This window comes from Pseudomonas machongensis (assembly GCF_034961125.1).
Classification (GTDB): domain Bacteria; phylum Pseudomonadota; class Gammaproteobacteria; order Pseudomonadales; family Pseudomonadaceae; genus Aquipseudomonas; species Aquipseudomonas machongensis.
The window spans coordinates 112942-206064 of the sequence record NZ_JAYFUI010000197.1 but is presented as its reverse complement, the minus strand read 5'-3'; the positions used below and the strand labels follow the sequence as shown (position 1 = coordinate 206064).

General features: G+C 63.1%; 83 protein-coding genes, 2 pseudogenes and 1 riboswitch (1 of these 86 only partly in view). Of the genes and pseudogenes, 37 read left to right on the top strand and 48 right to left on the bottom strand.

What is annotated here, in order from left to right; all coding sequences use genetic code 11:
• The coding region (locus VA602_RS26650; protein WP_323454791.1) for a transposase at positions 1-378 on the top strand (378 nt) is incomplete at its 5' end.
• Positions 379-489: 111 nt separating this feature from the next.
• Here the strand turns inward: VA602_RS26650 and VA602_RS26645 are convergent.
• From VA602_RS26645 to VA602_RS26635, 3 genes are all read right to left on the bottom strand, one after another.
• The gene (locus VA602_RS26645; RefSeq protein WP_063545038.1) at positions 490-1734 is read right to left on the bottom strand and encodes a saccharopine dehydrogenase family protein; all 1245 of its coding nucleotides are present in this window, start codon (positions 1732-1734) and stop codon (positions 490-492) included.
• Between the two features lie 31 nt (positions 1735-1765).
• Positions 1766-2863: a carboxynorspermidine decarboxylase gene (locus VA602_RS26640; RefSeq protein WP_323454790.1), complete on the bottom strand. Its 1098-nt coding sequence runs from the start codon at positions 2861-2863 to the stop codon at positions 1766-1768.
• Positions 2864-3073: 210 nt separating this feature from the next.
• Positions 3074-3469: a RidA family protein gene (locus VA602_RS26635; protein ID WP_323454789.1), complete on the bottom strand. Its 396-nt coding sequence runs from the start codon at positions 3467-3469 to the stop codon at positions 3074-3076.
• 112 nt (positions 3470-3581) lie between these two features.
• Between VA602_RS26635 and VA602_RS26630 the strand changes: the two genes are divergently transcribed.
• Together VA602_RS26630 and VA602_RS26625 are read left to right on the top strand one after the other, a co-directional pair.
• A complete protein-coding gene (locus tag VA602_RS26630; protein ID WP_323454788.1) occupies positions 3582-4478 on the top strand; it encodes a LysR family transcriptional regulator in 897 nt (298 codons plus the stop codon).
• Between the two features lie 128 nt (positions 4479-4606).
• Positions 4607-4771: pseudogene (locus tag VA602_RS26625) on the top strand (helix-turn-helix domain-containing protein); the annotation flags it as partial.
• Between the two features lie 9 nt (positions 4772-4780).
• On the opposite strand, the gene VA602_RS26620 reads toward VA602_RS26625, so the two are convergent.
• The 3 genes from VA602_RS26620 to VA602_RS26610 form a co-directional block, all read right to left on the bottom strand.
• Positions 4781-5068, bottom strand: coding sequence for a hypothetical protein (locus tag VA602_RS26620; RefSeq protein ID WP_323454796.1), 288 nt, complete (start codon positions 5066-5068; stop codon positions 4781-4783).
• A gap of 97 nt (positions 5069-5165) precedes the next feature.
• On the bottom strand, positions 5166-6518 hold the full coding sequence (locus VA602_RS26615; RefSeq protein WP_065863646.1) for a GntP family permease: 1353 nt from the start codon (positions 6516-6518) through the stop codon (positions 5166-5168).
• Between the two features lie 111 nt (positions 6519-6629).
• On the bottom strand, positions 6630-7169 hold the full coding sequence (locus VA602_RS26610) for a gluconokinase (protein ID WP_323454787.1): 540 nt from the start codon (positions 7167-7169) through the stop codon (positions 6630-6632).
• Positions 7170-7364: 195 nt separating this feature from the next.
• Between VA602_RS26610 and gntR the strand changes: the two genes are divergently transcribed.
• From gntR to VA602_RS26925, 3 genes and pseudogenes are all read left to right on the top strand, one after another.
• On the top strand, positions 7365-8384 hold the full coding sequence (gene gntR, locus VA602_RS26605; protein ID WP_323454786.1) for an HTH-type transcriptional regulator GntR: 1020 nt from the start codon (positions 7365-7367) through the stop codon (positions 8382-8384).
• A 127-nt stretch (positions 8385-8511) separates the two neighbouring features.
• Positions 8512-9294, top strand: a pseudogene (locus VA602_RS26930) (PAS domain-containing protein); the annotation flags it as partial.
• A gap of 42 nt (positions 9295-9336) precedes the next feature.
• Positions 9337-9831: a methyl-accepting chemotaxis protein gene (locus VA602_RS26925; RefSeq protein WP_370672098.1), complete on the top strand. Its 495-nt coding sequence runs from the start codon at positions 9337-9339 to the stop codon at positions 9829-9831.
• Here VA602_RS26925 and VA602_RS26595 read toward each other — a convergent pair.
• The 7 genes from VA602_RS26595 to VA602_RS26565 form a co-directional block, all read right to left on the bottom strand.
• Positions 9806-13081 carry a transporter substrate-binding domain-containing protein gene (locus VA602_RS26595; protein WP_323454784.1) on the bottom strand — a complete coding sequence of 1092 codons (3276 nt, stop codon included), beginning with the start codon at positions 13079-13081 and terminating at the stop codon, positions 9806-9808. The genes VA602_RS26925 and VA602_RS26595 overlap by 26 nt on opposite strands.
• An 11-nt stretch (positions 13082-13092) precedes the next feature.
• Positions 13093-13707 (bottom strand): response regulator transcription factor, encoded by a 615-nt coding sequence (locus tag VA602_RS26590; RefSeq protein WP_054890738.1) that lies wholly within the window; start codon positions 13705-13707, stop codon positions 13093-13095.
• Positions 13708-13928: 221 nt separating this feature from the next.
• Positions 13929-14180: a DUF1272 domain-containing protein gene (locus tag VA602_RS26585; protein WP_153773749.1), complete on the bottom strand. Its 252-nt coding sequence runs from the start codon at positions 14178-14180 to the stop codon at positions 13929-13931.
• 63 nt (positions 14181-14243) lie between these two features.
• A complete protein-coding gene (gene cobM, locus VA602_RS26580) occupies positions 14244-14996 on the bottom strand; it encodes a precorrin-4 C(11)-methyltransferase (RefSeq protein ID WP_197890777.1) in 753 nt (250 codons plus the stop codon).
• A 31-nt stretch (positions 14997-15027) separates the two neighbouring features.
• The gene (locus tag VA602_RS26575) at positions 15028-15423 is read right to left on the bottom strand and encodes a cobalamin biosynthesis protein (RefSeq protein WP_197890778.1); all 396 of its coding nucleotides are present in this window, start codon (positions 15421-15423) and stop codon (positions 15028-15030) included.
• Entirely contained in the window at positions 15423-16112 is a 690-nt protein-coding gene (locus VA602_RS26570; protein WP_323454795.1) for a CbtA family protein, read from the bottom strand. The genes VA602_RS26575 and VA602_RS26570 overlap by 1 nt, the downstream gene beginning before the upstream one ends.
• Positions 16113-16122: 10 nt before the next feature.
• A complete protein-coding gene (locus VA602_RS26565; RefSeq protein WP_063545029.1) occupies positions 16123-16308 on the bottom strand; it encodes a CbtB domain-containing protein in 186 nt (61 codons plus the stop codon).
• A 99-nt stretch (positions 16309-16407) separates the two neighbouring features.
• Positions 16408-16630, bottom strand: a riboswitch (cobalamin riboswitch).
• Positions 16631-16799: 169 nt separating this feature from the next.
• Between VA602_RS26565 and VA602_RS26560 the strand changes: the two genes are divergently transcribed.
• Positions 16800-17531: a hypothetical protein gene (locus VA602_RS26560; RefSeq protein WP_054890733.1), complete on the top strand. Its 732-nt coding sequence runs from the start codon at positions 16800-16802 to the stop codon at positions 17529-17531.
• Between the two features lie 15 nt (positions 17532-17546).
• Here the strand turns inward: VA602_RS26560 and VA602_RS26555 are convergent, their stop codons facing one another.
• Positions 17547-18431: an alpha/beta hydrolase gene (locus tag VA602_RS26555; RefSeq protein WP_323454794.1), complete on the bottom strand. Its 885-nt coding sequence runs from the start codon at positions 18429-18431 to the stop codon at positions 17547-17549.
• 191 nt (positions 18432-18622) lie between these two features.
• On the opposite strand from VA602_RS26555, the gene VA602_RS26550 reads away from it, so the two are divergent.
• The 4 genes from VA602_RS26550 to VA602_RS26535 all read left to right on the top strand — a co-directional run bounded on the left by VA602_RS26550 (position 18623) and on the right by VA602_RS26535 (position 22449).
• Entirely contained in the window at positions 18623-19708 is a 1086-nt protein-coding gene (locus VA602_RS26550; RefSeq protein ID WP_323454783.1) for a metal-dependent hydrolase, read from the top strand.
• A complete protein-coding gene (locus VA602_RS26545; protein ID WP_323454782.1) occupies positions 19657-20424 on the top strand; it encodes a TraX family protein in 768 nt (255 codons plus the stop codon). Before VA602_RS26550 ends, VA602_RS26545 begins: the two co-directional genes overlap by 52 nt.
• A gap of 28 nt (positions 20425-20452) precedes the next feature.
• Complete coding sequence (locus VA602_RS26540; protein WP_125929999.1) at positions 20453-21364, top strand: LysR family transcriptional regulator; 912 nt, start codon at positions 20453-20455, stop codon at positions 21362-21364.
• A gap of 104 nt (positions 21365-21468) precedes the next feature.
• On the top strand, positions 21469-22449 hold the full coding sequence (locus VA602_RS26535; protein ID WP_323454781.1) for an LLM class flavin-dependent oxidoreductase: 981 nt from the start codon (positions 21469-21471) through the stop codon (positions 22447-22449).
• A 51-nt stretch (positions 22450-22500) separates the two neighbouring features.
• Here the strand turns inward: VA602_RS26535 and VA602_RS26530 are convergent, their stop codons facing one another.
• The gene (locus tag VA602_RS26530) at positions 22501-23895 is read right to left on the bottom strand and encodes an efflux transporter outer membrane subunit (protein WP_323454780.1); all 1395 of its coding nucleotides are present in this window, start codon (positions 23893-23895) and stop codon (positions 22501-22503) included.
• Between the two features lie 16 nt (positions 23896-23911).
• Positions 23912-24676 carry a helix-turn-helix transcriptional regulator gene (locus VA602_RS26525; RefSeq protein WP_323454779.1) on the bottom strand — a complete coding sequence of 255 codons (765 nt, stop codon included), beginning with the start codon at positions 24674-24676 and terminating at the stop codon, positions 23912-23914.
• A 416-nt stretch (positions 24677-25092) separates the two neighbouring features.
• Between VA602_RS26525 and VA602_RS26520 the strand changes: the two genes are divergently transcribed.
• Both VA602_RS26520 and VA602_RS26515 read left to right on the top strand, forming a co-directional pair.
• Positions 25093-31440: a non-ribosomal peptide synthetase gene (locus tag VA602_RS26520; RefSeq protein WP_323454778.1), complete on the top strand. Its 6348-nt coding sequence runs from the start codon at positions 25093-25095 to the stop codon at positions 31438-31440.
• Between the two features lie 118 nt (positions 31441-31558).
• Positions 31559-32182 carry a LysE family translocator gene (locus VA602_RS26515; RefSeq protein ID WP_323454777.1) on the top strand — a complete coding sequence of 208 codons (624 nt, stop codon included), beginning with the start codon at positions 31559-31561 and terminating at the stop codon, positions 32180-32182.
• A 4-nt stretch (positions 32183-32186) separates the two neighbouring features.
• Here the strand turns inward: VA602_RS26515 and VA602_RS26510 are convergent, their stop codons facing one another.
• From VA602_RS26510 to VA602_RS26500, 3 genes are all read right to left on the bottom strand, one after another.
• The gene (locus VA602_RS26510; protein ID WP_323454776.1) at positions 32187-33389 is read right to left on the bottom strand and encodes an MFS transporter; all 1203 of its coding nucleotides are present in this window, start codon (positions 33387-33389) and stop codon (positions 32187-32189) included.
• Positions 33390-33533: 144 nt separating this feature from the next.
• Positions 33534-34208, bottom strand: a complete 675-nt coding sequence (locus VA602_RS26505) for a hypothetical protein (RefSeq protein ID WP_323454775.1) — start codon at positions 34206-34208, stop codon at positions 33534-33536.
• Positions 34208-34777 (bottom strand): ComF family protein, encoded by a 570-nt coding sequence (locus VA602_RS26500; RefSeq protein ID WP_323454774.1) that lies wholly within the window; start codon positions 34775-34777, stop codon positions 34208-34210. Before VA602_RS26500 ends, VA602_RS26505 begins: the two co-directional genes overlap by 1 nt.
• Positions 34778-34996: 219 nt before the next feature.
• Between VA602_RS26500 and VA602_RS26495 the strand changes: the two genes are divergently transcribed.
• Positions 34997-35476 (top strand): VOC family protein, encoded by a 480-nt coding sequence (locus VA602_RS26495; protein WP_153773738.1) that lies wholly within the window; start codon positions 34997-34999, stop codon positions 35474-35476.
• Between the two features lie 27 nt (positions 35477-35503).
• Here the strand turns inward: VA602_RS26495 and VA602_RS26490 are convergent, their stop codons facing one another.
• Positions 35504-37657 carry a TonB-dependent siderophore receptor gene (locus VA602_RS26490; protein ID WP_323454773.1) on the bottom strand — a complete coding sequence of 718 codons (2154 nt, stop codon included), beginning with the start codon at positions 37655-37657 and terminating at the stop codon, positions 35504-35506.
• 198 nt (positions 37658-37855) lie between these two features.
• Here VA602_RS26490 and VA602_RS26485 point away from each other — a divergent pair, with 198 nt between their 5' ends.
• The 6 genes from VA602_RS26485 (at position 37856) to VA602_RS26460 (ending at position 47820) form a co-directional block, all read left to right on the top strand.
• Complete coding sequence (locus VA602_RS26485; protein WP_323454772.1) at positions 37856-40216, top strand: DNA polymerase II; 2361 nt, start codon at positions 37856-37858, stop codon at positions 40214-40216.
• Positions 40217-40325: 109 nt separating this feature from the next.
• Positions 40326-44831 (top strand): NEL-type E3 ubiquitin ligase domain-containing protein, encoded by a 4506-nt coding sequence (locus tag VA602_RS26480; protein WP_323454771.1) that lies wholly within the window; start codon positions 40326-40328, stop codon positions 44829-44831.
• Positions 44832-44846: 15 nt separating this feature from the next.
• Entirely contained in the window at positions 44847-45212 is a 366-nt protein-coding gene (locus VA602_RS26475; RefSeq protein ID WP_323454770.1) for a hypothetical protein, read from the top strand.
• Positions 45213-45413: 201 nt separating this feature from the next.
• Positions 45414-45974 (top strand): DUF4174 domain-containing protein, encoded by a 561-nt coding sequence (locus tag VA602_RS26470; protein ID WP_323454769.1) that lies wholly within the window; start codon positions 45414-45416, stop codon positions 45972-45974.
• A gap of 315 nt (positions 45975-46289) precedes the next feature.
• The gene (locus VA602_RS26465; protein ID WP_323454768.1) at positions 46290-47123 is read left to right on the top strand and encodes an HvfB family MNIO-type RiPP peptide maturase; all 834 of its coding nucleotides are present in this window, start codon (positions 46290-46292) and stop codon (positions 47121-47123) included.
• Positions 47116-47820, top strand: coding sequence for an HvfC family RiPP maturation protein (locus VA602_RS26460; RefSeq protein WP_323454767.1), 705 nt, complete (start codon positions 47116-47118; stop codon positions 47818-47820). The genes VA602_RS26465 and VA602_RS26460 overlap by 8 nt, the downstream gene beginning before the upstream one ends.
• Before the next feature lie 124 nt (positions 47821-47944).
• Here the strand turns inward: VA602_RS26460 and VA602_RS26455 are convergent, their stop codons facing one another.
• From VA602_RS26455 to VA602_RS26440, 4 genes are all read right to left on the bottom strand, one after another.
• Complete coding sequence (locus tag VA602_RS26455; protein WP_153773731.1) at positions 47945-48439, bottom strand: HvfX family Cu-binding RiPP maturation protein; 495 nt, start codon at positions 48437-48439, stop codon at positions 47945-47947.
• A gap of 15 nt (positions 48440-48454) precedes the next feature.
• Positions 48455-49081 (bottom strand): ferric reductase-like transmembrane domain-containing protein, encoded by a 627-nt coding sequence (locus VA602_RS26450; RefSeq protein ID WP_323454766.1) that lies wholly within the window; start codon positions 49079-49081, stop codon positions 48455-48457.
• A gap of 192 nt (positions 49082-49273) precedes the next feature.
• Complete coding sequence (locus tag VA602_RS26445) at positions 49274-50575, bottom strand: sensor histidine kinase (RefSeq protein ID WP_063545009.1); 1302 nt, start codon at positions 50573-50575, stop codon at positions 49274-49276.
• Positions 50572-51312 carry a response regulator gene (locus VA602_RS26440; RefSeq protein ID WP_054890710.1) on the bottom strand — a complete coding sequence of 247 codons (741 nt, stop codon included), beginning with the start codon at positions 51310-51312 and terminating at the stop codon, positions 50572-50574. The genes VA602_RS26445 and VA602_RS26440 overlap by 4 nt, the downstream gene beginning before the upstream one ends.
• Before the next feature lie 217 nt (positions 51313-51529).
• On the opposite strand from VA602_RS26440, the gene VA602_RS26435 reads away from it, so the two are divergent.
• Complete coding sequence (locus VA602_RS26435; RefSeq protein WP_323454765.1) at positions 51530-51805, top strand: DUF2790 domain-containing protein; 276 nt, start codon at positions 51530-51532, stop codon at positions 51803-51805.
• Positions 51795-52364, top strand: a complete 570-nt coding sequence (locus tag VA602_RS26430) for a thioredoxin family protein (RefSeq protein ID WP_323454764.1) — start codon at positions 51795-51797, stop codon at positions 52362-52364. Before VA602_RS26435 ends, VA602_RS26430 begins: the two co-directional genes overlap by 11 nt.
• 30 nt (positions 52365-52394) lie before the next feature.
• On the opposite strand, the gene VA602_RS26425 is transcribed toward VA602_RS26430, so the two are convergent.
• Together VA602_RS26425 and aroQ are read right to left on the bottom strand one after the other, a co-directional pair.
• A complete protein-coding gene (locus VA602_RS26425; protein WP_112898349.1) occupies positions 52395-53243 on the bottom strand; it encodes a shikimate dehydrogenase in 849 nt (282 codons plus the stop codon).
• Positions 53240-53689, bottom strand: coding sequence for a type II 3-dehydroquinate dehydratase (gene aroQ / locus VA602_RS26420; RefSeq protein ID WP_323454763.1), 450 nt, complete (start codon positions 53687-53689; stop codon positions 53240-53242). Before aroQ ends, VA602_RS26425 begins: the two co-directional genes overlap by 4 nt.
• Positions 53690-53905: 216 nt before the next feature.
• On the opposite strand from aroQ, the gene VA602_RS26415 reads away from it, so the two are divergent.
• Genes VA602_RS26415 through VA602_RS26405 form a run of 3 tightly spaced genes read left to right on the top strand, consistent with a single transcriptional unit; the run spans position 53906 to position 59531 of the window.
• On the top strand, positions 53906-55132 hold the full coding sequence (locus VA602_RS26415) for a TolC family protein (RefSeq protein ID WP_407682536.1): 1227 nt from the start codon (positions 53906-53908) through the stop codon (positions 55130-55132).
• 47 nt (positions 55133-55179) lie between these two features.
• The gene (locus VA602_RS26410) at positions 55180-56385 is read left to right on the top strand and encodes an efflux RND transporter periplasmic adaptor subunit (protein WP_323454762.1); all 1206 of its coding nucleotides are present in this window, start codon (positions 55180-55182) and stop codon (positions 56383-56385) included.
• A gap of 14 nt (positions 56386-56399) precedes the next feature.
• Complete coding sequence (locus tag VA602_RS26405) at positions 56400-59531, top strand: efflux RND transporter permease subunit (RefSeq protein ID WP_323454761.1); 3132 nt, start codon at positions 56400-56402, stop codon at positions 59529-59531.
• Positions 59532-59558: 27 nt separating this feature from the next.
• On the opposite strand, the gene VA602_RS26400 is transcribed toward VA602_RS26405, so the two are convergent.
• Together VA602_RS26400 and VA602_RS26395 are read right to left on the bottom strand one after the other, a co-directional pair.
• On the bottom strand, positions 59559-60881 hold the full coding sequence (locus tag VA602_RS26400) for an MFS transporter (protein ID WP_054890702.1): 1323 nt from the start codon (positions 60879-60881) through the stop codon (positions 59559-59561).
• A 176-nt stretch (positions 60882-61057) separates the two neighbouring features.
• Positions 61058-61741: a FadR/GntR family transcriptional regulator gene (locus VA602_RS26395; protein ID WP_054890701.1), complete on the bottom strand. Its 684-nt coding sequence runs from the start codon at positions 61739-61741 to the stop codon at positions 61058-61060.
• Positions 61742-62019: 278 nt separating this feature from the next.
• Here VA602_RS26395 and VA602_RS26390 point away from each other — a divergent pair, with 278 nt between their 5' ends.
• Genes VA602_RS26390 through VA602_RS26375 form a run of 4 tightly spaced genes read left to right on the top strand, consistent with a single transcriptional unit; the run spans position 62020 to position 64859 of the window.
• Positions 62020-62802, top strand: a complete 783-nt coding sequence (locus tag VA602_RS26390) for a transporter substrate-binding domain-containing protein (protein WP_063544998.1) — start codon at positions 62020-62022, stop codon at positions 62800-62802.
• Positions 62803-62824: 22 nt separating this feature from the next.
• Complete coding sequence (locus VA602_RS26385; protein ID WP_054890699.1) at positions 62825-63490, top strand: amino acid ABC transporter permease; 666 nt, start codon at positions 62825-62827, stop codon at positions 63488-63490.
• The gene (locus tag VA602_RS26380; RefSeq protein WP_323454760.1) at positions 63491-64138 is read left to right on the top strand and encodes an amino acid ABC transporter permease; all 648 of its coding nucleotides are present in this window, start codon (positions 63491-63493) and stop codon (positions 64136-64138) included.
• Positions 64125-64859, top strand: coding sequence for an amino acid ABC transporter ATP-binding protein (locus tag VA602_RS26375; protein ID WP_323454759.1), 735 nt, complete (start codon positions 64125-64127; stop codon positions 64857-64859). Before VA602_RS26380 ends, VA602_RS26375 begins: the two co-directional genes overlap by 14 nt.
• Positions 64860-64886: 27 nt before the next feature.
• Here the strand turns inward: VA602_RS26375 and VA602_RS26370 are convergent, their stop codons facing one another.
• From VA602_RS26370 to VA602_RS26360, 3 genes are read right to left on the bottom strand one after another with little or no spacing between them, the layout of a single operon-like run.
• Positions 64887-66833 carry a hypothetical protein gene (locus VA602_RS26370; protein WP_323454758.1) on the bottom strand — a complete coding sequence of 649 codons (1947 nt, stop codon included), beginning with the start codon at positions 66831-66833 and terminating at the stop codon, positions 64887-64889.
• Positions 66778-67668: a dihydrodipicolinate synthase family protein gene (locus tag VA602_RS26365; protein ID WP_323454757.1), complete on the bottom strand. Its 891-nt coding sequence runs from the start codon at positions 67666-67668 to the stop codon at positions 66778-66780. Before VA602_RS26365 ends, VA602_RS26370 begins: the two co-directional genes overlap by 56 nt.
• A gap of 33 nt (positions 67669-67701) precedes the next feature.
• Positions 67702-68484 (bottom strand): aldolase, encoded by a 783-nt coding sequence (locus VA602_RS26360; protein WP_054890694.1) that lies wholly within the window; start codon positions 68482-68484, stop codon positions 67702-67704.
• 151 nt (positions 68485-68635) lie between these two features.
• Between VA602_RS26360 and VA602_RS26355 the strand changes: the two genes are divergently transcribed.
• Together VA602_RS26355 and VA602_RS26350 are read left to right on the top strand one after the other, a co-directional pair.
• Positions 68636-69178 carry a helix-turn-helix domain-containing protein gene (locus tag VA602_RS26355; RefSeq protein WP_054890693.1) on the top strand — a complete coding sequence of 181 codons (543 nt, stop codon included), beginning with the start codon at positions 68636-68638 and terminating at the stop codon, positions 69176-69178.
• Positions 69179-69188: 10 nt separating this feature from the next.
• Positions 69189-69968 (top strand): AraC family transcriptional regulator, encoded by a 780-nt coding sequence (locus tag VA602_RS26350; RefSeq protein WP_323454756.1) that lies wholly within the window; start codon positions 69189-69191, stop codon positions 69966-69968.
• Positions 69969-69973: 5 nt separating this feature from the next.
• Here the strand turns inward: VA602_RS26350 and VA602_RS26345 are convergent, their stop codons facing one another.
• A complete protein-coding gene (locus VA602_RS26345) occupies positions 69974-70558 on the bottom strand; it encodes a LysE family translocator (protein ID WP_153773716.1) in 585 nt (194 codons plus the stop codon).
• 262 nt (positions 70559-70820) lie between these two features.
• On the opposite strand from VA602_RS26345, the gene VA602_RS26340 reads away from it, so the two are divergent.
• A complete protein-coding gene (locus VA602_RS26340) occupies positions 70821-72392 on the top strand; it encodes a TerC family protein (RefSeq protein WP_323454755.1) in 1572 nt (523 codons plus the stop codon).
• On the opposite strand, the gene rarD is transcribed toward VA602_RS26340, so the two are convergent.
• Together rarD and VA602_RS26330 are read right to left on the bottom strand one after the other, a co-directional pair.
• Positions 72355-73242, bottom strand: a complete 888-nt coding sequence (gene rarD / locus VA602_RS26335; RefSeq protein WP_054890689.1) for an EamA family transporter RarD — start codon at positions 73240-73242, stop codon at positions 72355-72357. The genes VA602_RS26340 and rarD overlap by 38 nt on opposite strands.
• Positions 73243-73275: 33 nt before the next feature.
• On the bottom strand, positions 73276-74862 hold the full coding sequence (locus tag VA602_RS26330; RefSeq protein ID WP_112898339.1) for an EAL domain-containing protein: 1587 nt from the start codon (positions 74860-74862) through the stop codon (positions 73276-73278).
• A 308-nt stretch (positions 74863-75170) separates the two neighbouring features.
• Between VA602_RS26330 and hppD the strand changes: the two genes are divergently transcribed.
• Positions 75171-76247, top strand: a complete 1077-nt coding sequence (hppD, locus tag VA602_RS26325; RefSeq protein ID WP_063544992.1) for a 4-hydroxyphenylpyruvate dioxygenase — start codon at positions 75171-75173, stop codon at positions 76245-76247.
• 16 nt (positions 76248-76263) lie between these two features.
• Here hppD and VA602_RS26320 read toward each other — a convergent pair whose 3' ends face one another.
• Positions 76264-77070, bottom strand: coding sequence for a CSS-motif domain-containing protein (locus tag VA602_RS26320; protein WP_323454754.1), 807 nt, complete (start codon positions 77068-77070; stop codon positions 76264-76266).
• 342 nt (positions 77071-77412) lie between these two features.
• Here VA602_RS26320 and VA602_RS26315 point away from each other — a divergent pair, with 342 nt between their 5' ends.
• Entirely contained in the window at positions 77413-79482 is a 2070-nt protein-coding gene (locus VA602_RS26315; RefSeq protein ID WP_323454753.1) for a hybrid sensor histidine kinase/response regulator, read from the top strand.
• A 6-nt stretch (positions 79483-79488) separates the two neighbouring features.
• On the opposite strand, the gene VA602_RS26310 is transcribed toward VA602_RS26315, so the two are convergent.
• Positions 79489-81081: a response regulator gene (locus VA602_RS26310; RefSeq protein WP_323454752.1), complete on the bottom strand. Its 1593-nt coding sequence runs from the start codon at positions 81079-81081 to the stop codon at positions 79489-79491.
• Between the two features lie 100 nt (positions 81082-81181).
• Positions 81182-82237, bottom strand: a complete 1056-nt coding sequence (locus tag VA602_RS26305) for a tetratricopeptide repeat protein (RefSeq protein ID WP_323454751.1) — start codon at positions 82235-82237, stop codon at positions 81182-81184.
• 195 nt (positions 82238-82432) lie between these two features.
• On the opposite strand from VA602_RS26305, the gene VA602_RS26300 reads away from it, so the two are divergent.
• Positions 82433-83302, top strand: coding sequence for a pirin family protein (locus tag VA602_RS26300; RefSeq protein ID WP_323454750.1), 870 nt, complete (start codon positions 82433-82435; stop codon positions 83300-83302).
• Between the two features lie 42 nt (positions 83303-83344).
• Here the strand turns inward: VA602_RS26300 and VA602_RS26295 are convergent, their stop codons facing one another.
• Positions 83345-83572, bottom strand: coding sequence for a DUF6555 family protein (locus tag VA602_RS26295; protein ID WP_054890681.1), 228 nt, complete (start codon positions 83570-83572; stop codon positions 83345-83347).
• 323 nt (positions 83573-83895) lie between these two features.
• Here VA602_RS26295 and VA602_RS26290 point away from each other — a divergent pair, with 323 nt between their 5' ends.
• A complete protein-coding gene (locus tag VA602_RS26290) occupies positions 83896-84174 on the top strand; it encodes a DUF1652 domain-containing protein (protein WP_081311661.1) in 279 nt (92 codons plus the stop codon).
• Positions 84175-84198: 24 nt separating this feature from the next.
• Here VA602_RS26290 and VA602_RS26285 read toward each other — a convergent pair whose 3' ends face one another.
• From VA602_RS26285 to VA602_RS26240, 10 genes are all read right to left on the bottom strand, one after another.
• Positions 84199-84486, bottom strand: coding sequence for a hypothetical protein (locus tag VA602_RS26285; protein WP_063544989.1), 288 nt, complete (start codon positions 84484-84486; stop codon positions 84199-84201).
• Between the two features lie 125 nt (positions 84487-84611).
• Positions 84612-85448, bottom strand: coding sequence for an ABC transporter permease (locus VA602_RS26280; protein ID WP_323454749.1), 837 nt, complete (start codon positions 85446-85448; stop codon positions 84612-84614).
• A gap of 1 nt (position 85449) precedes the next feature.
• Entirely contained in the window at positions 85450-86235 is a 786-nt protein-coding gene (locus VA602_RS26275) for an ABC transporter ATP-binding protein (RefSeq protein ID WP_197890831.1), read from the bottom strand.
• On the bottom strand, positions 86232-87242 hold the full coding sequence (locus VA602_RS26270; protein ID WP_323454748.1) for an ABC transporter substrate-binding protein: 1011 nt from the start codon (positions 87240-87242) through the stop codon (positions 86232-86234). The genes VA602_RS26275 and VA602_RS26270 overlap by 4 nt, the downstream gene beginning before the upstream one ends.
• Before the next feature lie 111 nt (positions 87243-87353).
• Complete coding sequence (locus tag VA602_RS26265; RefSeq protein ID WP_323454747.1) at positions 87354-87971, bottom strand: START domain-containing protein; 618 nt, start codon at positions 87969-87971, stop codon at positions 87354-87356.
• 121 nt (positions 87972-88092) lie between these two features.
• The gene (locus VA602_RS26260; protein ID WP_054890674.1) at positions 88093-88929 is read right to left on the bottom strand and encodes a bifunctional allantoicase/(S)-ureidoglycine aminohydrolase; all 837 of its coding nucleotides are present in this window, start codon (positions 88927-88929) and stop codon (positions 88093-88095) included.
• A 159-nt stretch (positions 88930-89088) separates the two neighbouring features.
• Positions 89089-89784 carry a sel1 repeat family protein gene (locus VA602_RS26255; protein ID WP_323454746.1) on the bottom strand — a complete coding sequence of 232 codons (696 nt, stop codon included), beginning with the start codon at positions 89782-89784 and terminating at the stop codon, positions 89089-89091.
• A 158-nt stretch (positions 89785-89942) separates the two neighbouring features.
• Positions 89943-91034 carry a hypothetical protein gene (locus tag VA602_RS26250; RefSeq protein ID WP_323454745.1) on the bottom strand — a complete coding sequence of 364 codons (1092 nt, stop codon included), beginning with the start codon at positions 91032-91034 and terminating at the stop codon, positions 89943-89945.
• Positions 91035-91059: 25 nt separating this feature from the next.
• A complete protein-coding gene (locus VA602_RS26245; RefSeq protein WP_323454744.1) occupies positions 91060-91698 on the bottom strand; it encodes a LysE family translocator in 639 nt (212 codons plus the stop codon).
• A 2-nt stretch (positions 91699-91700) separates the two neighbouring features.
• Positions 91701-92477: a YqcI/YcgG family protein gene (locus VA602_RS26240; protein ID WP_063544981.1), complete on the bottom strand. Its 777-nt coding sequence runs from the start codon at positions 92475-92477 to the stop codon at positions 91701-91703.
• Positions 92478-92640: 163 nt separating this feature from the next.
• Between VA602_RS26240 and VA602_RS26235 the strand changes: the two genes are divergently transcribed.
• Positions 92641-93123 carry the 5' portion of a LysR substrate-binding domain-containing protein gene (locus tag VA602_RS26235; protein ID WP_063544980.1) on the top strand. Its footprint extends 438 nt past the window's final position, so only the first 483 of its 921 coding nucleotides appear in the window; its start codon is at positions 92641-92643; its stop codon lies off the right edge, out of view.

The following is a 93123-nucleotide window of genomic DNA, read 5'->3' as shown; positions in this document are numbered from 1 at the left end:
GGTCAGTGGCTAACGCTGAAGCAGCGCCACAAGGGCGACCGGATCTACCAGGCGGCGATCAGTGATTGTGCCGGGTGCGCGCTGAAAGCCCAATGCACGACGGCCAAGCGCCGCTATGTCTCACGTCACGCTCAAGAGGAAGCCTTTGAGCGTATGGCGCAGCGGATGCAACTGCATCCAGAGATGATGGAACGGCGCAGATCCATCGTGGAGCACCCGTTTGGCAATCTCAAACAATGGTTATTTGGGAACGGGCGCTTCCTGCTGCGACAACTCGAAGGGACAAGAGCTGAGATGTCGCTGGCCGTGACCGCTTACAACCTCAAGCGAGCGATCAGCGTCCTGGGTGCCAAGAAAATGATGCAACTGATGGGCTGAAGAGCCTTTTTCAGCACAAAAACAAACGCCCCGAACAAGTCGGGGCGTCTGGTCTAAGGCTTGTCAGTGTGTTTTCACACAGTCTGAACGGGCGCCCCTTCGTTTTGCTGCTTAGGCTTCAGCGTCCCATGGACGATCGCCTTTTTCATCCTTGACGCGGGTCGGCAGGCCCATCACGTCCAGCGCCTTGAGGAACGGCTCGGCGGGCAGTTCCTCGACGTTGACCATGCGCCCTGCATCCCACTCGCCGCGGGCGACCAGCAGGGCTGCGGCCACTGGCGGCACGCCAGCGGTGTAGGAGATGCCCTGGCTGTCGGTCTCGGCGTAGGCTTCTTCGTGGTCGGCGACGTTGTAGATGAACACTTCGCGTGCCTGGCCGTCCTTGGTGCCTTTGACCAGATCGCCGATGCAGGTCTTGCCGGTGTAGCCCGGAGCCAGGGAAGCCGGATCGGGCAGTACGGCCTTGACCACTTTCAGCGGCACGACTTCAAGGCCTTCGGCGGTCTTGACCGGTTGCTCGGAGAGCAGGCCGAGGTTCTTCAGCACGGTGAACACGTTGATGTAGTGTTCGCCGAAGCTCATCCAGAAACGCACATTGGGTACGTTCAGGTTCTTCGAGATCGAATGTACTTCATCGTGACCGGTCAGGTAGAGGTTCTGCGAACCCACCACCGGGAGGTCGTCGGTGCGCTTGACCTCGAACATGGTGTTGCTGGTCCACTGGCTGTTCTGCCAGCTCCATACCTGCCCGGTGAACTCGCGGAAGTTGATTTCCGGGTCGAAGTTGGTGGCGAAGTACTTGCCGTGGGAACCTGCATTGACATCGAGAATGTCGATCGAATCAATGCGGTCGAAATACTGCTGCTGCGCGAGTTTTGCGTAGCTGTTCACCACACCCGGGTCGAAGCCGACACCGAGAATGGCGGTAATGTTCTTCTGCTGGCACTCCTCGAGATGCTTCCACTCGTAGTTGCCATACCAGGGCGGGGTTTCGCAGATCTTGCCCGGTTCTTCGTGAATCGCGGTATCGAGATAGGCGACACCGGTATCGATGCAGGCACGCAGCACCGACATGTTGAGGAAGGCGGAACCGACGTTGATCACGATCTGCGATTCGGTCTCGCGGATCAGTGCCTTGGTCGCCTCGACATCGAGGGCGTTGAGCGAGAAGGCCTGGATGTCTGCGGGTACCTTGAGGCTACCCTTGGCCTTGACGCTGTCGATGATGGCCTGGCATTTGGAGATGTTCCGTGACGCAATCGCAATACGACCGAGTTCGTCGTTATGCTGTGCGCACTTGTGGGCCACCACCTTGGCGACACCTCCTGCACCAATGATAAGAACGTTCTTCTTCAATTTATCCCTTGCTCCTTACTGAAAGCCGGTCTTACGACAGGCTGGAAACGTAGTCTTCGAAACCGAACTCGCGCTTGACCTCGACGCTGCCGTCGAGCTGTTTGACGACGATGGCCGGCATCTTCAGACCGTTGAACCAGTTCTTCTTGACCATGGTGTAGCCCGCCGCGTCGATGAACGACAGGCGATCGCCGATGGCCAGAGGACGATCGAATTGGTATTCGCCGAAGATGTCGCCGGCCAGGCACGACTTGCCGCAGACCATGTAGGTGTGCTCGCCGTCGTTGGGGGCCATCTTGGCGTTGAGGCGGTAGATCAGCAGATCGAGCATGTGCGCTTCGATGGAGCTGTCGACCACGGCCAGGTGCTTGCCGTTGTAGAGCGTGTCGAGCACGGTGACTTCCAGCGAGGCGCTGTTGGTGATCGCCGCTTCACCGGGCTCCAGGTAGACCTGCACGCCGTACTTCTCGGAGAAGCCTTTCAGGCGGGCGCAGAAAGCGTCGAGTGCGTAGCCTTCGCCGGTGAAGTGGATGCCGCCGCCGAGGCTGACCCACTGGACCTGGTGCAGCAAATGGCCGAAGCGCTCTTCGATGTGCGAGAGCATCTTGTCGAACAGGCTGAAGTCACCGTTTTCGCAGTTGTTGTGGAACATGAAGCCGGAAATCGTGCCGATCACCTTTTCGATCTTTTCCGGATCCCATTCGCCCAGGCGGCTGAACGGACGCGCCGGGTCGGCCAGCAGGTAGTCGGAGCTGCTCACCTGCGGGTTGACGCGCAGGCCGCGGGTCTTGCCTTCGGACTGCTCGGCGAAGCGCTGGAGCTGGCCGATGGAGTTGAAGATGATCTTGTCGCAGTTCTCCAGCATTTCCTCGACCTCATCGTCGGCCCAGGCCACGCTGTAGGCGTGGGTCTCGCCGGCGAACTTCTGGCGGCCGAGCTTGAGCTCGTAGAGCGAGGAGGAGGTGGTGCCGTCCATGTACTGCTCCATCAGGTCGAATACCGACCAGGTGGCGAAGCACTTGAGGGCGAGCAAGGCCTTGGCGCCGGAGTGTTCGCGCACGTAGGCGATCTTCTCCAGGTTGCCCAGCAGCTTGGGTTTGTCGATGAGGTAGTACGGCGTCTTGATCATTTCAAAGGCCCCCGGCCAGGCCGGCCAAAAAAAGGACACGCATTGTGCCTTCACTTGCCGCATATCGAAAGGGCGCGATGCGCATTTCGTCCGAGCTCGCAGGCTGCGGGCCGCGTGAGGGGAGTAGAGCAGGGGAATGTGACTGTCTTAATCGTTGTGGAGGCAGATGGCCTCGACTTGCCCCGCGATAGGGCCATCTGCCTCCCTACATCACTGCGGCAACCGCGCCACCACCTTGATCTCGAAATCGAAGCCGTACAACCAGGTTACCCCGACAGCCGTTACCGTTGGGTAAGGTGCTGACCCCCAGAATTCAGCGCGCACCAAGTCCCAGATGGCCTGGAACTTGTTTTGTGGGTCGACGATGAACAGGGTCACGTCCTGCACGTCAGCGAAGCTGCAACCGGCGGCGGCGAGAATCGCCTCGAGATTGGCGAAGGCCCGGCGCACCTGGTTTTCCAGGCCCGGCTCGGGTGAGCCGTCCTCGCGGCTGCCAACTTGCCCGGAGACGAACAGCAAGCCGTTGCTGCGCGCGGCCGGGGAGTAGTGATTGATGTCGTACAGGGCCTGACGGCCAGCAGGGAATACGACGTCGCGCTGGTTCATGGTGTTTTCTCCATCAAGGGGGTGATGGGGCGACTGTACGAGCCCAGACCTGTTCGATAAACGTGCCAGTCTGGTTATCATTGTTTGTTGATTCCAAACAATCGAGGCGCTGATGGACCGGTTCGACGCAATGCGTGCCTTTGCGCGGGTGGTAGAGGCGGGCAGTTTCACCAAGGCTGCAGAGACGCTGCACATGAGCCGCACCAGTGTGACCCAGCTGGTGCAGCAGTTGGAAACCCGCCTGCGCGTGCGCCTGCTCAACCGCACCACGCGCAAAGTGAGCGTGACCCGCGATGGCGAGCAGTTCTACCAGCGGGTGTTGCGCCTGTTGGCGGAGCTCGAGGATGCGGAGAGTAGCCTCAGCGGCGCTGCCGGCCTGCCGCGAGGCAAGTTGCGGGTCGATGTACCGAGCCCGTTGGCAAGCCTTGTGCTGGTGCCGGCCCTGCCGGACTTCCATGCCCGCTACCCGGACATCCAGATCGACATGGGCGTCAGCGATCGTATCGTCGACATCATTGGCGAGCATGTCGATTGCGTGGTGCGCGGAGGCGAACTGCTGGACCAGTCGCTGATGGCGCGCAAGGTTGCCGACCTGCAGTTGGGGGTGTATGCGGCGCCGGCTTACCTCGAACGCCTTGGCACTCCTGCCCACCCTTCGGACCTGGAGGGTTCTGACCACCGTACGGTAGGTTTTCTCTGGGCACGTACCGGCAAACCGCTGCCCTATGCCCTCGTTCGCGGCACCGAGCGGCTGCAGGTCCGCGGTACCCAGGTGCTGGCGGTGGACGATGGCAACGCCTACCTAGCGGCCGGGGTAGCTGGGCTTGGGGTGCTGTGGCTGCCGGACTACATGGCCCGCGCGCCACTGGCCAGTGGTGCGCTGGTGCGGGTGTTCGAAGATTGGCAGTTGGAGCCGATGCCGTTGTACGTCGCTTATCCGCCGAATCGGCATGTGGGCGCGCGGTTGCGAGTGTTCATCGACTGGGTGGTGGAGGTGATGGGGCGCTGATCAGAGCCTCACCCGACCGGATAAGGCGCGCGTTGGGCGTTGGGCAATACCGCCGGTCATGGAGAGGCTCAAGCACACCTCGCAGCCGTTTCATGGCTCATCACGCTGTATACGAACCCCAGCGCCTCGAGGTCGGAGCCAGCCTGCCGGACATGGACCGCGACAGGGCCTGCCAAACCCTTGAGCGCACCGACCGGAATGTCACCAAGTCGGCACGCTTGCTGGGGCCGTCACGCGGCATGCTCCGCTACAAGATCGAAAAGCTGGGGTTGAGCAGGCCGGACAAGCGGTAGTGGTGACCGTCAGGGCTTGCCACCGCCGCCCTGGCTACCATTACCCTCCGAGCCGCTGCCGTCCATCCCGGGCAGGTCGCGGTTGTCATTCTGCCGAGCCGGCGGGCTTTCCGGGTCATTGCCCTGAATCCGCGGGTCGGTATCGCGCGGCATGGGTTTCTCAACCGGGTTGAGGGTGCTGTCTACACCAGGTTGTGGCGCGGGGTTATGTGGATCGTCCGGGTAGGTGGTGCCGGTGCCAACCGCCATGGCCAGTGGTGAGCAGAGCAGGGCGGCGAGCAGGCAGGTACGGGGCAGGGATCGCTTCATGGGGCAAACTCCTTTGCGCAGGACAGGGGCATCTTTCTCTTGGGCCCCGTCCTGCTCAGCAAGGTGCCATCATCCCGACCGACGGTCACACCACCATCGACAACAGCATGATGAAGATGATGCCGACCACGGACAGGATGGTTTCCATCATGCTCCAGGTCTTGAAGGTCTCGGCCACGGTCATGTTGAAGTACTGCTTGACCAGCCAGAACCCGGCGTCGTTGACGTGGGACAGAATCAGCGAGCCGGCGCCGGTGGCCAGTACCAGCAGCTCACGGTTCACCCCCGGCACCAGTTCGATCACCGGCGCGACGATACCGGCGCCGGTGATGGTCGCCACGGTTGCCGAACCTGTAGCGATGCGGATCACCGCCGCCACCAGCCAGGCCAGCATGATGGGTGAAATTTCAGCCTGCACGGCCATCTGTCCGATCACGTTGCCAACGCCGGTGTCCACCAGCATCTGCTTGAAGCCGCCGCCTGCACCGACGATCAGCACGATCGCCGCGGTGGGCGCCAGGCTCTGGTCGAGCATCTTCATGATCTGCTGACGGCTGAAACCGCGGGCCGAACCGAAGGTGTAGAACGCCAGGAGCAAGGCGGCGAGCAGCGCGGTGATGGGGTGGCCGATCAGGTCCATCCACTGACGCACGATATGGTCAGTCGGGAGTACCACGTCGGCAAAGGTCTTGAGCAACATGAGCGCCACTGGCAGCAGCACGGTGACCAGCGTGATGGTGAAGCTGGGCAGGTTTTTCTGGTCGGAGTCGCGGGCGATCTGGTCCATCAGCTCCTGGGACGGGTTGCCCGGAATGTAGCGGGAGATGAAGTTACCGAACAGCGGCCCGGCGATGACTGCAGTAGGCAGCGCCACCAGCAGGCCGTAGAAGATGGTCTTGCCGATATCGGCGTGGAAAATGCCGATCGCCAGCAATGGCCCAGGGTGCGGCGGCACCAGGCCATGCACCACCGAGAGCCCTGCCAGCAGCGGGATGCCGATCTTCACCAGCGACACCCCGGAGCGGCGGGCGACGATGAATACCAGCGGGATCAGCAGCACGAAGCCGATCTCGAAGAACAGTGGGATGCCCACCAGGAATGCGGCGAACATCATCGCCCAATGCACTTTCTGCTTGCCGAAGGCTCGGATCAGCGTCTGTGCGATCTGGTCGGCGCCGCCGGAGTCGGCCATCAGCTTGCCGAGCATGGTCCCCAGCGCCAGGACGATGCCGACAAAGCCGAGCACGCCGCCGAAGCCGTCCTGGAACGATTTCATGACCTTGGCCACCGGCATGCCGGAGGTCAGGCCGAGAAAGCCTGCGGCCAGGGTCAGGGCGACGAAGGGGTGGACCTTGAAATGGGTGATCAGCAGGATGAGCCCGACGATGGTAACGAGCGCGTCGAGCAGCAGGTAGGTATCAGTAGCCAGTCCGAACATGGTGTCTATGCCTCGGTCTTGTCGTTGTTGTAATGGCGAAACTTGAGTGAACTTTTGACGCCCGCAGGCGTCGGGACAGCGCTGTCTTTGGTGAGCCGGAAAACCGCCGGATCAGGCAGTTCGCGCCAGGTGCCGGTCACCGCAGGGCTTTAGCCAGTCGTGCACGGATTCGGCAAGTGCTTCGATTGGACGCGTGGCGTCCAGCGCCAGCGTGAGCGGTTCGCCACGCGGCGACTCGAGGGTCGCGAACTGGCTACTGATGAGGCTTGCCGGCATGAAGTGGCCGGGGCGTGCGAGCACGCGTTTCTCGGCCTCTTCAGGGCTCAATTCGAGAAAGACGAAGCCCAGGCCTGGCACGGCCTGGCGCAGGGTGTCGCGGTAGCGGCGCTTGAGCGCCGAGCAGGTGAGGATCGGGCGTTCGCCGGCCTGGAGAATGGCCTGCAGCTCTTCGCCCAGGCGTACCAGCCAACCGGCACGGTCGTTGTCGTCCAGGGGAATGCCGGCGCTCATCTTCTGGATGTTTTCGGCAGGGTGGAAGGCGTCGCCCTCGATCAGGCGTCCGCCACTACGCGCAGCAACGGCCTGGCCGACGCAGCTTTTGCCGCAGCCTGCCACGCCCATGACCACGATGGCGCAAGGGGAAAGGTTCATCGGTACCTCCTGCGGGGTAAGACAGCGCTGTCTTGCTCTCGACGAGCAGTGGTGCAAGCGCCACCCTCCCGGGTGTTATTGATCTTGTGATACGCAGTATGGATGCTGCGGCAATTATTACGTTGCCTGCGTCCTGAGACAGCGCTACCTTAGTGACCGTTCCCACTTCTTGCAAGTAGTAAAATTACAACATTCATGACCCGCACCGGCTCCCGCACCACAGGTCGTCCCACTCTGGCCGAAGTCGCCAGGCTTTCAGGGGTTTCTCCCATTACCGCTTCGCGCGCGCTGCGCGGCGTCAGCACGGTTGCACCGGAGTTGGTGGAAAAGGTCATTGCCGCCGCAGCGAGCCTGGGGTACGTGGCCAACCCGGCCGCCCGTGCCCTGGCATCGGCACGCAGCCAGTCGGTGGTGGTATTGATTCCATCGCTGTCCAACCAACTGTTCATCGACACGCTGGAGGCGATTCACGAGGTGATGCGTCCACGCGGGTTGGAAGTGCTGATCGGCAACTATCACTACGACAGCGCCGAGGAAGAGAACCTGATCCGCAACTACCTGGCCTACCAGCCCTGCGGCATCCTGCTGACCGGGTTCGAGCGCAGCGATGCTTCGCGGCAGATGCTCGCAGCCAGCGGCGTGCCCTGTGTCCACATGATGGAGCTTGGCGGGGAGCCGGGCGCCCTGTCGGTGGGGTTTTCGCAGCAGCAGGCGGGTCGCGCCGCCGCTCGCCACCTCATTGAGCGTGGCCGCAGGCGCCTGGGCTTCATCGCGGCGCAGCTCGATCCGCGGGTGATGCAGCGCGCCGAGGGGTTTCGCCAGGCCTTGTTGGAGGCCGGCTTGCAGGCGCCGGAGCTGGAGATGCTGGACCCACAACCCTCATCGATCGGCCTTGGTGGCGAGCTGTTTAGCCGTTTGCTGGCCAAGGCACCGGATGTCGACGGCCTGTTCTTCTGCAACGATGACCTGGCCCAGGGCGCGGTGCTCCAGGCGTTGCGCCAAGGTGTCGAGGTTCCGCGGCAGGTGGCGATGGTCGGCTTCAACGACCTGCCGGCTTCGGCGCACATGGTGCCGCGCCTGACCTCGATCCGTACGCCAAGGGCCGCTGTGGGGCGCACTGCCGCGCAGGCGCTGTTGAGTCTGCTCGACGGCAAGCGGGACGTGGAGCGGCAGCAGGACATGGGCTTCGAGTTGGTGGTGCGGGAAAGCACCTGACCGGGTGCGGGTGTGGTCGAATCACCCTTCGAAACCGCCTAATCACAAGGTGATATCAGATCGCTTGCATGGCGGCGGGGCCCATCTATGCTCAGGAAACCCCTGCGCACACAAGGAGGCCCGGCGCATGTTCGAGTACCATCGCAAGTCCGACCTGATCGAGATTCAGCGTAGCCGCCAGGCACTGGCAGGCATGGAAGCCAAGTTGGCCGCGATCAGTCGCTCCATGGCGATGATCGAGTTCGCCCCGGATGGCACCATCCTCGACGCCAACGACCACTTCTGCGCAACGATGGGCTACAGCGCCGATGAGATCCGCGGCAAGCACCACCGTCTGTTCTGCGACCCAACCTATGCCAAGAGCGCCGAGTACCAGCAGCTATGGCACGAGCTGGGGCAGGGCAAGGCGATCAGCGGTACGTTCGAACGTATCGACAAGTCCGGGCGCGAGGTGTGGCTGGAGGCGAGCTACATGCCAGTGCTCGATGATCAACAGCAGGTTACCAGCGTGATCAAGGTCGCGGCCGACATCACCCGCAGGGTCAACGAAGAGCATGAGAGCGAAAGCCTGCTCAAGGCCATCGGTCGCTCGATGGCGGTGATCGAGTTCACCCCCGAGGGGCGGGTGATCAAGGCCAACCAGAACTTCCTCGATACCATGGGCTATCGCCTGGAGGAGGTCACGGGGCGTCATCATGGGTTGTTCTGCCTGCCTCATGAGCGTGAATCGCCCCAGTACCGGGAGTTCTGGGCATCGCTCAACCGGGGCGAGTATCACTCCCACCGCTTCGAACGGGTCAACAAGCAGGGCCAGACGGTGTACCTGGAGGCTTCCTATAATCCGATCTTCGATGGCAAGGGCCGCCTGTACAAGGTGGTCAAGTTCGCCAGCGACATCACTAATCAGGTCAGCACCCAGCAGAGCGCGGCCGATGCGGCTCACGCAAGCTCCGTGCAGACCGACGCCTGCGCGCGCAAGGGAACCCAGGTGGTGCAGCAGACGGTGCAGGTGATCGAGCAGATTTCCGAGGAGCTCAACGACGCGGCGCGCAGCATCGATGCGGTGAGCAAGCAGTCGGAGCTGATCGGAAAGATCGTCCTGACCATTCGCGGGATTGCCGACCAGACCAACCTGTTGGCACTCAATGCCGCCATCGAGGCCGCCCGGGCCGGTGAGCACGGGCGCGGTTTCGCGGTTGTGGCTGACGAGGTGCGCAGCCTGGCGGCGCGGACCAGCAAAGCCACGCTGGAGATCGTCGAGGTGGTGCGACAGAATCACGATCTGTCACTGACGGCGGTGGCCAGCATGCAGTCGAGCCTGTCGCGCACGGGGTTGGGCGTGGAGCTGGCCAACGAGGCCGGTACCGTGATCATGGAGATCCAGCAAGGGTCACGTCACGTGGTCGATGCAATCAGCCAGATCAGTTCGACCTTGCAATTGCATTGAGCCCCTCGCGCAACTGACGCTCCAGGCCCTGGAGGTTTGCCTCCAGGCGCGCGAGCAATGCATCGCTGGGCGCTCCATCGGCCAGTGCCTGTTCCAGCGTTTCGCAATCGCGGACCACACCCCTGACCTTGAGCATGCGCGCACCGCCTTTGATCCGGTGCACCAGCGTTTTCACCTGCGTCGATGTGTGGCCCGGCGCCAGTTCGCGCAGGGCCTGCAGGTCTTGCGCGGTGCTCTGGGCGAGTTGTTCGAGCAGGCGCCGAGTCAGCTCTACGTCATCCTGGGTGAGATGGCGCAACTGAGCAATGTCGAAACCACTGTCAGGCGGTGCATCTTCCGGGGGCGTTGCCTCGGTAGCCGGCGCCTGGGGCAAGTGGGCCTTGAGGGTACGCAGGTCGATCGGTTTGAACAGGCACTCGTCCATGCCATCGGCCAGGCACTGTGCCTTGGCTTCGGCCTGGGCGTTGGCCGTGACGCCGAGGATTCGGCAGGGCTGGGCACCGCGTTCGCGTTCCAATGCACGGATGCGGCGTGCCAGCTCGTGGCCATCCATCACGGGCATGCTGCAGTCGGTGATCACCAGGTCGAACGCCTCTGTCTGCCAGAGTGCCAGGGCCGTCTGGCCATTTTCAGCCAGGCGCACCTTGTGCCCGAGAGTGCATAGTTGCTTTTCGAGGAGCATGAGGTTGGCCGGGTAGTCATCCACGACCAGGATATGCAAAGGACCGGCCTGGGCAGTGTCGCCGAGTAGTTCGGGCAGGGGCTGCGCGACCAGGGGCTCGGCGCTCGGCAGCGACAGGCTTATATCGATTCGGGTGCCGACGCCCTGCAGGCTCTGCAGTTGCAGGACGCCGCCCATGAGCTGGCACAGTGTACGGCTGATGATCAGACCCAGCCCGGCACCATGGCGTGCGCGCTGGCCGTCGAGTTGGGCGAAGGCCTGGAACAGCCTGGCCTGATCGGCTTCGCTGATGCCGATGCCGCTGTCTTGCACCTGCAGTTCCACCTGCAGGACATCTTTGGTCTGTGCCTGCACGATCAGACCGACTTCGACCTGGCCTTGCTCGGTGAACGTGATCGCATTGCTGAGCAGGTTGGACACCACCTGGCGTAGCCTTACCGGATCGACAGAGGCCCAGATCGGCGACTCTGGGAGCCTGGTTTGAAGCGTCAGTCCCTTGACCTTGGCATTGGCTTCGAAGGCGCGCACGGTCGAGCGGACGAGCTCGACCAGGTCGGTGGCTACGGGCTGCAAGACCATGTGCCCGGACTCGATGCGCGAGATGTCGAGAATGTCGCCGATCAGGTCGAGCAGGCCGAGTGCGGCATCGTGTGCAGTCTGCAAGCCCTGCGGGTCGCTGTGGCCTTGACGGTTGTCTTCGAGTGCCAGTTCCAGCAGCCCGATCACCGCGTTCATGGGGGTGCGGATCTCATGGCTCATGATTGCCAGGAAGCTGCTTTTGGCCTGGCTGGCACGCTCGGCATCCTCCTTGGCCTGGCGCAACTGTTCGAGCAGGCTGCGGCTGAGCGTGAGCTGGGCCTGAAGCGCCCGTTGTGCCTCGCTGCGCTGGTGGATCAACTTGCGCAGATAGCCGTTCCAGAACACCACGCCGGCCAGCAAAAATGCCGAAAGCACCAGCACCTGCAACGCTAGCGAGCGGTAGTTGCCCCACAGGCTATCGCTGACGATGGTGCTGGTACGCCAACGGTTGATCAACTGGTCCAGTTCTTCCGGCGGGATACTCAGCAACGCCTTGTCCATGATCGACTGCAGTTGCGGCAGATCGGGCGCCACGGCAAAAGCTATTGCTGTCTGGCTGTCGTCCTGCAAGCCGGCGATGCGCAACCTGTCCTTGAACACATGAGTCAGGTAGTAGGACGCGCTGATGTTGCTGATCAGCGCAACGTCGGTATTGCCCTTGGCCACCGACTCCATCATCGCCAACGTGTTGCTGGCCTCGACCACATGAGCCTGCGGATAACGCTGGCGCAGCGCGACCTCCTGGGAACCGTCACGCACCAGCGCGATGCGTTGTGCGTTCTGTGGCCCGGCCTGCGTGCTGGTGCGGCGCACGACCTGCACGTTGGGACTGACCAGGTAGGGGCGGGTGAAACGCACGCGCGATGCGCGCGACGGGCTGTAGTCCAGGGCTCCGACCAGCTGTGCATCACCCCGTGCCACCTCATCGACCATGGCCGCCACGGAGTTGCGTTCAACGATGTCGAAACGCAGGCCTGTGCGCAAAGTGATCTGTTTGAGAACCTCCAGTGTAATGCCGTTGGGTTGCTGCTGGGTGTCGTTGAATGTGATTGGTGCAAAGCTTGGATTGATCAGTACCCGTATCCTGGGGGCTCTGGCCAGCCAGCGTTGTTCTTCATCGGTGAGCGTGGAAAGGCGACGCTGCAGGAGCAGGCTGGTGTTGCCACTGGACCAGCGGCGCAGGATGTTCAGGCGCTCGCTGTCGGTAATCCTCTGTAACGCCTGGTCGACCAGGCCGAGTAGCCTGGTGTTGTGCTGGTCCAGTGCGAAGGCGAAAGCGCCTGCGGGTGCCTGGACGAAATGGTCGATGCGCACCAGGCCTTGATAGGCTCGTCCAATAGCGAAGTCCGAGCTGATGGCATCGCCGATGTAGGCATCGGCATCACCCTGCGCCACTGCGCTGAGGCCTGCGTAGGTCGAGCTGTAGAGGATCAGCTGCGCCTGGGGATACAGGGCTTGGACAGCCGCCTTGGGCAGGTAGTGATCGACCATGGCCAGGCGCAGGCCGGCCAGATCCTCACTGTGCAACTGGGGGCGGTCCTGACGTGTGACGATCACCGGAAGGTCGTCGGCATAGGTTTGGCTCAGGGACAACTTGGCATCGGCTGCTTCGAAGCCATTGGAGCTGCCAAGCAGGTCGATCTGCCCCTGGTGCAGGGCTTCGATGGCCGCCGTGCGACTGGCAAAACGGCGTACTTCGATCGGCATGCCCAGTTGCTCGCCGATCAGGCCAGCATAGTCCGCACTCAACCCCTCGTAGTCGTTTGGGCTGACATTGATTTCAAAGGGGGGGTAGTCAGGACGCGAACTGCCCAGGACCAGCACCTTGCGCTCGCGCAGCCACTGGCGGTCGCTGTCGCTCAGCGGCAGCGCGACACTGGCACTGATCGAGCGAGCCAGCAAGTGTCGCGGTTCGCTTTCACCAATGGCGGCGCCCGATATCAGCAGGGCCGCCGCTACCAGTAGCAGGCCGCCAAGGGTGTGCCTCATCGTCGCGAGGCTCAGTTCACTTGGTTGCGTTTGGCCAGGTCGACCATTTCGACCAGCGACTCGGTCTTGAGTTTTTCTCCGATTCGACCGCGGTAGGTGCTGATGGTCTTGGCGCTGAGGTTCATGGCCGTCCCTATGTACTTGTTGTTCTCTCCCCGCGCGAGCCTGCGCAGGACTTCCATTTCCCGATTCGACAGGCTGTTGAGCCTCACCGTTTCCGATTCCAGGGTGCTGCTGTTCACCGACATCTGCGGAAAGGTCGAATAGCCTTTGACCAGGGCCTTGAGCGCGAACAACAGGGCATCGAGGTCTTCGTCCTTGTTGACGAAGGCCGAGATTCCGGCATCCAGGCAGCGACGGACGTAGAGATCAGAGGACTGCCCGGTGAGTACCATGATTTTTGGTGCAGGATCGAGCAATTGCAAACGCTTGATCACTTCCATGCCATCCAGGCCCGGTAACCCAATATCGAGAATCACCACCTTCGGTGCAAGCTGGCGTGCCATCTGCACGGCCTCGATGCCATTGCCCGATTCACCGACAACCTCAAAGCGTTCCCGCTCGAGCAGGATACGCACGGCGAGGCGGACGGTAGGGTGATCATCGACCATCAGTACGGTGGTCATTGGAAAACTCCTGTACGAAATAATGTTCGTTCCTGACGTTATCCAGGAATACGTCTGTAGGGCCAATCTGGCTGCGGGCACGATACGTCCATCAGAACGCTTTGATAATGGCGAGTATAGGCGTGTGGAAAAAGCCGCCATTTGCTGGTGAAAAGTCTTACAAAAGAAACTAGGGGCGAGGGGCGATGAGACCCTCGCGGGCGGGTGTGGGGTAAGGGCGCTCAGGTCGGGCGCGCACAGGCGGGATGCGGTTTATTCACGCGATGCGTCGACGCGGGATTTTTGAGCAGCGCAGCACCGACCCGTGTCGGTCGTTGCTGCAATTGCCCCGCGCAATTCGGACATTGTCCCTGTAGATGCTGTTCAGCGCAGCGGCGGCAGAAGGTGCACTCGAACGAGCAGATCAGCGCGTCCAGGGTGTCGGGGGGCAAATCGGTATCGCAACATTCGCAATTGGGGCGTAGCTCGAGCATGGCGCAACTCCGGTGCGGACAGAGATGCGCCAGTGTCGGTCGCTGGACGCTGGCTGGCAATCCTCAGTCGCCGGGGCGATACAGATGGGCGTGGCCGGCGCGGTACAAGGCCGAGTCGGCAAACGGTGCGTCGCCTAGAACATGGCCGACGAGAATCAGTGCCGTGCGCCGGAAGCCTTTGTTGGCAACACCCTCGACGATATCGGCGAGACGGCCCCTGACCCAGTCCTGGTCCGGCCAAGTGGCGCGGTGGATCACTGCCACCGGGCAATCCGCCCCATAGTGCGGCAGCAGCTCCTCGACGATGCGCGGCAGATGGCGTACCCCCAAGTGAATGGCCAAGGTACTGCGGTGGCGCGCCAGGTCCGCCAGTTGCTCACCTGCCGGCATCGGCGAGCGATCGCCGTAGCGGGTCAGGATGACGGTCTGCGAGATGTCCGGCAGCGTCAGTTCGCAGCCGAGCAGGGCGGCGCTGGCGGCTGTGGCGGTAACGCCAGGAATGATCTGGTAGTCGATGCCCAGTTCGCGCAGGTGGCGGATCTGTTCGCCGATGGCGCCATACAGGCTCGGGTCCCCGCTGTGTACACGGGCCACATCCAGGCCCTGGTCATGGGCGTCGCGGATTGCGCCGATGATCTGCTCCAGGTGCAGTTCGGCGCTGTTGATCAGGGTACTGGCGGTGTGGCCTTCGAGTACCGCGGCCGGTACCAGTGAGCCGGCGTAGATGATCACCGGGCATTGACGGATCAGGCGTTGGCCCTTGACCGTGATCAGCTCCGGATCGCCGGGGCCGGCACCGATGAAATAGACCGTCATGGCAAGTCCTTGAAGGTGAAATGAAGTGCGATTATCCGTTGCTGGCCAGCGCCAGGGTAGCGTCACCGAGCACCTGCCTGGTGATTGTCAGGATCGGCGAGCGCTGACCCTCGCTCGCCGCCAGTGCCAGCGCCGCGCTTTCTGCCACTCCCCAACAGCCGGTGGTGTTGAAGGCCATTTCGGAGCGGTGGCTGAGCAACGGCAGGAAGGGCTGCAGTTGCTGGGCGCTGTACAGCGTCAGGGGCAGGCCGAGCTGCTCGGCCAGTTGCCGCAGGCCGGGCTCCTGAGCCTTGAGATCGATGCTGGCGATACCTCGCAACGCGGCCAGCGTCAGGCCGTTGTTGGCCAGTGCAAGGTGCAGCAGGGTTTCCAGAACCGCCGCCGGGCAACCCCGGCGGCAGCCGAAACCGACATAGAGCGCGGCCATCAGGCCTGCGCGGAGCGGCGGTACAGCCAGGCGCTCAGCAGACCCAGTGCGACCCAGAAGGCTGCGTTGGTCAGCCAGGAGGCAACCTTGAACTGTGCTTCCAGCGCTTCGGGCGCCAGGCTTTCATGCACCGGTGGCTGAGGGGCGCCGATCAGGTGCGGTACCACCAGCAGCGCTGCGCCAAGTACTTTGAGCAGCCAGTGCCGCGCGAAGACCAGCAACGCCAGGCCCACAGCAGTGGCGGCAGCGGTGCCGATCCACCAGGTCTGGCGTTGACCCAGATCGGCCGCGGCGGTGCCTGGCAGTTCGGGTGGCAGGCCCAGGGTCGGTGCCAGGCAGAACACGGCGAAGCCGCCAAGGCCCCACAAGGCGCCAGTACTGACTCGACCGGGTTCGCGCAGGCTGTAGAGTGCGGCGAGGATCAGCGCGAAACCGACTGCCACCACCAGGTTACCGCCGGTGGTCGACAGCACGCGCTGCCAGCCGTCTTCCGGTGACCAGGCTTCTGCACCGTGCTCATGGCCAGCGGCACTTTCACCGGCGTGCTCGTGCTGCTCGGTGGGGGCCGAGTTTTCATAGGTTTCGGCTTGAAGGATCAACGGAGCGACCCAGAAACTCTGCAGCAGCGTCAGCAAAAGTGCGGCGAGCAGGCCACTGAAGCCTGCAGTGCGAGCGATACGCTTGATCATCATCGGGCACTCAGTGGCAAGGGAAGGCGGCGCTGTGACGGGTATCGTGGGCAGCGTTGTGCACCGCCTCCAGGTGCGAGAACCCGGCGAAGTACACCAGGCACAAGCCCAGCAGGCTGGCGCCGACCGCAACGACGAGACGCTGGCTGAGGCTGACGGGGGTGGCGATGCTGTGTTTGGCACTGGTGACGGACATGACGCATTCCTCTGCTTTTTTTCATGGGCGACAGGAAGCGCGGCAACCCCAGGCGAGAACCGCCCAGGGACATGCAACAGCGCCCGCCCACCGCGGGGTGTGATCACAAGACGTCGGGCCGGTCTCCGGGCTGACGAGCAGGAGCCTGGCTCCTGGGGAGAGCGTCACCTTCCCATGCCGCACTGCAGGCACAGTGGATCAGACGCTCGCTCGCTTACCGTTGCGGGGGCAGCACCGGACTTGCCAGACCCATGAAGAGCCTGTGACGCACCGGTTTCCCGTTTCACCCCTGCAAAGGGGCACCCTACGTAATGTATTAGGAGATCACGGCCACGCTTTGGTCGTCAATTCTTGTTACGAAATGAGCAAATGGGCGGGCTGAAAATCCTCAGTCAGCCTTGAACGTCGCACTTTTTTACATTCAGGGGCTCTATGCATGGCCAGGCTGCGCCGATTCCCGGCCCGGCCGCTGACCCTGGACCCCGGTGCAAATGCCTGTTCCTGCCTTTCGCCGCCATGCCCGCCTGTCATTGGTGGGTGTCTTGATCGCCCTGTGCGGGTGCACCGGGCAGCAGGGGCATGACGTATTCACCCAGTTGGGTAACGGGCATCCTGGCGAGCTGTTCCAGACCAGTGTCGACCGCATGGCGACCTTGTCCATGCGCGACAACCTGCAGAGCCTGTATCTGCTGATGAACAAGCTCTACCTGCGCAACCCCAGTCAGTGGAAGCAGTCCGGATACCTGGATGCCGCCACCGCTGAGCGCCAGATCCGCCAGGCCATCGAGCAGCGCCAGTCGTTGCCGCAACTGGGCGAGCGCCGTGACCTGGCGGCGCTGAGCTATGCCTTGAGCCCGGAGTTTCGCGGTGATCGGGTCGGTGCGTTCATCTATGCGATCGGCAGCATGTTGATTACCGCCCACGGTGGGCGCACCGAGTTCTACATGACCGACGCCATCGACCCACTGTTCGTCAATAACGCCGCGCGCAACATCGAAAAGGCCACCTGGATGCTCGGTCAGCGCCAGGATGCCAATGGTGTGTTGCTGCTGTTTTCCAACGAGATCTCGGAAGAGGGCAGCAACCTGAGTTTTGCCGTCGAGTTCGGCAAGATCGTCGCACGCCTCGACCTGCTGGCGCAGATGCTCGATGAGCGCTACCGACGGATCGGCCTCAACTATGCGCAGAGCCTGCTGCTGATGAATTTCCTGCCCGTACAGTGATCATCGCCCCGGGCCTCAGAGCAAGGCTTCGATGGCGCGGCGATAGCGCTGGCCTGCCAGGCTCATGCTGTTGTTGTGGCTTGCCCCCGGCACCAGCAGCAAGGTCTTGGGCTGCTGCGCGGCCTCGAACAGCGCCTGGCTGAAGCGTGGCGGCACATAACGGTCGTCCAGGCCGTGCACCAGCAGCAGAGGTAAATCGATATCGGCGATCTTGCCCAGCGAGTCGAACTTCTGCGACAGCAGCCAGCGTACCGGCAGTGCGGTATCGGCCACCGATGCCGCCACGTCGCCAAGGGAGGTGAAGGTGGATTCGAGAATCAGGCCGCGCGCAGGGACGGGCTGGCCTTGCTGGCGTGCCTGGCGTGCGAGCTCCGACGCAAGCTCGACAGCGACCGCACCGCCCAGCGAATGGCCGAAGATCAGGCGCTTGCTTGGCACCGGCTGCAACTGGGCGAAGCGCTCCCAGGCAATTCGAGCGTCCTCGTATACCGTGGCCTCGGACGGCAGGTCGCCTTGGCTCTGGCCAAACCCGCGGTAGTCGACGGCCAGCACCGAATAGCCCATGGCGTGCAGCTGCTCGATGCGGAACAACTGGCCGGTGAGGTTCCAGCGTACGCCGTGCAGGTAAAGTATCGCCGGCGCATCGGCGCGTTTGGCCGGCCACCACCAGGCGTGCAGGCTCTGGCCGTCGGTGAAGTTGCGCGGGCGCAGGTCCAGCTCCTGTACGCCGGCCGGCAGGCCCCTGAACCAACTGGCCTGGCCCGGCTCGATACGAAACACCAGTTCGCGCTCCTTGTGCTGCAAGACCGCGCAACCCGCGGGCAGGCCCACCACCAGCAAGGCCATGGCCAGCCAGGTGAGCCAGCGGCGTTTGAAGTGAGTGAGCAGGGTGTCGGTCATCGGTTTCATCAGGCGTGCTGGAAATCGTCGTTTTTAACAGAAGCCATGGCCTCGCTGCAGGCAATTTTTCCCGAGCGGTGCTGACACATGTTTGCAAGCTGTTTCCCCGGCGCCCTCGAGGGGATCTGCACGCTTGCCGCAGCGGGCGCCGAGGGGTAGGTTTCCCTGACCCTGTCGATGGAAGACTTACCTTGGACTCGATTACCCAAGCCGTACTTGGCGCCGCCCTGCAAGGTACCGTGCTCGGCCGCATCCAGGGCCGCCGTTCGCTGTTGTACGGTGCCGCGCTGGCCACCTTGCCTGATCTCGATGTGGTGATCCGGTATGCGGACCCTGTTTCGCAGATGACCTTTCACCGCGGTTTTTCCCACTCGATCTTCGTCCTTACCGGCCTGGCGCTGCTGCTGGCGTGGCTGGTGGCCTGGGTAGGGCAGAGGCGCCGGCCCGACAGAGGCTACCGTTGGCCCCGACTGTTCGTGGCGTTCTGGCTGGTGCTGGTCACCCATCCCCTGTTGGACGCCTTCACGGTCTATGGCACGCAATTGTTCTGGCCGCTGCCGTTCACTCCCGAAAGCTGGGCGGCAGTGTTCATCATCGACCCGATCTACACTGTGCCGCTGCTGGTCGCTGTGATCTACGCCGCATGGCGGGGGATGCGTGGCAGGGCGATACCCCTGATGGCGGCGGCTTTGCTGTTCAGCACGGCGTATCTGGGCTTCGGGCTGGCCGGACGCATGGCGGTCGAGCAGCGTTTCCATGAGGCCCTGGGCCGCCAGGGCGTTGCCGTCGATCATGTGCGGGCAGTGCCCATGGCCTTCAACAGCCTGGTCTGGCGGGTGCTGGCCAAGACGGCGGATGGTCATTACTACGAGGGCGTGAGCAGCGTTTTCGACCGCGAACCACCCGAGATGCAGCGCCTGTCGCTGAACCTGGACGCCGCCAAGGTGCTCGAGGGCGTCGCGCTGCACGAGCGGCTGCGCTGGTTCACCGATGGTTGGCTGCGTTATGACGTGGTCGGCGATGTGCTGGTGGTGACCGACCTGCGCATGGGCATTCCCGGTAACTACACCTTCCGTTTCCGCATGGCGCATCGCGACAGCCAAGGCCAGTGGGTGGTCGATACCCCAGCCAACTGGAGTGACGGTGCCGCGATGTTCAACGGCCATGACCTGGGGCTGATCTGGCGTCGGATCCTCCAACAGCAACCTCCGCTGCCCCTGGCGGCTTGGACCACACGCTACCTGAACCCCTCGCCGCAATCCGGGGTGGCGCCCTGAACGGCCGCTCGGCCGGGCTCGACCTGGTCAAGTGGACGGCGATCCTGAGCATGGTCGCCGATCATTTGCGCTACCTGTGGCCCAGTGCCGACGGGTTGTTCGTGGTCGGGCGCCTGGCGTTTCCACTGTTCTGCCTGGTGATCGCCTGTCATGTCTCACGCGCCCAGCCAGGCGCGCTGTACACGGCAGCCAACGCGCGCTACCTGAGCTGGATGCTGGTCTTCTCGGTACTTGCCGAGGGCCCGTACCGTTGGTTGGACAATGGCTCGCACACGCTCAACGTCATGCCCACCCTGACCCTTGGCCTGCTGGTCGCCTGTGGGGTGAGGCATCCGCAGCCTGCTGCGCGCATCGTCGGGATCGGTAGTGCCGGGCTGGCGCTGGTTTTCAGTGATCGACTGATGTATGGCCTGCCGGGGGTATTGCTGCCGACGGCCTGCCTGATGCTGTGGTCGCGAGGTCGGCCCGGCTGGCTGGTGCCCTGTCTGCTGGCAATGGGCGCCAACCTGACCAACAGTTGGTTATGGGCACATCCCTGGCAGCCCTTTTCCCTGCTGGTGCTGGCCACCGCGGCAATGGCGCTGCCATTGGGTTTGCGCATGCTGGCGTACCAGGGCGCCTCAATCGTGCCTGTGGGACGCTGGGCCTACGGGTTCTATCCTTTGCACCTGATGGCGATCAAGGCCTTGCAATACCTCGATCTGCCCCCATCCTAGGCAGCCTCGGATATCCAGGAACAGCTTCATGGAACCCAACCGCTTCGGCGACATCGCCGCCTTCGTCAGTGCCGTGAAGGTCGGCAGCTTCACCGCAGCCGCCGCGAGCCTGGGCCTGACCCGCTCGGCGGTGGGCAAGAGCATCGCGCGCCTCGAATCGCGCATGGCCGTGCGCCTGCTCAACCGTACCACGCGCAAACTGAGCCTGACCGATGAAGGCCAGGTCGCGTTCGAGCGTTGGCGGCAGATCCTCGAAGACCTGGACGAAGTCGAGACCACGATGGCCCAGCGCCGTGGACGACCGACCGGCACTCTGCGCCTGACTGCGCCGCTGTCGTTCGGCCAGCGTCATGTGCTGCCGATCCTGGATGTCTACCTCAAGCAATGGCCGGAACTGCGCGCCGATATCCGCTTCACCGACCGTTTCGTCGATTTGGTGGAGGAGGGGGTGGACGTTGCCGTGCGCATCGGTGCGCCCAAGGAGGACTCGCAACTGCTGACACGCACCGTGGCGTGGCAGCAGTTCGTCACCTGCGCTGCACCCGAGTACTTGCAGCGTCATGGGGTGCCCCAGGTACCGGCAGACCTGTATGGGCACGACAAGATCGCTTTTCTGGCGGGCGAGAAGGCCAGCCCCTGGCGCTTCCACACCGATGAAGGGCTGCACCTGTGCGAAGAGCCCGGGCGCTTGAACATCGACAGCTCCGAGGCCATGCTCGATGGCGCCCGCGCCGGGTTCGGGCTGATTCACCTGCCCACCTACATCACCGGCGACGACTTGCGCGCTGGAACGCTGGTCGAGGTGCTCGCGGATTACCGGCCGCCAGCGGACCCGATTCGTATCGTCTACCCCAGCAAGCGCCATTTGTCGCCACGGGTGCGAGGTTTCATCGACCTGCTGGTCGCGCGCTGGGAGCATGGAGTGCCCTGGGAACGCTGATTGGGGAATGCAGGGACCGTGTGTAGGGCCCGTTTTGCGGTTTATCGCCCAGGCGTGGCCCTGGACACTGTGCAGTCATATCCGTCACGACTTATGGAGACGCCATGACTGCGTTGTCTGTCCTGGACCTGGTCATGATTGGCGAGGGCAAGACCCTGGCCGATGCGATCGAGGAATCCCGTCAACTGGCGCGCCATGTCGAGCAGCACGGCTACGCTCGATACTGGATCGCCGAACACCATGACATGCCCGGCATCGGCTCTGCCGCCACAGCGCTGGTAATCAACGAAATCGCCAATGCCACGCGGCTTATTCGCGTGGGTGCCGGTGGCATCATGCTGCCCAATCATGCTCCGCTGGTGGTCGCCGAGCAGTTCGGCACGCTCGATGCCCTGCACCCGGGGCGCATCGACCTGGGGTTGGGGCGTGCCCCCGGCAGCTCTGGCCCGACCGTTCGTGCTCTGCGCGGCGTCGCGCCCGAACGTGACTTTGCCCAGGACATCGCCGAGTTGCGCGACTACCTGGCCGACAACGGGCAGCGATCGGTGCGTGGGGTACCGGGCAAGCACGAGGTGCCGGTGTGGATATTGGGCTCCAGCCTGTTCGGCGCCGACCTTGCGGCCCGACTCGGCTTGCCTTATGCCTTTGCCTCCCATTTCGCCCCGCGCTACCTGCTGCAGGCCATCGCCCATTACCGCGCGAACTTCCAACCCTCGGCGCAACTGGCCAAGCCCTACGTCATGGTGGGCATGAATCTGTTCGCAGCAGCCAGCGATGCCGAAGCCGATTATCTGGCCAGCTCGCACCGCAAATGGATGCTCGATCTGCATGTCGGACGTCACGGCCTGCTGCCCCTGCCGCAGGAAGGTTATGTCGAGGGCTTGCCGGGCCATGAACGTGCGGTGCTGGAACAGGTGATGGCCTGTACCGTGGCCGGTGGGCCGCATCGGGTGAGGGATGGGTTGCGCACACTGATCGAACAGACTGGCGCCGATGAGTTGATGATCGATTGCCGGATCCATGACCCCTTGGCGCGCTTGCGCTCCCACGCATATGCGGCCCAGGCCCTTGCCGATCTGGCCTGACTCGACCTGAGCGGCAGGCGCCAAGGCGCGGCCGCGGGCCACGGCCTGCCTTCAGTGCGCGTTTGTCCAGCCTCCCCCTAACGCGGCATAGAGGTTCACCTCTGCCAGCAATTGCGCCAGCCGGTCGTTGATCAAGCCCTGCTGGGCACTGAACAGCGAGCGCTGGGCGTCGAGAAAGGTCAGGCTGCTGTCCACGCCAATGCGGTAGCGGTTGCGGGCCAGGTCGTAGTAGCGCTGGGTGGAGGCCACTAGGTCGCGCTGGGCCACCAGTTGCCGCTGATAAGTGGCGCGCGCCGCCAGGCCGTCAGACACCTCCTGGAACGCACCCTGAATCGATTTCTCGTAGCGGGCCACCTCGATTTCCTTTTGCAGGCGCGCATAGTCCAGGCTGGCCCTCAGGCTGCCGGCAGTGAACAGCGGCAGGTTGATCTGCGGCTGGAACAACCAGCTACCGCTGCCGCCGTCGAACAGCCCGGACAATTCGCGACTGCTGCTGCCTGCGTTGGCAGTCAGGCTGATGCTGGGAAAGAACGCTGCCCGTGCGGCACCGATGTCGGCATTGGCCGCACGCAGCTGGTATTCGGCTTCCAGGATGTCCGGGCGACGTTGCAGCAGTGCCGAGGGCAGGCCGGGCGGCAAGCCGACGATCTGCTGCGAGGCCAGCGGCAGGCTGGGCGCACGCTCATCGAGGGGCGCGCCGACCAGCAGGGTCAGCTGGTTGATATCCTGGGCAACCTGGCGCTGGTAGCGGGCTACTGCGGCACGGGCGGTGTCGACGCTGGTCTGCGCCTGGATCTGCTGCAATGCCGACGCAGTGCCGGCGCGACGCTGACCCTGGGTCAGGCGCAGGCTTTCCTGGTCGGCGATCAGGGTCTGGCGTGACAGTTCGAGCAGCTCCAGGTCAGCTCGCCAGGTCATGTAGCTGCTCGCCACGCTGGCCACCAACCCCAACTGCACACTGCGCCGGGCCTGTTCGCTGGCGAGATAGGTCAGCAAGGCCTTGTCACTCAGGCTGCGCAGGCGGCCGAACAGGTCAAGCTCATAGGCGCTCACCCCGAGCTTGGCGGCGTAGGTCTGGGTGATGGCTCCGTCGCCGGTCCCGGTCATGCGCCGCGGCAGGTACTGGCGCTGGCCCTTGGCGTCGGCGGAGACCTTGGGCAGCAACTCCGAGCGCTGGATACGAAACTGCGCACGATAGGCTTCGACGTTGAGCGCTGCTACGCGCAGATCGCGGTTGTTGAGCAGTGCGTTGTCGATCAGTTGGCGCAGCAACGGATCCTGGAACACCTGGTGCCAGTCGTCGTGCTGGCGGCTGGGAGCCATGGCATCCTGGCTGGCTTCTCCCGGGAATCGAGGTGCGACAGGCAGGGCGGGGCGTTGATAGTCGGGGGCCAGGGTGCAGCCGGTCAGCAACACCGCCAACACGGCAGCAGGGTATCTGGGCATCGCGGATTCTCTGGAGTCAGGCACCGGCCATCCATCTGGCCAGGCCGTGGCGGCCACTGACGCCAAGCTTGGCGGTGGCGCGTGTGAGGTAGGTTTCCACCGAACTGTTCTTCACGTTCAGGCGTTGGGCCATTTCCGGTACGGTGCCACCGGTGAGCAGCCCCAGGCAGACTTCCTGCTCACGGCTCGACAGTTGCACGGCTTCCTGGGCCAGGCGCTCGTCGAAGCCGTGGCGCAAGGTGTCGGGCGTCGCCGAACCTTCACCCTGCACGTGCACCTGATGCTGCGCATGGTGTTCAAGCAGAGGCAGCAGGGTGTCGGAGAGGCGTTTGAGCAGCGACAGTTCGCCGAGGGAAAAGGCCATCTGGCTGGGCAGGCGATGGAAGCAGATGACCCAACGGCGGTCGCCATTGCACGACACCAGGTTGCACTGGTGAGCACTGGATTGCGGGTTGCCGGTGGCATGAGGCGCCTTTACCTGAATGAGCAGGGGATCCTTCATCTGCAGGATGTTCTGCAACAGTGGGTGATTGGGCTGATCAGGCGGAGGAAACTCCTGGGCCAGCCCCGCGCCGCCCAGCACCTTGACCCGAGTGACGCCGGTCTGTCGGGCATCCAGGGTCCACTCGCTCAGGTCGAGCCGGTGCACTGGCACCAGGCTGTCGACCAACTGGAGCATGCGCTCGGCAAAATGATCCTCGCCGGTGCTGGCGATCAGCTCTCCCAGTTGCAGGTAGAGGCGCGCGTCGTGGTGATGTTCGAGGCTGCGGGTCAGCTTCATGTCCTGTTCATCCTTGAATCGGGTACTGCGCAGGCGGGGTGGCGAATGGCCTCACGCCTTGGCCGGTCGAGGGTGGCGCTATTCAAGCCTGGGCCTGGCGCCTGCGTCTGTAGTGGAAACCGGGGACAGAAAATGGCATCGAATCGGACAAAGTGGGGGGATGATTCGGACAGACTAAATGCAAATGTTTCGGCAGTAGTCGACAAATTGACGTCATAAAGCCGCTGTTGCCATCACGTTTGCCACGGTTGGCCCTGCGGGTAGGCTATCGAAGGGGTTGATATGTAGCTGATTTCCTACAGAAAAATCAGCGACCGAGGATGCGCGGGCGACTGTCCGGGTTTCCGGGGCCATACAGGGTAGGGAAGCGATGCTTGAATCCGCGGACGATCAACGGAGAAGGACCCTCCCAGCCCATGCCTGCCGCCGATACCTACCCCCTGACCAGCGCTCAACGGGACATCTGGCTCGACCAGTTGAGCAACGGCGATTCTCCGCTCTATACCATCGGCGGCTATGTCGAACTCACGGGCGACCTGCGGCCGGACACCCTGCGCCAAGCATTGCAGCAACTGGTGGCGGCCAACCCGGTGTTGCGCACCGAGCTGTTGCCAGGTGCCGGGGCCGACGGCCTCCCTGTGCAGCGCTTCGCCGAGCATGCCACCCTGGCGTTGCCCCTGCTGGACCTGTCGGCTGAAGCTGACCCGGCAGCGGCGGCCACGGCATTGATTCAGGCGCAAATGGGCCAGGGTTATCGCTTCGACGGCACGGCACTGCTGCGTTTTGCCCTGATTCGCCTGGGGCCGGAGCACCATTGGCTGGCAACCCAGGCCCATCACCTGATTCTCGACGGCTGGGGCTTCGGCCAGATGCTCAAGGCACTGGGCGAGCATTACACCGCGCTGCTCGAAGGCGGCGAGGCGCCACGGGCTCAGGCCGGTTATGCCGACTTCATCGACGAAGACCGCCAGTACCAGGGCTCGATTCGCCAGGCCCGTGATCGCGCATACTGGCTCAAGCGCTTCGCCAGCGTGCCGGAGCCGCTGCTGGCAGCGCGTCACCCTTACCGTCGAGCCACCGATGAAGCACCTTCGCGCACCTGGGTTCAGACGTTCCCCGATGCGCTGCACGAGCGCATGAAGCGCCTGGCCGAGGCTCACCAGGCCTCGGCGTTCCATGTACTGCTGGCTGCACTGCATGTGCTGTTCTCTCGCACCGCACAACGCGAGGATTGGGTGGTGGGCCTGCCGCTGCTCAATCGTGGCGGCGCACGTTTCAAGGCTACGCTGGGGACCTTCGTGCAGGTCAGCGCGGTGCCCTTGGCGTTCTCTCCGGCACTGGGTTTCGCCGAACTGGTGGTCGCGATACGCGACACCCTGCGCCGCGATTTTCGCCATCAGCGGCTGGCCGTGAGCGAGCTGAACCGAGCACTGGGCCTGTTGCGCGAAGAGCGCGGGCAACTGTTCGAGGTGTCGGTCTCCTACGAGCAGGACGATCACGACTACCGTTACGGCGCCGCCAGCGCCCACACGGTGAAGGTCTCCAACAGCCACGAATCCACGCCCTTGGCCATCCATCTGCGCAGCAACCGCCATAACGACAAGGCCTGGTTGCACCTGGTGCATCACCGCGCCTGGCTGGCGAGCGACGAGGCCGAGGCGTTGGCACAGCGGCTGCTGCACGTGCTGGATCAAGGCTTGGCGACACCCGCGTTGGCGGTTGCCGATTTCGATCTGCCGACACCTGCCGAGCATCGGCAGATGCAGGCATGGAACGCGACGGGGCGTGCAGTTGGCGAGCCGCTCGTGCATCGCCGAATCGAGGCACACGCGGCGCTGATGCCCGAGGCCATTGCCGCCGTGCACGAAGAGCGCAGCCTGAGTTACGGCGAGCTGAATCAGCGCGCGAATGCACTGGCCCTGCGTCTGATCGAGCGAGGTGTGAGGCCCGAGCAGCGCGTTGCGGTGGTTGCCCGCCGTGGCCTGGATACCCTCGTGGGCCTGCTGGCGGTGCTCAAGGCGGGTGCGGCCTACGTACCGATCGACCCGGCGTATCCGCGTGAGCGCATCGCCTACCTGCTCGAAGACAGCGCGCCAGTGGCACTGCTGACGCAGCAGGATCTGCTGGCGCGTCTGCCACGCCATGTGCTGCCCTTGATCGAGCTCGACGCCTGCCCGGTAGCCACGACCACCGTGGACAATCCTTACGTGGCGGGGCTTGTGGCCGAGAGCCTGGTCTATGTGATCTACACCTCAGGCTCTACCGGCCAACCCAAGGGGGTGATGGTCGAACACCGCATGCTGGCCAACCTGGTCGACTGGCATTGCGAGGCTTTTGACCTGGGCATCGGCGGACACACGTCGAGCCTCGCTGGTTTTGGTTTCGATGCCATGGCTTGGGAGGTCTGGCCAGCCTTGTGCGCGGGTGCGACGCTGCACCTGGCGCCTACCAGCGAAGGTGGCGAGGATATCGACAAGCTGCTGCGCTGGTGGCGGGCCCAGCCACTGCGGGTCAGTTTCCTGCCAACCCCGGTGGCCGAACATGCTTTCACCCAGCATGATCATCCGACCCTGCGCACCCTGCTGGTGGGGGGCGACCGGCTGCGCAGCCTGTCGCGTGAGCGGGCCTATGCGGTCATCAACAACTACGGCCCTACCGAAGCCACAGTGGTCGCCAGCTCCGGGCGGGTGATGGCGGGTGGCGCGCTGCATATCGGCACGCCTGTGGCCAATACACGGTTGTATGTGCTCGATGCGCAGCTCAAGCCATTGCCGGTCGGCGTACCGGGTGAGCTCTACGTAGCAGGCCTGGGGGTCGCTCGCGGCTACCTGAATCGCCCGCAGATGACTGCCGAGCGTTTCCTGGACGACCCGTTCAGTGACGAAGCCGGCGCACGGATGTACCGCACCGGCGACCGGGTGCGCTGGCTTGCCGACGGCACCCTTGAATACCTGGGGCGCAACGACGATCAGGTGAAGATCCGCGGTGTGCGTGTAGAACTCGGCGAACTCGAGGCTGCGCTGGCCAGCCACGGACAGGTGCGTGAAGCAGTGGTACTGCTGCGCGATGGCCAACTGCAGGCCTGGTTCATCGGAGATGCGGTCACCCCCGGCGACCTGCATGAGCACCTGCGCGGCCTTCTGCCTGCGGCCCTGCTGCCGGTCGGCTACCAGCGCGTCGACCACTGGCCGCTGACCGCCAATGGCAAGCTCGACCGCCGCGCCTTGCCGACGCTGGATGAAACCGCGTCGGTACGCCGCGCCCATGAAGCACCTCGCGGCGACGTGGAGGTTCGCCTGGCGGCACTCTGGAGCGAGCTGCTGGGAGTACAGCGCATTGGTCGTCACGATCACTTCTTCGAGTTGGGCGGCCATTCGTTGCTGGCAGTGCAACTGGTCGAGCGCATGCGCCAGCAAGGCCTGCAGGCTGACGTGCAGGTCCTGTTCGGCCAGCCGACCCTGGCAAGCCTTGCCGCGGCCAGCCAGCGTTCCCTCGCTCAGGTGGAAGACAACCGTGTGCCTGCTGATTGCAGCCACATCACGCCGGAGCTGCTCAGCCTGGCGTCGCTGACCCAGGGCGAGATCGACGCGATCGTCGCGGGGATACCGGGTGGCGCGGGCAATGTGCAGGAAATCTACCCTTTGGCGCCTTTGCAGCAGGGGCTCCTTTATCACCACCTGCGCGACAGCCATGATCCTTATCAGCAACAGGCGCTGTTCGCCTTTACCGACCAGACGGCATTCGAGGCATTCGCCCACGCGTTGCAACAGGTCGTCGAGCGTCACGACATCCTGCGCACCAGCCTGGCCTGGGAAGAGCTCGAACAACCGCAGCAGGTGGTCTGGCGTCAGGCGCCATTGCCCGTGGAGGTATTGCGGGCCGGGCCGGACGATACGGCGCAGGCGTTGGCTGCGCATTACTCTGCGGCGCAACGCCCGCTGGACCTGCGTCGTGCGCCGATGATGGCGCTGGCGGGTGCCGAAGACCGTGAGCACGGTCGTTGGTTGGGGCTGTTGCGTTTCCACCATCTGGTCAACGATGCCGTGTCGGTGCAGGTGTTGCTCGGTGAGCTGCGGGCCCTGATGAGCGATGAGGGTCATACGCTGCCGGCGCCTGTGCCTTATCGCAACTATGTCGCGCTCAGCGGCGCCGAGGCGCGGCAGCAAGGGCACGAGGCGTTCCTGCGGGCATTGCTGGCAGGTGTCGAGGCACCGCCGACGTTGCCGGGCATGGTCGAGGATCAGGTGCAGGTGGGCGCGCTGGAGAGCCTTGCGCATGAGGTTCCGCTCGTGCTCACCGAGGCCTTGCGCCGCCTGGCCCGGCAGCAGGATGTCGGCCTGGCCAGCCTGTTCCACCTGGCTTGGGCGCAGGTGCTGGGGGCATTGGGCGGTCGTGACGAGGTGGTGTTCGGCAGCGTGTTGCTGGGGCGGATGATGGCGGGCGAGGGGGCCGATCGGGCGTTGGGCATGTTCATCAACAGCTTGCCCCTGCGGGTGAGCCTGGCGGGCCGCAGCGTGGCGCAGGCACTGGCCGACACCCATGCCGGGCTTGCCGCGCTGTTGGGCCACGAAGATGCACCCTTGCTGCTGGCTCAGCGTTGCAGCGGGCTGCCAGCGGGTGTGCCGCTGTTCAACAGCCTGATCAATTTCCGCCATGGGCTGGTGGCAGGGCAATCGACATTGCCAGGTGCCCGCTTGCTGGAAGCCAGCGAAGTACACAGCCATGCGCTGGTGCTGTCGGTGGATGATCAGGACGAGGCCTTGCACCTGAACGTTCGCGCGCCGCGAGCGTTGGGTGCAGCGCGTGTGCTGGCCTACCTCGAGCGTACCCTCGAGGGGCTGGTCGAGGCGCTGGAACAGGGCGGTTCGGCACCGATCGAGCAGTTGTGCAGTGTGCCTGAGAACGAGCTGCAACGGCTGCTGCACGAACTCAATGCCACCCAGGAGCCCCACGAGTTGATGCGCCAGACCCTGCCGGCGCTGTTCCAGGCCCAGGTGCTGCGCACGCCGGATGCGGTGGCGCTGCAGACCGACGAGGCGGCGCTGAGCTACCGTGAACTCGACGAGCAGGCCAACCGTTTGGCCCATCACCTGGTGGCCTTGGGCGTACAGCCTGACACACGTGTCGGCGTCTGCATCGAGCGCGGCCTGTCGCTGCTGGTCGGGCTGCTGGGCGTGCTCAAGGCCGGCGGTGCCTACGTGCCGTTGGATCCTGGTTACCCGGATGAACGCCTGCGCTACATGGTCGAGGACAGTACACCGCTGGCAGTGTTGGTCCATGGGGCGACACGTGGCCTGTTCGATCCGTTGGCGGTGCCGCTGGTGGATCTCGACCAGGGCGGCTGGCAAGCGCAGTCTGCCGAGGCCCCTGAGGTGCCGGCGTTGACGCCTTCGAGCCTTGCCTACGTGATGTATACCTCCGGCTCGACCGGCATGCCCAAAGGCGTGATGATCGAGCACCGCGGGCTGGGCAACCTCATGCACTGGGGCTCGCGCATCTGCCCGCCGCGTCCGGGTGACACGCTGTTGCAGCGTGCGCCATTCAGCTTCGACGGTTCGGTCTGGGAGTTGTTCTGGCCGTTGTGCGCGGGTCTGCGCCTGGTGCTGGCTCGCCCCGACGGTCATCGCGATCCGGCTTACCTGGTGCAGCTGGTCCAGGCTCGCCAGGTGACCACGATCAAGTTCGTCCCAGCGTTGTTGCACCAGTTTCTCGAGCAGCCGGGCGTCGAACGCTGTACGAGCCTGACCGACATCTTCTGTGGCGGGGGTGAGTTGACCCTGGCGCTGGCTGCCAGCGTGCGCCGGCGCCTGCCGCAGGTGCGCTTGCACACTGTCTATGGGCCGACCGAGGCTACGGTCGACAGCACGGCCTGGACGCTCGAACCCGATCAGCCGCTGCCGCACACGCCACCGCCGATCGGCCGGGCGATCGCCAACACCCGGCTCTACGTGCTCGATGCCCATGACCGGCCGGTGCCGCTGGGCGTGGCGGGAGAGTTGCACATCGGCGGCGTCGGTGTGGCACGCGGCTACCTGGGGTTGCCGGTGCTGCAGGCCGAGCGCTTCATTGACAGCCCGTTCGTCGAGGGCGATCGGCTGTACCGCACCGGAGACCTGGTGCGCTGCCGCGAGGATGGCGAGCTGGAGTTCCTCGGGCGCAACGACTTCCAGGTCAAGCTGCGCGGTCTGCGCGTCGAGCTCGGTGAAATCGAGGCACTGCTGGGTGGGCATCCTGCGCTGGGCCAGAGCGTGGTCCTGGTGCGCGACGAGCGCCTGGTCGCCTATTTCACCTGCCGAGAGGGGCAACCCGCTCCGGCGCTGGATACGTTGCGTAGCCATCTGTTGGCGCGACTGCCGGAGTACATGGTGCCCTCGGCCTTCGTCGCCCTGGCCGAGATGCCGCTGAGCCCCAACGGCAAGATCGACCGCAAGGCACTGCCCGAGCCCGGTGCGGAGTCGGTGATCAGCCGCGCCTACGCGGCGCCACGCAACGCGCTGGAGCAGACCCTGGCGCAGATCTGGAGCGAAGTGCTGAAAGTCGAGCAGGTTGGGCGCGACGACAACTTCTTCGAACTGGGCGGGCATTCACTGCTGGCGGTGAATCTGGTGGCGCGCATGCGCCAGGCGGGGTTGCAAGCCGACGCACGCACCTTGTTCCGCCAGCCGACGCTGGCAGGCCTGGCGGCCAGTACCGGGTGGGAAAAGCCGCAGGTCGAGATCGCAGCCACTACCATCCCGGGGCTGAAGGCACGACGCAGGATCTGAGGCGGGCAGGGGCTGCGTCGCAGCCCCGGATTCACTGTGCCGGCGAATGACCACGCCACTGTGCTTGACCGCATGGCGCCAGGGCGCAAGGCTACCGGGGTCCGCATGGAGAAAAACGATGGACTTGTCGAGCCTGTTGCTGTTCATCCCCGCCTGCTTCGCCCTGAACATGGCCCCGGGGCCCAATAACCTGTTGTCTTTGCACAACGCCAGCCGCCACGGCTTGCGCACTGCCTGCCTGGCAGGAAGCGGGCGTATCCTCGCCTTCAGCGGCATGATCGCCTTGGCGGCGATGGGGCTGGCGGTGGTGCTGCATACCAGCGAATACCTGTTCTTGAGCATCAAGCTCGTGGGCGCGGCTTACCTGTTCTATATCGCCTGGCAGCTGTGGCGGGCGCCCGTGGCAGAGGCGCCCCATGCTGGCAGGCAGTCGCGCGGTATCTGGCGCCTGGCACGGCAGGAGTTCTGGGTGGCGGCGGGCAACCCGAAGGCGATTCTCATCTTCACAGCCTTCCTGCCGCAGTTCGTGTCGATCGGCAGTCCCACTCCCGTGGGCGAGCAGTTCCTTTGGCTGGGGTTGTGGTTCCTGTTGCTGGAATGGGTGGCGATCGCGATCTATGCGGCGCTGGGTGCCTACCTGCAGCGCTGGTTCAACCAGCCGCGGCCACGGCGGCTGTTCAATCGGATCAGCGCCTCGTTGCTGGGGTGTGCAGGGCTTGGCTTGCTGGCTGCACGGCGATAACCCCTCAGCTGGCCTTCTCGCAGGTATCGGCAGGCAACGGGGCTTGCTCGCGTAGCGCCGACGCCACGACGAACGCCAGGGCCACCAATGTCAGCACCGGCAGCATCGCCAGGCGCAAGCCATGATGCTCGCCGATGAAACCCAGCAAGGGCGGGCCGACCAGAAACGCCAGGTACCCCGCCGTCGCCGCCAGCCTTACCCGCTGATCGCTGTGTGCACCGCTTTCCCCGGCTGCCGAGATCGCCAGGGGGAAACCCAGCGATGCGCCAATGCCCCAGAGCATCACGGCGGCTGCGGCGATCCATGGCACCTCGCAGAACACCACCAGCGCCAGGCTGCCTGCACCCAGCAGTGCGCTGGCACGCAAGGTGAGCGCCCGGCCAAAGCGGCGCACCACCGGCGCTCCAGCGAATCGACCCAGGGTCATGCCCATGGTGAACACCAGGTAGATCAGCGTGCCGGTGGTTTCTGCGAATCCGTGGCCGTCGATCATCAGCAGCGGCAGCCAGTCATTGGCCGCACCCTCGGCAAGCGCCATGGCCAGCACCACGAAGCCGATCAGCAACAGGCGCCGGTCGCTGAGCAGGGCGCCCCAGGCAAACTCTGCTGCCTGCGTTGTCGGTTGGTTCGTTGCTCGTTCACTGGCCCGAGGGGCGTGGGGGGCGAGGGCCAGGGTCACGCCGGCCGAAAGCAGTGCCGCGACGACCAGGTGCAGGTCCAGGGGGACCTGCAGCGCAGTCATGCCCATGCCGGCCAGCGCGCCCACCAGGGTACCGAGGCTGAAGAATCCGTGCAGGGTGGTCATGATCGGCGCATCGATTTCCCGCTCCACGGCGGCACCTTCGATGTTCACTGCGATGTCCGCCCAGCCCATGCCGATGCCGTAGATGAACAGCCCGGCAAAGGCGCACCAGGCACTGGCCAACTCGCTGCTGCCGGCGAGCACCAGCATGCCGGCGGACAGGCCGAGCAGGCCGATGCGCATCATTCGGTGCGCACCGAAGCGGGTGATGAGGCGTCCGGCGCTGAGAATCCCGCACATCGCTCCGGCTGAAAATCCAAACAGGATCATCCCCATCTGTTCGGTGGAGGCCGACAGGCCGTCGCGCAGGGCTGGGGTGCGGGTGACCCAACTGGCGAGGGTCAGGCCAGGAAGCAGAAACAGCAGATACAAGGCGTAGCGGGCCAGGCGGTGGGTGGCAGGCATGGTACAGACTCGCTGGAATAATTTCGTACGGATGTACGAATAAATCGTACGGATGTCCGAAAAGGGCGTCAATCCCGTATTGAGTCGTGTGCGGGCTGAATGTTCAAACCTTTCCACAGGCAACCGGCGCCCGGCCGGTTGCCTTCAGGAGAACAGGTCGGCGCCGGTGGATGTAGAGATCGCGTCCAGCTTGGCTTGCAACTCGGCCACCCGGCGTTGGTGACGGGCGATGGCCGTGAGGTGTTCATCGATCTGCTGACGAATGGTTACCGGATCTTCGACTTTCCTCGACAGCCGTTCGATCCGCCTGGACAAGCCGACCTTCTTGTCGGCCTCCAGGCGAGCCGGCTCGTCCATCTGGGCGATGAGCGCCTGCAGATCGTCCAGACAATGGACGTTGCAGAACAATCCCGCGGCCTGACGGTAAACCACCGACTTCCGGGCTCTGTCCAGCAGTTCGAAGACATTGCTCAAGGTGCCGGGGCTTTTGCCGTCCCAGATCATCAGGCCGAAATCGGCTGCTTCGGCCATTTCGAGGTCCTTGGCGGTGTAGAACGCGCGGCCCTTGGCATTGGCGGGTGGGCAGACAGCCACGAGTGGCCACGCACCAAGGTTGTGGCGAGGCGTGTCACCGGTGCAGTACACCGTAACGGCGGCGTACTGGCGATTGGCGAAATACTGCTGCACGCATTGGTCCACGCCTGCGGCGTCACCGACCAGCACTTCATGGCCGCTGGCAACGATATTGTCGAGCCGCGCCTCGACCTGGGGGGCGAGACGCTTGAGCGTGATCGAGCCGGAGATGAAAACCTTCGGCATCAATGCCTCCGTGTAAGGGTGACGACTGCAATTGAGCGGATGCTAGCGTATCCGCGCAGGGCGGTACAGGCGGCTTCCAGCGAGGCGCCAGTGTCGAACAGGTCGTCGAGCAGCAGGATATTGCACGGGTGAAGTTTGTCGTGGGTGACAAAGCAACCTTGCAGCGCAGCGCAACGCTCCTCATAGGTCGCCAGGTCTTTCATTGCGACGGTGCTGCTGTGCTTGATCAGTGTCTGGTCGCAGTACTCGAGCTCCAGCAACTGGGCTACCCGTTCTGCCACCGCGTGCACGGGCTGGCGAGTACGCTGGCGGCTGGCGGGCATGGGCAGCACGACATCCACCGGGACATTCTGTATCGCCTGGGCGACAGATTCTGCGAGGAAGTCCACCAGGTCGTAGTCGTCGCGGTACTTGAGCTGGAATACAGCCTCGCCGATGGCGGTGCGGGTGGTGTCGAACTGCATGTAGCCTTGGGCGTTTTCGCCGACCGGCACGCTGTAGAGGACATGTTTGTCGAGGCTGATACCGTAATCCCAGGCGTCGTTGCCCGGCAGTTCGCGTATGTCCATGTGGGGCTTCCTTGTCGTTGATATGCCAGAGATGTTCGAACGGCTATCAATCAATCAGCCGCGGTGGCAATGTTGCGACGGGGAAGTCCCAATTTCGACTTCTCGCTTTCCGTTTCTTGCGTAGGAAAATTCCGAGCTGTCCGTGTGTCGCCCTCGTCAGTTACCTGTGACGGGCCCGGCTAGACTGCTCAGGATCATCCACCGATCCGGGAGCCTGCCATGCCCAGCAAGAACACTATCTGCCTGTGGTTCGACAGCGATGCCGAGGCGGCGGCGCAGTTCTACGCCGACACTTTCCCCGACAGCCGTGTGGTGGCCGTGCACAAGGCGCCGGGCGACTACCCCTCGGGCAAGGAGGGTGATGTGCTTACGGTGGAGTTTATCGTGATGGGCATCCCGTGCCTGGGCCTCAATGGTGGGGGCGCGTTCAAGCATTCCGAGGCGTTTTCGTTCCAGGTGGCCACTGACGACCAGGCCGAGACCGATCGCTACTGGCACGCGATCATCGATAACGGTGGCCAGGCCAGCGTGTGCGGCTGGTGCAAGGATAAATGGGGGTTGTCGTGGCAGATCAGCCCGCGGGTGCTGACCGACGCGGTCGGCGGTAGCGACCGCGCGGCAGCCAAGCGGGCGTTCGAGGCGATGATGAAGATGGACAAGATCGACATCGCCACGATCGAGCGCGCGATCAAGGGCTGACAGGCCTGGCCCGCCAGCCCGCGAGGGTCAGAAGCTGTACTTGGCCGTCAGCATCAGGTTGCGTGGATCGCCGAAGGTGTCGCCGCCGTAGTCCACCGACTTCGAAATGGACGAGTAGTACTTCCTGTCGAAGATGTTGTTGGCGTTGAGCTGCAGGTCCAGATGCTGGTTGACCTGGTAGCCGGCCAACAGGTCGGTGACTGCGTAGCTACCTTGTACCAACCGATAGTTGCCGCCATTGACCGGGATGTCGTTGTACATGCGGCTCTGCCAGGTGATGCCGCCGCCCACTCGCAGTTTTTCCAGCGGGCCCTGGAAGCGGTAGGTGGTGAACAGCTTGAACTGGTGTTCGGGCGTGTCGGACTTGAGCGGCTTGTTGACGCTCGCCGGGTTCTTCTCGTCCTTGATGGTGTGCACGCGGGCGTAGGTGTAGCCGGTGCCGATCTGCCAATGGTCGGTCAGTGCACCCTGCAGTTCGAAATCGATACCTTGGCTGCGTACTTCGCCCGAGGCTTCATAGCAGGTCATCTGCGGGCAGTTGGCCGCGCCGATCTGGACCTGGCGGTTTTCCTGGTCGATACGGAACACCGCAAGGCTGGCGTTCAGGGCACCGTCGAAGTATTCGCCTTTGATGCCGACTTCATAGTTCTTGCCGACGATCGGGATGATCGGCTTGCCGGAGACATCCTTGCCGCTCTGCGGAGTGAAGATGTCGGTGTAGCTCATATACACCGAGTGATGCTCGTCCAGGTCGTAGATCAGGCCGCCATAGCGGGTGACATTGCGGGTCACCTTGTAGTCGCCGTCGTTGTTGTCGCGCTGGTCGTAGTCGTACCAGTCCAGGCGCCCGCCGAGAATCAGCTTGAGCGGGTCTGCCAGGCTCAGGCGGGTGGTGGCGTAGACGCCTTCCTGGTTGATCAGGTAGCGACTGTTGCCAGTGTGCAGGAAGTTCGGCTTGCCGCTATCGAGCGGATAGTCGGTGTCATAGGGGCTGTATTCGCGCTCGTTCATGTCGTAGATGCGCTTGCTGGCACCCAGCACCAATTCATGGCTGCGGCCCAGCAGCTCGAAGGGGCCGCTGGCAAAGGCGTCGAGACCCAGTTGGTTCTCGTCGTGCGCGGACTGGTAGACCGTCCTGCTCAGGGTCTTGGCGGTGTTCCAGCGCGACAGGTAAGAGCCGCGGAACAGCGCGTTCTGCTCGCTGTAGTTGGCGTTGACCTGCAGCTTCCAGTCATTGGCCAGGTGGTGGCGCACTTCGGCGAAGAGAGTGTTGATCTCCTGGTCCTTGTCTTCCCAGTCGGTGCCGGGGTTGTACGAACGCGACACATCCAGATGATGGCCGCTGAGGTCGGTCGGGATGGCCCCCCAGAAGAAATTGGTCTTGTCCTTCTGGTGCGAAAAGCCCAGGGTCAAGGTGGTGTCGTCGCTCAGGTCGGCTTCGCTGATGGCATAGAACAGCCCATGGTTTTCTTCCTGACCATCACGGAATCCGTTGGCGTCGCGGTAGGAGGTCACTATCCGGCCGCGCAGGGTGCCGCTGTCGTTGAGCGGGCTGGAGGCGTCGAGCTCGCCGCGGTAGTTGTCCCAGCTACCGGCCGCGCCGGTGACGGTGACTTTCTGTTCGGCCAGTGGGCGCTTGCGCACCAGGTTGATGGCCGCTGATGGTGTACCGGCGCCTGTGACCAGGCCGGTGGAGCCGCGAACCACTTCGACGCGGTCGAACATCGCCAGGTTGGGTTGGGCGCCAACCACCCAACCGGTATACGCGCTTGGGATGCCGTCGTACATCAGGTTGTCGACGTCGAAGCCTCGGGCGGTGTAGCTCTGGCGGCCGGGGCCGCTGGACTGGTTGAGGAACAGCCCCGGGGTGTAGCGGGCCACGTCGTTGATGCTGGTCATGTTCTGGTCGTCCATGCGCTGACGGGTGATCACGGTGACCGCCTGCGGGGTCTCGCGCATGGTCAACGGCAGCTTGGTCGCGGTGTTCATGGCGCCGGTGGTGTAGGACGTGCTGCCTTCGGTGGTGCTGCCCAGCCGGTTGTCGCTGATCTCGGTGGCGCCCAGTTCCAGCGCTGCGGGTGGTTGCTGGTCGTCAGCCATGGCATGGGGCAGGGTGCTGAAACCGATGGCCAGGGTCAGCAGGTTGAGCGCGAAACGACGAGGCGGAGCAGCAGGGGGCATGCCTGGATATCCTTGTTGCTAGTGCTTATGAGAATGATTGGCAATAAGTTTGTCAGGATTTGTCGCGCCTCGAAAGCGTGGTATGCCAAAAAATCGACAAATTTTTCACATCTGCCCGCGTGTTGCAGAATCGCCAAACGTCCCGGGGCTTGCGCAAAGCGGGTAGAATTCGCGCTTGATCAAGTGTGTGAGGTCCATGTGGAGCTGCAGCAGGGTTTTGTCCTGACCCGCCATTGGCATGACACCCCCGACGGCACGTGTGTGGAGTTCTGGCTGGCCACCGACCAGGGCCCCCGGCGTGTACGCCTGGGCGCGCAGGTTTCGGTGGCGTTCGTGCCCGCGCAGCAGGCCGCACATGCACAACTGTTGCTCGGCGATGAGCCGGGCGCAGAGCTGCGCCCCCTTGAACTGCGCGACTTTCAGCAGCGGCCGGTGATGGGCCTTTACTGCCGCCAACACCGCCAACTGATGGCCTTGGACAAACGCTTGCGCACGGCCGGCGTCGAGGTGCTGGAAGCCGACATCCGACCGCCGGAGCGCTATCTGATGGAGCGCTTCATTACCGCGCCGGTCTTGTTCGGTGGTCGTGTCGATGCCCAGGGAACGGTCGTGGATGCCCAGCTCAAGCCTCATCCGGATTACCGCCCGAGCCTGCGCCTGGTGTCTCTGGATATCGAGACCAGCGAACGGGGCGAGCTGTACAGCATCGCGCTGGAGGGATGCGGTCAGCGCCAGGTCTACATGCTCGGACCTCCCAACGGCCCAATGCAGGTGGAGGATTTCGACCTGCACTACTGCGCCGACCGTGGCCAGTTGCTCGAATGCCTCAACCGCTGGTTGGAGCGTCACGACCCGGACGCGATCATCGGCTGGAACCTGGTGCAGTTCGACCTGCGTATCCTCCACGATCACGCTCGGCAGTTGCAGGTGCCTCTGTGCCTGGGCCGCGATGGTGCGCCGATGACCCTGCGCGAGCATGGCAGCCGCACGCATTTCTTCGCCGATGCGCCGGGGCGGCTATTGATCGACGGCATCGAAGCCCTGCGCTCGGCGACCTGGAGCTTCCCCTCGTTCAGCCTGGAAAACGTCGCCCAGACCCTGCTGGGCGAAGGCAAGGCCATCGACACTCCCTACCAGCGCATGGATGAGATCAACCGGATGTTCGCCGAGGACAAGCCGGCCCTGGCGCGCTACAACCTCAAGGATTGCGAGCTGGTCACCCGCATCTTCGAGCACACCCGGCTGCTCGACTTCCTTCTTGAACGTGCCACGGTGACTGGCCTGCCGGTGGACCGCAGCGGCGGCTCGGTGGCGGCGTTCTGTCACCTTTACATCCCGGCCATGCACCGGCTGGGCTTCGTCGCGCCGAGCCTGGGCAGCCGCGAGGGCGAGGCCAGCCCAGGCGGGTTCGTCATGGACTCGCGGCCAGGCTTGTACGAATCGGTGCTGGTGCTGGACTACAAGAGCCTGTACCCGTCGATCATCCGTACCTTCCTGATCGACCCGGTGGGGCTGGTGGAAGGCTTGCGCGAGCCCGATCAGACAAGCTCGGTCGAGGGCTTTCGTGGCGCCCGCTTCTCGCGTACCCGCCACGCCTTGCCAGCCATCGTCGAGCGGGTCTGGCAGAATCGCGAAGCGGCGAAGAAAGCGGGTAACGCCCCGTTGTCCCAGGCCCTGAAGATCATCATGAATGCCTTCTACGGCGTGCTTGGCTCCAGCGGTTGTCGGTTCTTCGACCCGCGCCTGGCATCGTCGATCACCCTGCGCGGGCATCAGATCATGCGCCAGACCCGAGCGCTGATCGAAGCACGTGGTTATGACGTGATCTATGGCGACACCGACTCCACCTTCGTCTGGCTCAAGGGGGCGCACGACGAGGAGCAGGCGGCGCGTATCGGGCGTGCACTGTTGGCTGAGGTCAACCAGTGGTGGCGCGAGCATTTGGATCAAGAGCTGGGGCTGCACAGTGCGCTGGAGCTGCAGTTCGAAACCCACTACCGGCGCTTCCTGATGCCGACCATCCGCGGCACCGAGGAGGGCAGCAAGAAGCGCTATGCCGGGTTGGTACAGCGCGCAGACGGCCAGGACGAGGTGGTGTACAAAGGGCTGGAGTCGGTACGCACCGACTGGTCGCCGCTGGCTCGGCAGTTCCAGCAGGAGCTGTATGGCCGGATCTTTCGGGGCCAACCCTACCGCGACTATGTGCGCGATTATGTACGACGCACGCTGTTGGGCGAACAGGATGAACTGCTGGTGTATCGCAAGCGGCTGCGTCGCCCTTTGCAGGACTACCAGCGCAACGTGCCACCCCATGTGCGCGCCGCGCGCCTTGCCGATGAATACAACCTGCGCCTGGGTCGCCCGCTGCAATACCAGCGGGGAGGCTGGATCAGCTACCTCATCACCACGGCAGGCCCGGAGCCTCTGGAGAACCTGCAGTCGCCAGTCGATCACGAGCACTACCTGAGCCGGCAGTTGCAGCCGGTGGCGGATGCGATCCTGCCGTTCGTTGGGGATGATTTCGCCAGCCTGACCGATCGCCAGCTCCTGCTCTTCTGAGGGCCCCGCCGCACGCTCGGTGGGCCGCCGTCGGGGTGGCATCTATCTACTGCCCGAGCGGGGCCCCTGCCACCTAGCCTGCGCTTCTTTTTTCAAGGAGCGCGATGCCATGCCGACCCCCCGCGAACAGCGCGAAGAAGACGCCACGACCGTCCCCGATTTTCCGGCCTTGCATCAGGACGCCGTGATTGGGGAGCGTTTGCCGGACTGGCTGCGTCAGGCCTCCCCGGAACAGGTGAAGCAGTTGCACGAGGCGATGCAGCTCAGCGTGTACTTCCAGACGCGGGCTCAAGCCATCATGGGGCAGTTGGAACCCCTGGACAGCTTTGCCCAGACTCGTCTGGCCGAGGCCCTCAAGCCCCATGTCGACGAGCCTTTCGATGTCCGTACGTTGCAGTTTCGGCGTGGACACCGTGAGCCGGTGCTGACCTCGATACCCATCGGCTATCCGGTGACGGTGCCGGTGTACACGCAGATGCCCCTGCTCGAGGCGGCGCTGGGCAACTTCCGCGAGGAGGAAACCGAGGACGGCGGGCAGTTACCCGGTACCCGGCTAGGCGATCCCGGCAATGGCTCTGCCCGGCTGCCCAGTGCGCGTCATTTCGCTGCGCTGTGCCGGTCACTGGACCTGGGCGGTCAATACCAGCGCCATTTGCACACGGTGCTGGAGCTGTACAGCGATTCGGAGGCTGGCGCCGACTCGGTGTTCGGCCGTGCCCATCGCTACGGCATGCTGGCCGATGCCTGTGTCGCTCGGCTCAAAGGCGTCCTGAGCGAGGACGAATACGTGCTGGTGCAGAATCTCTGCGCGCAGAAAGCCCCGTTGACCTTCGAAGGACGACCGGTACAGTGCAAGCGCCTGAGCCTGTTGGCGTGCACCCTGGAGCAGATCGTGGTGCTGGATGTGCGCGATGAGACCCTCAGCCCCCTGTACAGCTCCAGCCACCGCGTGCTGGTCCATATTCCGGGCGACCCCGCGACCCCATGGAGCGCGTTCCCCAACCTGCGCTACTTTGCCAATGACCTAGGCAAGCGCTTGCGGCTGCCCGGGTATCAGCGTTTCTTCAGCCGCTTCGTGTTGCGCCGCGATGCGCAGTCGTTCTTTTCTGCTGTGGCTTCGGGCTACCAGGGCGTGTCCGACCTGGCGAACATTGCGTTGGAAGAGCACATGCATCCTTGGGAGATCAGCGATCAGGCCACCGCCAGTACCTTGGAGGGCTCGCTGTTCATTGCGCTGGGTCGTGCGCGCATCGCGCAGGTCAAGGCCGATGCGGCGATGATCGCCGTGCCCTCGGCTGCTGTGGATGAACAGGTCCGGCGTGAGCATGATCAGCGCTTGTCCGCAGAGGGCTGGGCTTTGCTCAGCATAGCGGGGCTTTTCGTGCCGGCCCTGGGCGCGGTGTTGCTCGCGGTAAGCGCATGGCAACTGCTGGGTGAGGTCTACCACGGTGTCGAGGCCTGGCACGAGGGGGACAGCAGCGAGGCACTCGATCACCTGCTCAACGTCGCCGGCGATGTCGCCATGATTGCGGCTACGGCGGCAGGTGCGCAGCTGGCGCGAGCGGCCTGGAGCCGTTCGGCACTCGTCGATAGCCTATTGCCGGTGCGGCTGGAGGACGGCAGCACGCGGCTGTGGAAAGAAGACCTCACACCCTTTCGCAGTGCGCCGCCTGCGGGGGCCGTGCGTGACGACCTGGGTGTATACCGGGCCGGCGAAGGCTGTTGGGTTGAAATGGATGGTCAGTACTATCGCGTTGCGCAGGGCAGCGATCAGCGCTGGCGCCTGCAGGGTGACGACAACCATGCGCCGGTGCTCAGACACAATGGCGCGGGTAGCTGGCGGTTGTGGTGGGAGCAACCGCTGGAGTGGGATGACCCTCGGCGCTCTTTCCGGCGCCTGGGCCATGACTTTGCCGAGCTGGATGACGACCAGATCGATGAGATCCTGCTCGCCCACGACATACAGGCCCGGCATCTGCGAGCGGTACATGTGGAGGGGCGCGTGGCCCATGGCGAATGGCAGGACAGTGTCGTTCGGTATCGGCTGGACCTGCGAATCCGTCGAGTGGTCAGGCAATTGCGCGGCGGGGTCATGCCCACCGAAGAGGCCGTGCTTGATCAGGCGCGGTTACTGCCCGGCGCAGCGGGTGCTTCGGACCAGGCATTGGCGGAGTTGATCTGGTCCGAACGAAGGCGTCTGTTCGAGCAGCTGTATGCGTTGGAGCAGCCACCGGGGGACGCAGGCGTCCAGCGTCTGTGTCGGCAGTTCGCTTCATTGCACGGTCGAGCGGCTGCGCAACTGATGCGCGAAGCCAGTGTTGTGGATCGCCAGCGCTTGCTGGATGACGGCCGGGTTGCGATGGACCTTGCTTCAAAGGCGGGCGCTGCGGTGTGGCGTATCAGAGTGGCCCGAGTGTTCGAAGGGTTGTACCTGGACGCTAGCCAGAATGCCGACCTTGCCCGTGTTGCGCTGCAGGTGCTCGACACCCTGCCGGGTGCTTCGCGCAACGTGGCCTGGCGCTTGTGCGAGGGCTCTGCGAACGGCCCGGTGCTGCTGTCGATAGACCGCACACAGGCCGTTCGCACTCTGACACTGGTTCACACCGATGGGGACTTCCTACTGCTCGATGGGGCAACCGAGGCGGTGCTCGGGGAAGGGGAGTTGTTCGAGGTCCTGAGCAGTGCGATGGATGGCCCTCAGCGGGAGGCCCTGGGATTGGGCGAGCCCCTGGCCCACAACCTGCGTGTGACCCTGGCGCGCGCGACCGCGGCCCGTCGGGCGGACGTCCAGACGATGCTCGGCAGGCGGGCCTCCGCAGGCTGGTTCCGCGCGCCGCAACGTCTGGCGGATGGCCGGGTCGGTTACCCGTTGAGCGGTCGCGGAGGAGGACGGGGGCGAGACCGGCCGTTGTTCGCCAGGGTGCGTAACCTCTACCCGAACCTGAGCGACAACGATGCACAGGCCTGGCTGGTGACGCTTGGCAACAGCGGCGGGAACATTCACACCGAGCTGAGTCGGCTTGAGGATGAGTTGGCCGTGCTGGAGACGGACCTGCAATTGTGGACCAATCAGCCCATGAGCCTGAGCGCCCGTGGCGAAAGGGTCTACATGCGTGACGCCTTGCTTGCGGCCTGGCGGCGCACGCTGCCCAGGGTGTACGACCAGAACGGGCGCGTGATCGGTCAACGCTTGAACCTGTGGACCGTGTCGCTGCAGTCGCTCCCGGAGCTTTCGCAACAGGTTCGCTTCGATCAGGTGGTGTCGTTGTCGTTGCGCGGCATTGGCCTGACCGAGATTTCCAGCACATTCATGCGGGCGTTCAGTCGCCTGGAAGTCCTCGAGTTACCCAACAACAGGCTTACCCGCCTGCCGCCCCGGTTACGTCACCTGTCGCGACTGCGTGAGCTGGACCTGACCGGCAATCAGATCATGCTGGACGATCGCCAGGCGACCACGCTGCTGCAACTGACGCACCTGAGGCTGCTGGATTTGTCGTACAACCCATTGGGGCGCAGTTTTTCCGTGGCGGGCATGCCGCACCTGAACTCCCTGCAACTGGCACACACCGGAATCAGCGAGTTGCCCGAGGGCTTGCTGAGTCGAGGCTCTTTGGTGGTCGCTGACCTGCGTCACAACGCAATTGTCGAACTTCCCGATCACTTCTTCAGTGCCCCGAGGTGGTACGCCCGCGCGGTGCTGTTGAGCGAGAACCCGCTGAGCGCCGCGTCGACCGAGCGACTGCGCAGCTTCATGATTCGTCATCAACTGATAATTGAAGAGGAGCTGGAAGCCGAAAATGTCAGTGATCAAGCGGAGGAGGGTGCTGCTGCGCTCGACAGTGCCCGAAATACCTGGCAACGGGTGATCGAATCAGGCGCCACCGCACAGTTCGACGAGTACTGGAATGGGCTGGCCGAGGCGCCGGGCAGCGCCGACTTCATGGCCTTGTTGCGCCGCCTGCTGGAGACACTGGATTTTCGCAATCATGGCGCCGATCTTGGGCGGCGAGTGACCAGCATGATGCTTGCGATGCGCGAGCATGCCGAGTTGCGCGAGGAACTGTTCACCCAGGCGATGTTGCCCAGGACCTGCCAGGACAGTGTCATCGGTAACTTCAGCCGACTGGAAGTGCGCATGCTGGTCTGGAAGGCGCTGGTCGACGCCAAGGCGGGTGCCCAGGATGCGGCATTGGTTCGCCTGGGACGGCAGCTGTGGCGCCTGGATGAAATCGAACGGATTGCCGTCGATGACATTGCCGCTCGTGTGGTCGCGGGGCGTGACCCCGATGAAGTCGAGGTGGAACTGGCCTACCGTGTCATGCTGCGCGATGACTTCGATCTGCCTGCACAACCGGCAGACATCGCCTACCAGCAGACTGCCGGCTTGACTCCCGAGCGTCTGGCTGCCGCCCGCCAGCGGCTGCGCGAGGGGGAAACCGAGCAGGCCATGGTCGAGTCGCTGTTCATGCGTGAATTCTGGACAGAGCATCTCAAGAACAGCCATCAAGCGGAGTTCGACGCCATCAAGAAGCCGTTCTTCGAGCGTATCGAGGTGGTTCAGGAGATGGCTGGCGATGATTCATCAGGCGCCCGATCCTATGACGATACCTTGTAAGCCCTGCGTGACGAGGTGCAGCGGCTGCAGGCGCAGTCCGGCCAACTGAGCCTTCAAGCCGACGGCCTGAGGGGGGACGCCCTGGAGGACCATCAGCAGCGGCAGGCCGATATCGACCGGCAACTGCGCGAGCAGCGTGCCAGCCTTGAGATGCGCTTGGTCGATAGCGAATTCGCCGAGCGCATGCGCGCGCTTGGCACAGGCATGGATTCACAGACCTTTCGCCAGACGATGGACCTGCTGTCGACCGAGCACGATGCGGCGGTGCAGGCACGGATCATAGAACTGACCCGAGCCGCGCTGGCGCAGAACCCATCCCAGCTGGAACCGGGTGCTTCCGAGCCGCAGCCTGGACCAAGCCGTGGCAGCGGCATGGGCTGAGCGGCGAAGGGGGCCGGCGTTCATTGTTGGGCTATGCTCTGCAGTGGGTGCCGGCCATTTCCGTACCTCCTGAGCGAAGGTCTGGACACCGGAAGTTACCTTTGCACAGCGCATGGTCCACCACAGGTGGTTTAGGCTCCGTTTCGGATCTTTCTCTATGATCTGTAGTCATTGATATATCGAGAGAACAAGGAGATACAGATGCTCGTCCGGTCACTGACCCTCGCCACCCTGCTTGCCGTCGCCGCCCCGCTATTGGCGGCCGACAGCGATGCGCCCCTGGCCAAGGAGCTGGGCAAGGCACGGCCATTGGTCGTGATCGCCCCCAGCAGCGCCGACCCGACCTTGCGCGGGCTGGAAGAGGCCTTGAAGGATCCAGCCACCCAGGCCGGGTTCAAGGAGCGCAACCTGGTGCTGTTCAGCGTTGCCCAGATGATGGGCAAACGCGAAGACAAGAACCTCGAGCAGCAGACCACCATGGCGCTGATCCGCGAGCTCAAGCTTGGCGCGAGCAAAGGCACCAAGGTGATCCTGATCGGCAAGGATGGCGAGCGGCACATGCTCAAGGATGATGAAAGCGGTGAGAAGATCGACCCGCAGGCGATTTTCAAGGCGGTTGACGAATTGCCCGCCGCTGAGAAAGCCATCGCGACACCCGAGCCGGTAGCGGCCACCCCGGCCGCAGAGCCCAAAGCGAAAGAAACTGGCAAGGCCGCCAAACCAGCCAAGCCGGCAGCACCGCCCAAGCCACTGGACGACTGAACCCCCCGCGCCGGTCTTTGCAGACCGGCGTTTTTGTATCGCACTGTATCACCGGGCCCCGGTGACCGATTGCCATACAAATTCCGCCATTGCCCGATACACCAAGGACACACCATTGCGGCGAAATGAGCTGACCTTTCGACCGATGTGGAGCCTTGCCATGACCGCTATCTGCAATCTTCTCCCGCCGTTCTGCCATTTCATTCGACAAATCTGACCTCTCGCCGGTTAGCGCGCGGGGCAAGCCATCTTCCATCGTTCAACGGAAGGCGGCTTGCCCCGCAGTCGTTTCCGGCCCCTACGGAGACTTCTCTCATGCATTCCCAACCCTTGCTCACCGGCCTTGGTTTGCGCCGCGGCCTGCTTGCTGAACTGCTGAAACTGGAGCCAGGCACCGTGGACTTTCTCGAATGCGCCCCGGAGAACTGGATCAATGTCGGCGGCGCCTTTGGCCATGGCCTGGCGCAGCTCGCCGAACGTTTCGCAATCGCTTGCCATGGCCTGTCACTGTCGCTGGGCGGCCCCGAGGCGCTGGACCTGAAGCTGCTCGATAGCACCCGCCGTTTCATGGACCGATACCAGGTGAAGCTGTACAGCGAACACCTGAGTTATTGCAGCGATGATGGCCATCTCTACGATCTGATGCCTATTCCTTTCACCGACGAAGCTGTCCGCCATGTCTCTGCGCGTATCCGCCAGGCCCAGGATTGTCTGGGCCGACGTATCGCGGTGGAAAACATCAGCTACTACGCCGCGCCTTACCAGGCGATGAGCGAGTTGTCGTTCATCTGCGCCGTGCTCGAGGAAGCCGACTGTGACCTGCTGCTGGACGTCAACAACGTCTTCGTCAATGCCTGCAACCATCGATACGACGCATTGGCCTTTCTCGAAGGGCTGCCGCGCGAACGGGTGGTTGGCATGCATGTGGCGGGGCACTACGACGAGGCGCCGGACTTGAAGGTCGATACCCACGGCGCTGCGGTGAAGGAAGACGTATGGACGCTGTTCTCGATCGCTTGCCAGCGTTTCGGCAACCAGCCGACAGTGCTGGAGCGCGATTTCAACTACCCGCCCATGGCCGAGCTGCTGGCCGAGACTGCACGCATCCGGGCGCTGCAGCAGGCTGCCGGAGGGTTGCGCCATGACTGAGCTGCGCGAGCAACAATTCACCCTGGCCCGTCACCTGCGCGACCCGCTGCGCCATCCGGCGCCACCCGGTATCGAGGCGCGGCGGTTGAGGGTCTACCGCGAGCTGTTCTACGGTGCCATCGAGGGCTTGCTGGCCGGCAGTTTCCCGGTGATGCGCAGGACCTTGGGCGATCAGGTCTGGCATGCCCGGGTGCGCGACTTCTACGCCAACTATCGCAGCCAGACCCCGTTGTTCACCGAAATCGCCGAGTGCTTCATCGATTACCTGCAGGGTGTCGAGCTGGATGCACCCTGGCAACTGGAACTGGCGCATTACGAGTGGATCGAGGCGTACCTGAGCCTCACTGATGCGCAGGACCCGGCACACGATCCAGACGGCGATATGCTCGACGGCGAGCCGCTGCTCTCCTGTGTGGCCCAGGTGCTGGCTTACCAGTGGCCGGTGGAGCAAATCGGCCCGGGTTACCAGCCTGAACAGGCGCCAGAGATGCCGTCCCTGCTGCTGGTACACCGCGATGCAGGATTCAAGGTGCACTTTTCTCGCCTGGCGCCACTGGCGTGGCAGCTGTTGAACGCCTCGGGCAGCGGGCGTGAGCGCTTGCTGGCGCTGGGGGGCGAGGCGTCGCTCGAGGGCGGGAGAGCAATGCTCGAAGGGTTGCGCGCCCAGGGTGTGATCATTGGAACCCGGGCGCCCTGACGGGGCGCCTCAACAGGTGCCCGTATCAATCGTGCGGGCCCATCCACGGGTGTTTCCACTTCGCGAAAAACACAAAGCCCACACCTGGTAACAGGCGTGGGCTTTGTGTTCTGCAGACCCTTGGTCAGCCGTGCTGCCAGCGGCGAGTCAGCCAATAATCCAGGCTCAGACGACCCGATCCCTTGAGTATCAGGGGCAGCAACGCCACCAGGTAGATCAGCGGAAGCTTGAAGTTGCCGAAGCCGCGGTCGGTAATGGTATAGCCCTGGGCCAGCTCAGTCAGTGACGACCAATGTGCCGGCCAGTGCACGGAGGCGATCGCGACGACCGTCACCACGGCCAACACGACCGAGGCCAGGCGTGTACCGAAGCCCAGCAGCAGGAGCAACGGACAGATCAGCTCGGCCCACATCGACACCTGCCAGTTGAACTCAGCGGGCAGCATGTTGAACGGGAAGGGGAAGTTGGCCTGCAAGTCGACGAACCAGTTGTTGCCATTGAACTTTTCAAGGCCCGACTCGAAGAACTCCCAGGCCAGGAACAGCCGCAGCGGCAGGTCCGCGCTCCAGTTGCCGGTGTTGTCGATACGTGCAAGGGTGCGATTGATCAGTGTTGTCATGGTGCAGGTCTCGCTTCAGCAGGAAAGGGCGGGTTTGGCGCGGCGCAGGTGTTGAGCGCGTTTTGCGGTGAGCTTGAGGACGATGGCGGCGAACATCAGGGCGAATGCCAGCGGGTACCAGCCGCCCATGGGGATGCGCTTGTAGAACGACAGGCAGAACACCCCGGCCAGCACCCAGGTGCCGGTGCTGTGCAGGCCTCGCCACAGGCGGCCGCCTAGGAGGCGCATGGCGCCTTTGAACGAGGTCAGGGTCAACAACAGGATGAACAGGTAGCCGACACTGCCGGGAATGTTGGCCACTGCGGTGCGCCCGGCCCAGAACAGCTCCGGGAAGCGTTGCGCATAGAGGTAGATCAGCACGCCGTGAACCGTGTGGGAGAAGGCGAAGGCCAACCCGAGGACGCGTCGTTCACGCAGTACCTGGCGGCTGAAGGCACCAGGCAACAGGGTCACCAGCGAGGAGGCGAGGAATGTCAGCAGGAACAGCGCGAAGGAGCTGCGCGCGGTGGCGCGGATGGCGGTGCGCAGGGCATCGGCAGAGTCGACGGGGTGCATCCACAGGGCCAGCCCGGTCATCAGCAGGGTCAGGCCGGCAAGGGCAGCGAACAGCTTCCAGCCGGAGGGTAACGCGAGGTTTTTCATGAGCAGCTCCCAGGTCGTCGACGGCGAATGCCGTCGCGTTGTTGTGGCTGGGAGTGTGTTGGGAAGGGGTATCTGCAGTGTGTCGGCCAGGCGCGGATTGTGTATCGGCGTGTACCGTTAGGCGGGTGTGCTACAGAACCGTACAAGACCCGAGGGAAGGAGGGGAGACCCCTCCTATAGGCAGGGTTATTTCTACAGGTGCGAGGGCGGCAGTTCTATCTGGGCGCACAGCCCACCGCTTTCACGATTGCTCAGGCTCAGTCGCCCACCCATGGCCTGGGTCAGTTGATGGGCAATTGCCAGCCCTAGCCCGGTCCCACCGGTACTGCGATTGCGTGAACCTTCGACCCGATAGAAGGGTTTGAGCACCTCGCCCAACTCCTGCTCGGGAATCCCCGGACCTTCGTCGAGCACCCGGATCAGGGTGTCGCCGGTACTCCGGTGGCTGACTTCCAGGCGCGCAGAGCCGGCGAACTTCAAGGCGTTGTCCAGCAGGTTGACCAGGACTCGGCGCAGGGCATGGGGGCGGGTGTGCAGCACCGTGTCGGTGTCGCCGCAGCGTACGACCTGCGCACCGCTGTCCTGGTAATCGAATACCAGGCTGTCGAGAAACGCGTCTAGATTGACCTTGCATGGCTGTTCGGTGCTGCTGTCCATGCTGCGGGCGTAGGCTACCCCCTCGCGCACCAGATGCTCCATGGCACTCAGGTCGCTCCACAGTTTGTCCTTCTCCAGCCCGTCGTCCATCACTTCCACGCGCAGCTTCATACGCGTGATCGGTGTCTGCAGGTCATGGGAGATGGCGGCCAACAATTGCATGCGCTCCTTGAGATAAGCGGCGATGCGTGCCTGCAGGGCGTTGAAGGCGACGGCGGCGTACTTCACCTCACGCGGGCCGCTCTCATCCAGCTGTGGCCCGGGCTTGTCGGGGTCGAGGTGGTCGACGGCCTGGGCCAGGCGCGTCAGCGGGCCGATCGCCAGGCGTACCGCAAGCCAGGTGCACAGCAGCAGGATCGCCAGCTGGAACAACAGCACCACCGGTAGCCAGGTGGCCAGTGGCACCGGGGCCGGGGTGACGTCGATGGTCAGTGGCGCGCCGTCGGCGAACTTGAGGTGCGCCTGGAAGTGCGGGTTCGGCCCGGGGATATCCTGGAAGGTCAGGTGATAGTCCTTGCCGATCGCCTTGACGATCGACTCTGCTGCCATGGGCGGGTCGGCGCTGGGCATGCTCTGGCCGACAAGGCCTTGGTCGAGGCGGTAGCGGTAGTTGTGACGCTCCAGGCGCGCAAGCCACCCAGCACGTTCGGCGGCGGGCAGGCGATCGAGGATGGCCACCGAGGTGGCGACGTCCATTTCCAGGTTGCTCAGCATCATCGAGCGGCTGCTGACATAGCGCTCGTAGAACTGAAGGCCGAACGAGGAGCCGTAGGCCAGCACCAGCCCCGTCAGGAAGATCAGCGCCAGGCGCGAAGCGAGGGTGCCCGGCCACTTCATGTCGGCGACTCGATCAGCGAGACCGGCAGCGAGAACACATAGCCCTCGCTGCGCACGGTCTTGATGCAGGTCGGCTCGCGCGCGTCGTCGCCCAGGCGCTGGCGCAACCGGCTGACCAGCAAGTCGATGGACCGGTCGAAGATGTCGGCTTCGCGGCCCTGGGTGAGGTTGAGCAGTTGCTCGCGGCTGAGCACCCGCTGCGGATGGTCGAGGAATACCCGTAAAAGGCGGTACTCGGCGCCGCTCAAGGCCACGAGGGTGCCTTCGTCGTCGAGCAGGTGACGGGCGGTGGTGTCCAGGCGCCATTGGCCGAAAGCGATCAGCCGGCTGCTTTCGCTGATGGTGAGGTTGGGCGGCAGCATGCGCGTGCGGCGCAGCACTGCATTGATCCGCGCCAGCAGCTCGCGGGCGGAGAACGGTTTGGTCAGATAGTCGTCGGCGCCCATTTCCAGGCCGATGATGCGGTCGGTCTCGTCGTTGCGTGCAGTGAGCATCAGGACTGGCGTGTTGCGGTGCTTGCCGGCGCGCAGTTCGCGGCACAGCAACAGGCCGTCGTCGCCGGGCATCATGATGTCGAGCACGACCAGGTCGACGGAGTTGCCTTCGAGGAAGCTGCGCATCTGCCGGCCGTCGGCGACGATGCTCGTGCGCAGACCGTTCTTCTTCAGGTAGTTGCCGACCAGCTCGCGAATTTCGCGGTCGTCGTCGACGATCAGGATGTGATCGACGTGTTCCATCATGGTGGTCCTGTAATGAGTGCGATGGGCACAGTGTAACGAGGCTCGGCTCGCTTGCCTGCGGGTGTTTGTATTGCAGTGTATCTGTCGGCGACACAGATACAGAACGAAGCAGCACGCGCGTTTCTCGACACATGGCCGATACCTGGCGGGCTTCAAATGGCTCTCGACCGGGGAGTGAACTGCTCTCCACCTAAAGCCCCGCAGGAGATACACCATGAACTTCAAGACCCTTGCCACTGCCAGCCTGTTCGCCGTACTCAGCTTCGGCGCCATCGCCGCCCAGGCCAGCACCCAACCGATGCCCGACAGCCAGGCCATGCAGTACCGCTACGGTGATCACCTGGACGTCAAGCGCGTACTGTCGGTGAAGAACGATCGCAGCAACGCCTGTGGCGTGGTCAATACCCGCATGGATTACCTGGACTCGCAGGGTCAGGCACAGAGCGTCGAGTACCGTACCTATGCCACCGGTGGTTGCCATGACAACTGATCGCAGCCAGGCTGAGCCAGGCAGCCCCTGGCGACGCCGCTGGCTCAAGGTGGGCGGTGTGATCCTGGCGCTCGCAGGCCTGGGCCTGGCCGGGCACCTGCTGGCGCGCGACGACCTGGGGCCGATGCCTTCGCTGGCAGGTGCCCAGGCGTGGATCAACTCGCCGCCGCTGGATGCGCCTGCTCTCAAGGGCAAGGTCGTGCTGGTGGACTTCTGGACCTGGGACTGCATCAACTGCAAGCGCAGCATGCCGTACGTCAACCAGTGGGCCAAGCGCTATGCCGACCAGGGGCTGGTGGTGGTGGGCGTGCATACGCCGGAGTACGACTACGAGCATGATGTGGGCAATCTCAGGCAGAAGGTGCGCTCGCTCGACATCGGTTATCCGGTGGCGGTCGACAACGACTACCGGATCTGGAATGCCTGGGGCAACCAGTTCTGGCCGGCGCATTACTTCGTCGATCGCAAGGGGCAGGTGCGCCATGTGCATTTCGGTGAAGGGGACTACGCTGGCCAGGAACAGGTGATCCGCGAGCTGCTGGCCGAGCCGTCGACGTAGGCGCCGGCTAGCGCCGCTGCAGCGGGCCACTCAGCGCAAACTGGCAAAGTGCGCCTGCATCCGTATCGGGTCGGCCTTGCGACCGCTGAACAGCTCGAATGCCTTGACCGCCTGGAACACGGCCATGGTGCCGCCGTCGAGTGTCTGGCAGCCCAGCGCCCGGGCGTGGCGCAACAGCTCGGTTTCGAGTGGGAAGTAGATGATCTCCGCCACCCACAAGCGCCTGTGCAGCAGTTCGACCGGCAACGGCGTACCCGGCAGCTTGGCCATGCCCACCGGCGTGGTATTGACCAGCCCGTCGGCGGTCGCCAAAGTGTGGGCCAGGTTTTCGCCCAACTGCGCGCGGCCGGCCCCGAAGCGTGCGCTGAGGTTGTCCACCAGCGCTTGCCCGCGTGCGCGGTCTACCTCGAACAGCACCAGGCTCTCGACTTCCTCGGCCAGCAACGCATGAGCCACCGCGGCCCCCGCGCCGCCAGCGCCCATTTGGACTACCTGGCGCCGAGCAACGCCGGGCAGGCCTCGGCGCAGGCCTTCGGCGAAACCCAGGCAGTCGGTGTTGTGGCCGATGCGTCTGCCGTCCTTGAACACCACGGTGTTGACGGCGCCGATGCCGCGCGCCTCGTCCGATAGCTCATCGAGCAGCGGCAGGATCGCCTGCTTGAACGGGAAGGTGATGTTCAACCCGGTAAAACCGGTGTGCTGCGCCGCGTCGAGCAAGCGGGGCAGGGCGCTGTCGTCCACACCCAGCTGGTCGGCATCGATCAGCCGGTACAGGTAGCGCAAGGCCTGGGCGTCGCCTTCGTGCTCGTGCAGCGCAGGTGTGCGCGAGGCCTGGATGCCGCGCCCGATCAGGCCGGCGAGGATGCTGTGCGGGGTCATGCTGCGACCTCCTGCAGCAGTTGCTGGAAGTGGGCAAGCGCTGCGCGGTAGCCCTGGCTGCCCAAGCCGCAGATCACCCCCACGGCCACCGCCGATACGAACGAGAGGTGCCGGAACGGCTCGCGCTTGTAGACGTTGGACAGGTGCACCTCGATCACCGGCAGTTCACAGGCGACCAGCGCGTCACGGATGGCAACCGAAGTGTGGGTCCAGGCGCCGGGATTGATCAGGATGCCGGCGCAGCGGCCACGGGCGCCATGTATCCAGTCGATCAGTTCACCTTCGTGGTTGGTCTGGCGAAACTCGGTTTCCAGGCCCAGCTCACGGGCGCTGGCTGCGCACAGATTGGCAAGGTCGGCGAGGGTTTCCCGGCCGTAGTGACCAGGTTCGCGGGTGCCGAGCAGGTTGAGGTTGGGGCCGTTGAGTACAAGGATGGGGGATGGCATGGCGCAGCATCGCTTTTATTGTTGGTTGCAACAAGTTTTGTACTATCCGGTTAGTTTTGTAAATCAGCTGGCGCCGCTCGGTATGAAAATCGGGGGCGATAATCGCCCACCGTTCCGGCTGGATTACAGAATCGTAATCTTCACGCCACCGCCACGATAACCGCCGCGTCCTAGAGTCCCTCGCCAGCAATCGCCAGCCGTCGAGGACCCCAGACCGTGCCGTTCAAACCCTCCCGCTTCCTCGCCCTGATTTGCCTGCTGTCGGCCAGTGCTGTCGCCCAGGCAGGACAGGGCCTGACCCTGAACCAGGCGCTCGATGCGGCGTTTGCCGATAATCCGGACCTGGCTGCCGTGCGCCAGGCGCTCGGCATTGCCGAAGGCGAACGGCGCCAGGCGGGTCTGATACCCAACCCGGAGCTTTCCTGGGAGCGTGAAGACACTCGCCGCGATACCAGCACCACCACGGTCATGCTCAGCCAGGCGCTCGAGTTGGGTGGCAAGCGTGGCGCGCGTGTCGAGGTGGCCAAGGCCGGGCAGGATATCGCCCGATTGGAGCTCGAGCGCCAGGGCAATGGCCTGCGTGCCGATGTGACCCAGGCTTTCCATGCTGCACTGCGGGCGCAGACTGCGGTGGAGCTGGCCGAGCAGTCCAAGGCCTTGACCGAACGGGGCCTGCGGGTGGTAAAGGCGCGGGTTGCGGCGGGCCAGTCATCGCCGGTCGAGGCCACTCGCGCCGACGTGCAGTTGGCCCAGGCTCTGGCGCAACTGCGCCGTGCCGAAGCGGATCGCACGGTGGCCTGGCAGGCGCTGTCGCGCTTGATTGGCAGCGCCGATGTGGCGTTCACGCAGCTTGATGGCAACGGCTTGTTGCCTGGCCCGGCGCCACAGGCCGAGGTCTTGCTGGGCAAGGTCGAGCAGACTGTCGAGTGGCGCCTTGCGGCCGCGCAGATCGAGCGTGGAGACGCCGCGCTGGGTTCGGAAAAGGCCCAACGGATCCCCAACCTCACGGTCAGCCTGGGCAGCCAGTACAGCCGCGAGGACCGCGAACGGGTCAATGTGGTCGGGCTGTCCATGCCGCTGCCGCTGTTCGACCGAAACCAGGGCAATGTGCTGGCGGCCTCGCGTCGCGCCGACCAGGCCCGCGACCTGCGCAACGCAGTGGAACTGCGCCTGCGCAGCGATACCCGCAGCGCACTGAGCCAGTGGGCCATGGCCATGGCCGAGGTCAACGCCTACGACCGCACCATCCTGCCCTCGGCACGCCAGGCGGTAGATACCGCTACGCGTGGCTTCGAGCGCGGCAAGTTCGCGTTCCTCGAAGTTCTGGACGCCCAGCGCACGCTGATTGAGGCCCGTGGGCAGTACCTCGACGCCCTGGCGTCGGCAAGCGATGCCCGGGCACAGGTCGAGCGGATCTATGGCCAGCTGGATGCCGGGCGCTGAGGCGCGGATCGAGCGTTCTACCTTCTTCATTTGCAGCAGGAGCCCCCATGAACACCACACGCAAGTTCGCCATCCTTGCCACCCTGGTCGCCGTGATCGGCGTCGGTGGGCTGGCCTGGACCGGCAATCTCGCCCCCGCAAAGACCAGCGAATCAAACCATGACGAGCATGGCGATGACGGCCACGACCACGGCAGCGCGCCTGCTGCGTCCGGCGAGGAAGGTCACGATGAAGAGGGCGAGCTGCATCTTTCTGCAGCGCAGATCGAGGCGGCCGGGGTCCAGTTGGTGACCGCCGGCCCGCGTGCCCTGGGTACGGCGATCAGTTTTCCTGGCGAGATTCGTTTCGATGAGGACCGTACCGCCCACGTGGTGCCGCGTGTTCCGGGTGTGGTCGAGTCGGTGCAGGCCGACCTCGGCCAGCCGGTCAAGCGTGGCCAGGTGCTGGCGGTGATCGCCAGCCAACAGATCTCCGAGCTGCGCAGCGAGCAGCAGGCGGCGCAGCGGCGGGTCGAGCTGGCGCGGCTGACCTTCGAGCGTGAAAAGCAGTTGTGGCAGGAGCGCATCAGCGCCGAGCAGGATTACCTGCAGGCTCGCCAGGTTTTGCAGGAAGCTGAGATCGCCTTGGCCAATGCCGGGCAGAAGGTTGCCGCCGTGGCCCCGGCGGGGGCGGGCAATCGCTACGAGCTGCGTGCACCGTTCGATGCGGTGGTGGTGGAAAAACACCTGACCGTCGGCGAAGTGGTGAGTGAGGCCAGCAATGCCTTCACCCTGTCTGATTTGAACCGAGTCTGGGCCACGTTCGCCGTGACTCCGCGCGATCTGGACAAGGTTACCAGCGGCCGCGCCGTGACCGTGAGTTCGCCGGACCTCGATGCGCAAGTCGAGGGCACCATCAACTATGTCGGCAACCTGCTCGGCGAGCAGAACCGCGCTGCCACTGCCCGCGCCACGCTGGCCAACCCCAAGGGGGCCTGGCGCCCCGGGTTGTTCGTCAATATCGCGGTGACCGTCGAGCAAGCAGAGGCGGCCGTGGTGGTCCCCCAGATTGCCCTGCAGACCCTCGAAGAGCGAAGCGTGGTGTTCGCTCGCACCCCTGATGGCTTCCAGGCGCTGCCAGTCAAGACCGGCCGCCGCGATGGCGGCTTCGTCGAAATCACCGAAGGCCTGGCCCGCGGCACCCAGGTGGCGGCGGCAGGCAGCTTTGTCCTCAAGTCCGAGCTGGGCAAGGGCTCGGCCGAGCACAGTCACTGATCCGGGAAACCCTCATGTTCGAACGCCTGATTCAATTTGCCATCGAGCAACGCCTGGTGGTGATGCTCGCCGTGGTGCTGATGGCTGCGGTGGGCATCCACAGCTACCAGAAGCTGCCGATCGACGCGGTGCCCGATATCACCAACGTGCAGGTGCAGATCAATACCGCTGCACCAGGCTATTCGCCGCTGGAAACCGAGCAGCGCATCACCTACGCCATCGAAACGGCCATGGCCGGCCTGCCCGGGCTCAAGCAGACCCGTTCGCTGTCGCGTTCGGGTTTGTCGCAAGTGACCGTGATCTTCGATGACGCCACCGATATCTTCTTCGCCCGGCAGCTGGTCAACGAGCGCCTGCAAGTTGCCCGCGAGCAGTTGCCCGAGGGCATCGAAGCGGGCATGGGGCCGATCTCGACGGGCCTGGGGGAGATCTTCCTGTGGACGGTCGAGGCCCGGGACGGTGCACTCAAGGAGGATGGTACGCCCTACACCGCCACCGACCTGCGGGTGATCCAGGACTGGATCATCAAGCCCCAACTGCGCAATGTGCCGGGGGTGGCCGAAGTCAACAGCATCGGTGGCCACGCCAAGCAGTACCTGATTGCACCGGATCCCAAGCGCCTGGCGGCCTACAAGCTCACGCTCGATGACCTGATCGCGGCGTTGCAGGGCAACAATGCCAACGTCGGCGCGGGTGCCATCGAGCGCAACGGCGAGCAGTTGCTGGTGCGTGCGCCGGGGCAGGTGGCGTCGATCGAGGACATTGCCAACATCGTCATCTCCAGTGCCGATGGTGCGCCGATTCGTGTCAGCCATGTGGCCCAGGTCGGCCTGGGCGAAGAACCGCGCTCGGGAGCTGCGACCGAAAATGGTCGCGAGGTGGTGTTGGGCACGGTGTTCATGCTGATTGGCGAGAACAGTCGCACGGTGTCCCAGGCCGTCGCGGCGAAGCTTGCCGAGATCAACCGCAGCCTGCCCGAGGGCGTGGTGGCGGTTACGGTGTACGACCGTACCAACCTGGTGGAAAAAGCCATCGCCACGGTGAAGAAGAACCTGGTCGAAGGCGCCATCCTGGTGGTCGCCGTGCTGTTCCTGCTCCTGGGCAACATCCGTGCAGCGTTGATCACGGCCATGGTCATTCCGCTGTCGATGCTGTTCACCTTCACCGGTATGTTCGCCAACAAGGTCAGCGCCAACCTCATGAGCCTGGGGGCGCTGGACTTCGGCATCATCGTCGACGGTGCGGTGGTGATCGTCGAGAACGCCATCCGTCGACTGGCCCATGCCCAGCACAAGCACGGGCGCATGCTGACCCGTACCGAGCGGTTCCATGAAGTGTTCGCGGCTGCCCGCGAGGCACGCCGGCCCCTGATCTACGGGCAGTTGATCATCATGGTGGTGTATCTGCCGATCTTTGCCCTGACCGGTGTCGAAGGCAAGATGTTCCACCCCATGGCGTTCACCGTGGTCATGGCCTTGCTGGGGGCGATGATTCTTTCGGTGACCTTCGTGCCGGCGGCGATTGCGCTGTTCGTCACAGGCAAGGTCAAGGAGGAAGAGGGTGTGCTGATGCGCACGGCTCGCCAGCGTTACGCCCCGGTGCTCGCCTGGGTACTGCGTCGACGCGAGCTGGCCTTCGCTGCTGCCGCAAGCCTGGTACTGCTGTCGGGTGTATTGGCCAGTCGCATGGGCAGTGAGTTCATTCCCAGCCTCAGCGAGGGCGACTTCGCTCTGCAATCGCTGCGCGTGCCGGGCACCAGCCTGAGCCAATCGGTGGACATGCAGCAACGCCTGGAACGGGCGATCATCGCCCAGGTACCCGAGGTCGAGCGGGTGTTCGCCCGCACCGGGACCGCCGAGATCGCCTCGGACCCGATGCCGCCGAACATCTCCGATGCCTACGTGATGCTCAAACCGCGTGAGCAGTGGCGTGATCCAGGCAAACCGCGCGAAGCGCTGATTGCCGAGGTGCAGCAGGCTGCCGCCAGTGTGCCGGGCAGCAACCATGAACTGTCGCAACCCATCCAGCTGCGCTTCAACGAGCTGATTTCCGGGGTGCGCAGCGATGTGGCGGTGAAGGTCTTCGGCGACGACATGGACGTGCTCAACGCCACGGCGGCGAAAATTGCCACCACCTTGCAGCAGGTGCCGGGGGCATCGGAGGTGAAGGTCGAGCAGACCACCGGGCTGCCGGTACTGACCATCGATATCGACCGCGACAAGGCGGCACGCCACGGTCTGAACGTTGCCCAGGTGCAGGATGCGGTGGCCATCGCTGTCGGCGGGCGCAAGGCGGGGACGCTGTACGAAGGGGACCGGCGCTTCGACATGGTGGTGCGCCTGTCCGAGGCGCTGCGCACAGACGTCGACGGCCTGGCGAACCTGCTGATACCGGTGCCGGCCAGTGCTGGCGCCACTCAGATCGGCTTTATCCCGTTGTCGCAGGTGGCAAGCCTCAACCTGCAATTGGGGCCGAACCAGGTCAGCCGCGAGGATGGCAAGCGCGTGGTGGTGGTCAGTGCCAACGTGCGTGGCCGTGACCTGGGTTCGTTCGTCGAACAGGCCGAGCAGACCCTGATCGACCAGGTGCAGGTTCCGCCTGGGTACTGGACACGCTGGGGTGGGCAGTTCGAGCAGTTGCAGTCGGCTGCCGAGCGGCTGCGGGTGGTGGTGCCGGTTTCACTGCTGCTGGTGATGGCGTTGCTGCTGATGATGTTCAACAACCTGCGTGACGGCTTGCTGGTGTTCACAGGCATTCCGTTTGCCCTGACCGGAGGGGTGCTGGCCCTGTGGCTGCGGGATATTCCATTGTCGATTTCGGCAGGGGTCGGGTTCATCGCGCTGTCGGGGGTGGCGGTGCTCAACGGCCTGGTGATGATCGCCTTCATTCGCAGCCTGCGAGAAGAGGGGCGATCGCTGCGGGTGGCGGTCGAAGAGGGCGCGTTGACCCGTCTGCGGCCGGTACTGATGACCGCGCTGGTGGCGTCGCTGGGGTTCATCCCGATGGCGCTGGCCACCGGCACGGGCGCCGAGGTGCAGCGGCCGCTGGCGACAGTGGTGATCGGTGGGATCTTGTCATCGACGGCCTTGACCTTGCTGGTGTTGCCCGCGCTCTATCGCTGGGCGTACCGGCGGGAGGAAGATTGAGAGGGCTACCAGCCGGCTCCGGTGATGTCAGACCGAGGCTGGCTGGCTCCCCAGCGATTCCTCATGCAGGGAGATGCGTGAAGTCTCCGGTAGCGCCAGCCCGCCAACCAGCGCCACCAGGGCGATAACCACCAGGTAGAAGGCCGGCGCCAGGCTGCTGCCGGTCTGGCCGATCAGCCAGGTCGCCACCAGCGGCGCGGTGCCGCCGAAAAGTGTATAGGCGACGTTGTAGGTGATGGCCGAGGCGGTGTAGCGGGTGCGGGTCGGGAAGCTCTCCGACAGCAAGGCCGCGGTGACCACCCCGCTGGACAAAGCGCCTACCGCCAGCAGGATCACCCCCAGCAACGCGCCCGCCATCGAGCCGGAGCTTGCCAGCCAGTAAGCCGGGAACACGCAGACCATCACCCAGAGGCATGTGAAGCCAATGGTCCGGCGGCGTCCGATCCAGTCGGAAAAGGCACCTGCCAGCGGGCAGCCAGCCGCTGCGAATAGCAGCGCCACGGTGGTGACCAGTAGCGACTGGGCGCGGCTGAGGTTGCCGACCAGTTGCAGGTAGGTGGCGAAGTAGGTGGTGAACATGTAGAACGACAACGCCGTCAGTGAGATGAACGCGCCCAGGTTGCGGATCGCCCGGCCATGGTGGCGCAGCGTTTCCTTGAGTGGCGAATGTTCGTGCTCGCGGCCCTCGGCGATGGCTTCGCGGAAGGCCGGTGTTTCCTCCATGCGCCAGCGCAGGTAGAGCCCGACCAGACCCAGCGGCGCGGCGATCAGGAAGGGCACGCGCCAGCCCCAGCTGTTCATGGCGTCCGGCGTCAGGCTGGCTTCAAGCGCATAGGCGATGACCGCCGCGCAGGCGAACGCCGAGAAGGTCGAGACCGGCACGAAACTACCGTAGAACGCACGTTTTTCCCGAGGCGCATGCTCCATCAGATAAGCGCAGGCCCCGGCGTATTCGCCACCGGCGGAAAAACCTTGCAGGCAGCGCGCCAGGGTCAGCAGTACGGGCGCGGCGATGCCGATGCTGGCGTAGGTCGGCAGCAGCCCGATGAGCGTGGTGGAGCCCGCCATGAGCAGGATGGTAAGCGACAGGATGCGCTTGCGTCCCAGGCGATCGCCCAATGCGCCGAACACGATGCCGCCAAGTGGACGCAGGGCGAAGGCCACGGCGAAGACGGCGAAGGTCTTGAGCAGGGCGACACTGGCGTCCTGGCTGGCGAAGAACTGGCTGGCGATCAGCGTGGCGAGAAAACCGTACACCGCGAAATCGAACCACTCGACGAAGTTGCCGATGGCCGATGCGGCAATCACCCGACGCAGGGTAGCGGGGGATACCTCATGGGATACAGACATGCGAATGCTCTCCGGTTGTCATAGGCAGCCTGGCGGGGGCGGACACGGTCGAGCCGTGTCGTCTGGTTGTCAGGGCCAGTAGAGCGGAGGGCGGGGGGCGGTGCATCCTTGAGGGCGACACCGGGATATCTGTTTCGACCGGCGATCTGTCACGAACAGCGCGCGGCAGTCCTCGCTCAGACGGCGAATACCACCCCGGTACGCGAGGCGGCATTGCGGATATGCTCCTGCATCGCGCGCTGCGCCCCGGCTTGCGACCTGCGCTCGAGGGCCTTGAGGATCTTGCGATGTTCCTGCCAGGTCTCCATGGCGCGCTCAGGACGAATGAATGGCAGCTTCTGGCTCTCCAGGAAAATTTCCTGACTGGTGGTGATCACCTGCAGCATCGCCTGATTGCCGCAGGCCTGCAACAGCAACTGATGGAACTCGAAATCGAGCCGCGCCGCCTGCTCGAAGCGACCGTTGCGCAGCTCCTGACGCATGGCCTCGACATTGGCCTGGAGCCTGTCGATGTGATCGGCGGTCAGTGCCAGCGCAGCCTGCCCGGCGGCGAAACCCTCCAGCGCATAGCGCAGTTGGAAGGTATCAGCCGCCGACACCTGTTCGGCATAGGGCCAGGAAAATCCGCTGGGTGTCGGGCTCTGCACGAAGACGCCTTTGCCCGGCTGCACGCTCACCAGCCCCAGTGCACTGAGCGACGACAGGGCCTCGCGCAGCGAGGCGCGGCTGACGCCAAGCCGTTCGGCCAGATCGCGTTGCGAGGGCAGGGCATCACCCGGCTGGTAACCGCCTTCATCGATAAGCTTGCGGATGGCCTGCAGGGCCAGTTCCGGGACGGCGCGGGGGAGGGTGTCGAGCATGCTGTTCAGACCAGTCAGAGGGCAATGACGCTGACGTTTTACGGTGAACCGACCGTGCTGGCAAGCGTTGCGCCAACCTGGCGCAGCCCCTCAAGGCCCTGCACGAAAGCAGGGCGCATTGCGGGGGAGAGGACGACCATGCGCTGCAACTGTTCAGACCAGTAAGACCTTGCAGTCACGGGCCTGGCAGCGTTTCGCAAAGGGCTTGGGCGCAGACTGGCATGCCCCCTGCAATGGCCAGGTCAGTCCCATCACCCGAGTTCCTGCGAGGCCTACCCATGACGTTCCGCTCCCTGCTCCTGGCAACCCTGTTCTGTGGCACCTCCTTGGCCCTGCCGTTGGCTCAGGCCGACGCGCTGGCCGATATCAGTGCCCGTGGCGTGCTCAAGGTGGCCGTGCCCCAGGACTTCCCGCCGTTCGGTTCGGTCGGCCCGGACATGAAGCCCCGTGGCCTGGATATCGATACCGCGCAACTGCTGGCCGACAAGCTCGGTGTGAAGCTGGCCCTGACCCCAGTCAACAGCACCAACCGCATCCCGTTCCTGACCACAGGCAAGGTCGACCTGGTGATCTCGAGCCTGGGCAAGAACCCTGAGCGTGAGGCAGTGATCGACTTCTCGCAGCCCTACGCGCCGTTCTACCTGGCCGTGTTCGGTCCGGCCGAGACGAAGATCGATGACATCGGCGCGGTCGCCGGCAAGACCATCAGCGTCACCCGCGGCTCGATCGAAGACATGGCCCTGACCGCCGTGGCGCCCAAGGATGCGGTGATCAAGCGCTTTGAAGACAACAACTCGACGATCGCCGCCTACCTTTCCGGGCAGGTCCAGTTGATTGCCAGCGGCAGCGTGGTGATGTCGGCCATCGCCGAGAAGAACCCGGCCAAGGTGCCGGTGGTGAAGGTCAAGCTGAAGGACTCGCCGGTTTACGTGGGTGTGGCCAAGAACGAGGCGGCGCTGCTGGAGAAGGTCAACAGCAGCCTGGCCGCGGCGAAGGCCGACGGTAGCCTGAACCGCAATGCCGAGAAATGGCTCAAGCAACCTCTCCCTGCCGATCTTTGAGCGGCTGCGGACACCTCTAGCCATGGCTTATCAATTCGACTTCGCCCCCGTGCTCGCCCAGGGTGACCTGCTGCTCAAGGGGGCCCTGTTCACCCTGCAGCTGACCGCCATCGGCACCGTGCTCGGCCTTGCCATCGGCGTTATCGGCGCCGGTGTGCGGGCCTGGCGCCTGCGCCCGTTCGACCTGCTGTTCGGCTTGTACGTGGAACTGATCCGCAACACGCCGTTCATCGTGCAGCTGTTCTTCATCTTCTTCGGCCTGCCCGCATTGGGCGTGCGGCTGAGTGAATGGGAGGCGGCAGTGCTGGCGATGGTGATCAACCTGGGGGCCTATTCCACCGAGATCATTCGCGCCGGCATCCAGGCGATTCCCCGGGGGCAACTGGAAGCCGCAGCGGCCCTGGCCATGAGCCGGTTCGAGGCGTTCCGCCACGTGGTCCTGCGGCCTGCGCTGGCCAAGGTCTGGCCGGCGCTGACCAGCCAGATCGTGATCGTCATGCTCGGCTCCGCAGTGTGCTCGCAGATTGCTACCGAGGAACTGTCGTTCGCCGCCAACTTCATCCAGTCGCGCAACTTCCGTGCGTTCGAGACCTACCTGCTGACCACCGTCCTGTACCTGCTGATGGCCATCCTCGTGCGCCAGTTGCTGAGCTGGATCGGGCAGCGCCTGCTGATGGGGAAACGCTGAATGGACTTCACCTTCTGGGACATCCTGCGCAACTTGCTGACGGGCCTTCAATGGACACTGGCCTTGTCGCTGGTGGCATTCGCCTGTGGCGGCCTGGCCGGGTTGCTGGTACTGATCGGGCGCATTTCCGAGCGGGCACTGCCAAGGCGCCTGGCCCGTGGCTACATCGAGCTGTTTCAGGGCACACCGCTATTGATGCAGTTGTTCATGGTGTTCTTTGGCTTTGCGCTGTTCGGCATCGACGTCTCGGCATGGATGGCGGCGGCCATCTCCCTGACCTTGTTCACCAGTGCGTTTCTCGCCGAGATCTGGCGGGGTTGCGTGGAGTCGATTCCACGTGGCCAGTGGGAGGCCTCCGGCAGCCTGGCACTCAGCCGTATGGAGCAGTTGCGCCACGTCATCCTGCCCCAGGCACTGCGCATCGCCATCGCGCCGACCGTGGGCTTTTCGGTGCAGGTGGTCAAGGGCACGGCGGTGACCTCGATCATCGGCTTCACCGAACTGACCAAGACTGGCGGCATGATCGCCAACGCCACCTTCGAACCCTTCATGGTCTATGGCCTGGTCGCGCTGGGCTATTTCATCCTCTGTTATCCGCTCTCGCTGAGCGCCCGTTATCTGGAAAGGAGGCTGCATGCCCCTGCTTAGAGTGTCCGCGCTGCACAAGTACTACGGCGACAATCACGTGCTCAAGGGCGTCGACCTGAGCATCGAAGAGGGCGAAGTGGTCGCCATCATCGGCCGCAGTGGCTCGGGCAAGAGCACCTTCCTGCGCACGCTGAACGGCCTTGAGTCGATCAGCGACGGGGTGATCGAGGTGGACGGTGAATACCTCGACGCCAGCCGGGCCGACCTGCGCGCATTACGGCAGAAGGTCGGGATGGTGTTCCAGCAGTTCAACCTGTTCCCGCACCTGACCGTGGGCGAGAACGTCATGCTGGCGCCGCAGGTGGTGAAGAACACCGGCAAGGCCCAGGCGCGCGAGTTGGCCGAGCGCATGCTGGCCAGGGTAGGACTGGCGGAGAAGTTCGACGCCTACCCGGATCGCCTCTCGGGTGGACAGCAGCAACGGGTGGCGATCGCTCGCGCCCTGGCGATGTCGCCCAAGGTCTTGCTGTGCGACGAGATCACCTCGGCGCTGGATCCGGAGCTGGTCAACGAGGTGTTGGCAGTGGTGCGCCAGTTGGCCAGCGAAGGCATGACCTTGATCATGGTCACCCACGAAATGCGCTTCGCCCGTGAGGTGGGCGACAAGCTAGTGTTCATGCATCAGGGCAAGGTGCACGAAGTGGGGGAGCCGAATGCACTGTTCGCCGCTCCGCGCACGGCAGAGCTGGCGAACTTCATCGGGATGACGGCGTCGGTATGAAGCAAGTCCGGGACAGGCGAGGAACGATCAGTTCTGATCTTGTGCCCGGTATGTCGCGAACGCACCACCGCTTGGGGCTGCCAGATTGAGGCGGATCACGGGCTTCCACAGGCCGTTGGCAGTGGTCAGCAAGTCCTTTTGCATGCCCTTGGCCTGCTCAATGGCTGGTTTGGCGGTATTGTCATCCTTGTACTGATAGAAGAACGCCTCAAGCGGCAGCAGGTCAGGAATGTTTTGCGGCCAGGTCCCCACGATCAGCTCGTTATGGTGAAGTTGCTGCTGGGCATTGAGAATGGACTTGCGCGATACCGACGCGAGATTGAATTCAGTTAGGTTGATGGCAAGGCTGCATTGATGTTTGTTGCGCTCGTTGAAGTAGGCACCGTTGTCGGCTACCGAATGGAAATGACGCTGAAGTTGTTCCAGGTTTGTAATATTCTTCGGTGCGCATTTGTCGCTGATCGCGCCGTATTGACTATGAATGCCACAGCCATTCGCACCTCGATTCCAACTTGCGGCATCGGTGGGGTACATGCACAGCGGTGTGATCGGATACATGCGCGGTTGCTTGACGGCGTCGAGCTCGTTGAAGATCAGCCCTTGGTTCAGCGTGTTCCATGCAAGCGTCGTGATACCCAGATCCGTTCTCAGGTACGAGAACGACACTGCGCCGCTGTCTACGGATTTCTGGCTTGGATTCCATGCTCGGAAGTTGGGGGAGAATGTCGTGGTGCGCAGGATCACGCCGTTGCAGTAGAGTGGCGCCTTGAATTCGCAATCGTTGCGTGTGTTGGCGTAACGCAGGTTCAGGCCATTGGCAGTTGCCATGCCTTGCTGATCGCGGCTGAGCGGCTTGAAAACTTGCTTGTCAGTGGCGCCAAGGTCCAGCCCTACGATGGGGACCAGGCGGAAGGTTTCGTTGTAGAAGGCATCGCGCAATTTGAGGGCATTTTCGAAGGCTCCGCTTTTGGCGGTGTTGTAGAAAAACGCCTCGATCGGCAGCTGTTTTGAGTAATTTTCGTCCCATGTGGGAATCAGCAGTTCGTTGCCATAGGCCTTGGCAATGTCACTGTGAGACGCCCGCACCTTCAGGCTGGTGATCAGTTGTTCCGGTACCTGGACACTTAGAGAGCACTGTTTGCTGCGATCCAACCCGCCGCCTTTGAAATCGGCAGCCCAACCGTCTGGGTCGGTCGCGGGTGTGGCCTTGATCATGCAGGAACTTTCGTCCTTGTGTTGCCAGATCTCGGTTTTGGTCGGGCCGCACCCATGCAGCCATCGACCCGCGGCGGCCCCTTGGGTGCCAGCCATGAACGGGTAGATGCAACGCGGCGTCTGCAGTGCATAGCCGGCAGCACGCGCTGTGCTGTTATCCATGAATATGAAACCGCTGGACAAGTCGTCGCTGTTGCTGGTGCCGTCGGCACGCAACCAGGAAAAAGTCACCGAGCCGAGTGCTTTGGCCGCTGGGCTGTGAGTCCAGAAGCTGAAGCTGGGGCTGAAAGTGGAGCGGCGCAGGATGATACCGCTGCAGTGCAAGGCCGAAGCACCGTCATCGCAGTGCTCCACTACATTGTTGTAGCGCAGGTTGAGCCGGTCGATCAGCGATGGTTGCTCGGCGATCTGCAGCGTGGACTGGTCCAGGATCGTGGCGGGCGCCGCCTGGCTGGGTCCTTGCTCGCCCTGCTGTTCATTAGGGGGCTCGGCGGCGAAGGAGGGCAGTTGGCCAAGTACGCCGAAAATGGCACAGCAATATACAAAGATTCGAGCCTTGCCTGGCATGCCGCGCCCCTTCATCTTGTTGGGTGTTGGGGCGGACTTTAAGCTCGGCTTTCTCCCCCCGACAACTGGCAAATTTGTCAGTTGTCGGGGGGAGTCACACCTATCAATCGTATGGCGTGCAGTGATCTCCAGGCCTTCAATGGCCACGCAGGTCGTGCAACAGGCGCTCCAAGGTGCCGCGAGCTTGCTCATCGAGCCCGAACACCGGTCGACGTGGTTCACCCACCGGCAGCCCGGTCATGGCCAGTCCGGCCTTGATGGTCGCTGGCAAGCCGCCTTTGAGAATGAAGTCCAGCAATGGCAATTGGTGGTAGAACAACGCCTGTGCTTGCTTGAGGTCGGCGTCGAGTACCGCCTGGTACAGCTGCAGGTTCAGTTGTGGAATGAGATTGGCCGCTGCAGTGCACCAGCCTTTTGCCCCGGCCACGAAGGCCTCCAGCGCCAGCGGATTGCAGCCGTTGTAGAACGGCACCTGGCCTTCACCGAGCAGTTGCAGCCTGTGCATGCGCTGGATGTCGCCGGTGCTTTCCTTGACCATGGTCACGTTGTCCACCTCGCTCACGATACGCAGGATCAGCTCAACCGGCATGTCGGTGCCGCTGGTGGCGGGGTTGTTGTAGAGCATGATCGGCAGGTCGACCGCAGCGCCGATGCTGCGGTAGTGCGTGAGGATCTCGGCTGCACTGAGCTTCCAGTAGGCTGAAGGCAGCACCATCACCGCATCGGCACCGTGCTGCTGGGCGAAGCGGGCGCGGCGGATCGCGCCAGCGGTGGTCAGGTCGGAGACACTGACGATGCTGGGCACGCGCTTGGCAATGCGTTCGAGGCTGTATTGGGCGACTTGATGCCATTCGCTGTCGCTCAGGTAGGCGCCTTCACCGGTGCTGCCCAACGGGGCGATGGCCTGTACGCCGCTGTCGATGAGGCGATCGATGGACTGGCCCAGGGCAGGCAGGTCGAGCTGTTCGCCGTCCTGGCTGAATGGGGTGATGGTGTAGCCGATGATGCCGTGGAATTCTGTGGTCATGATGGGTGGCTCCGCAAGCAAGGCATTCAGGGGTCAGTCAAGGCAGTTGGCGTGTTTGCGCAGGCTCTGCCGGGCGAAGTAGTTGAACGAGGCGCCGTGGCGCTTGGGGCGGTCGATCCAGTCGTGGGCTTCACGACCAAGCTGCGGGTCGATGGGTTTGATGCTGCCGGCGGACATCGCCAGCAACTGCAGGCGCGCAGCACGTTCGATCAATTGGGCATAGACGCAAGCCTGCTCGATACTGGTGCCGGTGGACAGCTGGCCGTGGTGCGAAAGCAGGATGGCGCGCTTGTCACCCAGGGCCTGGCTGATGATCTCGCCTTCTTCGTTGCCCACCGGTACGCCAGGCCAGGCGCCGAGGAACGCGCAATCGTCGTACAGCGGGCAGAGGTCCATGTGCGAGACCTGCAGCGGCACCTCCAGCATCGACAGGGCGGCAACGTGGGTGGGGTGGGTGTGGATGATGCAGTTCACATCTGGCCGGGCGCGGTACACCCAGCTGTGAAAGCGGTTGGCGGGGTTGGGCATGCCTTGGCCTTCGAGCACCTCCAGGTCTTCGTTGACCAGCAGCAGGTTGCTGGCACTGATCTCGTCGAAGCCCAGGCCCAGTTGCTGGGTGTAGAACGTGCCGGGTTGCGGGCCACGGGCGCTGATCTGCCCGGCCAGGCCTGAATCATGGCCATGGTCGAAGAGAATTCGACAGGTCAGGGCCAGCTTTTCGCGTACAGTCCACGTATTATCGGCGAGTGAGCCTTGCATCTGTGCCAGCGCTTTGTGCACCAGTTGCTCTTTGCCGAGTGTCAGGGTGTTGGCCATGGGGATATCCTCTGTGGCGTGCTGATGATGCCAGTGCTTGCCCGCCCCGCTGCTTTGATCGGGAGAGGGGCGGTCAATCACATGACACAAAACAATCTACATGACACAAAGTGTCATTAGCAAGGCCGTTCACACGGGAAACCCGCGCCGCATGTCTATCCGCTTGAAACTGCTGAGAAAGAAACTGGGCATTACCCTGGAGGTGCTGGCTGAGAAATCCGGCATGACCAAGAGCTACCTGTCGAAGGTCGAGCGTGGGTTGAACACCCCTTCGATCGCGGCGGCGTTGAAGCTGGCCAGGGCATTGAACGTCAATGTCGAAGAATTGTTTGCCGAAGATCACACTCTCCAGGCGCGCTACAGCCTGGTGCGCAGCGGTGAGCGCCAGGCCCTGGTAGGTGATGGTGCAGGCCCGGGTTATACGGTGCTGACGTCACAGATCGGGCAGCGCAGCCTGTTACCCTTTCTTGTTCAGCCACCCCGCGATTTCAGTGATCCCACGTTCAAGGAGCACCAGGGCGAGGAATTTCTGTTCGTCCATGCGGGCCAGGTCGAGGTCGATTTCATGTCTGAGCGGGTGTTGCTGGAGCAGGGCGATGCCCTGCATTTCAACGCGCAGACACCGCATCGGCTGCGCTCGGTCGGTGAGTGCCAGGCGCAGTTGCTGGTCGTGGTACAAGGCGGTGAGGCGTGAGGCGCGGACGATGATCGAGGTGTCGCGGTTCTGGCGCGATCCTGCGCTGCCCTTCGTCGAGGCGCGGCGGGTGGGAGATGGGCGCCAGGTCTGCTATGGCCCGCACTCGCATGAAGGTTTTTCCATAGGTGTGGTGACCGGCGGGCGCAGCAGCTACCTGTCCGGCGATACCTGGCGCGAGCTTTCGGCCGGCGCCACGGTGTTGATGAACCCCGGTGTGGTACATGCGTGCAATCCGATCGAGGGTGAAGTCTGGTCGTACCTGATGTTGTACGTCGACCTGCCCTGGCTTGAGGCGCAGGGCTTCGTCCTTCCCCAGGCAACCTACAGCGAGTCGCCAGCGCTCTATGCGCGTCTGTTGCAGCTTTTCGCCGGGCTGTTCGACGGCGATACCGACGCCCGTGAAACGATGCTGAAGGCGTTCTTCAAGGCACTGCCGGGATACCTCGAGGCAGCGCCCGGCGCGCATTCGCAGGCACATCCGCGTCTGGAAGCGGCAGCGGCCTTCATTCGTGCCCATCGCCTCGACCCTTTGAGCCTTGACGATATCTGCGCCGCCGCGGGGTTGTCGCGGGCGTATCTGATTCGCGCGTTCCGTCGACGCTTTGGCTTGACGCCCCATGGGTATCTGGTCGACCAGCGGGTACAGCACGCCCGGGCGCAATTGCGTCGCGGACGCGGGATCGCCGAGGTGGCGCTGGAGGCGGGCTTTGCCGATCAGGCGCATCTGCAGCGGGCATTCAAGCAGCATCTGGCCGCCACGCCAGGGCATTACCGCAGCGGCGGTTGAGCGCGCTAGCCCAGCACCAGGTACACCGCGCTGGCGACCAGCAGTACCGCCAATCCGCGATTGAACAGACGCATGCGACGTGGGTTGCCCAGGTACTGACTGATCACGCTGCCAGCCCACGCCCAGCTGGCCACTGAGACGAAGCAGATGGGGGCATACAGCCAGGTGAACAGCCACAGCAGTTGCTGGTCGCCGCCGGTGTAGGCGCCGATTCCGGCCACTGAAGCCAGCCAGGCCTTGGGGTTGAGCCACTGCATCACAGCACCGTGCCAGAACGACGGCGCCTGCGTCTGATGGCTGGCGTTCAGCTGGCCGTTGTCGCTGGACAGCTTCCAGGCCATGTACAACAGGAACAGTACCCCACCCCAATGCAGTAGGCGGCTTAACACTGGCCAGCGCAGCAGCACTTCATGCAGCCCCAGGCCGATCAGTACCAGCAGCAGGCAGAACCCCAGGCTGGCGCCGGCAGCATGGCCCAGGCTGGCACGCAGCCCATGACGTGCACCACTGCCGAGGGCGACTATATTCACAGGGCCAGGAGAAATCGAGGCCGCCAAGGCGAAGGCGGCCATGGACAGTGACAGGCTCATGAAGGGCTTCCTTGATGTCGAATGAGGTCACGCATCCTGGCTCACCTTTGAGGCCGTGGTATTGAACGAAAGTGCTCAATCGGAGCTGTTACAGCTTTTGTAATAGTTTCACACTGTCAGGAAAACCTGCTTCGATTGTAGGATCACCTTCCCAAATTTCTATCAAGGTATTTATGAGCACCTTCGCGGAGCCCCCCAGTCTTCGGCCGTCCTGGCCATCCTTTCCGCGTCTTCGTGACGTTTCTCCCGAGAGTACCCGCTAATGGAATGGCTAGCTGACCCCACGGCCTGGCTAGGCCTGTTGACGCTTATCGTCCTCGAGCTGGTGCTGGGTATCGACAACCTAGTGTTCATCGCCATCCTCGCCGACAAGTTGCCGCCGCATCAGCGCGACCGTGCCCGGGTGATCGGTTTGACCTTGGCACTGCTGATGCGCCTGGGCCTGTTGGCCTCCATCTCGTGGATGGTGACCCTGACCGCGCCGTTGTTCGAGGTCTGGGGCAAGAGCTTCTCTGGCCGTGACCTGATCATGCTGTTCGGTGGTGTGTTCCTGTTGTTCAAGGCCACCATGGAGTTGCACGAGCGCCTGGAAGGGCATGTGGCCCAGAGCACCGGCGCTGTGCGTCACGCTGCCTTCTGGCCCATCGTCGCGCAGATCGTCGTACTCGATGCGGTGTTCTCGCTGGATGCGGTGATCACGGCCGTTGGCATGGTCGAGCAGCTCTCGGTGATGATGATCGCAGTGATCTTCTCCATCGGTATCATGATCGTTGCCAGCAAGCCGCTGACCCGTTTCGTCAACGCCCACCCGACGGTGATCATGCTGTGCCTGGGCTTCCTGATGATGATCGGTTTCAGCCTGACTGCCGAAGGCCTGGGCTTCCATATCCCTAAAGGCTATCTGTATGCGGCGATCGGTTTCTCGATCCTGATCGAGCTGTTCAACCAGGTGGCACGGGCCCGCCGCAAACGCAGCCTGCAGCAGCACAAGCCGCTGCGCGAGCGCACGGCGCATGCTGTACTGCGCTTGCTGGGGGGGCGACGCATCGAGGCCGATGAAGTGGGCGAGGAGATCGCCGACCTGGTCGAAGGGGGGGAAGAGCAGGTGCTGTTCGACCGCCGCGAGCGGGTGATGATCAGCGGTGTGCTGAACCTGGCCGAGCGACCGATACGCACCGTGATGACCGTGCGTGCCGAGGTGGATGCCATTGATCTGGCGCTGTCGGATGAAGCCATTACGCAGGTCTTGGTCAACTCGCCATACTCGCGACTGCCGTTGATTCGTGACGGTCGTATCGACGAGCCACTGGGCTTTGTGCACAAGAAGGAGTTGCTCAAGGAGTTGCTCTCGGGCAATCAGCCAGACCTTGAAAGCATGGTGCGTACACCGCTGAACCTGCTGGAGAGTTTCAGTATTCTCAACGCGCTGGAGCAGATGCGTGGTCAGTCCACCCACATTGCCTTCGTGGTCAACGAATTTGGTGACTTCACCGGCGTACTGACCATGACCGACATCCTCGAGTCCATTGCTGGCGAATTACCAGACGCCAGTGAGGTGGAAGGGCCGGGGATCGTCGAGGAGTCGGGCGGTTTCGTGGTCAGTGGTGCCCTGAACCTGAGCCAGGTTCAGGCGCGTACCGGCTTCGTCGCCCGCGCCACCGAGGATTACCAGACCCTGGCGGGCTTGGTGATGAGCCTGCTGGATCGCCTGCCGGTGGTAGGCGATCGACTGGCCTGGAACGGCTGGACCATGACGGTGGTGGCGGTGGAGGAGAGGCGGGTGCGCCAGGTGCGTCTTACACCGAGCGACGACGCTGACGCAACAGGTGCTTGATGCCTTCGAGCACCAGCACCAGCACCGCAGCCCAGATCGGCAGGTAGGTCAGCCACTGGTCAGGCGCGATGCTCTCGCCCAGTAGCAGGGCTACGCCGACCAGCAGCACCGGTTCGACGTAGCTGAGCAGGCCGAACAGACCGAACGGCAGCAGGCGACTGGCGAGCACGTAGACGATCAGCGCCGAAGCGCTGATCGCTCCCAGCAGCGGGATCAGGGCGTACAGGCCTGGATGTGCAGCTAGGTCGGCACTCGACAGCGGGCCTTGGATCACGAAGTACAAGGCCCATGGCAGCAACAGGCACATGTCGCACCACAAGCCGCCCAGGTGGTCGGTGCGGCAGCGTCGGCGCAGCACGAAATAGATCGGATAGCCGATCACAACCACCAGCGTCTCCCAGGCGAAACTGCCATGCTGGTACAGCTCGTGACCAACGCCAAGCGCGGCGCAGCCTACCGCCAGCTTCTGCAAGCGTGACAGGCGCTCGCCATAGGCCACTCTGCCGGTCAGGACCATGGCCAGCGGCAGCAGGAAATACCCCATCGACACCTCAAGGCTACGCCCGTGCAGCGGCGCCCAGAGGAACAGCCATAGCTGGATACCCAGCAGCCATGACGTGCCGACCATGCCCAGTAACAGGCGAGGGGTCTGGCGAACGCGCGCCAGCAGCTCGCCGACATGCTTCCAGTCCTTGCTGAGCAGCATGAACAGGGTGAGGCACGGGAGGGTCAGCAGGGTGCGCCAGCCGAAGATCTCCTCGCCGTCGAGCGGTGCGAGCATGGAGGTATAGAAGTACATCACGGCGAACAGACAGGATGCCATGACAGACGAGATGATGCCTTTTGACACGAAAGCCTCGGTTGCAGAAAGTAAACGGACGAATCAGCCGGGCATGATCTCAGGGGGGACGCCCTGGGGCAACCGCAAGCTGGCAGGCTGTGCAGCGAGCGCCTGAAGGAATTCTTCCAGCGGCATTGGCCGCGCGTACAGGTAGCCTTGCTGGAAATCCACCTGTTGTCGCGCAAGGTAATCACGCTGAACGTCGGTTTCCACGCCCTCGGCGACAATGCCCAGCTCCAGCTTGGTCGACAGGTCGATGATGGTGTCGAGGATGTGCTGTGACAGTGCATCGCTGCCGATCATGGCGACGAAACTCTGGTCGATCTTCAGGTAGTCGATCTTGAACTGCCGCAGGTAGTTGAGGCTGGACTGGCCGGTGCCGAAGTCGTCCAGGGCAATCATCACGCCCATCTGGTGAAGCTTTTCGAACAGCTCCAGGGTGATCGGCGTCGCTTCGATCAGTTTGCGTTCGGTCAACTCCAGGGTCAGGATCACCCGGCCAGGTGGGAAGTGCTGGAGAAAGGTGCGGCAATCGTCAAGCAGTCCCAGGTCGCGGCAGTGGTCGGCGGTGATGTTGATGCCGATGTGGAAGCCGTCTTCCATCAGCGCCGAATAGGGCGCCAGGCCTTGCGCGGTAAGCAGCATCAGGGCACGGGTCATGGGCACGATCTGCCCACTGTGCTCGGCGTAGGGGATGAACAGGTCGGGGCGCACCAATCCCTCGTGCGGGTGTTGCCAGCGCATCAGTACCTCGGCGCCGGCCCAGCGGTAGTCACCCTTGCGCACCACCGGCTGAAAGTATGGGATGAACTCGTTCGCCTCCAGCGCCCGGTTCAACTCGGCCCTTGACGACGAGGCACGTCGCAGTTGCCAACGACAGGCCAGACCGATCAACGCGCCAATGACCAATAGAAGGCCCAACAGCGCCGGGTACTGGCTGCGCAGCACTTCCATCGGTTTGTCCGGACCATAGCCACCGTGGACGCTGAACGGGTAGCGTGCCGAGTATTGAGAGACGTGTGCGCTGGCGGCTGTCGGAGGGGTGCCGGTATGCACGAGGCCGTCGGCACCCAACCAGTGCCTGCCGATCTGAATCCCCAGCGTTTCGTCATCGGCAATCAAGCGCAGGGCCGTGAGCAGATGGTCGCCATCGACCGTGGCGATGGCTCCGCGGCCCTCCTGACCGGTGCGATACACCAATAGGGGATGGCCGGGCGTGATCGAATTGCCATCCATCAGCCACAGCTGACCTTCGGTGTAGTCGAGGGGGTTGACCGGTTCGTCGTAATCGCCCAACAGCGAGGAGCAATACAGGGTGTCGTGGTTGAACAGGTTGGTGGAGCGTACGAACGCATTGCGCGTCACCTGCTCGCGCAAAGCCAGTGTGACTTCGCTACACGGGCGTCCGGCCAGAGGCAACAGCGCTTGCGCCGCCGTGGAGACACCATCCAGGATACGCTCCACGTGGTTGACGACCTGCTGGACGGTGGCCTGGCTGTTGTCTCGCAGATCGCGTTCGATCTGCCAGTGCATGATCGCCAGGCCGCACAGTATTGGCAGTGTGCCGACCGCCCAGGGCAGCAGGCGGCGCCAGCTCCAGCGAGCAGGGCGTTTAACCGTAAGAGGCATGCGGGTCTAGACTTGTATGACTGGTGGTTGCACAAGGATAGCTCGGACCTTCGGCGGAGTACCGAACTAATGCGCGACAAAGGAAATTACGCACTGTAGAATCAGTTTACGAATACAAGAATAAGGTCTTTCCCTTCTGGAAAGCCGACCCAGCCGAGACCAGGTTCATATGGCATACCACGGGTTCAAGCTTCTCTATGGCGATTTCCTCTCCCGCAGCGTGAGGGGTATTCCCTGCTCACCACCTCGTCTGTCCGACATCCCAAGCGTTTGACACCGTTTTTTTTGCTGTAGATGAGGACACGAACATGGCTGATATCTTCGACAACCCGATGGGCCTGATGGGCTTTGAGTTCATCGAGTTCGCTTCGCCCACTCCTGGCGTGCTGGAACCGGTATTCCAGGCGTTGGGCTTCACCAAGGTGGCCACTCACCGCTCCAAGGATGTCCACCTCTATCGCCAGGGTGGCATCAACCTGATCCTGAACAACGAGCCCAAGAGCATCGCTTCCTACTTTGCTGCCGAGCATGGTCCGTCCGTTTGCGGTATGGCATTCCGCGTCCGCAATGCGCATGAAGCCTATGCCCGCGCGCTGGAATTGGGGGCTCAGCCGGTCGAAATCGAAACGGGCCCGATGGAGCTGCGGCTGCCAGCGATCAAGGGCATCGGCGGTGCGCCGCTGTACCTGATCGATCGTTTCGAGGAAGGCAGCTCGATCTATGACATCGACTTCAACTTTATCGAAGGCGTTGACCGCAATCCGGCAGGCGCGGGGCTGAAGATCATCGATCACCTCACGCACAACGTCTACCGTGGGCGAATGAGCTATTGGGCAGGCTTTTACGAGAAGTTGTTCAACTTCCGCGAGATCCGCTATTTCGACATCAAGGGCGAGTACACTGGGCTGACCTCGCGCGCCATGACTGCGCCGGACGGCATGATCCGTATTCCGCTGAACGAAGAGTCGTCCAAGGGCTCGGGCCAGATCGAAGAGTTCCTGATGCAGTTCAATGGAGAAGGTATTCAGCACGTGGCCTTCCTGACCGACGACCTGCTCAAGACCTGGGATGCTCTCAAGGCCATCGGCACGCGTTTCATGACCCCGCCGCCACAGACCTACTACGAGATGCTCGAAGAGCGCCTGCCGGGGCATGGCGAGCCCGTCGATCAGCTACAGGCTCGGGGTATTCTGCTCGATGGTGCGTCAGCGCCTGGCGACAAACGCCTGTTGCTGCAGATCTTCTCGGAAACCCTGCTGGGGCCGGTATTCTTCGAGTTCATCCAGCGCAAGGGCGATGATGGCTTTGGCGAAGGTAATTTCAAGGCGCTGTTCGAGTCCATTGAGCGCGACCAGGTTCGGCGCGGCGTGCTTAACGTCGACTAGCCGTGTGAACAGGGTGTTACCGGTCAATGACCGGCAACACCCCTTTGACAGGGTATTGTTTACGCAAGAGGCTCCAAAGTACGAGCACCGAGGTGAACAGGCCGATGAGTACGAGGGAGGGCATGATATTTGTCCTGATATATTGTGACTCGCGCGCCGTAAAACCATCAGGATAACCCGCTCTGACGAGGTAACCGTACTTTTCCGATACGCCGCTCTGCGAGAACTCCGACAGCGAGGGGCGTACTTCGTTACGGCTGTCACCATTGGCCGAGATGTAAAGGTTGCCAAACTCGAGTTCCAACACGACCCCGTCCTTGAAGCCGCGCAGTTCGTTGCGTAGTTCGAGCCCGTAGGTGCTGGCGATAACTGAATGGTTATCGGCGACCAGACGGTACTCCACGAGAATACCGTTGGGGATGGTCGGTGAATTCATATTGAGTTGCAGGTATTCGCCCTTTGCGAAGTGAGGCGTGTACAAGGGCTTTGTGCCCAGGCTGCTGCAAAATCCGATGTCGTTGCGGGCCAACACCAACGAGTGAATCCGCGGGTTACGCTTGGCCTGGTTCTCCAGTTCTTGTTGAACTTCACTGCATGGCTGGGTACTCAGCGGCTGCGCCTGCAGTGCCGCGCGATGCAGGTTATCGAGTACACGATCGATAGCGAACACGGCCTCTTCGATGGAGACCTTCGAATTTTCCTCAAGCTGTCTGTGCATTTGGTAGTCCATGACCACCAATCCTGAGATCACGGGGGTTGTGCCGATCAATACGGAGAGCATGAGATTGGTCACGCGGTGGTTCAGATACCTGGAAATGCTCATTGACTTCTCCCTATCGTTTCGATGAATGAAGAAGCTTGCTCTTGTGTATCCAGTGACGCTGTAAGTCATGTCGTGAATGGGGGGAGACAAACCACCCCTTGCCTGTGCGATTGATTACGGTTGATGGAGTCGCTAGATCATTTGCTCCTTGACCCGTGCCTTGAAAAAGCCTGCTGGCCGATACAGGTGCAGGCTGATCAGTGCAATCGTGTTCGGGCTGTTCTCTATAGCAATGTGCTAGCCTTCAGGTATTTTCATGATCTTCAGGAGTTGCCATGGATTCGGAAACCCTGCCAGCCAACGTGCTCATGCCACTTGGTGCCTTTGCCGGGAGCATTGTTCTTGGCTGCCGATGAACAGGCGCGAAAGGGCGCCACACAAGTCATACATCTGGTTTCGCCGTCACCCTCGGTCGAGGTGCGCGCTGAACATATTCTCCACTTCGATTGGGGCAGCACTCCGCTGGGCCCATTGTCGCAGTGGCCTCCCTCGCTACGTATCGCGGTGGATATCATGCTTTTGTCGCCCTTTCCCTGCGCACTGGCCTGGGGCAAGGAACTGACTCTGATTCCCAGCCAGAGCTACCTGGCGTTGCTGGCTGACGACCAGCGCCAGGTAGGGGAACGTTTTGATCAACTGTGGGATGTCGAATGGGAGCGAATGGGCCCACGGGTCTTCCAGGCGCTGGAGGGGAGGGCCAGTTTTGTCGACGAGTCGCCCATCCAGGTGCGTTATCGTGAGAGCGGTGAACATGCCTGGTTCGCGTTCGGTTACGCCCCCGTGCGCGATGAGGAAGGTACGGTTGCCGGGTTTTTGCACACCGCGATCGATACCACTGCCAGCTTGGAGCAAATCCGCCAGTGGCGTGAACTGGCGCAGAGCTTCGAGCAACAGATCGGGTGTCATCTACCCAACAGTGATCCTCTCTGGCGCCTGTCACGGGATGCGATGATCATCGTCAGCCGCGATCTCGAACTGCTGGCCGCGAACGACGCATGGCACCGGGTGCTGGGATGGGAACAGCAGTCACTGAACGCGATTGCGCTCGTCGATCTTGTGCATCCCGCTGATCGTGCGGAGGTCCGCCTGGCGATCAATGATCTGCTGCTGGGCAAGGTGATCGAACAGGTGGAGTCGCGGCTCAGGCACAAGGATGGGTACTACTGTTGGATGAGTTGGAGTGCGCGGCCCGAGGGCGACGTGCTGATTGCAGTAGGGCGGGATATTACCGAGGAGCGCACCACGATCTTGCGCGAGGCCCAAAGCCTGCTGCGTGATAGGCAGCGAATGGAAACCGTTGGCCAATTGGCGGGCGGCATGGCGCATGAGATGAACAATCTATTGGCGGGCATTGGCGGTAGCCTCGAGTTGCTCCAGCGTCGCTTGGGCCAGGGACGCTTGGAGCGCATCGACGAGTACGTGCATGTGGCGCGCGAGTCGGTACAGCGTGCGATGGCGCTGACCCATCGGCTGCTGGCATTTTCCAGCAGCCAACCATTGCAACCGCGACTACTCGATGTGAACGGCCTGTTGCAAGATCTTGAGCCATTGATCCATCAGGCTCTCGGGCCAGAATTCGCATTGAACTGGCAACTGGACGTAGCGCCCTGGCCAGTGCAGGTCGATCCTGGGCAGTTGGAGGTTGCGATTCTCAACCTGTGCAGCAATGCCCAGGATGCGATGGTTGAAAGGGGCTGCTTGACTATTCGGACGGCCAACGAACGATTTGTGAACGGGGTGGAGCACGATGAAAGCATCCCTGCCGGGGATTATGTCGCCATTCACGTCCAGGATGATGGGCAGGGCATGCCGGCAGACGCGGTGAGCCGTGCTTTCGAGCCGTTCTTCACCACCAAGCCCAAAGGTCGTGGCGCCGGGCTTGGTCTGCCGATGATCTACGGATTTGCTCGCCAGTCTGGGGGTTATGTGTGGATCGAGTCGACGCCAGGGAAGGGTACTCAGGTCACACTCCTGTTCCCGCGCCACCCAGGCGAGCTGCCGGTAGTCAGTGAGGAGGGAGAGGTGCCTGCGTTGAAGCGGGGCAGGAGTGAGCGAATACTGTTGGTCGACGACGAGGGCAATTTACGGTCATTGATGAAGGAGGTGTTGGTAGAGCATGGCTTTGACGTCATCGAAGCCAGTGATTCCGGTATGGCGCTGGAGCACTATCGTGAGAGTGGTGTATTCGACCTGGTGATCACCGATATCGGTTTGCCAGGTGGTATGAGCGGACGCCAGGTGGGCAAGACGATTCGCCAGGCCAAACCCCTTCAGAAAATCCTGTTCATTACCGGATATACCGCGCAGCCTCTCGAACGCAGCCTTCTCGACCAGCCAGGCACCGCACTCATGCTCAAGCCGTTCTCGCTGCAAAGCCTCACAGTCCAGGTTCAGCGGATGCTCGAGCCCTGACTGCGATCATGCTTCCCCGAGCATCTGTGCCACGCGCTGGCTCAACTGGTTCAGCTCGAAGGGTTTGCAGATCAGTTGCATGCCAGGGGCGAGGAAGCCTTCGCGGGACATTGCCGTTTCCGCGTAACCGGTAATGAACAGGACAGGCAGGTTCGGTCGTAGTGTGCGAGCAATCTCGGCGAGCTGTCGACCATTCATGCCTGGCAGTCCGACATCGCTGATAAGCAGTGCGATGGGCTGTGGGGAACGCAGAAGGTGCAGCGCCTGCGTAGCGTTGCAGGTGCTTTGGCAGGGGAAGCCGTCATCACACAGAGCCTGGCAGAGCAGCTCGCGCACTTCGCGATCGTCCTCGACGATCAATACCTCGCGGCAGTTCCCTGCCGTCGGCGTACTTGCAGCCTCCAAGGCCTGCGGCGGGATGCCCAGGCAGCGCGGCAGGTAGAGATCCACCCGCGTGCCCCGGCCAATCTGGCTGTCCACCGTTACGTGGCCGTGGGACTGTTTGCTGAACCCATAGACCATCGACAAGCCCAGGCCTATGCCCTGGCCCACAGGCTTGGTACTGAAAAAGGGTTCGAAGGCATGTTCCAGGGTGCCTTGCGACATGCCCTGGCCAGTGTCACTGATGGTCAGTTGCAGGTAGTCGCCGCTGCTCAAGCCAGCATCCTGGAACTGTGCAGCGTCGATGTGCTGGTTGCTGGCTTCGATAGACAGCCGCCCCCCGCTGGGCATGGCTTCCCGGGCGTTGAGCAGCAGGTTGTTCAACGATTCGCGTAACTGCTTGTCGTCTGCCTCGACTGGCCAGAGTTCATCCGACACGCGCAAGGACAGTTTCACCGAACTGCCCAATATAGCCTGCAACCGCGCAGGCTGGAGCAGGGCATGCAGGTCCACCGCCTGGCTCTGCAGCGATTGACGGGAAGAAAAGGCCAGCAGCCTGTGAGTCAGCGTCGCCCCGCGGGCTACGGCGTCCTGCCCCATGCGCAGGACTTTGTCGAGCCCTTCGGTGCGTCCTTGCTGCAGACGCCTGTCGATCAATTCGAAGCTACCGCCGATGCTGGTCAGCAGATTGTTGAAGTCATGGGCAACGCCGCCGGCCAACTGGCCAATAGCTTCCATCTTGCGAGTCTGGTGTCGGACCTGGTCGCCAGTCTGTAGGCTTTCCAGGCGCTGGTGCAGCGCGCTCAACGCGTTGCGCGCCATGTACTGTCGACGCCGAGCGCGCAGAGCTTGGTTCGTCGCGCCCAAAAGTTGCTGTTCGTCGAACGGGTAACTCAGGTACGACAGATTACCCAACCCTTGCAACATCGACACATTAACGGTCGTCGCATGGGTGTTGAGCAGCAATACCGGCAGGTCGGACCATTCGGGTTGACCCTCGATGAACAGGTGCAGGGGTGACTGCGAGTTGTCGGACAAAGCCTGCGAGTCGACGATTACCACGGCAACACCCTCTGCCAGCCATAGGCCAAAGCGCTGCTTGTCGCTTGTACACAGGCATGCGATACCGCTGCCAGACAACAGGTTAGCGACGGTCGCTGCAACCTGCTCGGGTGCGAGGATCAGGGTGCGTTCGTCCAACGACAACGAACCGGACAAGACGAATCTCCCAGGGCAGTGGCCTGGCCGGAAATGGCCGTGCGTTCAGCGTGCTACTACCCACTGGACCACCAGCGTTCCGCCGAGGTTCAAACCGGTTCTACAAACCTTGTTGCAAATAGGGATCGTCTGGGTTCTGTCGCTCCAGTTCGGCGAGCAAGACTTGTACATTCTGCAGCTGCCCGGTTTCCTTCCAGTAGCGAATCAGCAGTACCCGAGCTCGACGATTGGCAGGCTGGCGGTCGAGCAGCGTTTCCAGCTGTTTTTGTGCTGCTTCGACCTGTTCAAGGTCATGCAGGGTGACGGCCAACGTGTATCGGTAGTCGGCATTGTCCGGTTCCAGTTCCACGGCTCGGGAAAAAGCCAGCAAGGCGTATTCCTGTTGATCATGGCGGGTGAGCCACAGGCCCAGTTCATATTGCAGAAACGCAGAGTCCGGGCGCAGCGCCAGGGCTTTGCCCAGCACCTCGCGGGAGGCGTCATGCTGGCCTTGGCGCTCCAGCAGGCGTACCCGCGTTGCCAGCGCTTGCAGATCCTGCGGTGCCAGAGCAAGGCTGCGCTGAAGCGCCGCTTCGGCCTGCGGATAATCCTGCTCGTGAAGGTACAGGCGCGCCAGGTGGACTTGTGCCTCGGCATCGTCGGGTCGCTGTTCGAGTGCTTGTTGGTATTGCTCCAAGGCCGCCTGCAGCGGTCGGAAATACAGGCCGATGGCATCGGGGTCCAGGCCCAGCAATGCATCCACCACGGCGAACCGTACGTTCTGATCGTCATCCTCGAGCAAAGGGCCGAGGACCAGACTGCGTTGGGCTGGTGGCAGCAGGCGCCGGATGCTGGTGATCGCCGCGCGGCGTACAAGGGGATCACCGTGGTCGAGGTCCTGCTGGGCCAGTTTCAGCGCCTGGGGGGAGGGGTAGTGAGGGAGTTCGGCGTAGAGCGCAGCGCGCCGGATCGGCGGCAGGTCCTTGCGTTGCAACTGTTGGTAGAGCACCCGGGCTGCCCCCGGAAGACCTTCGTGCGCCTGGCGCAGTGCCTTGGCATAGCTCTGCGGCGGCAGGCTGGAGGGCACCGGTTTCGGCGCGCGCCACAAATAACCGATCACCCCTGGGATCGCCAGGATGAGCAGCAGTGCGATCAGGTAGCGGCTACGTTTGGGCATTAGTGGTACCGGGGTCAGGAAGGGCTGAGCTTGGGGCAGCCGGCGGCTAAATGCAACGGGGCCGGGCAAGCCTTCGGATTGGAAGGTGCAGGGAAGGATTGTCCTGCATATGAGACAAATAAAGCTATTTTGTCCGCCTAATGCATCATTGTGTTCATCGGTAGAATACTTGCCAGCCAAGAGAGGAGATATCTCGTGAAAAAGATTCTGGGTATTCACCGCAGTCCTCACGCCCATTGGGTTGGGGATGGTTTCCCCGTGCGCAGTCTGTTCACTTACGATCAACTGGCACGCCATATCAGCCCGTTCCTGATGCTGGACTACGCTGGCCCTCACACGTTCCCGCCGACCAACGCCCGTCGCGGAGTAGGCCAGTACCCGCATCGCGGCTTCGAGACCGTGACCATTGTCTACCAGGGAGAACTCGAACACCGAGACTCCACCGGCGCCGGCGGCTTGATCGGCCCTGGCGACGTGCAGTGGATGACCGCAGCCAATGGCATCATCCATGAAGAATTCCATTCGCCGGCCTTTGCCCGCAGCGGTGGCGTGCTTGAGATGGTGCAGCTGTGGGTCAACTTGCCTGCCCGCGACAAACTGACTCCGGCGGGTTACCAGACGCTACTGGATGCTGAGATTCCCCGAGTGGCGCTAGGCGAGGGTATCGGCAGCCTGCGGGTGATCGCAGGCGATTACCGTGGACATCGGGGACCTGCCCGGACGTTCACGTCCATGGATGTGTGGGACGTGCGTTTGCAGGCTGGGGCAACGCTGCATTTGCCGATTGCGCTGGGGCGTAATGCCGCGCTGGTTGCACTGCGCGGGTCGATACGGGTTAACGATCAGCAGGACGTCAGCCCGGCCAGCCTGGTGTTGCTGGAGCGCAATGGCGAACATGCCAGCGTGACTGCACTGGAAGACGCCACCTTGTTGTTGCTCAGTGGCGAACCGATCGATGAGCCGATCGTTGGTTATGGCCCGTTCGTGATGAACTCCCAGGCTCAAATCGCCGAAGCATTCGACGATTACCACGCAGGGCGTTTTGGGCAGATGGTGAAATCCTGAACGCACGTCATGCGGGGTATCTGGCGCTGCCACAAGCCAATTTCAGCCAGAGGCGCGCCAGCTCACCTCGCTGATGCCATAGCGCTCGGCCATGGGTCTACTGACTTTCTTGATCTTTTCTCGGCCATAGCGGCCGATTTTGCCGACGCCGGCATCGCAACTTGCCCAATGCCAGGCCTCGGCATTATCCATACGTTCGGCGCGAATGATGAACGACTTGTGCTCGCCGTGCAGCGCATAGTCGATCACGAACAGTTTTGCATCAATCATCGCTACCCGATTCCTCAGCGCAACGCGCAACACGACGGTCCATGACTTGATGCTGTGAAATCGAGCCAGACGGTCAAGTTTGCAAAATCTTCGTTGCACACGACGAACGGTACTTTTGCTGCCGTTTGTCGCATCGCCCAGGCAACCAATCGAACGAGCCATCGCGCCATGGTTCCACTCACTAGAGTGGATAAGGCTTTTGCGCGTTGGATATTGCCTGGATGAATGGGCTGCCGGCGGGGACATGAGCACTATCAATTGGCGCTACACCTGCACAACGTGTAGTCCCATCAAAGGCAATCCGTTGAAGAGAGGGTCATGACATGTCGTTGATCGGCGTTTCGATGCTGGAGATGCGTCAGTTGATCGAGCAGGCCTGTCTGCCCGATCGGTGCGAAGTGAGTAGCCCCGATGGCGTCAGCCTGACCATTCGCCTGGGACGGGGTGAGAGCCTGGAGGATGGCTACACTCTGACAGGCATACCCCTCGATAGCCTTAACAGTTGTCGTGACCTGGTCGGTTTGGTCGGGCAGTTGCGTGGCGCGCAACGAGTGGGGCATGCACCTGACCTCAAGGTGACTACCCAGAAGGCTCTTATATAGCCTGATCCCGGGCGGCCGATCGCTTCACTGCAGCTCAAGCAGCAGATTCAAACCGCCGTCGCCGCACTTGCCGCAGTCGCGCACTACCCCCCGATAACGGCGTCCCTGCCAGACGAAGGCAACGCTATGAGCACGTTCAACCTTGTCCGGAAGTGGCGGGTGAATGTGCAAACGCAGCGCAGGGTGCCCTTGCAAATTAAGCGCGGCCAGTTGGGCATGGCATTCGACACTCTGCGCCACTGGGCCGAACAGTGTGTCGCGAACATAGTCGAGCTGCAGGCAGGAGCTGGGCGCGCGGCCGGGCATCTTCATGGCTGTTGCCAGAACGGCCGGTGATGCCGGTGATCGTGCGTACTCAAGGGCAATGACATGGCTAAGTCTCCGAAGGACGTAGGCATGTTGAGGACGCCAGCCGGACTATGTTCCATTGGAATTTTCTACCAACGTCGAGGTTCATCATCCGACTGCTGGCGCCAGGCTGACAGACGCCGCTCCAGCCTGGCGAGCAGGGCATCGAAGAGCAGGGCGCAGCAGGTGAGAACGATGATGCCCGCCAGCACGGTGTTGACGTCGAAGGTGGCCTCGGCTTGCAGGATGAGGTAGCCAATTCCGCGTGTCGATCCCAGGTATTCACCGACCACGACCCCGACGAATGCCAGGCCGATGACGGTGTTCAGGCTGGAAAACACCCAACCCAGGGCGGCAGGCAGATAGACGATACGAATGAGTTGCCAGCGGTTGGCGCCAAGCAATCTTACGTTGGCCAACAGCGCAGGACTTACCTCGCGCACGCCCTGGTAGACGTTGAAGAAGACCGCAAAGAATACCAATGTGATGCCCAGCGCGACCTTCGAGGCGATGCCCAGCCCCAGCCACATCACCAACAAGGGCGCCAGCACCACCCTGGGGACCGCATTGGCAGCCTTGATGAACGGCGACAATACCCGCGCCAGCGTGGGCGTGAGCCCTAACCAGAGACCGAGTGCCAGGCCTGAGGTGAGCCCTAGCAAAAAGGCCAGGAGCGTTTCGGTCAGTGTGACCAGCAAGTGAGGGTAGAGCGTGCCGGGAAAGTTCAGCGTAGTCAGCAGATGATCTTGCCAATACAGCTCCAGCGAACCGTTGCCCGTGCTCAGCCAGCGCCAGAGTTGCTGCAAGACTGCGTGTGGGTGACCGACAAAGAACGCCAGCTCTTCGTCGGCAGCCAGCCATGACCAGAAGGAGAACAGTGCGAGCAGGAGGGCGGCGCGTAGTAGCCAGAGGGTGGTCCACGACATGTCAGTCTCGGGCGATTGTAGTGGCGGGAGGCAGGTGCCCCAGCGTGTGCCATAGACGCTGGTACAGAGCTGCGGACTCGGGATTCTTGCGTAGTGACATCGTGTCGCGTGGGCGTGGCAGGGGTATTCGAATGTCTTCGATGCACCGGGATGCAGGTCCGGCGTTGAAAACCAGTACGCGGTCGGCGAGGGTGATGGCTTCGTCGAGATCGTGGGTGACGAACAAGACCGACTTGCGTTGTTCGTCCCACAATTCGAGCAGCAATTGCTGCATCGCTTGACGCGTTTGGGCATCCAGCGCGGCGAAGGGCTCATCCATGAGCAGCAGCGAAGTGTCGTGGATCAGCGCCTGGGCAAGGGCGACACGTTTGCGCATGCCGCCAGACAATTGGTGAGGGTAGCGATCGGGAACGTCGGTCAGCCCGACTCGCCTCAACCAACACGCGGCGTGTTGGTTGGCGTGTTGCTTGTTCACACCACGCAGTTGCAGGGGAAGGCTCACATTGTCGAGCGCTGTGCGCCACGGCAACAGCGCATCGTGTTGAAACATGTAGGAAGCGTGGTGGTTCAACCCGACCAAGGGCTTGCCATGGCAGCGGATCTGCCCGCTGTAGGCCGGTTTGAGGCCTGCGGCGAGGTCGAGCAGGGTCGACTTGCCGCAACCGGTAGGGCCCAATACGCAGACGAATTCACCTTCACGTACAGTCAGGTCGACCCGTGCCAATGCCAGCAAGTGATCGTGACGCGCTTCCACGTCGAGCATTTCCAGAGCGAGTGTGGAGGTCATGGTTGCGTGGCTTGGTCAACGAACTGATTGGTCCATGTCGCCTGGAGGTTGATCTGGCGTTGGGCCATGGCCGGGTCGAAACTCTGCAACGCCTGCAAAGCGTTGCGTGCCCCCTCTGCAGGGAAGCGACCGTTCACGCTGAGGGATGGTTGGATGTTGCGAAACGCCTGGCGATAAAGCTCTGCATCACCCATCAGGTAGGGTGTCGGCACTAGGTCGGCGACTTCCGCATCCGTGGCGTCGTGCAGCCAGGTCAGCGCCTTGAGCATGGCATTGGTCAGGGCCTGAACGGTCTGTGGGTTGTTCTGGATATAGGTGCTTTTGGCATAGAGGGTGTTAGCCGGCATGGGGCCGCCGAACAGCGCCGCGGTGCCGGCGGGGGTGCGCGCATCTGCGATCAGGCGTATCGCCTGTTGTTGCTCCAGCAGGCTGATCAAGGGTTCGGCGTTGACCAGCGCATGGATCTTGCCGCTCAGCATCGCCTGTACTGCTGTCGCACCAGTGCCGACGGTGGCAAAGGCAACGTCCTCGGTGCTGAGCCCTCCTTGTGCCAGCACGCGGTTGGCGAGCATCTGGGTCGAGGAGCCGGGCGCGCTGATGCCGATGGTCTTGCCTCGCAAGTCTGCGATCGAGCTGTAGTTCGCCAGGGTTCTGGTGGAGATGCCCATGGCGAGCTGCGGGCTCTCGCTTGCCAGCACGAAGGCCTGAAGTGCCTGGCCGCGAGCCTGCAGACGCAAGGTGTGCTCGTAGGCGCCACTGACTACCTGCACGGCATCGGCCACCAGCGCCTGTGCCGCCTTGCCGCCACCAGTGAAGTCGATGACCTTCACATCGAGACCTTCATCGCGGAAATAGCCCTGTTCCAGCGCGACGGTCAGCGGCAGGTTGTAGATGACGGCCTGGCCGCCGACGCCGAGGTGGACAGGGGTCAGATCAGGGGGTTGCTCTTTGGCCGTGGCAGGGGCTGCAACCAGCAGCATGAAGCAACTGAGAACAAATGCGCGCATGGCACCTCCTTGTTGGCAAGGTGCACAGGGTAGGGCATCAAGGATGGGTGAGGGGCGCAGACGCTCCGAAGTGCGTGTAGGAACGCTCCTAAACCGCTTCAGCCAGGAGCGTCAGGGTTGGCGCTCGGCCACCGCTCTGAGCGTTTTCAGCGTGACCATTGGCGCATCGACCACAAACCGATTGGCCAGCCAGCCCGGTACATCACCGGCAGGATCGGCCTGCAGCCGATAGGTGACCTCGGTATCACGTTCGGCCAGCGGGTGCATGATCCACTCACCTTGCAATTGGCGCACGCGAATGAAGCCGGGGGCCTCCGGCAACTTGTCCGGGTCAGCGCCGAGCCTGCGAATCAGTGAGCCGTCGTCGAGCCGCTCGGTACGTACGCGCAGGACCATGTCCCGGGGTTGCGCCGGCCAGGGCAGCTCGGTGGTGAGGTAGACCCAGGTGCTGTCGCCATCCACTTCCAGCAGGCGCATCTGTGCGCAGGCGTACAACCACTTGCAGGCGACACGCAGGTTTTCCTGAAGATCGCTCAGGGTGCGGACACTGGCCTTGATCCGGACAACGCCGCGAAATTGCTGGTAGGGCGAACCCTGGACGTCGCCAAGATAAATGTCGATGCCGCTTTCCTGGTGCGTGAGGCGCCAGTTGTCGGCAGACAACGCAAGCGTCGGCAGGACAAGTGCGCAGAGCATGGCGAGGCGAATTCGGGTCAGGAGCTGCGGCATGTTCAGGCTCCACGCAGAGGGTCACTCTAGTATGCGCGGGAACAGGCAGAACGATCATGAAGATGATGTTGCGCCGATCAGGGCCGTGGCCAACCCCAATCGGTTGATGCAGGTGGGCGCCTCAGCGCTGCGGATTGAGCGTCAGGTGCACGTGACGGTTCACGTCCTTGTACAGCAGGTAGCTGAACGGCCCTGGACCACCCGAGTAGCAGGCTTGTGGGCAGAACGCACGCAGCCACATGAAGTCACCGGCTTCCACTTCCACCCAGTCCTGGTTGAGGCGATATACCGCCTTGCCTTCGAGCACGTACAGGCCGTGTTCCATGACGTGGGTTTCAGCAAACGGAATCACGCCGCCTGGCTGGAAGGTCACGATGTTGACGTGCATGTCGTGACGCATGTCGGCCATGTCGACGAAGCGAGTGGTGACCCAGCGCCCTTCGGTGCCCGGCATCTCGATGACCGTGGCGTTATCGCGGTGCGTGACGAACGATTCGGGAACCGCCAGGCCTTCGACTTTCTGGTAGTGCTTGCGCAGCCAGTGGAAAGTGACGTTGGCCTTGCTGTTGTTGCGCAGGCTCCACTCGGCCCCTGGTGCGAGGAAGGCGTAGCCACCGGGCACCAGGGTGTGGTGCTTGCCTTCGACGGTGATGTCGATCTCGCCTTCGACGACGAACACTACGGCTTCGGCATTCGGGTCCAGCTCAGGGCGTTCGCTGCCGCCTTCAGGGGCGACTTCGACGATGTACTGCGAGAAGGTTTCGGCAAAACCAGTCAGTGGGCGGGCGATGACCCACATGCGCATCTTGTCCCAGAACGGCAAGTGGCTGGTGACGATGTCACGCATCACGCCCTTGGGAATGACGGCATAGGCCTCGGTGAACATGGCACGGTCAGTCAGCAGCTCGGTTTGAGCCGGGTGCCCACCGTGGGGGGCGAAGTAGGAGTGATTCGACATGGACAGTCTCGACTTGTTGTTCTCTCCCCGTGCCGTGAACCGCACCGTCCGGTGCGGCGCAGGGGATGCACGGACAGCATAGGGGCGAGGCCCTGGCATCCACAAATTAAATGTTGGAATACCCGGTATTTGCCAGCTGAATGCTCAGCGGTCGTGCGGTCAGCGATTGCTGGTCAGCCGCTGCTGGGCCGCCACGCAACCGTTGATCTCCACCGCCTTCTGGAGAAAAGCCTGACGCCGTTGCGGGTCGAGCTCGCCGAGCAGGCGGTAGACCTCCGCCTGGTAGTCGCGCTGACGCCCCCATTGCAGTTCCAGGCCTTGCGGGCGACTGCGGTTGCAAGCCAGTCGAGTGGCCGGTTGCGGATAGTAGGCGGCGTAAAGGGTCGCCATGCTCGGAATGGCTTCCAGCGCCTCGCGGTAGGCGGGAGTATGGTTGTAGGACGGGCACCAGTTAGCAATTGCTGTCGCTGGCGGGGCGAAGCCCTGGCGCAGGCTGGCTTCGAGCAAGGGGCAGGCAGCGTCGGCAATTTTCCCGGCAGGCAGGTAAGTCATGTAATACAGCGCCAGGCGGTACTGCGCTACGGGATGGCCCAAGGCAACCGACTTTTCCAGTAGCGCTACCGCCGTTGGCAATGTGCGGGCCATGGCCTGGCCCTGGCGGCTGAGCTCCGGATCATTGGTCTCGGCTGTGCGCAGTGGGCTGGGGCTGTCATCCTCGGTGTCGGCCTGCTCGAGCAATGGCAATGCCTGGCGGTAGAGAAGATCGGCATGGGGATCGATGCGAACGTCGAGCGCCTGGGCGGCAAGCGGCGTCAGCGCTGCGAACAAGCCCGAAAGGAAGACGGCTGGACTCACGAGTGGGCCTCGCAGGCTGGCGCCCAAGTGGGACGAACCAGAAGCGTTTGGGCAGCAGGGGTGTTCATGACGAATTCGCGTTTGCCTCGGGCGACCGGGAGCGGTGAAGGGCTATTCTAGCCATCCCGAGGTGCTGTCGAAAGAGGCTTTGTCGACTGTCAGACGAGCTTGAAAGGCGTGACCTTGCGGTTGGCGTACTTTTCCTGGGCCAACCCCAGCTTCGCGGTGATTACCTTGGCCAGGGCATTGTTGCCCAGGTCGTTGAAATGCAGGCGATCGATGAACAGATGTTCGTTGAACACCGGTGAGCTGCTGAGCATACCGTTCATGTCATAGCAGGGTACGCTCTGCGCCTGGCTCTTGATGCGCCGGAAGAAGGTTGAATGCAGTTCGCTGTCGTAGACACCCTCCAGCAGCCGGTCGAAGTTGCCCGGCTGACGGTCCAGCGCCGCGAGCATGGCCTGCTCGCCGACGGGCAACTGCTCGCGACACCAGGGCAGCAATGGCTGCAGGATAAACGTCAGGGAGGTGTGGCTGTCGGCCAGTAATCGCTCCCATTGGCACAGGGTACGGCCGATGCAATCGGCGGCGCGAAGCAGGCGCTTTTCCGGCGCTGACAGCGGCCAGGCCCAGAGCGCTGGCGCCGAACGACGGGGCGCCAGGCTTTGCCCCAGACGCTGCCAGAACGAGGCCCGTCCGGGTTTGGCCAGTTGCACGCCCTCGTTGAAGCTGTTGAGAAAACGCTGGTATGGCCGGGCCCCTTCAGGTTCCTGGTCACCTGAAAGAATTTCGCCCAGCCCTTCCTGGGCCAAGGTGTTGAGGCCGCTGAGTACCACGACATGGCCGATCTGGCCAAGGCGATGCTGGTGGCTGAGGAACATCAGCAGCTCCTGGGTGGCGTTCAGGCCGCAGCCGGCCAGGTTCAACCAGATCTCGCCAGTGAGCATCGACAGGTAGGAGGCCACGGTGTGTTCATCGGAGCTGGCGCCGATACCCAGCGCAGTAGAGCCGCCCACCAGCAGGTTGATGCGCGCCGCGCCGCCGCGCTCGGCCAGTGAAAAGCGCTTGCCGGCGCAGTGGCTGTAGCGCAGGCCCAAGGCATCGGTATTGATGGCGTCGGAGCGGTAGCCGCGCTCGTGCACGTAAAGGGTATGCGGCGCGCGGCGTCCGCCGAGCAGCAGGAAGCGCTGGTAGTCTTCTCGCAGGGGAATGGCGCTGCCCACGTCCGGGGTGATGTCGATCGGTGTCATGGGCGCTCCTGGGAATCGGGCGGGCTCAGGCGGCCAGCTCCTTGAGGTTGTAGAGCAGGCCGCCCGCGGCGATCAGCAGCAGGGCGACGCCAGAGGCCAGGCTGATCAGGCGGTTGCTGCGCTGCGAAGCGATCTTGCCGATGGCGAAGATGTAGAGGCTCAGCACCGCGAAGTCGATGGCGATCCACAGCAGCGACAGCACCACCATGCTCTTCTCGAAGGATTCAGTGACCTGGATGAACTGCGGGAAGAAGGCGATGAAGAAGATGATGTCCTTGGGGTTGGAAATGCCCACCATGAAACCTTGCAGCAAGCCGCCTCGGCCGGCGCTGCGCGGCGTTTCGACGGTTTCGGCGGCGTGCTTCGGCGGTTGCGGCTGCAGTGCTTCGCGCAACGTGCCCACGGCGATGTAGCCGATGAACAGGCAGCCCAGCAGGCTCATGCCGCTGAGCCAGGCTTTGTCGATGGCGGCGCTGGTCATGATGATCCAGGCGGCAGCACCAATCAGCACCAGTGACGCCCAGTTGGTGCCGACGGCGGTGAACAGGGCCTTGCGCGAACCGGAGGCGGCAGCGGTGTTGACGATCAGCGCCACTACCGGGCCTGGCGTGGCGATCAGCAGCAGGACGGTGAGGGCGTAGGTAGCAGTCAGTGCGGTATTCACATTCAGTTCTCGATCTGGTTTTCAGGCGTTGCAGCGGCATGGAAGGGGCAGCGCGACGGGTTGAGCGAGCCGGCTTCCTGGAGTTGGTACTGCTTCCATTCGAAGTTGTCGTCCTGGCCGAAGAACCCCAGGCTGTCGGGGATGACCCCGTCGTTGTACTGCGCAACCCGCTCACGTATCCGAGCGCGGATGCGCTGACCACTTTCGGTGCCTGCACTGGCCACTTCGTCGAAGCTTTCCCGTGGGTTGATGACGAAGGCGATGCTGTTGCCCAGGTTGCGGCTTTTCATCTGGCGATGGGCGGGAAAGCTCATGTTGATGAACAGTGGCATGCCTGCAAAGCAGAACGACCACTGAGTGTCATGCGGGTCGCGTGGCACATCCTGTGGCCAAGGCTGAGGATCGCGGGCGTGCACCTGCTGGAGGATCTTCCAGGCCAGGGCCTGCTGTTCGGCCAGCGTTGCGTCGGTGGTCGTTTCCAGAAACACCAGCAGCGGGTTGCCGATGCGCTGCTTGAGCGGGATCGGCGCGATGGTACTGACGTAGTCGGCGAGACCGCGGGCGATATCATTGGCCGGATCATCGGCGCGGGCGAAAATGATGTGGCAGGTGGCGGCAGCGACTGCCTTGCGTCCGAAGAGGCAGGGAAAGCCGGGGTTGCCGAGGATTTCCTTGAAGTGCTCTATGGTCTTGTACGTCCAATGCTGCCTGTTCCGAACATGTTCATCGGCCAGCTCTAGCGCATCCAGGCGATAGCAGTTTCCATAACCCGTAAACATGGTTTCCCCAGGAAGTTTCTATAAGGTGGTTTTTCTGCCTTATCGCGGCGTGTTGGTTAGCTGTAATTGTTATTTAACGGCATTTTCGAAGAACCTCCCAAGGTTGTAAAACGCCTGGAACTATGACCTACTATTAGTTTCACTCATGCTTTGGACGGCGACGATGTCAGAACGGATTCCAGCCCTGCACGCCTTGCGTGCCTTCGAAGTGGCTTCTCGTTACGGCTCTTTCACCCGCGCAGCGGAAGAACTGGCCCTGACCCAAGGGGCGGTAAGCCACCACATTAAGACCCTCGAAGCCATGTTCGGTTGCGACCTGTTCGAGCGCCGTGGCCCCAAGCTGCGCTTGACCGAGCACGGTCGGTTGCTGGCCCAGGAGCTCAAGGTCGGCTTCAAGATCATCGAGAATGCTTGCGCATTGTTGCGCCAGGACCGTTACGGCCTGCGCCTGAAAGCCGCCTCTACGCTCACCGTGCGCTGGCTGCTCAAGGCACTGGACGGTTTCAAGAAGATCGACGACAGCTGCAGCGTGCAACTGTCGAGCGTGTGGATGGACATCGACACGGTAGATTTCTATTCCGAGCCCTACGATTGCGCCATCCTGCTGGGCAGCGGCAATTTCCCTGCCGATGTGGAGAGCTTGAAG

What these genes read in the sequence shown, in the direction of transcription:
- VA602_RS26360 (WP_054890694.1), bottom strand. Translation starts at nt 68,484, where the DNA reads ATGGCCAACACCCTGACACTCGGCAAAGAGCAACTGGTGCACAAAGCG.
- VA602_RS26455 (WP_153773731.1), bottom strand. Translation starts at nt 48,439, where the DNA reads ATGACAACACTGATCAATCGCACCCTTGCACGTATCGACAACACCGGC.
- VA602_RS26500 (WP_323454774.1), bottom strand. Translation starts at nt 34,777, where the DNA reads ATGGACATACGCGAACTGCCGGGCAACGACGCCTGGGATTACGGTATC.
- VA602_RS26330 (WP_112898339.1), bottom strand. Translation starts at nt 74,862, where the DNA reads ATGCCTCTTACGGTTAAACGCCCTGCTCGCTGGAGCTGGCGCCGCCTG.
- VA602_RS26390 (WP_063544998.1), top strand. Translation starts at nt 62,020, where the DNA reads ATGACGTTCCGCTCCCTGCTCCTGGCAACCCTGTTCTGTGGCACCTCC.
- VA602_RS26435 (WP_323454765.1), top strand. Translation starts at nt 51,530, where the DNA reads ATGAACTTCAAGACCCTTGCCACTGCCAGCCTGTTCGCCGTACTCAGC.
- VA602_RS26365 (WP_323454757.1), bottom strand. Translation starts at nt 67,668, where the DNA reads ATGACCACAGAATTCCACGGCATCATCGGCTACACCATCACCCCATTC.
- VA602_RS26265 (WP_323454747.1), bottom strand. Translation starts at nt 87,971, where the DNA reads ATGCCGCAGCTCCTGACCCGAATTCGCCTCGCCATGCTCTGCGCACTT.
- VA602_RS26275 (WP_197890831.1), bottom strand. Translation starts at nt 86,235, where the DNA reads ATGACCTCCACACTCGCTCTGGAAATGCTCGACGTGGAAGCGCGTCAC.
- VA602_RS26450 (WP_323454766.1), bottom strand. Translation starts at nt 49,081, where the DNA reads ATGAAAAACCTCGCGTTACCCTCCGGCTGGAAGCTGTTCGCTGCCCTT.
- cobM (WP_197890777.1), bottom strand. Translation starts at nt 14,996, where the DNA reads ATGACGGTCTATTTCATCGGTGCCGGCCCCGGCGATCCGGAGCTGATC.
- VA602_RS26285 (WP_063544989.1), bottom strand. Translation starts at nt 84,486, where the DNA reads ATGAAGATGCCCGGCCGCGCGCCCAGCTCCTGCCTGCAGCTCGACTAT.
- VA602_RS26405 (WP_323454761.1), top strand. Translation starts at nt 56,400, where the DNA reads ATGTTCGAACGCCTGATTCAATTTGCCATCGAGCAACGCCTGGTGGTG.
- VA602_RS26510 (WP_323454776.1), bottom strand. Translation starts at nt 33,389, where the DNA reads ATGCCTGCCACCCACCGCCTGGCCCGCTACGCCTTGTATCTGCTGTTT.
- VA602_RS26280 (WP_323454749.1), bottom strand. Translation starts at nt 85,448, where the DNA reads ATGTCGTGGACCACCCTCTGGCTACTACGCGCCGCCCTCCTGCTCGCA.
- VA602_RS26540 (WP_125929999.1), top strand. Translation starts at nt 20,453, where the DNA reads ATGGAACCCAACCGCTTCGGCGACATCGCCGCCTTCGTCAGTGCCGTG.
- VA602_RS26250 (WP_323454745.1), bottom strand. Translation starts at nt 91,034, where the DNA reads ATGACACCGATCGACATCACCCCGGACGTGGGCAGCGCCATTCCCCTG.
- VA602_RS26440 (WP_054890710.1), bottom strand. Translation starts at nt 51,312, where the DNA reads ATGGAACACGTCGATCACATCCTGATCGTCGACGACGACCGCGAAATT.
- VA602_RS26320 (WP_323454754.1), bottom strand. Translation starts at nt 77,070, where the DNA reads ATGAGCATTTCCAGGTATCTGAACCACCGCGTGACCAATCTCATGCTC.
- VA602_RS26425 (WP_112898349.1), bottom strand. Translation starts at nt 53,243, where the DNA reads ATGACCCCGCACAGCATCCTCGCCGGCCTGATCGGGCGCGGCATCCAG.
- VA602_RS26615 (WP_065863646.1), bottom strand. Translation starts at nt 6,518, where the DNA reads ATGTTCGGACTGGCTACTGATACCTACCTGCTGCTCGACGCGCTCGTT.
- VA602_RS26495 (WP_153773738.1), top strand. Translation starts at nt 34,997, where the DNA reads ATGCCCAGCAAGAACACTATCTGCCTGTGGTTCGACAGCGATGCCGAG.
- VA602_RS26515 (WP_323454777.1), top strand. Translation starts at nt 31,559, where the DNA reads ATGGACTTGTCGAGCCTGTTGCTGTTCATCCCCGCCTGCTTCGCCCTG.
- VA602_RS26445 (WP_063545009.1), bottom strand. Translation starts at nt 50,575, where the DNA reads ATGAAGTGGCCGGGCACCCTCGCTTCGCGCCTGGCGCTGATCTTCCTG.
- VA602_RS26635 (WP_323454789.1), bottom strand. Translation starts at nt 3,469, where the DNA reads ATGAACCAGCGCGACGTCGTATTCCCTGCTGGCCGTCAGGCCCTGTAC.
- VA602_RS26530 (WP_323454780.1), bottom strand. Translation starts at nt 23,895, where the DNA reads ATGCCCAGATACCCTGCTGCCGTGTTGGCGGTGTTGCTGACCGGCTGC.
- VA602_RS26355 (WP_054890693.1), top strand. Translation starts at nt 68,636, where the DNA reads ATGTCTATCCGCTTGAAACTGCTGAGAAAGAAACTGGGCATTACCCTG.
- VA602_RS26270 (WP_323454748.1), bottom strand. Translation starts at nt 87,242, where the DNA reads ATGCGCGCATTTGTTCTCAGTTGCTTCATGCTGCTGGTTGCAGCCCCT.
- aroQ (WP_323454763.1), bottom strand. Translation starts at nt 53,689, where the DNA reads ATGCCATCCCCCATCCTTGTACTCAACGGCCCCAACCTCAACCTGCTC.
- VA602_RS26575 (WP_197890778.1), bottom strand. Translation starts at nt 15,423, where the DNA reads ATGGCCGCGCTCTATGTCGGTTTCGGCTGCCGCCGGGGTTGCCCGGCG.
- VA602_RS26560 (WP_054890733.1), top strand. Translation starts at nt 16,800, where the DNA reads ATGCCTGTTCCTGCCTTTCGCCGCCATGCCCGCCTGTCATTGGTGGGT.
- VA602_RS26430 (WP_323454764.1), top strand. Translation starts at nt 51,795, where the DNA reads ATGACAACTGATCGCAGCCAGGCTGAGCCAGGCAGCCCCTGGCGACGC.
- VA602_RS26260 (WP_054890674.1), bottom strand. Translation starts at nt 88,929, where the DNA reads ATGTCGAATCACTCCTACTTCGCCCCCCACGGTGGGCACCCGGCTCAA.
- VA602_RS26595 (WP_323454784.1), bottom strand. Translation starts at nt 13,081, where the DNA reads ATGAGGCACACCCTTGGCGGCCTGCTACTGGTAGCGGCGGCCCTGCTG.
- VA602_RS26350 (WP_323454756.1), top strand. Translation starts at nt 69,189, where the DNA reads ATGATCGAGGTGTCGCGGTTCTGGCGCGATCCTGCGCTGCCCTTCGTC.
- VA602_RS26305 (WP_323454751.1), bottom strand. Translation starts at nt 82,237, where the DNA reads ATGCCCAAACGTAGCCGCTACCTGATCGCACTGCTGCTCATCCTGGCG.
- VA602_RS26565 (WP_063545029.1), bottom strand. Translation starts at nt 16,308, where the DNA reads ATGTCCGTCACCAGTGCCAAACACAGCATCGCCACCCCCGTCAGCCTC.
- VA602_RS26385 (WP_054890699.1), top strand. Translation starts at nt 62,825, where the DNA reads ATGGCTTATCAATTCGACTTCGCCCCCGTGCTCGCCCAGGGTGACCTG.
- gntR (WP_323454786.1), top strand. Translation starts at nt 7,365, where the DNA reads ATGACCCGCACCGGCTCCCGCACCACAGGTCGTCCCACTCTGGCCGAA.
- VA602_RS26465 (WP_323454768.1), top strand. Translation starts at nt 46,290, where the DNA reads ATGCATTCCCAACCCTTGCTCACCGGCCTTGGTTTGCGCCGCGGCCTG.
- VA602_RS26400 (WP_054890702.1), bottom strand. Translation starts at nt 60,881, where the DNA reads ATGTCTGTATCCCATGAGGTATCCCCCGCTACCCTGCGTCGGGTGATT.
- VA602_RS26555 (WP_323454794.1), bottom strand. Translation starts at nt 18,431, where the DNA reads ATGACCGACACCCTGCTCACTCACTTCAAACGCCGCTGGCTCACCTGG.
- VA602_RS26375 (WP_323454759.1), top strand. Translation starts at nt 64,125, where the DNA reads ATGCCCCTGCTTAGAGTGTCCGCGCTGCACAAGTACTACGGCGACAAT.
- VA602_RS26520 (WP_323454778.1), top strand. Translation starts at nt 25,093, where the DNA reads ATGCCTGCCGCCGATACCTACCCCCTGACCAGCGCTCAACGGGACATC.
- hppD (WP_063544992.1), top strand. Translation starts at nt 75,171, where the DNA reads ATGGCTGATATCTTCGACAACCCGATGGGCCTGATGGGCTTTGAGTTC.
- VA602_RS26295 (WP_054890681.1), bottom strand. Translation starts at nt 83,572, where the DNA reads ATGATTGATGCAAAACTGTTCGTGATCGACTATGCGCTGCACGGCGAG.
- VA602_RS26290 (WP_081311661.1), top strand. Translation starts at nt 83,896, where the DNA reads ATGTCGTTGATCGGCGTTTCGATGCTGGAGATGCGTCAGTTGATCGAG.
- VA602_RS26240 (WP_063544981.1), bottom strand. Translation starts at nt 92,477, where the DNA reads ATGTTTACGGGTTATGGAAACTGCTATCGCCTGGATGCGCTAGAGCTG.
- VA602_RS26380 (WP_323454760.1), top strand. Translation starts at nt 63,491, where the DNA reads ATGGACTTCACCTTCTGGGACATCCTGCGCAACTTGCTGACGGGCCTT.
- VA602_RS26525 (WP_323454779.1), bottom strand. Translation starts at nt 24,676, where the DNA reads ATGAAGCTGACCCGCAGCCTCGAACATCACCACGACGCGCGCCTCTAC.
- VA602_RS26395 (WP_054890701.1), bottom strand. Translation starts at nt 61,741, where the DNA reads ATGCTCGACACCCTCCCCCGCGCCGTCCCGGAACTGGCCCTGCAGGCC.
- VA602_RS26340 (WP_323454755.1), top strand. Translation starts at nt 70,821, where the DNA reads ATGGAATGGCTAGCTGACCCCACGGCCTGGCTAGGCCTGTTGACGCTT.
- VA602_RS26535 (WP_323454781.1), top strand. Translation starts at nt 21,469, where the DNA reads ATGACTGCGTTGTCTGTCCTGGACCTGGTCATGATTGGCGAGGGCAAG.
- VA602_RS26630 (WP_323454788.1), top strand. Translation starts at nt 3,582, where the DNA reads ATGGACCGGTTCGACGCAATGCGTGCCTTTGCGCGGGTGGTAGAGGCG.
- VA602_RS26460 (WP_323454767.1), top strand. Translation starts at nt 47,116, where the DNA reads ATGACTGAGCTGCGCGAGCAACAATTCACCCTGGCCCGTCACCTGCGC.
- VA602_RS26480 (WP_323454771.1), top strand. Translation starts at nt 40,326, where the DNA reads ATGCCGACCCCCCGCGAACAGCGCGAAGAAGACGCCACGACCGTCCCC.
- VA602_RS26470 (WP_323454769.1), top strand. Translation starts at nt 45,414, where the DNA reads ATGCTCGTCCGGTCACTGACCCTCGCCACCCTGCTTGCCGTCGCCGCC.
- VA602_RS26370 (WP_323454758.1), bottom strand. Translation starts at nt 66,833, where the DNA reads ATGAGCAAGCTCGCGGCACCTTGGAGCGCCTGTTGCACGACCTGCGTG.
- VA602_RS26640 (WP_323454790.1), bottom strand. Translation starts at nt 2,863, where the DNA reads ATGATCAAGACGCCGTACTACCTCATCGACAAACCCAAGCTGCTGGGC.
- VA602_RS26610 (WP_323454787.1), bottom strand. Translation starts at nt 7,169, where the DNA reads ATGAACCTTTCCCCTTGCGCCATCGTGGTCATGGGCGTGGCAGGCTGC.
- VA602_RS26585 (WP_153773749.1), bottom strand. Translation starts at nt 14,180, where the DNA reads ATGCTCGAGCTACGCCCCAATTGCGAATGTTGCGATACCGATTTGCCC.
- VA602_RS26410 (WP_323454762.1), top strand. Translation starts at nt 55,180, where the DNA reads ATGAACACCACACGCAAGTTCGCCATCCTTGCCACCCTGGTCGCCGTG.
- VA602_RS26345 (WP_153773716.1), bottom strand. Translation starts at nt 70,558, where the DNA reads ATGAGCCTGTCACTGTCCATGGCCGCCTTCGCCTTGGCGGCCTCGATT.
- VA602_RS26570 (WP_323454795.1), bottom strand. Translation starts at nt 16,112, where the DNA reads ATGATCAAGCGTATCGCTCGCACTGCAGGCTTCAGTGGCCTGCTCGCC.
- VA602_RS26490 (WP_323454773.1), bottom strand. Translation starts at nt 37,657, where the DNA reads ATGCCCCCTGCTGCTCCGCCTCGTCGTTTCGCGCTCAACCTGCTGACC.
- VA602_RS26505 (WP_323454775.1), bottom strand. Translation starts at nt 34,208, where the DNA reads ATGCCGAAGGTTTTCATCTCCGGCTCGATCACGCTCAAGCGTCTCGCC.
- VA602_RS26590 (WP_054890738.1), bottom strand. Translation starts at nt 13,707, where the DNA reads ATGACCACCGTACTGATGGTCGATGATCACCCTACCGTCCGCCTCGCC.